This window comes from Nonomuraea sp. NPDC049378, from assembly GCF_055586745.1.
On the sequence record NZ_JBVJHP010000013.1, the window covers coordinates 1 to 109,451 of the forward strand.

The window sequence follows — 109,451 nt, forward strand, 5'->3', positions numbered from 1 at the left end:
TCCCCCCCCCACTCCCCTCTCCTTTCTGTCTCTCCTCCCCTCCCCCCCCCCCCCCCCCCCCCCCCCCCCCCCCCCCCCCCCCCCGCTACGACATGTTCTCCGGGTAGGGCGGGAGACCGGTCCCTCGATCAGATGCGGGTCGAGGTGGAGGCGTACCCGCCGCCGCCGGGGTAGACCCACGCACCGGTGAGCGTGGTGTCGTCGGCGTCGAAGGTGCCCTCGAAGTAGGCCGGGCCGCCCCTGGCCCCGGCCCAGATGGTCAGCCTGTCGCCCTCCAGTTCGTAGACGTAGTCGAAGGTGTTGCCCGCCGAGTCGTAGAACCGCGACACCACGTCCGCCCCGGTCGGCTCACCGAACGGACGCAGGTTGCCGATGATCTCCATGCCGGTGACCGGCTCGCCGAACTGGGTGAGCTCGACGTGCTGGACCAGGAAGAACCGGCCCGGCATCCACTCGTAGCGCACGGTGCCCTCCGCACCGCCGGCGACCTTCCAGGTACCGACCAGGCGTTCCAGGGCCTTCAACTCGGGGCTGGGCTGCTGGGTCTCGATCATGTTGTCCTCCTCTGTGGTTGCTCGCCGGTACCTCGGAGACCTCTGCCGGGCTTTGACACGGAATCAGTGTGGTCTGAATCACATTCGACCGCCGTCAAGAAAGCCGATGCGGGTCCGAGGTAACGAGCGAGAACCCACCGACAAGGGAGGACGTCATGACCGCCACCACCACTGCCACCGGCGTTCCCGTCCGCAGGACCGCTCGGACATCCGGACGCCTGCTGCTGGCGGGAGCGCTGGCCGGGCCGCTCTTCTTCGCCTCGGCGATCACGCAGATGCTCACCCGTGAGGGCTTCGACATCACCCGGCACCCCATCAGCCAGCTGTCCACCGGCGACCTGGGGTGGATCCAGATCCTCTCCTTCGTCCTCGCGGGGACGGGGGCGCTGGCGCTGGCCGCCGGCGCCGGGCGCACGCTCACCGAAGGGGTCGGGCGGCGGGCGCTGCCGATCCTGGTGGGCATCTTCGGCGCCGGGCTGGTGGCGGCCGGGATCTTCACCATGGACCCCGAGAAGGGCTTCCCGGTCGGCACCCCTGAGGGACCGGTCGCGCAGATGTCCTGGCACAGCATCGTGCACTCGGCCGCCGCCGCTGTGGCCTTCACCGCGCTGGCCATCGCGGCCATCGTGATGACCGTCCGGTGCGCCCGCCGCCGGGCGACGCCGCCCGCCATGCTGAGCGCCCTCGCCGCGCTGGTGCTGCTGGTGCCGATGTCGCCCGGCTACATGAGCATCCAGATCGCCCTGAACGGCCTGGTCGCCTTCACCTGGACGACCGTCCTCGCGACGTCGCTGCGGCGCGCCGCCTGAGACGCACCTAACATGGCCTGCGACGATCCATCAAGGGATTCACCATGAAATACCTGCTGCTCGCCTACACTCCGGCCGCCGAGTGGGACGCCGCCACCGCCGACGTCCCGTCCGAGGAGGCGCTGGCCGCCTTCGCGACCTACCAGAAGCTGGAGCGGGAGCTGATCGCCTCCGGCGAGTTCGTCACCAGCGAGGGCCTGGGACACCCTGCGGTCAGCACCACCGTCCACCGCAAAGGTGACAAGGTGGTCGCCACTGACGGTCCCTTCGCCGAGCTCAAGGAGGTCCTGGCCAGCTTCGCCGTGATCGACGTGGCCGGCAAGGAGCGCGCCGTCGAGATCGCCGCACGCATCGTCGAGGCGCTCGGCGAACCGATCGAGATCCGCCCGATCATGGGTGAGGACTTCGCGGCGTGAACCACGAGCACGAGCACCTGCTGCGCACCGAGGCGCCGCAGGTGCTCGGCGCGCTGGTCCGCCGCTTCGGCCGGTTCGACATCGCCGAGGACGCAGTGCAGGAGGCGCTGCTGACCGCCAGCCAGGTCTGGCCGGCCGAGGGCGTCCCGGAGAACCCGCGCAGCTGGCTCATCCGCGTTGGATACCGGCGCATGGTCGACCTGATCCGCTCCGACCAGGCCCGCCACCGCCGCGAGCAGCAGGCCGGAGTGGCCGAGCTGGCCATGCAAGGACCCGGGCGACGGGCACATCCCGCACGCGAGACCGACGACAGCCTGACCCTGCTGCTGCTGTGCTGCCATCCCGCGCTGGACCCCACCTCCCAGGTGGCGCTCACGCTGCGCGCGGTCGGCGGCCTGACCACCGCCGAGATCGCACACGCCCACGGTACGACCGCGCCCACCATGGGCGCCCGGATCAGCCGCGCCAAACAGCGGTTGGCCCGCGCCGGAGCCCGCTTCACCCCGCCCACCGACGCCGACCGCGACAGCCGTATGGCCGCCGTGATGCGGGTGCTCTACCTGATCTTCAACGAGGGCTACACCGCCACCGCCGGCAACCGGCTCGCCCGCGTCGACCTGACCCGCGAAGCCATCCGCCTGACCCGCATGCTTCACGCCACGCTCGGCGACGACGCCGAGGTGACCGGCCTGCTGGCGCTGATGCTGCTCACCGAGTCCAGGCGCGCCGCCCGCACCGATGGCGGTGACCTGGTTCCCCTGGACGAGCAGGACCGCGCCCGGTGGGACCACGACCTGATCGACGAGGGCACCGCTCTCATCGACGGCGTCTGGAACCGCAACCAGCCGGGCCCCTACCAGCTTCAGGCCGCGATCGCCGCCGTGCACTCCGCTGCCTCCTCACCCGACCAGACCGACTGGGCTCAGATCGCCATGCTGTACCTGTGGCTCGAACGGCTCACCCCCACCGCACCGGTCCAGCTCAGCCGCGTGGTGGCGGTGGCCCACGCCCACGGACCGGCCCGCGGCATGGCGCTCCTGGACGACCTCAACCAACGCCACCACCTGGACCGGCACCCGCTCACCAGGCAGCGGGAACACGCGGTCCGCGCCCACCTGCTCCAGATGACCGGCAACACCACGCGGGCAGCCGCGCTCTACCGTCAGGCGGCCGACCTGACCGCGAACCAGGTCGAGCAGCGCTACCTGCTCAGCAAGGCCGGCGATCTCATCTGAGCGACGTGGGGACCGACACGGAGGGACCTCACGGACCCGCGGTGATGGTGATCTGGGCGGGCAACGCGTCCAGCAGGATGAGGACTCCCGCTATCCCGACGATCCAGCGCAGGGTGGTGCGGGAGCCGGAGTCGAGCCTGCCCTGCCACCGTTCGAACCGTTCGCGGATCCGCTCGCCCAGGGCGGCCCATGCGGCGAAGAGCAGGACGCCGGGGATCACCATGATGGTCACGTAGACGCCGAGGAGCGGCGACCATTGGGCGGCGGGCAGGCCGGCGAGGGTCATGATGCCGATCGCGCCGAAGTAGGGCACGGCGGTGGCGAACTCGAACAGCCAGGTCGCCAGCCCCAGCAGCAGCATCGAGCGCATGGTGAAGGACCGTGCCCTGACGGACGCGCGTTCGGGGTCCCGGTCCGGGATGAAGTAGCTGCCCACCACGAGGGCCGCGCCGAAGGCGGCCTGCCCCCAGGCCCACACGGTGTCATCGACGCGGGGCACGACAGCGCCCAGGCCGAGCATGAGCAGCACGCCGAGGGCGAAGTACGCGATCGCGACCGTGCCGAGATAGCCGCCGAGCAGCAGGCCCACGCGGTGCGGCCTGGCCAGCAGCAGGTAGAGCGTGATCCCGATCACCGCGGGGCTCAGCGTGTCGAGCAGGGCCAGCCCCAGCACCGCCACGATCGTCTCGATCGGCAAACCTGTCTCCCGCGGGGGTCGGAGGATCGTAATAACACGCCTGTGTCAGTACCCTAGCACGGGCGTGTTAGCACATGCGTATTAACATGTGGACGTGCCACGACTCGTTGACCACGACCAGCGGCGGGCCGAGCTCGGCGAGGCGGCCATCCGGATCATCCTGCGCGACGGGCTGGCCGGCGTGACCGTCCGCGGCGTCGCCGCCGAAGCCGGCTGGTCCACCGGCTCCTTGCGGCACTACTTCAGCAATCAGCACGAGTTGCAGGCCTACGTCGTCCAGGCCACCACCGACGCCCTCCGCCGGCGGGTCCTCCCGCGCGTCCAGCGGCCCCGTACCGAAGGCCCGGTGGTCGAGCAGGTCGCCACCATCGTGGAGGAGATGCTGCCGCTCGACGACGAGCGGCGCGAGGAGTACGCGCTGTGGTCGGCGGTCGTGGAATGGGAGCGTCACCACCCTCAGGAAGGGGGCTCGGTGACGTGGAACGACCAGCGGGCGCTGCACCGCCAGTGCATCGCGGCCCTGCGCGGGCACGAGCCGGTACGCGACCCGGGACAGGCCACGGCCGCGCACCCCGATGCCGAGGTCGAGCTCTGGGCGGCTCTCCTGCACACGTTCGTCGACGGGCTCGCCTCCCAGATCGTCCACACCCCCGGCCAGGTGCCGGCCGGCACCGCCGGGCACCTGCTGCGCGCTCTGCTACGAACAGCAGCCGCGCATCCCGGTGGCGGTTGACTTCCTCTCCCCCTCCAGACGAGGGGAACCCTCACGGGCGCCCCTGAGGGTCCTGCTTCGCCGCCGGTTGCCTGCCCGAGAGGACTCTGGTTGAGGTCTTACACCAGCTCCACAGGTGTTTCAGCTCTCCGCCGGCCCGGCGGCGAGCACGTTCCGGGCCGCGTCGTACTCGCCACGGAACGCCGAGCGAGTGTACTCCGCGCTCGGGAGACGCGACGCCCGTGCGGCGTACAGGCGCGGGTGCGCTCTTCCAGGGAGATAACTGATGATCGCGTTGAATGTTGTGGGATACCTCCATGACTGAAGCGTGCCGTTCTGGTGTGAGATCGACCCCATGAAGGATGAAGGGAAGCAGCGCAGGTTCCCCACGGGCGACCTGGCGAGAGTGGCCGTGTTCGCCGCGTTGATCGCCGTGCTCGGGTTGCCGGGCACCATCAACGTCTTCGGCAACGCGGTCCCGATCACCCTGCAGACCGCGGGCGTGATGCTGGCGGGCGCGATCCTCGGCTCATGGCGGGCGGCGCTGGCCGTCGCCGTGCTGCTCGTGCTGGTCGCGGCCGGCCTGCCGCTGCTGGCGGGCGGGCGCGGCGGGCTGGGCGCCTTCACCGCGCCGTCGGCGGGATTCCTGCTGGGCTGGCTGCCCGGCGCGGCCGTGACCGGCTGGCTGGTCGAGCGGGCGGGCCGCCGGCCGGGCTGGATCCAGCTGTTCGTGGCGAGCCTGGTGGGCGGCGTCGGCGTGGTCTACCTGGTCGGGATTCCCTTCCAGGCGATGGTCTCCGGCGTGTCGCTGGGCGCGGCGGCGCTGCTCACGGCCGCGTTCCTGCCCGGCGACGTGATCAAGGCGGTCGTGACGGCCTACGTCGCCCGGGGAGTGCAGGCGTCCTACCCCGACGCGGTGCCCGCCGTGCACCGCGAGCGGCTGCGCACCGGGGAGCGTTGACCCCGCGATGCCGGTAGCAGAACACGTGCTGCGGCACGCCGCCGAGCGTCCGGCGCGGCCGGCGGTGTGCGGCCAGGACGGTGAGCTCTCCTACGCCGAGCTCGCCGCGAACCTCCAGGGCGCCGCCCGGCACCTGCGCGGCCGGGGGATCGGCCCCGGCGCGCTGGTCGCGATCGGGCTGGCCGGTCCGGTCGCGCTGCTGACCGCCGTGCTCGCCGCCGACCTGGCCGGCGCGACGCCGCTGGTGGGCGACCCCGCCTGGGGGCGCGAGCGCTGGGCGCGCCTCACCGGCGCGGTCATGCCCGACCTCCTGGTGACCGATCCTCTCCCGTACGCCCCCGGTCCGGCCATGACCCCGCACGCGGCCCCCGCCGACCTGGCGTGGGCCTGCTTCAGCTCCGGCAGCACGGGCCGGCCGCGCGCCGTCCTACGCCGCCGCGCGTCGTGGACGGACTCGTTCGCGCACCTCAGCGACCTGGCCGGGATCGGCGCCGAAGACGTGATCCTGGTGCCGGGGCCGCTGACCTCCAGCCTGTACGCCTTCGCCGCCGTGCACGCGCTGGCCGCCGGCGCGACCGCCGTCCTGCCCGGCCGCCGCCCCGGCAGGGAACTGAAAGCCCAGGCGGAGTCGGCCACCGTCGTGCACCTGGTGCCGCACCTGCTGGACGACGTCCTACGCCGTCAGCGCGGCTCAGGGGCGCTGCGCACGGCCGTGGCCGGCGGCGCGGCCCTCGCCCCGGGAGGGCGCGCGGCCGCGGCGCGGGCGGGGGTGAACGTCGTGGCGTACTACGGCGCGACCGAGCTGTCGTTCGTGGCCGTCGACGCCGACGGAGGCGGGCTGCGCCCGTTCCCCGGCGTGGAGATCGAGGTCAGGGCCGAGCCGGGGGCGGCGCTGGGCGAGGTGTGGGTGCGCTCGCCGTGGCTGGCCGACGGCTATCTGGGTGACGTGCCCGGCCCGTTGCGGCGCGGCGCGGGCGGCTGGGCCAGTGTGGGCGACGTGGCGCGGCCCTACCGGGAGGGTGAGGTGCTGCGGTTGCGCGGCCGGGGTGAGGGCGCGATCCAGACCGGCGGCGCGACCGTCGTGGCCGAGGACGTCGAAGAGGTGCTCAGGACGGTGCCGGGTGTGGGCGACGTCGTGGTGGTCGGCTCGCCGCACCCGTCCCTGGGTTCGGTGGTCACGGCGATTCTCGAGGCGGAGGGCGCCTCGCCGCCGTCGCGGGAGCTGCTGGAGGCGATGGCCAGGGGCGGGCTGGACGCGGTTCAGCGGCCGCGCCGCTGGTACGCGGTGCCGAGCCTGCCGCGTACGCCGTCGGGCAAACCCGCCCGCGCCCTGGTGGCGGCGCGGCTGGCGGGCGGCGATCCCGACATCCGGCGGCTGGTCTGATGGCCGTCGTGGTGGCGGCCCGGCGCACGCCCATCGGCACGGCCGGGCACGCGTACAAGGAGCTGACCGTCGACCGGCTGGCCGCCCCCGTGATCGCCGCGGTGGTGGCCGACGTAACGGGTGACGGTGCAGGTGACAGGGCGGGTGACAGGGCCGGTGACAGGGCCGGGCGAGCGGTGGAGGACGTCGTGCTGGGCAACTGCATGGGCCCTGGAGGGAACGTGGCGCGGGTGTCCGCGCTGGCGGCCGGCCTCGGGCACGCCGTACCGGGGGTCACGGTCGACCGGCAGTGCGGCAGCGGCCTGGCCGCGATCCTGCTCGCCGCGCAGGCAGTGCGCGCGGGTGACGCGGACCTGGTGATCGCGGGAGGCGTCGAGAGCGCGTCGACCGCGCCGCTGCGCACCCGCCGGGGGGAGGCGGAGCCGTACGCCAGGGCGCCTTTCACCCCCGCCGGGCACCCCGACCCGGACATGGGTCCGGCCGCGGAGGCGCTGGCGGCCTCGTGCGGCGTCGTCAGGGAGCGCCAGGACGCCTACGCCTGCCGTAGCCACGCGGCGGCGCTGGCCGCCCGCGAGGCGGGGCGGTTCGAGGGGGAGATCGTGCCGGTCGGCGGGCGGGCCGACGATCAGCGGCCGCGGCCGCTGCGGGCGTCGTCGCTGGCCCGGCTGCCCGCGGCGTTCGTGGCCGGGGGTACAGTGACGGCCGGCAACGCGTCCCCGGTCAGCGATGGAGCGGCGGCCGTGGCCATCGTGCCCGACCACCTGCGCGCGGGCCTGCCGGGGATGCGGCTGGTGGCCGGGTCCGTCGTCGGGTGCGATCCCGGGCTGCCGGGGTGGGGGCCGGTGCCCGCCGTGCGGCGGGTGCTCGCGCGTGCGGAAGTCGAGATGGAACGGGTGGCGGCGGTGGAGATCGTGGAGGCGTTCGCGGCGCAGGTGCTGGCCGTCACCGACGCGCTCGGGCTCGACCCGCTCGGCGCCGACGGGGAGCGGGTGTGCCCCGACGGGGGCGCGCTGGCGCTGGGGCATCCGTGGGGCGCCTCCGGCGCGGTCGTGGTGGCCAGGCTGTTCACCCGGCTCGTCCGTGGCGGCGCCCCGCCGGGCACGCTCGGCCTGGCGACGGCCGCGGTCGGCGGCGGCCTGGGCGTGGCCGCGCTGTTCGAGGTGGTGTGAGGTGATCGAGTTCGCGGACGTGCACGTCCGGCTGGGCGGCCGTGACGTGCTGCGCGGCGTCACCGCCCGCCTTCCCGAGCGGCGCGTCGGCGTGGTCGGCGCCAACGGCTCGGGCAAGAGCACGCTGGCCAGGCTGATCAACGGCCTGGCCGTGCCCACCTCGGGCAGCGTGACCGTGCTCGGCCTCGACACCCGGCGGCAGGCGGCGAAGATCCGGCGGGCGGTCGGATTCCTGTTCACCGATCCCGACGCGCAGATCGTGATGCCGACGGTGGCCGAGGACGTCGCCTTCTCCCTGCGCCGCAAGGGCCTGGAGCGGGAGGAGGTGGCGCGGCGGGTGCACGAGGCGCTGGCCGCGTACGGGCTGGCCGGGCACGCCGACCATCCCGCGCACCATCTGTCGGGCGGCCAGAAGCAGCTGCTCGCCCTGTGTTCGGTGATGGTGCTGCAGCCGGACATCCTGGTGATGGACGAGCCGACCACGCTGCTGGACCTGCGCCATTCCCGCCAGGTCGCCGAGGTGCTGCGCGAGCTGCCGCAGCAGGTGGTGGCGGTCAGCCACGACCTGCCGCTGCTGGCGGACTTCGACCGGGTGCTGGTGCTCGACCAGGGCCGGATCGTGGCCGACGGCAGCCCGCAGGAGGCCATCGGCCACTACAGGAAGATGATGGCTTGACATCCTCCCCGCGCCGAAGCACGGGGATTCCAACGGCAACTACCCCACGAGGAGGAGGTCGCGTTGAGGTTCGCGGTGCACCGGCCCGGCAACCCGTGGCCCTTCCCGCGCAGACACGGCACGCCCTGCCGCGTGTTCGGTGTTCCTGGCCGCGTTCACGTCGGCGTTGCAGGCGTATCCGCAGGATCGGCACCGGTAGCGCGCTTGGCTCTCGCGCGCTACCCGGTCCACGATCCCGCACGCCGAGCACCGCTGACTCGTGTACGCGGGGTTGATTTTCACCACCCGCCCGAGTGCCTTGTGTTCCAGTCGTTGGACGAGATGGCCCCATGCGGCGGCCGTGATCGACCGGTTCAGCCCAGCCTTGGCCCGAACGTTCCGCCCAGGCGCTTCGACAGTGCCGCGCACCGACCGGGTCATGTTGCGGATCTTCAGGTCTTCGACGGCGATCACGTCGAACCGGCATGCCAAATCGGTGCTGGTCTTCTCCACCCAGTCCTTGCGCCGGTCGGTCTCCCGCGCCTTCACGCGGGCGATGGCGGCCTTGACCTCGGCGCGCCGGTGCGATCCGCGCTCGGCCCTGGCAAGCTTGCGCAGCAGCCGCAGCAGTCGCGCCTTCTCCGTGTCGCGCAGCCCGGGAGCGTTCAGCATCTCCCCAGTGGACAGGGCGGCCGACACGGCCACACCCCGGTCCACGCCGACGACCTCGCCCGTATCCGGCGCAGGGATGAGGTCGGGGATGGCGGCGAATGCCACATGCCAGCGGCCCGCGCGGTCGCGGGTGACCCTGTAGGACTTCACCCCGTCAGGGACGGCGCGGGACCAGCGGTAGCGAATCCATCCCACCTTCGGGACCTTCACCTCGCCCACGTGGCGGGACAAGCGGCGCACGTCACCCGCTTTGACGGCGACGATCCGGAACCCTTCGCCGCACCCGCGCCTGCGCCACGTCGGACGCCTATGGTTTCCGCCGAAGTAGTTCGCCATGGCTTGCGCGAAGTCCTTCAGAGCCTGCTGCTGGACGATGACCGATCCGGTGTGCAGCCACTCGAACTCTGCCCGCGCCTCCGTCAACTGGCGGCACTGCTCGACGAACCCCGGCGCGCTCCTGCGTCCCGGCTTCCAGTGCGCGTGCTGCTCAACCGCGAGATTCCACACGAACCGGGCGTGCCCGCAATGCTCCAGCAGTGCTGCCTCCTGGGCAGGCGAGGGCTGGAGCCGGTAGCGGGACATGCTGATCAATCTACCGACCGCCGCCGACAAAACCGGGAGACCACAGTGTCCGGCCGTTCCGGCTTTCCACCCCGCACTGAAGGACGGGGCCTCCAACCTGTAGGTATCCGGTGAACAGCCTGACCGGCGCCTACGTGCCGGGTTCCTCGCCGCTGCACCGCCTGCCGGCCGGGGCGAAGCTGGCCGGGCTGGCCGTGGCCTGCACGGTGCTGGTGCTGCTGTCCTCGCCGGCGGCGCTGGCCGGCGCGGCCGCCGTCGTGGCCGGGCTCTACGCGGTGTCGCGGGTGGGGCCGGCGGCGGCGTGGGCTCAGGTGCGGCCGGTGCGCTATTTCGTGGTGGCGCTGTTCGGGCTGCAGTGGGTGTTCGTCGGCCTGGAGGGGGCGGCGGTCACGACGCTGCGGGTGCTGCTGGCCGTCGCGCTGGCGGGGCTGGTCACGCTGACCACCCGCACGTCGGCCATGATGGCGGCGCTGGAACGGTGTCTGGGGCCGGCGAGGCTGGTCGGGCTCGACCCGTTCCGCCTGTCGTTGCTGCTGTCGCTGACCGTACGCAGCGTGCCCGTCATCGCTGCGCTGGCCGTGCGCGTCCGGGAGGCGCAGCGGGCCAGGGGGGTCGAGCGCAGCCTGCGCGCCTTCGCCGTGCCGCTGGTGGTGAGCTCGCTGCGGCACGCCGACGCGCTGGGGGAGGCGCTCAGCGCGCGCGGGCTGGACGACTAGTTATACCCGTGTTGACTTATATAAGTGTGACCTGAAATAGTGAGCGGCGTGCACGCATTCGACGTCCTCGGAGATCCGGTGCGACGCCGGATCCTGGAGCTGCTCGCCGAGGGCGAGCGCAGCTCCGGCGAGGTGACCGCGGTCATCCAGCAGGAGTTCGGCATCTCCCAGCCGGCCGTCTCCCAGCACCTGCGGGTGCTGCGCGACAACGGGTTCGCCAGCGTGCGTGCCCAGGGCGCCCGGCGGCTCTACGCCGTCGAGGCGGGGCCGCTGCGGGAGGTCGACCTCTGGCTGGAACGATTTCGCGGTTTCTGGAACCAGCGGCTCGACGCGCTGGCCACCGAGCTGGCACGAGGCAAACGCGAACGCCGCGCCCAAGACGACACGAAGGACACTTGATGAGTTTCATCGACGAGCTCAACCGAGCCCACCGCGAGGTGGTCAACGGCGAGCGCAAGACCGTGGCGCTGCGGCGCCACTACGACGCGGACGTGGAGGACGTCTGGGAGGCCTGCACCGACGCCGAGCGGCTGAGCCGCTGGTTCCTGCCGGTCACCGGGGACCTCCGGGTGGGGGGCACGTACCAGCTCAAGGGCAACGCGGGCGGCGAGATCCTGCGCTGCGAGCCGCCGCGCCTGCTCAAGGTCACCTGGCTGTTCGGCCCCGACCCCGGCTTCTCCGAGGTCGAGGTGCGGCTGTCGGCCGAGGACGGCGGCACCCTGTTCGAGCTCGAGCACACCGCCGAGATGCCGGCCGAGATGTGGTCGCAGTACGGGCCCGGCGCGACCGGCGTGGGCTGGGACCTGTCGCTGCTGGGCCTGGGTCTGCACCTGTCGGGCGGCGAGCAGGTGGACGAGGCCACCTTCCACCTGACCGCCGACGGCCGCAGCTTCATCACCACGAGCAGCCAGGCGTGGGGTGAGGCGTTCCAGGCCGCGGGCGCCCCCGCCGACCAGGCCGCCGCCGCCGTGGCCGCCACCACCGCCTTCTACGCTCCCGAGGAGGAGTCCCCCGCATGACCCAGAAGATTCACACGTTCCTCATGTTCCAGAAGGGCGAGGCCGAGGAGGCGATGACGTTCTACGTGTCGCTGTTCGACGACGCCAAGGTGACCCGTCTGGAGCGCTTCGGCCCGGGCGAGCCCGGCGCGGAGGGCTCGGTCAAGCGCGGCACGTTCACGCTGGCCGGCCAGGAGTACATGTGCCTGGACAGCCCGACGCCGCACGGCTTCGACTTCACGCCCTCGATGTCGCTGTTCGTCGACTGCGACACCGAGGAGGAACTCGACCGCCTGTACGCGGCGCTGGCCGAGGGCGGGGGCGAGCTGATGCCGCTGGGCTCCTACGGGTTCAGCACGAAGTTCGGCTGGGTCAACGACCGTTTCGGCGTCTCGTGGCAGCTCAACCTGGCCTGAGCGCCCGCCCCGCGGCCGATCAGAGCTCGCCCCCGGGCGCCCCGGCCCATGGCCGGGGCGCCCGGGGGCGTGATCGGGACGCGGGGCCGTCACCCGGACCTACGTGTCGGTCCCGTAGGCCGGAAGCCCCGTCGGTTCGAAGGTGTGCACCGACAGGCCGCCCGGTGTCGTCTGGTGGCCGGCGAGCCGCAGGCCGGCGGGGGCGCCGCCGTCCGGGAACAGGCGCCGGCCCCGGCCCACCACCACCGGGGCGATCACGAGTCGCAACGTGTCGATCAGCCCGGCGGCCAGCAGAGACTGCGCCAGCCGGGCGCTGCCGTGGATCTGCAGTTCCCTGCCGGGCCGCCGCTTCAGCTCGGCGACCCGGGCGGTGACGTCGCCGGACAGGATCGTGGTCGGATTCCATTCGGCCCTGGTCAGGCTGTTGGAGGCCACGTACTTCGGCAGCCCGTTCATGAGCTCTGCGGAGGGATGGTCGGTCATCTTCGGCCAGTCCCGCGCGAAGTTCTGGTAGGTACGGCGGCCGAACAGGAACGCGTCCGCCTGGCGGAGCCAGGTGCCGGCCAGCCGGTCGAACTCCTCGTCCAGGTGCGGCACGAACCAGCCGCCCCGCATGAACCCGTCGCTGGTGTCCTCGTCCGGGGCCCCCGGCCCCTGGGAGACACCGTCGAGGCTCAGGAACTGCTGCACAACCAGCTTCATGGCGTATCACACACTCTCTTCGGCCCCGATGGCCGACTCAGTCGCTTTCGGGGGGAGACTCCCTCCCTACTGTTGTGGACACCGTGGCGTGCCGAAACTCATCGGTCCTGGCACCGTCGGTCGTGGCCGGCCACCGCTGACGAGGGCCGACGGGTCGTGTTCGGGCGGGCCGGCCGGCCACCAGCCGCCGTCGCGTTCGGTGAAGGGGTACCACCGCCCGTCGCGCCCGTAGCGCAGTTGCAGCGGGCCGAGCGTCCAGCGGTTGCGCCACGCCTCGACGGGCGGCGGGCCCGTGCCCTCCCAGCCGGCCTCCAGCCGGGCCCGCGCCCTGGCCAGGTCCTGGCGGGGCGGCGTCCACGGGGTTTCGAGCACGTCGAGGCCGTCGGCGCCGCCGTACCTCCAGGCCTCGACGGCGGCCTCAAGCCCGCGGTCGAGCCCGAGGCCGTGCTCGGCGGCCAGCCGTACGCGGTCCTGGTGGTCGGTGAGGCGGGGCAACCGCCCGCGCAGCAGCAGCTCGCGCGCCCGGGAGGCGGCGGAGGCGGCCAGCACGCCCAGCGCGGCGACGTCGACGCCGATGTCGCCGCCGGGGCCGGGCTCGAGCGCGGGCGGGGTGAAGGCGACGTCGTCCGGCGGCGGGGCGGGCAGCGGCGGTGTCCCCAGCGCGAACGCCTCGGCGGCCGGCACGCCCCCGGGTTCACGGGCGGGATCGCCGGCAGGGACGTCGCTCCGCTGGAGCGCCTCGATCAGCTCGTCCCGGCCGCGCCCGCGCATGAGCAGCAGCACGAACGGGTCGGCGTCCAGCAGCCACGAGGCCTGGTAGCACAGGGCGGCCGCGTGCTTGCACGGGTGGCCCCAGTCGGGGCAGGAACATTCGGGCTCCAGATCGCCGACGGCGGGCAGCAGCGGCACGGCGGCGTCCTGGGCGGCCTCGACCAGGTCGTGCGGCATGTCGCGGTCGAGGAGCGCGGCGATGTGCCCGGCCTTGGCGGCCACCTGGCCGAGGAAACGTTCCCATGCGGCGCCGGTGAGCTGCTCGACGCGTACGACGGTGTCGTACTCGTTCTCGGCGACGGCGGCGATGCGGCCGGGGCTGACGGTGATGGGGCCGAGCTGCCCGGTCTTGGCGTACGCGCGGCCCTTGCGCAGCAGGACGTGGTCGAGGGAGGTGTCCTCCATGGCCTTGACCCAGGCGCGGCCCCACCAGGAGGTGGCGAAACGGGCGCCGGCCCGCTGGGGGGCGAAGGCGGGGAACCCGCGGGCGGCGTTCACCTCAGCTCCACGAGCGCGGCGAGGTCGGCGTCGGTCAGTTCGGTGAAGGCGGCCTCGCCGGAGGCGAGCACGGCGTCGGCGAGCGAACGTTTGGCGGCGAGCATGCCGGCGATGCGGTCCTCGATCGTGCCCTCGGCGATCAGGCGGTGCACCTGGACGGGACGGGTCTGCCCGATGCGGTAGGCGCGGTCGGTGGCCTGGTCCTCGACGGCGGGGTTCCACCAGCGGTCGTAGTGGATGACGTGGTCGGCGTTGGTGAGGTTGAGGCCCGTGCCGGCCGCCTTGAGCGACAGCAGGAACACCGGCGCCCGGCCGTCCTGGAAGCGGCGGACCATCTCCTCGCGGCGGGCGACCGGGGTGCCGCCGTGCAGCAGCTGGGTGCCCACGCCCCGGGCGGTGAGGTGGCGTTCCAGCAGGCGGGCCATGGCGACGTACTGGGTGAAGACCAGCGCCGCGCCGTCCTCGGCGGTGATGGTGTCGATGAGCTCGTCCAGCAGTTCGAGCTTGCCGGAGCGGCCGGGCAGGCGCGGGTCGGCCTCGTGCAGGTAGTGGGCGGGGTGGTTGCAGATCTGCTTGAGCCCGGTGAGCAGCTTGACGATGAGGCCGCGCCTGGCCATGCCCTGGGCGTCCCTGATCTGGGCCATGATCTCGCGTACGGCGGCTTCGTACAGCCCGGCCTGCTCCGTGGTGAGCGCGACGGGACGGTCGGTCTCGGTCTTGGGCGGCAGCTCGGGCGCGATGCCCGGGTCGCTCTTGCGGCGGCGCAGCAGGAACGGGCCGACCAGCCGCGCCAGCCGTTCGGCCGCCTGGCGGTCGCCGGACTCGACGGGTTTGGCCCATCGCGCCCTGAACCTGCTGAGCGGGCCGAGCAGTCCGGGCGTGGTCCAGTCGAGGATGGCCCACAGCTCCGACAGGTTGTTCTCCACGGGGGTGCCGGTCAGCGCGACGCGGGCGGCGGCGGGGATCTCGCGCAGGGCCTTGGCGGTCCCGGACGCGGGGTTCTTGACGTGCTGGGCCTCGTCGGCCACGAGCAGGCCCCACGGGTGGGCGGCCAGGCGGTCCGCGTCGAGACGCATGGTGCCGTACGTGGTCAGCACGAACCCCTCGTCGGCGGGCGTGCGGGCGGAGCCGTGGTAGCGGCGCACGGGCACGCCGGGCGCGAACCTGGTGATCTCCCGCTCCCAGTTGCCCAGCAGCGAGGCCGGGCACACCACGAGCGTCGGGCCGGTGCCCGTGCGGTGCAGGTGGAGGGCGATCACGGTGATCGTCTTGCCGAGGCCCATGTCGTCGGCCAGGCATCCGCCGAGGCCGAGGGAGGTCATCCTGGCCAGCCAGCGCAGCCCGGCCAGCTGGTAGTCGCGCAGGGTGGCGGCCAGCCCGGGCGGCGGGCCTGCGTCGGCGGGCTCGGCGAGGCGTTCGCGCAGGTCGCGCAGCCAGGCGGTGGGCTCGGCCTCGATCTGCTCGCCGTCGACCTCGACCGTCCCGGTCAGGGCGGCGCCGAGCGCTTCGAGCCCGGTCAGGGGCTTGAGCTCCCGCCGGCGGGCCTTGCGGGCCAGGTCGGGGTCGATGAGCACCCACTGCTCGCGCAGCCGTACGACGGGGCGGTGAGCCTCGGCGAGCAGGTCCATCTCGGCGGGGGTCAGGCGTTCGCCGCCGAGGGCGAGCTGCCAGTCGAAGCTGGCCAGCTGGTGGCCGCCGAGGAACGAGGGCATGTCGGAGGGCGCGCTGTCGCGCTCGCCGATGACCGCGCGGGCGCTCAGGCCGCGTACGAGTGACTTGGGCCAGTGCACCTCGACGCCGATGGCGGCCAGGCGCTCCGCGGCGCCGGCGAGGAGGTCGTCGACGTCACCGTCGGAGAGGGTGAGCTCGTCGGGGACCGCGCTGTCGAGCAGCCGTTCGAGGCGAGGCCAGGCGCGGGCGGCGCGGCGGACGGCCAGGGTGGTCTCGATCCTGGCGCGGGCGCCGAGGCCGTGCCCGCCGCCCTGCCCGCCGCTGTGCCCGCCGCCCTGCCACAGGGCGGCGGCGTCGACGACGAGCGAGGGATCGGCCAGGCTGTGCACCTGGACGACGGCGGTGAACTCACCGGCCAGCTCACCTGCCAGCTCACCGGCCGGCTCACCGGCGAGGTCACCTGCCGGCTCGCCGGACAGGTCGCCGGCCTCCAGCCGCAGCGACAGGCGCACGCCGGCGTCGAGCCCGGCCGACACCTCCGCTGCCCATCCGCGCAGGTGCGGCACCTTGACCGGCTTCATGGCGGCGTAGGCGGTGGTGCCGGTGGCCCTGACGGCGCCGGGGGAGCGCGGCATGGTGTCGGCGACCGCGTCCAGGAAGGCGCGCACGAGCGGTTCGGCGTCGGGCAGCCTGATCCCGGCGTCCCGCGGGTTTCCCAGGGGTACGGCGCGGGCAGTGGCGGGCATGGCATCGGCCAGGTCGCGTACGCGCCGGATGTCGGCGGCGTCCAGCGGCCCCGCCCGCCAGGAGTCGTGCTCGCCCGCCGTCACCCCGGGCAGCACGCGGCCCCGCGTGACGAGTTGGAGCGCCACGAGGGCCACCGCGCCCCAGAATCGTGTGGCAGGGTGGACGTCGGGGCCGGTGCGGGCCCGGGCCAGCGCGGCCACCGCCTCGTGCACCGGCACGACGGTCGCCGCGACCTGCTGGGTGCGCACCTCGCCACCGTTCTGCTCGGCCACCGTCATGGTGGACTCGCCGTCCGGATCGAGAAAGGCGACCACCCCCGACCTGGGGGGATCGCCGGGTTGGAAGACTGCCGCGTGTCGTACCAGATCCGTCAAGGGGCTCACGGCCGTACAGTGTACGGTACGTCGGGGCTGTGGTTTACCGCAGTCCTGGACGGCCACCTGCCGCATTACCGTCATGTCCGATCTTGCCTAGCGTTGCTGCCATGACTGACTGGTTGGTTGGACTGATGGAGAGCCTCGGGGCGCCCGGGGCGGGCCTCGCGATCGCGCTGGAGAACCTCTTCCCGCCCCTGCCGAGCGAGGTGATCTTGCCGTTGTCGGGCTTCACCGCCAGCAGGGGCGAGCTGGGCCTGATCGAGGTGCTGGTGTTCACGACGCTCGGCTCGGTGCTGGGGGCCCTGGCGCTCTACGGGGTGGGCGCGGCGCTGGGCCGCGAACGCACCCTGGCGCTGGCCGCCAAGCTGCCCCTGGTGAAGACGTCCGACATCGAGAAGACCGAGGCCTGGTTCGGCCGCCACGGCCGCAAGACCGTCTTCTTCGGCCGGATGATCCCCGTCTTCCGCAGCCTGATCTCCATCCCCGCCGGCGTGGAGCGCATGCCGCTGCCGATCTTCACGGCGCTGACCACGGCCGGCAGCCTCATCTGGAACACGATCTTCGTGATGGCCGGCTATCTCCTGGGCGAGCAGTGGTCGGTCGTCGAGACGTACGTGGGGGCCGGCAGCTACGTGGTGGTCGGCCTGGTCGTGCTGGCCATCCTGGTGTTCATCGGGGTCCGGCTGACCGAACGGCGCAAGGGCAGGCATGCGTCTGGCCGCTGAGGGCCTGCGGCTGCTCGGCGCCGTGACGCTCGGCGCCATGACGGCGCTGTGCGGGCTCGTGTTCCTGCTGGTGGCGCTGCCGTTCCTGGCCAATCCCAACGTCGTCGCCGCCTCCCGGCGCCTGGCCCGGCTCGAAGCCCGCCGCCTGCGCCTGGACACCGCCGGCCTCACCGCGCTCACGGAGAGCGACCTGGGCGCGTCTCGCTACCTCGCCGCGCGCGTCCCGCTCGGGCTGCTGGGCGGGATGGTGATCGCGCTGCTCGTCTACGGCACGGGCGCGGCGGTGTACATCGTCGTGTTCTGGGGCCAGGGCAAGCCGCTGGACGGCATGCTGCCGTCGGTGCCCCTGCTGGCCTACACCGTGGTGGCCGGCAGCGTGCTGCTGTTCCTCGACCTGTCGGGCATCGTCGGGGTGCACGCGCTGGAGCGCATGCTGATCATGCGGATGCTGGGCCCCGACCGCACCCAGGTGCTGGAACGCAGGATCGCCGAGCTGGCCGAGAGCCGGGCCGGCATCGTGGCCGCGGTCGACTCCGAGCGGCGCAGGATCGAGCGTGACCTGCACGACGGGCTGCAGCAGCGGCTGGTGGCGCTGTCGATGCTGATCGGACGCTCGAAGCGGGGCCGCACGGAACTGCTGGAGCAGGCGCACCAGGAGGCGCAGGAGGCGCTCGCGGAGCTGCGCGAGGTGGCCTGGCGGGCCTATCCGAGCGGCCTGGACTCCCTCGGTCTGGGCGAGGCGCTGGCGGGCGTGGCCGAGCGGTCCAACGTTCCCGTCAAGGTAGCCTGCGAGCTGCGGCGACGGCCGCCGATGGCGGTGGAGACGGCGGCCTACTTCGTGGTCAGCGAGGCGGTGACCAACGCCGCCAAGCACGCCGCCGCCACGCTCATCACGGTCGAGGTGCACGAGGAGGACTCCCAGGTGGTCGTGCGGGTGCGCGACGACGGCCGCGGCGGCGCGAGCCCGGCGGGCGGCGGCCTGTCCGGGCTGGCCAGGCGGGTGGCGGCGCTGGACGGCACGTTCGAGCTGACCAGCCCGCCGGGGGGTCCGACGTCGATCACGGCGGTGCTGCCGTGCGGGTGATCCTGGCCGAGGACTCCACGCTGCTGCGCGAGGGCCTGGTCCGGCTGCTGGTGGAGGAGGGCCACGAGGTCGCCGCCGCGGTGGCCGACGCCGAGTCGCTGGTGTCGGCGGTGGCGGCGTACGAGCCGGACATCGCGGTGGTGGACGTGCGCATGCCGCCGACCCACACCGACGAGGGGCTGCGAGCCGCCCTGGAGATCAGGACACGCTGGCCGGCGGTGAAGGTGCTGGTGCTGTCGCAGTACGTCGAGAAGAGGTACGCCACCGAGCTGATGAGCGCGGACGTCGAAGGGGTCGGCTACCTGCTGAAGGACCGGGTGGCGCAGGTCGGCGACTTCCTCGACGCGCTGGAGCGGGTGGGGGCCGGGGGAGCGGCGTTCGACCCCGAGGTGGTGCGGCAACTGCTGGCCCGCACCACCCAGGTCGATCCCCTGGCCCGGCTCACCGCGCGCGAGCGCGAGGTGCTGGAGCGGATGGCGCAGGGGCTGACCAACGCCTCGATCGCGCAGGCGCTGCACGTGTCGCAGAGCGCGGTGGAGAAGCACGTCAACTCGCTGTTCGACAAGCTCGGTCTGTCGCACACCGCCGGCTACAGCCGCCGGGTGCTGGCCGTGCTGCACTTCCTGGAGTCCTGAGTCCCATGGTTGTTCCTTCGTGGCGGGTCAGGGGCGGAGCAGGGTCTTGATGGCGCGGCGTTCGTCCATTGCCCGGTAGCCCTCGGCGGCCTCCTCCAGTGGGAGGTCGAGATCGAAGACCCTGCCGGGATCGATCTTCCGGTCCCAGATCAGGTCGATGAGCTCGGGCAGGAAGCGCCGGACCGGAGCCGGGCCGCCGTGCAGGTGCACGGCGGAGAAGAACAGCTCCTCGCCCGGCAGCGCGACGTCGTGGCTGACGCCGACGTAGCCGACGTGGCCGCCGGGCCGGGTGGAGCGGATGGCCTGCATCATCGATTCCTGGGTGCCGACGGCCTCGATGACCGAGTGCGCGCCCAGACCTCCGGTGAGCTCCTTCAGCTGGGCGACGCCCTGGTCGCCGCGTTCGGAGATGATGTCGGTGGCGCCGAACTCGACGGCGAGCTCCTGCCGGTCGGCGTGGCGGCTGAAGACGGCGATGTGTTCGGCGCCGAGCTGCCTGGCGGCCAGGACGCCGAGCAGCCCGACCGCTCCGTCGCCCACGACGGCGACCGTCCTGCCGGGCCCGGCTTCTGCGGCGACGGCGCCGAACCAGCCGGTGCCGAGCACGTCGGAGGCGGTCAGCAGGCTGGGGACGAGGCCCGCGTCCGGTTGGCCGGGGGTGGCGACGAGGGTGCCGTCGGCCAGCGGGATCCGGGCGTACTCGGCCTGGGTGCCGATCGCGCCCATCAGCTCGGCGTGCACGCACCGGGACTGGTAGCCCGCCCGGCAGATCTCGCAGGTGTTGTCGGAGGCGAAGAACGAGCCGACGACGAAGTCCCCGACCTTGATCGTTTCAACCTGGTCGCCGGTCTGCTCGACGACGCCCACGTACTCGTGTCCCATCGGTGCCGGGCCGTCACCCTGGTCGATGCCGCGGTAGGGCCACAGGTCCGAGCCGCAGACGCACGCCGCGGTGACGCGGATGATCGCGTCGGTGGGCTGGACGATCCGCGGGTCGGCGCGGTCCTCGACGCGTACGTCGCCCGGACCGTGCAGAACTGCTCCACGCATGACAGGTGTCTCCTTCGACGGCGTCGTTGTGATGACGGCGGACGCCCGTGGACGGTCGCGTCCCGCCTCGGCGGTGCGTCGCCCGGTTACGGCGTCCCGCCTGGTTTCCCACCTCAGGGTGAACGTTCCCCAGGTGGCCGGGGCCTGAACGGCTCAGCGCGCCGGCGCGAGCCAGGGCCATGACCGCCGGTATGGCCCTGGCGTCATTTCGGGCTTGCGGGCATGCCGGGCGCTTCCGGGATGCAGGGCATGTTCCCCTGTCCGAACCACTGGGCCAGGTACTGCCGCATCGTGCGGACCTCCGCCCACTGGTCGTCGCGCACCTTGCGGGCGAAGTCGGAGACCTCGGCATGCTGCGCCTCACCGTGCATGAGGAGCTGCTGCGACATCATGATCGCCATCATGTGGTGCGGGATCATGTGCTGCAGGAACGTCCTGTCGAGCTGATCTCCCGACAACCCCGGCAGGTCGGGCATCGTGGTCCCGCTCGGGCTCGGCGCCGGGCTCTGCCGGTACCACTGCTCCAGCCAGCCCTTCATCCTGCCGACCTCGGCGGTCTGCGTCGCGACGACGGACTGCCCGAGCTGCCGCATCTCGGGTCTGGTGGACCGCCGCAGCTGCCGGGCCGCAGTGATGGCGTCCTCGTGGTGCGGCACCATCCGCGACAGGTAGTCGTACTCGCTGGTGATGGGACGCATCTGCCCCATGCCCGGGCACGTCGGCTGCGGGCCCGTGGGAGAAGGACTCGGGGAAGGGATCGGCGGAGATCCCATGGCCGCCGCGGTGGCCCCCGAACCCGTGACGATCGCGGCCAGGAATGCCCCGGCGGCGATCACAGTCTTCATGGAGCGTCGCTTCATGCGTCGTCCCCCCACGCCGGATCGACACCTCTTCCCACGGTAATCCCGCAGTTCTGACCGGCCGACGTCAGGTCCGCCGGCGCTGATCTGACCGCACGTCCGGAGCCGCGCACGCCCCCGTGCGGCGTCGATCGACCCGATCCCGCGCAGGGTCGGCGGGATCAGCGGCGCAGCAGCGCGCCCAGCTTGCGCAGGGAGTGGCGGGCGAGGGCGCGGACGAGCGGGCGGGCCAGCGGCCACAGGGCCCGGCCGAGCGGCCCGAACGGCAGGCGCAGCTCCTCGGCCCAGACGACCCGGCTGCCGCCGTCGTGCGGCCGCACCCGGATCGCGCCGCGGCCGCGCACCACGCGCCCGGTGTGGTTCATGATCACCAGAGTGGGAGGCTCCCAGCGGGTGATCGTCATCGTGTCGAGGAAGCCGAACGGCCGCACGCCGGTGTAGGCCTCTACGGCGTGCTCGCCCACCTGGCGGGCGGTGGTCATGAACATCCACTCCCGGTGCCTCGGCCAGTCGGTGATCAGCGCGAAGACGCGTTCCGGCGGCGCGGGCACGTGGACGGCGACGGCCGTGTACACGGGTTTCATCCGGCTCCCTAGGCGCGTGACCACATGGTCTCCTCCCGCTCGGACCCTACCCGCGCCGGCGGTCCGGCACGACGCCGCGGCGCGCGACGGCGGCCGAGCCGGTCGCGGGTCAGTCGCGCAGGTCGGGGAGGGAGTCGAGCCAGTCGGTCAGCCGCCGGCCCTCGCGGGTCATGACGCCGGGCTCGCGCAGCGCGTTGGCCAGCAGCGACATGCCCTGGTAGGCGCTGACCAGCGTCAGCGCGAGCCCGTCGGGGTCGGGCAGCGCGAGCTGCCGGAACTGGCGTCCGGCCCAGTCGAGCAGCAGCCGGATGACCTTGCCGCTCTCCTCGTGGAGGCCGCCCTCCTCGCGTTTGCCCAGCTCGGCGGCGAGGGTGCCGGTGGGGCAGCCGTAGCGGGCGGCGAGCTCGCGCTCGCCGACCCAGGCCTCGACGAGGCCTTTGAGCCGCTGCCTGGGGTCGGGGATGCGGTCGAGGCGGGTGGTGAGGGTCCGCAGCGCGTGGGCGTGCTCGGTGAGTGCGGCCGCGACGAGGTCGTCCTTGGTCTTGAAGTAGTAGTAGACGTTGCCCACGGGAACGTCGGCGGCGCGGGCGATGTCGGCGATGGTGGTGCGCTCGACGCCCTGCTGGTGCACGACCCGGGCGGCGGCGGCCGTCAGCCGCTGCCGTTTGGCGGTCGCCGTCGTGGCCCGCGAACCCTTCGAGTCAGCCATCTGACTCACTATAGGCCCGGCCACGCCGCCCTTGCCGGAGTGGCCCGCATCGCCCGGCCCTGGCGCCCGCGGGGCCGGGCGGCGCGGCTCATGCGGCCACCGCGGCGAGCTTCGACGGGTTCATCATCCACAACACCCGGTCGATGCCGTCGGAGGTAACGCTCACCGTGACGACGGCGACCACCCGCCCCTCGTGGGACAGCCGGACCGAGGCGTGCCCGTCGGCCTCGACCGGCTCCACCGTCACGCCCTGCCAGAACGTGCCGGCGAACGCGTGCACGTACCTGGCCACGCGGTGGCGGCCGACGACCGGGAACTTCGAGGCGCGCACGGCGCCGCCGCCGTCGGAGTAGGAGACGACGTCCTCGGCGAGGAGCGCCTCGAGCCCGGCGATCTCCCCTGACCGGGCTGCCGCCACGAACGCGGTCAGCAGCCGCCGCTGCTCGGAGGCGGCGACGCTGGCGCGCCGCCCCGCGGCCAGGTGCTTGCGCGCGCGGCTGACCAGCTGGCGCACGTTCGCCGGGGTGTGCCCGATGATCTCGGCGATCCGCTCGTAGGAGTGGTCGAATGCCTCGCGCAGCACGTACGACGCGCGTTCGGTGGGCGTGAGCCGCTCCAGCAGCATCAGCACCGCGACTTCCAGGGCTTCGGCGCGCTCGGCGCCCAGCGCCGGGTCGGCGCTGGTGTCGACGGGCTCGGCCAGCCACGGGCCGACGTAGGTCTCGCGGCGTGCCCGTGCCGATCGCCGCACGTTGATCGCCAGCCGGGTGGTCGTGGTGGCGAGGAACGCCTCGGCGTTGCGCACGTTGCGCCGGTCGCTCGTCTGCCATCGGATCCACACCTCCTGGAGCAGGTCGTCGGCCTCGCTGACGCTGCCCAGCATGCGGTACGCGATCCCGAACAGGCGCCCGCGTACCGCCTGGAACGCCTGCTCGGCCTCTCGCAGGCTGCCGGAGCCTGCCGCCAGGTCTTCGTTCGACTGCATCGTTGCCGGTCCTCGCTACTCGACGAGCTCTTCCTGCCGGGGAGAGCTCCCGCATCAGCGCGGCGATCTCCCCGGGAACCGGGGGGAGGGTTCCGCCCCACCTGCCCAGGACCGGGCCGAACATGGTTGACCCGGCGCCGCGGCGCCGGGCGACCGCCAGGGGAGCGGCCGTCCGGCTGGGGTCAGGCGTGCCAGCCGGTCACGCCCCCCGGCACCGGCGCGCCGGGGTCGTAGGGGTCGCGGGTGAAGATGAAGGTGTTGAGGTCGAGGTGGTCGGCCGCCACCCGCAGCGTCTCCCCGGCGTAGTAGCCGTCCAGGCCCAGCCACGTGCCGTCGTCCTGCGGCACGAACCGGGAGGCCCGCCCGCCGCCGCCGACCGGTTCCAGCGACAGCCCGCGCTCGGGCAGCAGCCGCAGCGCGTACGGTTTCGGCCCCCAGTGCCACAACCCGGTCAGCTCCAGCAGGTGGGGGTCGGCGGCGGCCGGCTGCCATTCGTCGGGCAGCCGCGGTTCGTACTCCTCCAGGATGTCCAGCAGGTCGGTGGCGAGCCTGCCGCTGAGCCCGGAAGTGGTGTTGGCCATGAACAGCACCCCCCCGCCGGCCGCGGGGTCGGCCCACACGGTGGCCAGGAAGCCGGGCATCGACCCGGTGTGGCCGGCCAGGCGGCGGCCGCCGGGCCTGGCCAGCTGCAGGCCGAGCCCGAACCCGCCGGTCCAGGTGTCGCCGTCGTCGACGCCGGCCGGCTCGCGCATCTCGGCGAGGGTGCCGGGGCACAGCACGCCCGCGGTGTCGCCGCCGAGGAAGGCCGCCCAGCGGGCCAGGTCGTGCGGGGTGGACCACAGTTGTCCCGCGGGGCCCATGGCGTCGGCGTCGTGTTCGGGTTCGGCCAGCACCACGTCGGCCCACGGGTGCACGGCGTAGCCGGTGGCGTGGGGGGCGCGGGGCCGGGCGGTGGTGTCGTGCATGCCGAGCGGGTCGAGTACCTCGGCGCGTACGGCCTTGAGCCACGTGGTGCCGCGCAGGCGGGCGACGAGCTCGCCGAGCAGCGCGAAGCCGAGGTTGGAGTAGTGGAAACGCCGGCCTGGCCGGTGTTTGAGCTCGCCAGGCCCGAGACGGTCCAGCAACTCGGCTGCGGGCACGCCGGGGGTGCGCTCCCACCAGTCGGTGGGCGGCTCCGCGGTCAGACCGGCGGTGTGCGACAGCAGCTGGGCGATCGTCAGGTGCCCCAGTGGCGCGCCGGGCAGGTGTTCGTCCAGCGGGTCGGTCAGCCGTAGCGTGCCTTCGTCGCGCAGCCGCATGACGACGACGGCGACCATGCTCTTGGTGATCGATCCGAGCCGGTACTGGGTGGCGGCGGTCGGTGCGGCGCCGTCGACGCGACCGCGCCCGCCGAACCACGCCGTCGCGCCGTCGCGCACGATCGCGGCCGTCAGCGACGGCACCCTGCATTCGGCCTGTTCGACGGCGAGCCTGCGCAGCAGCGCACGTGCCGTCCTGTGTCCCACCTGCGTCATGGGCGACAAGATTAGCCGCCACGCGGGGGCCGGGTCGGGCCCTTTCCTCCTGACCGTCCGTCCGGGCCCGCCACGCGGGAGCGCGCCCGCGCCTCCGGACGCCGGAGGGCGCCGACGTTGCCGAAATTTCGTGACGGCACCGACGATTTTCTACCGGTTCGGTGCTATCGCCGCAGGTAGGGTGTGCAGCAGACCGATGGTCTGGGTCCCCCACGGATGAGTCTGATCCCGCACAGTGAAGGGGACCGGAGATGGCGGACAGCGGCTCGCGGGCCGTCCTTCTCATGCTTCTCGGTGGTTTCCGGCTGATGGCCGGTGAGGAGCAGATCGTGCTGTCCAGCGGATCGGAGCGCCTGCTGGCGTACCTGGCGCTCAGCAGGAACACGGTGACCCGGTCGGTGATGGCGGCGGCGCTGTGGCCGGGGGTGCCGGAGCGGCGGGCGCAGGCCAGCCTGCGTTCCGCGCTGGCCCGCCTGGACGGGGACGGCCGGCGGCTGCTGCGCGTCGACTCGAGCGGCCTCGGACTGTGCCCGGAGGTCGGAGTGGACCTCGACGAGGCCAGGTCCCTGGCGCGGCGCCTGCTGGACCCGCTGGAGCCCCCGCAGGACGGCGACGTGTGCGCCGGCTCGATCGAGGCGCTGTCGGACGGCCTGCTGCCCGGCTGGTACGACGACTGGGTGCTGGCCGCCTCGGACGAATGGCACCAGTTGCGCCTGCACGCGCTGGAGGCGTTGTCGGGCTGGTTCCTGCAGGCGGGGCGCTTCGCCGAGGCGGTGGCTGCCGCGGGCGTGGCCGTCCACGCCGAACCGCTGCGGGAAAGCGCTTGCGCCGCCTTGATGGACGCGCATCTGGCCGAGGGTAACCAGGCTGATGCACTCCGTCACTTCCAGGCGTTCGAGCGAAATCTGCGCGACGAACTCGGCATCACGCCGACGCCCCGCTTGCGCGAGCGGGTCGCGGGTCTGCTCACGGAGCGCCTTCCTCCCATGCGGGCGCCGTCACGCCCCGGTCACGCCCGCATGACGGGCCGGTGACAAGGCATTCGCCACGCTGTCGGAAGACGCCGGACCACGGCGACGGCATCGACCGTCACGCCGGGCCCGGCGACCGCAGAAAAAGGGGGAAGCATGAAGCGCTCCAAGGCAGGCGTGCTGCTGCTCAGTCCAGCGCTCATCGCCGCACTGGCCGTCGACCCGGCCGTTGCCTCGGACACCTCTGCCGTGTCCATCGCCCAGAACCTCACCGCGACGACCTCCACCACCATGCACAGTGCCACCGAAGAACTCGCCCAGCCGCCGCGGCGCAGGGCCAAGAGGCGGCGCTACAACGCGGGCCGCAGGGACGGCTTCGCCGAGGGCCGCGCGGACTGCCGCGCCGGCCGGGACCACGACCTGCAGATGTCCGGCAGCGGCGCCTTCCGGCGCGGCTTCCGGGACGGCTACAACGAGGGCTTCAGCAGCTGCACCCGTCCGAAGCCCACGCAGAGCCCGACCGCTCCCGCGCCCAGCCCGAGCCCGACCACTCCCGCCCCCGGCGGCGGTGGCGCTCCGGGCGGCGGTGGCGCTCCGGGCGGCGGTGGCGCTCCCGGCGGTCAGTGACAGGGTGACCGAGGGGCCTCGCCCCGCGCGCGAGGGGTGAGGCGCCGCGGCCACGACCCGGACGTCACCAGGGCTCCGTCCCGGCAGCGGGACGGAGCCCTCCTTCGCGCCGTGCCCGTGCCCGTGCCTGTGTCCGTCCCCGGTGACGGGACTCCCCGCGACCAGCCGAGCCAGCCGGGCCATGTCCTGACCGTTGAGCCCGAGCTGGTTGCGGAACGTGCGTCGGCTCGTCATCGCTGCGCGCCTCCGGGTCGGAGCCGTGTGGTGACCTTGATCGCGTCCGTCCGCCAGTCGCGGTAGGCGGCGGGCGCCCAGACGTACTCGTAGGTGTCGGTGACGACGTCCTTCGCGCCGGCCAGCCGCCTCGCCTTCGCCGGCAGGGCCGGGTCGGCGCCGGTCGAGGCGCCGTCGATCGCCTCGCGCAGCGACTCCAGGAGGTTGTAGTCCTCCAGGCCGTCGCGCACGTTCTCCAGCCGGATCGACGGGATCGGTCCGTCGGGGCCGGGATAGAGCAGCGATCCGTCGCCCGCGTAGGTGTTCCACGTGCGCGGGTCCCAGGTGCTGAGCGGGCCGTCGTCCAGGATCGGATGGCCGTACCAGCGGTCGACCCGGTAGTAGAGGAACCCGTCGACGCCGGCCTGGTGAGCCATCGGGCCGAGCAGCGTGCGCAGCTGGCCGGGGTCGTAGCCGACGAACATGTTCGGTGTCGGATTCACGTTGCCCGCGTGGAGGTACCACCACGCCTCGCGTCCCTGGGCGTGACGTTCGGCGGTGATCTGCGGGTCGTACCAGGGAACGTCGCGCACCCACCAGTCGATGAACTGAGATCAGGTGTCCACCGAACCCGGTCCAACTCCACGAGGGCCCTTATGGGGAAGTGCCATTGTGTACAGATCGCCGGTTGAAGTTCGGCTCCTCACCGGAGCCTGCAGGCTGACGTCGATCTCCCCATCCTAGGTAGGCCACGCGTAAACTCCTCTCGGAGCCCTGAAGCCGTGGTAGCCGTCATAGCCGTACGTTCCTGCCCCGACCTCGATGTAAGACGCGCCAGTGGTGTCGATCGAGCACTTGACCCATTTTCCGTAGCCGGCGCCGTTGCGGCACACAACCCTATGGGTGGAGCCGTGGACGTGTACGACCATCTCACCCACCGCGGACCGACTGTCCGGCGCACCGTCGCCGACGTAGACGGCAGACTTCGTGGCGCAGGCCCGGGCGGCACGATTCGTCAGATCCCATGTGCAGTGCCGCGTGTCGTTAAAGTTGGGCGTTGTCGCAACGTACGTCCCCCACTCCCCGCGGATCCAGGGCTCATAGGCGGCCCCGGCAGGCGTGGCCACGCTGGCAGTGCCCACGGCAACAAGCGCAGCCGTGGCCGCCAGCCTTAGCAGCGATCTCATATTTGCCTTTCCCTACGTCCTTGGATGTGTTGCGTCTGGGTCCCCCGAGGCAACCATGGGGCCGTCATAATCCCGTCATAACTGCCGTCCCCGTTTCTGATGGGGACGGGCGGACAGACGCCGTCTGACATAGGTGTAGCCCGCTCGGATCCGTGTCATGAGCCCCGAAATGGAGAGTCACAGGCCGCAGCGGGTGACGGTGCCACCCAACTCGGGGTTTCGGTCCGGGCGTTCGAGGATGAGTCGGGCGCTCGTCCTCGCCGCCGCGCTCCGCGACCGAGGAGGAGGTGATGTGAAGCCCCGGCGGGACGCCATCAAGGCCCGGAGAGGGAAGAAGTGCTCACGCGTTCATGATGATTCGAGGGCTCAGCGGCTCGGGGCAGGTGCCGGGAGATGTTGATCTGCCCTAATCTCATCGTGTGGGAAGGCCGGACGCAGGTGCAGAAAATAACGTTACCGAACTGTGCGCAGTGCTTGAACGCGTCACCTACGCCGATGAGACCAGCGGCTACACGATCGCCCGGGTGGCGACCGAGCGTTCCGGCTCCGATCTGCTGACTGTCGTCGGCCCGCTGCTGGGTGCGCAGGTGGGCGAGTCGCTGCGGCTGCGGGGCCGCTGGACCTCCCATCCCCGCTACGGCCGCCAGTTCGAGGTGTGGTCCTACACCACGGTGCTGCCGGCCACCGTGCAGGGCATCCGCCGCTATCTCGGCTCCGGACTGATCAAGGGCATCGGCCCGAAGATGGCCGAGCGGATCGTCGACCATTTCGGCGTCGACACGCTGGAGGTCATCGAGCGGGAGCCGGGGCGCCTGGCCGAGGTGCCGGGGCTGGGCCCCAAGCGGACGAAGATGATCGCCGCCGCTTGGGAGGAACAGAAGATCATCAAAGAGGTGATGATCTTCCTGCAGGGTGTCGGCGTGTCCACCTCGATCGCGGTGCGCATCTTCAAGCAGTACGGCGAGTCGTCCATCTCCGTCGTCAGGACGCAGCCGTACAAACTGGCCGACGACGTGTGGGGGATCGGGTTCAAGACGGCCGACACCATCGCCCAGGCGGTGGGCATCCCGCACGACAGCCCCGAGCGGGTCATGGCCGGGCTGCGCTACACCCTGTCGCAGGCCGCCGACGACGGCCACTGCTACCTGCCGGCCCCCAACCTGGTGGGCGACGCGGTCAAGATCCTGGAGGTGCCCGCCGACCTGGTGTCCGCCTGCCTGGAGGAGCTGGTGGCGGCCGAGGGCGTGGTGCGCGAGCCGATCCCCGCGGGCGACAACGTGGTGCCGGCCGTCTACCTGCCGCCCTTCCAGCGGGCGGAGTTGTCGCTGGCCTCCGGCCTGCGGGGGCTGCTGGGCAACGGCCACGACCGGCTCAAGGCGTTCGCCGACGTCGACTGGGAGCGGGCCGAGCAGTGGCTGCGCGGCCAGACGGGCGCCGAGCTGGCGGCCGAGCAGCGCCAGGCGGTGCGCCTGGCGCTGACGGAGAAGGTCGCGGTGCTGACCGGCGGGCCTGGCTGCGGCAAGAGCTTCACCGTGCGCTCGATCGTGCTGCTGGCCAGGGCGAAGCGGGCCCGGGTGATCCTGGCCGCGCCGACGGGCCGGGCCGCCAAGCGCCTGGCGGAGCTGACCGGCCACGAGGCCACCACGGTGCACCGGCTGCTGCAGCTGCGCCCGGGCGGCGAGGCCACCTTCGACCGCGACAACCCGCTGGACGCCGATCTCGTCGTGGTCGACGAGGCGTCGATGCTGGATCTGCTGCTGGCCAACAAGCTCGTCAAGGCGGTCGCCCCGGGCGCGCACCTGTTGTTCGTCGGCGACGTCGACCAGCTGCCCTCGGTCGGCGCCGGAGAGGTGCTCAAGGACCTGCTGGCCGCCGAGGACGTGCCGCGCGTGCGGCTGACGCAGATCTTCCGCCAGGCCCAGGAGTCCGGCGTCGTGGTCAACGCCCACCGGGTCAACACCGGTCACCATCCGGTCCTGGAAGGCATGGGGGACTTCTTCCTGTTCCCGTGCGAGGAGCCGGAGGAGATCGCGGCGCTGACGGTCGACGTGGTCGCCCGCCGCATCCCACGCCGTTTCCGGCTCGATCCCCGCCGCGACGTGCAGGTGCTGGCGCCGATGCACCGCGGCGCGGCCGGGGCGGGCGCGCTCAACACGGCCTTGCAGGAGGCGCTGACCCCGGCCCGGGAGGGCATGCCGGAGCGCCGCTACGGCGGCCGTGTCTTCCGCGTCGGCGACAAGGTCACCCAGCTGCGCAACAACTACGACAAGGGCGCGGCCGGGGTGTTCAACGGCACGGTCGGCATCGTCACCGACATCCGTCCCGACGAGCACAAGCTGACCGTCCTGACCGACGAGGACGAGGCGGTCGACTACGCCTTCGACGAGCTGGACGAGCTGGCCCACGCCTACGCCGTCTCCATCCACCGCTCGCAGGGCAGCGAATATCCCGCGGTCGTCATCCCGCTGGCCACCAGCGCCTGGATGATGTTGCAGCGCAACCTGCTCTACACCGCCATCACGCGCGCCAAGAAACTCGTCGTGATCGTCGGCTCGCGCCGGGCTCTGGCCCAGGCCGTGCGCACCAGAGGGGCGGGACGCCGGCACACCGGCCTCACCCACCGCCTCGCAACGCGCTGACCTGCGGGAGATCACCCGCGCAGAAGTGATTGAAATGTGACCGAACTCTCCTAAATCATTCGTCGTCTCACTTGCAGGAGCATTATGGTTTTTGGGGTGCCTTGGTGCCCTTATGGGAAAGGATCGTCTTGAACGCTGCGCCTGCTTGGAGGAAGCCCGCCACCGCGTTCGCGCTGCTCACTGCGGCGGCGCTGACGGCCTCATGCTCCGGTGGCGCACCCTCGGGAACCCCTGACGCGCCCGAGGCCACCACCTCGGCCACCCCGCAGGCGCCCACCATCAAGATCACTCCCGCTGAGGGCAGCGCCAAGGTCAGCCCGGAGAAGAGAATCACCGTCGCGGCCTCCGGCGGCGCCCTGGAGGACGTCACCGTCGAGGGCGACGACGAGCCGGTCCAGGGCCGCTTCAACGCCGACAGGACCCGGTGGATCTCCAAGACCCCGCTCAAGCCGTCCACCGACTACACGGTCACCGCCAAGGCCGGCGCCACCTCCTCCACCAGCGGCTTCACCACCGCCAAGCCCGAGCGAGCGCTGCAGGTCGTCGACGTCACCCCCAACGCCAAGGGCGAGACCCTCGGCGTCGGCGCGCCCATCATCGTGACGTTCAACCAGCCCGTCACCAGCAAGGCCGCCATCGAGCGCGCCCTCGATGTGGAGGCGGAGAAGCCCGTCGACGGCGCCTGGCGCTGGGTCGCCGACAACAAGGTCATCTACCGCACCGCCAAGTACTGGCCGGCCCACCAGACGGTGAAGTTCCACGCCGATATCACCGGCATCAAGGGCGGCAAGGGCCTCTACGGCGTCAAGGACTACACCGCGAACCTCAAGATCGGCGCCAAGCAGATCAGCAAGGTCGACGTCGCCAAGCACATGATGTACGTCTACAAGGACGGCAAGCGCGTCAAGACCATGCGCATCAGCGCCGGCAAGGCCACCACCCGCGAGTACACCACCACCTCCGGCGTGCACCTGACCATGGAACGTGCGAACCCCGTCCGCATGATCTCCCCGGGCCGCAAGAAGGGCGACCCCGAGTACTACGACGTCATGATCGACCACGCGGTGCGGATCTCCAACTCCGGCGAGTACGTCCACGCCAAGAACAACGTCTGGGCCCAGGGCAGGCAGAACGTCAGCCACGGCTGCATCAACGCCCGCCCCGACCAGGCCAAATGGTTCTTCGACAACGTCCAGCGCGGAGACGTCGTCGACGTCAAGGGCACCGACCGCGACCTAGAATGGAACAACGGCTGGGGCTACTGGCAGCTGTCGTTCTCCAAGTGGAAGAAGGGCAGCGCCCTGAAGGAGAAGACCTGACCTCCATGCACATCCGCAAAGGCGACGGCGGCGACGTCCCCGCCGTGCTGGCCATGTTCGACAGCGCCGTGGCCTGGCTGGTCTCGCAGGGCCGCACCGGCCAGTGGGGCAGCCGCCCGTTCACCGGCGACGACAAACGCGCCCAGCAGATCGCCGGCTGGGCCGAAGGCGGCGGCATGCGCATCGCCGAGGTCGCCGGCCGGCCCGCCGGCTGCCTGGTCGTCGGCGCCCCCCACGACTACGTCACCCCCGCCGCCGAGAGCGAGCTGTACGTCCAGTGCCTGGTCATCGACCAGGCCTTCGCCGGGCAGGGCGTCGGCCGGGCCCTGCTCGATCACGCCTACGAGCGGGCCCGCGAGCTCGGCGTGAGCCTGCTGCGCGTCGACTGCTACGCCGGCGACGACGGCCGCCTGGTCGCCTACTACGAAAGTTGCGGCTTCACCCGCACGGCCCCCTTCACCGTGGGGGAGTGGCCGGGCATGCTCCTGCAGCGCCGCGTCACCTGAACCCGCGACCTCCCCTGCCGGGCCGTGACCGCGCGGCGGCTGCGGGCCGAACCCGGCGACCGGCCGCCCCGAGCCCTCCTGGATTGCCGACATGACCATCGACGATCTCATCCCGTCCGCCGGGGAGTCGCCGCCCGCCTCGCGGCCGGTGACTCAGGCCGTGATCCTCGCCGGCGGGCAGGGCTCACGCCTGCGCCCCTACACCGACACCCGGCCCAAGCCGATGGTCGAGATTCCCGGCACCGGCCTGCCCATCATCGGCCACCAGCTGGAATGGCTGGCGGCCGAGGGAGTGAGCGACGTCGTCATCTCCTGCGGCTACCTGGCCGAGGTGGTGCTCGGCTGGCTCGGCACGGTGTCCCTGCCCCTCAAGGTCATCCCGGTGGTCGAGACGGAGGCGCTCGGACGTGGGGGCGGCCTGAAGTTCGCCGCCGCCTCGCTGCCGCGCCCCGGCGAGCCGTGGTACGCCACCAACGGCGACATCTGGACCCGCTTCGGCCTGCGCGCCATGGCGGCCTTCCATCACGAGCGCGACGCCCACGCCACGCTCGCCCTGGCCCGCCCACGGCTGCCGTGGGGCACCGTCGACGTCGACCGGTTCGGCAACGTCCTCGACTTCGTCGAGGCACCGCCCTCGCCCTGTCCGGTCAACGCCGGCGTCTACGTCTTCTCCGCCGCGTTCGCCTCGATGCTGCCGGACAGGGGCGACCACGAGCGCAGCACCTTCCCGCACCTGGCCCGCCGGCGCCGCCTGGCGGGCTACGAGTTGCCGCAAGGGGTGTACTGGCGCGCCATCGACACGGCCAAGGACCTGAACGAGGCCGCCGAGGAACTGGCCGCCTTCCGCTCCCGGTCGTGACGGCCGGTGCGCCTGACCGCTGTAACCACGTCCACGCGATGCCGTGAAGCAGTTCTCCTGTCAGGCCGCCTCCGGCGCGCCGGAGGCGGCCTGACAGGGGACGGGGTCGAGGGATCATGACATGCGCGATGGACTCGCCTAGGAGATCTTGCGGCGGTACGTGCTCATGGCGATGCCGTACGCGACGGTGAGGATGCCGGCGCACCAGGCGAGGGCGATCCAGATGTCGGTGCCGACCGGCTGCCCGGTGAACAGGGCGCGGATGGCGTTGACGATGGAGGTCACCGGCTGGTGTTCGGCGAAGACGCGCAGCGGGCCGGGCATGGTGTCGGTGGGCACGAAGGCCGAGCTGAGGAAGGGCAGGAAGATGAGCGGGTAGGAGAACGCGCTCGCGCCTTCCATGGTCTTGGCGGACAGGCCGGGGATGACGGCGATCCAGGTCAACGCCAAGGTGAACAGGATCAGGATGCCCGCCACCGACAGCCACGCCAGCACTCCCGCCGAGGAGCGGAAGCCCATCAGCAGGGCCACGAGCATGACGACTACGAGGGAGATCAGATTGGCGACCAGCGAGGTCAGCACGTGCGCCCACAACACCGACGACCGCGCGGTCGGCATGGACTGGAAGCGCTCGAAGATGCCGCCCTTCATGTCCATGAACAGCCGGTACGCGGTGTAGGCGATGCCGGAGGCCACCGTGATGAGCAGGATGCCGGGCAGCATGTAGTTCACATACGAGTCCGACCCTGTTCTGATCGCGCCGCCGAACACGTAGACGAACATCAGCATCATGGCGATCGGCATGATCGCGGTGGTGATGATGGTGTCGGGGCTGCGCGTGATGTGACGCAAGGAGCGTCCCAGCAGGACGGTCGTGTCGGTGAAGAAGTGCTTGCTCATCGTTGTTCCTCAGGCCTTCGTGCCGACGAGGGTGAGGAAGACGTCCTCGAGGGTCGGCTGCTTCTCGACGTATTCGACTTTGGCGGGCGGGAGCAGTTGCTTGAGCTCGGCCAGGGTGCCGTTGACGATGATCCGGCCCTCGTGGAGGATCGCGATCCGGTCGGCGAGCTGTTCGGCCTCGTCCAGGTACTGCGTGGTGAGCAGCACCGTGGTGCCGCGGCCGGCGAGTTCCTTGACGGCCTGCCAGACCTCGATGCGGGCCTGGGGGTCGAGGCCCGTGGTCGGCTCGTCGAGGAAGATGACGGGCGGGTTCCCGATGAGGCTCATCGCGATGTCCAGGCGGCGGCGCATGCCGCCGGAATACGTCGCGACCTTCCGTCCGCCCGCGTCGGTGAGGGAGAAGCGGGCGAGCAGCTCATCCGCGATAGCGCCCGCGTCCTTGAGATGCCGCAGCCGGGCGACCAGCACGAGGTTCTCCCGCCCGCTGAGGATCTCGTCCACTGCGGCGAACTGCCCCGTGAGGCTGATCGACGCGCGTACGTCCGCGGCCTGGGCGGCGACGTCGAAGCCGTTCACCCGTGCCGTCCCCGCGTCGGCCTTGAGCAGCGTGGAAAGGATCTTCACGGCCGTGGTCTTGCCCGCCCCATTGGAGCCGAGCAGGGCGAAGATGCTGCCCCGCGCCACGGTGAAGTCCACGCCGCGCAGCACCCGCAGCTCCTTGTACGACTTCTCCAGGCCCTGCACCTGGATCGCCGCAGCTTGCTGTGTCGTCATCAGTCCGTCCTGTCCTTCGTCGTGGAGTTCTCGCCGGCGGCTCGCTCGACGGCGCTGGCGAGGCGGTTGCGCTCCCGGTTCCTGTACTGGCCGAGGGGGTAGTTGGCCACGAACGCCTCGACGAACTCCACCGGGTCCTCGCCGAAGATGTCGCGGATGGGGGTGCCGTCCGCCGCGGCCTGCTCGAACAGCTCGGCAAGGTCGTCGTACATCGCCATCGCCCCGGCGCCGTCGACCGGCCCGAAGTGCATCAGGTACCGCTCCAGCGCTTCGACCGCGATGCGGTAGTTCTCGGGAAGCTGCTTGATACGTGCCTTGTACCGCCGGTAGCGCTTCTTCTCCTCCAGCGATCCGGTGACTATCTCGAAGTACTGCTGGTAGCGGCTCTTCGGCTCGCTCGTTCCTGTCGTCATGTCTCCTTGCCTCCCGTGCGGAGCTGTTCGAGCCGGTCGGCCGGGAAGCCCCAGGTCCGCCAGAACTCGTCGATGTCGGAGAAGCGCTGATCCCGCAGCACGCCGTGATCTCGTAGCCGTAGGCGGGCCGGCTGGACAGGGGGCGCCAGGACGATGCCCTCCAGCGTTCCCTTGGGCATCTCCGTTTCGAGCCTGTCCCGGGGATGCCTTGCCGGCCGTGGACTACTCGGTGGTGCTTACTACCGGTACAAAGTATCACCGACTACCTGGACCGAGCAACACCGCATGGATGAGGTGCAGAGCGGAAGCTTGAGAGCGTGGGAGCGGACTGCGCCATCGCCGAACGGTTCATGGCATCCACCATCACCGAAAGCGCTGACACCGGACCGTTGCCGCGCTGACACGGCCGCCGACGCGACGTCGCCCGCAGGCCAGGGCAGGGTCCTGCAGGGCTCGCACGGGGTCGTTAGTGTACGTTCCCGTTTCGGCGCAGCCCTACGTAACGGTCCGATCGCTTATCGTTCGGCTCGTGGTGCTTGGGTTCTATGGTGCGGGCCATGCCGGTCGAGTTCCTTAGTGATCAGGACCTGGGCGGACGCCTGGCGGCCAACGCCGACGTGCGGGTGGACGGGCAGGGGAAGATCCACCACGAGCGACAAGGCGATCAAGGATCCGCCGTCGCTGATCGATCTGCGCAAGCGGGTGGCGGCCATGCTGCCCCCGCATCGACATCGGGGACCAGGTCCTGGAGGTGATGGGCTGGGTGCCGCAGTTCCTTCCTCGCTGACCGCCCTGTCCGGCGGGACGAGCCGGATGGCGGACCTGAACGTCACCGTGGCGGCCTGCCTGACCAGCCAAGCCCTCAACATCGGATACGGGCCGGTCCAGCCCCGGCGTACCCGCGCTGGACCGGCGCCGGATCGGGCACGCCGGCCGCACCTACCTGCGCGCCGCCGGTTTCACCGCGGCCAACCCGCACCTGGTCGAGGCCCAGGCCGCCATCGGCTTCGCCCGGGCGCTGGGTGGCGGGATGGTCGCCGCGATCGACGGCATGCGCTTCGTCGGTGCGGGGCTGTCGTCAGGTGCGGCTGTCGCGGAGGAAGTCGCGGATGAGGGTGCCCCACTGCTCGGGCTGCTCGACGAAGGGGAGATGCCCGGTGGGGATCTCGGCGTAGCGAGCCTCGGGGATGGCGTTGCTGAGCTGGCGGTGGTGGTGCGGGGTGACGAGCTGGTCGAGCGTGGTGGAGATGACGAGGGTCGGCACCCTGAGCGCCGTGAGATCAGCCCGTACGTCGACGTGGTTGATGAGCAGGTCGAGGTGCTCCGGCGCGCCCGGCGGGGTCGTGGCCGCGGTGGTCTTGATGGCCGTGTCGAGGTCGTCCTGGCTGACGGCGTCCAGGGCGGGGGCGCTGAGGCCGATGAGGGCCAGGAAGCCGGCCAGGTGCTCCAGGTCGTTCGCGCGGAGCAGGTCGCGCCACATCCGGGCCGCGAGCAGGAACCGCGGGTTGGGGTGGGCGAAGCCCGCGGTGAGGACCAGAGCGGTCACGCGATCAGGGTGACGAGTGGCGGCCCGGATGGCGACCGGGCTGCCGAGCGAGTACCCGGCGATGGCGAAGGTCTCCACGCCCTCCTCCACGGCGGTGGCGACACCATCGCCCAGGTCCTGCCCTGCGTCCGCGACGACGGCCCGAACCTTGCGCCCGTGTGCTCCGACCTGGTAGCGCAATTGCGCAAAGAGCGCGAGCGCATCACCCACGCGATCAAAGACCTGCAGGCGTCACAAGGCATGCTCGACGCAGTCATTGCCGCCGGCCCGGCCGACGCCGCCCCAGCGATCCAGCAGCCGGCGTCAAAGGGCTGATGTCGACCGAGCCCTGGTGGCATCGGCTCTCCGTTCTCATAGCCTCGATCATGTACCGAAACCCGGCTCGGTGACGGCTGTTTTCAACGTTGATTCCGTGTCGGGGTTTCGGACGCTTCCGAGAGGTCGACGGACACCCTCACAGCCAGGACACGAAGATCACCGTCGCCAGGCGTCACCCACCAGCCGATCCACCCCGAAACCATGATCACAGGTGGGCTGCGCCGAAACGGGAACGTACGCTAACGACCCCGCGCGAGCCCTGTAGGACCCTGCCCCGGCCTGTGGCAAGGCGCTTACCGTACGGACCGGTTCCACTACAGGTCCACCCCCGACTCCTGATGAATATCCGCGCGGGCGCGCGAGTCCTTGATCAGGTCGTCGCAGAAGGCAGCGACATCGTTGCCGACGAGTTCCAGGACTCCCTTGCCGGTCGCGACGCCCTCCTCGAAGAAATCGATGATCCCCGAGAGCGAGAGCCCGTCAAGCAAGTCGATCGGTCCGGCCTTGAAGAGGTACCTCTGCATCTCCTTGTAGACGATCTGATAGTCCGGCGGGAGCGCCTTGACCCGCGCCATGTGCGCCCGCCACCGCCTCTTGCCCTCGATGACGTCTTGGATGCCCACGTCAGCCTCCTAGCCGGCCCACTTTCCTTGCGACGTTCCTGTTCAACTGCTCGCGCCACCGGTCGCGATAGCTGCGGGCCCTCTCTCCGCCGGCCAGCTCCGCGCAGAAGCCCTCGAAGTCGTCACCCAGCACCTGGCGCACGCTCCGCCCGCCGGACGCCGTCTCTTCGAGCAGCCCCAGGGCGCCGTCGAGAATCGGCATCAGGTTTCGACCTGTGAAGTCCGAGTAGGGAAAAAGATGGACCTTGATCTCTTCCCACGCCGCCCGGTAGTCGGCCGGCAATGCCTCGGCCCGGGCTTCGAACGCCTTCCATTCCCTGGTGAGATCGCTGCCCGTCATGGCCTCCCAGAGGTTCATCTCCCACCCTCCTTCAGCTTGTCGATCCGTGATGTGATGTACTCCCATTTCGCCCAGAACGTTGCGAGTCTTTCGCGTCCCGCGTCGTTGAGCGCGTAGAACTTGCGCGGCGGCCCCAGCCCGGACGGTCGTTTCGTGACCTGGACGAGCCCGTTCTTTTCCAGCCGCAGCAGGATGGTGTAAACCGTCCCCTCGACGACGTCGGCGAAGCCGAGTTCGTTCAGCCGACGCGTGATGGCGTACCCGTAGGTCTCCTCGCTCCCGATGATTTCAAGCACGCATCCCTCAAGCGTGCCCTTCAGCATCTCCGTCAGGTCGTCCATCGCGGATCCTCTTCGGTTCTCCTGGTATATTGTGCCACCGAGTACCACTACATGGTACCAAAGAGTAGTGCCTTGGCAAGCGGCGAGCACCGACCACGGCAACGATTCTCGACCTGGTCGCCGCCGGCTGCACCACCATCGAGTCAGGGCGCTGCCGGCAGCACGCATCACGCTCTGCAGCGCCGCGACCGCGTCCCCCGCCGTACGGGTCATCGTGCAGAGGTGATCGGCGTGGCGGCGGCCTTGATCGTGATCTCTGCCCGGGTGGCGTCGCTCATCTGGGTGGGGGCGCGGTGGTGGAGGCCGGGCGGTGGCTCGGGAACCGGCGGTCGTCCAGGCCCGTGATGGCCCTGGATGGCCGCCGGTTCTGATGGGTCATCCCGGATGAGGAGGTCAGGCCGGCCAGCCACCTGCGGCGGCAGTGGACCTGGCGAATTCGGCGAAGGTCCGCGGTGGGCGGCCAAGGGCCCGCTGCACACCGTTGGAGACGTATTCGTCCTTGCCCGTCCTGAGGGGCTCGATGACGTCCGCGAAGCTTTCGGCGTCCGCAGGCGGCCATCCCTGCTGGACGAGTTCGGCGACGTAGCCCTGGACGGAGAGCGGCACGTACCGTACTTCGCGGCCGGTGGCCTCAGAGATCGTGGCGACCGCCTCGCCCAGCGTCACCGCTCGAGGGCCGGACAGCTCATAGATCTGGCCCGCGTGCCGGTCCTCGGTCAGCGCGGCGACCACCACCGCGGCGATGTCCTCGGCATCGACAAAGGCGGTCGCCCCGTCGCCGGCGGGGAGCCGCAGTTCACCGGCACGGACGGCGTCGGCGAAGAAGCCCTCGCTGAAGTTCTGCGCGAACCAGCCCGGCCTGCTGATCGTCCACTCCAGCCCGCTCTCCCGCACGGCGGTCTCGCTGTCGAGGAGGCCCTCCAGGACGCCGCTGCTGTCCTGGGCGTAGCCGGGCATGTCGATCCCGCGCCCGGAGGCCAGTACGATTCGCCGCACCCCGTGCCGCGCCGCCCGCTCGACGAACGGGCGGACGAGCTTGGTGCCGTCCAACTGCACGATGTAGATGGACCGCACGCCCTCCAGAGCGGCGTCCCAGGTGCCCCGGTCGGTCCAGTCGAAGACGTGCTCGCCGTTGCGGCCCGCCGCGCGAACCGGCAGGCCCCTGGCCCGCAGTTGGCTGACGACGCGGCGGCCGGACTTCCCCGTCGCACCGGTCACCAGAATCGGAAGTTCAGTCATGGCCCCAGCCAACCGGCTGCCGACGGGACAGACCATGGCCGGATAGCTCACTTTGATGTCTCAGCGTCTACAGTGGGGGCGTGGACGCCGTGTCGCAGCTACTGGCAGAGGTACGCGCGCGCGGCGCCGTCTTCCGGCGGACCATCATGCGACCGCCCTGGGCACTGCGGATGGCCGGCGGCGCCCCGCTGACCCTGGCCGTGATGCTGAACGGTCACGCCTGGATCGTTGTCGACCAGCACGAACCGGTCCCCATCGGCGTCGGCGACATCGCCGTCGTCCGCGGTGATGTGCCCTACACCGTGGCCGACGACCCCGCGTCCACACCCTCGCTGGTGGTGACCAGCGCCGACTACTGCCCGGGCGCCGAAGGCGTCGACCACGCCTCCAGACCCGCCCGGACCTGCGGAACGCCATCCGACGAGGCCCCCGTGCTGGTCAGCGGTGCTTTCGAGCGCTGGGGAGAACTCAGTGACCGGCTGCTGCGGGCCCTGCCCGCTGTGCTGGTGGTGTCGACCGAGGGAGGCCCTTACCCATCGGCGGAGATGGTGGCCGAAGAGATCGCCCAAGACCGTCCGGGACAACAGCTGGTGCTGGACCGGCTACTGGACCTCATGCTGGTCTCCGCGCTGCGCACCTGGTTCGACAACCCCGACACCAACGCCCCGGCGTGGTGCCGCGCGCTGAACGATCCGGTCGCAGGCGCCGCGCTGCGACTGCTCCACGACGCCCCCGCCCACCCGTGGACGGTGGCGGACCTGGCCTCCAAGGTGGGGGTGTCGCGGGCGGCGCTCGCCCGGCGCTTCACCGCGCTGGTCGGCGAACCGCCGATGTCCTACCTCGCGAGCTGGCGGATCGCCCTGGCCGCCGACCTGCTGCGCGAGACAGACCACACGGTGGACACGATCGCAAGGAAGGTGGGCTACGCCAATGCCTTCGCACTGAGCGTGGCGTTCAAACGACTGCGCGGCACCCGCCCCAGCGACCACCGGAGCCCGATACCCGTGCCCCACACACCCGCCGGTCCAGCCCCAACCGTCCTGCCCCCCGGGTCGCCGCGGCTGACGGCGCCGTAGTGACCTCGCCGGGACGAACCCCGACCACGGCGGATCCGCCGTCTGGACAGCAAGCCCCAACCGGTCCACCGGCCCTCCGGGTCCACGAACGCCGGGGCCGCCCCTGAACGAGGCAGCCGAGGAAGTGGCCGCCTTCCGATCCCGGTCGTGACGCCCGGCCGGTCAGCGGATTTCAGGGCCGGCCGGACAGGACACGTCCTTGCCGGGCAGGGCGCCGCGGCCGATCCAGCCGGCGATGAGGGCGTCGGCGCAGCCGTTGCCGTTGCCGAGAATGCCGTGGTTCCATCCCTGCACGGTGACGAACGCCGCCCTCCTGCCGAAGGCGCGGCGGGTGGCCAGCGCCCCGCCGAGGTCGGAGATCCGGTCGCGGGTGTTGTTGAGCATGAGGATGTTGCGCGGGCCGCGGGGGCCGGCCTTGACCGGTTCGCCGGCGGGCCCGCCCGGCCAGAAGGCGCAGGCGTCGACGCCGGCGAACCCGCCCTGGGTGATGGGGTAACGCCTGGCGTCGGCCCGGGTGTTGCGCCGGTACACCTCCAGCTCGCGCGGCCATGCGGTGTCGGAGCACCGTACGGCGAGGTAGGCGGAGACCTCCCCGTCGCCGCCTGCGGTGACGGCGTCGGTCAGCGCGCTCAGAAGCTCGTGGACCGCCTTCTCGCCGGGCGCTCCCGGGAGCCGGTCGAGATGCTGGAGCAGCCCGGCCAGGGCGGGGAATGTGGTGTCGGAGCGCAGCAGCGCGTACGCGGCCATGCGCAGCCGGCGGCCGTCGACCGTGAGGTCGACGACGCCCGCCGGGTCGGCGTCCAGGCGTCCGGCCAGCGCCAGGAAGCGGGCGCGGACGGCGGGGGCGTCCGCGCCGAGCGGCAGGCCCTGGCCGGCGGCCCAGGCGGCGAAGTCGTCGAAGCGGCGTTCGGTGGCCCGTCCGATCAGCCGGTTCTGGTGGTACCAGCCGTGCTGGCTGTCGACGTTGGAGTCCAGGGTGACGCGGTCGGTGTGCCGGGTGAACATCGTGGCGTAGGCGACGCCCAGGTAGGTGCCGTAGGAGTTGCCGTAGAAGGAGATCTTCTCCTCGCCCAGTGCCCTGCGCAGCAGGTCCATGTCCCTGGCGGTGTCGGCGGTGGTGATGTGCGCCGACACGGGCGCGGCGTTGCGCGCGCAGGAGGCGGCGATCGACTCGGCCATGGAGGCGTCGCCGGGCCGCGGGAACGGCACCTGGGCGTCGATGATCTGCTCGCCGGTCAGACCGCAGGAGATCGGGTTGCTCCTGCCGGTTCCGCGCGGGTCGAACCCGATCAGGTCGTACTGCGCGAAGGCCCGCTGCACGGCCGGAGGGCCCATGACGGCGAAGGCGACCGTACTGGCCAGCCCGGGCACGCCCGGGCCGCCGGGGTTGGACAACATCACGCCCCGCCGTCCCGGCCCGGCGGCCGGCACGCGGGAGACGGCGATGGCGATCGTCCGCCCGCGCGGCCTGCCGTAGTCCAGGGGCACCCGCAGGGTGGCGCACCTGGCCTCGGCGGGCCAGCCGCCTGAGGGCGCGGAACCGGCGGGGCACGGCCCCCAGTCCCGGTCGCGGAGCAGCGGCCCGTCGGCGGCCCATGCTGCGGTGGCCGGCCCGTGGGTGGCCGGCCCGTGGGTGGCCGGCCCGTGGGTGGCCGGCAGGGAGACGGCCACGAGGGCCGAAACGGCGGTGATCGTGAGGCGTGCGCGCACGGGTGAACTCCTTCGTCGCTGGGATGGGACCCATCCTCACGACCGCCCGCACCGGCCACCACGGAGCTGAACCTCCACCCGGCCGGGGCAGGGACCCCCACCGGGAGGGGGGTCCAGGTCTACTGCGCGGCCATGCGCGGGGCGCGACAATAGGCCCCGACGAAGGGAGACGAAGGATGTTCGTGCAGCGGTTGCGCGCCGACGCACGGCGCCGCACGGCCTCCGCGGGCCACCTCGCGCTCGGCCTCGCCGCAGGCGTCGCGGCGTTGTCGCTGACAGCACTTGTCCTGGCCGGGCTGGTGGCGCTGCCCGTGGCAGGTCTGGGCCTGCCCGTGCTGGCCGAAGGGCTGGCGCTGGTCCGGGTGCTGGCCGGGCTGCAGCGCGAACGGGCCGCGCGCGTGCTCGGCGCCGCCCACGGCGACCCGCTCCCCACCGTCAGGCCACCGTACGGTGGCGGGCTCGTCCGGCGGCTCGGCGCGCGCCTGCGCGACCCGCGCACGCGGCGCGAGCTGCGCTGGCTGCTCGCCTTCGGGCCGCTCGCCATCGCCACCGCGCTCCCGCCGGCGGGGCTGCTGCTCGCGGCCGCGGCGGTGATCAGCAAGCCGAAGGACCTGCCCGGCAAGGTGGCCGAGGCGTTCGTGGCCGCGCTCCTCCTCCTGACCGCGTGGCTCCTGCTGCCCTGGCTGAGCCGCCTGCAGGCGAAGGCGACCTGGCATCTGCTGATGCCATCCGACCGTGCGGAGCTGGCCGCGCGCGTGGCCCAGCTGACCGCCTCGCGGACGACCGCCGTCGACGCGCAGGCGGCCGAGCTTCGCCGCATCGAGCGCGACCTCCACGACGGCGCCCAAGCCCGGCTGGTCGCGCTCACGATGAGCCTGGGACTGGCCGAGCATTCCATCGCCGGCGACCCCGAGCACGCGCGCCGGCTCGTGGTGGAGGCGCGGGAGTCGGCGACCACCGCGCTGGCCGAGCTGCGGGATCTGGTCCGGGGCGTTCACCCGCCCGTACTCGCCGACCGGGGCCTGCCCGGCGCCCTCGAGGCCGCCGCGATGTTGTGCCCGGTGCCGGTGCGCACGCACCTCGGCGTGGCCGGGCGTCCTTCGCCGCCGGTGGAGTCGGCGATGTACTTCGCCGCCGTCGAAACGCTGGCCAACATCGCCAAGCACAGCTGCGCCGGCCGCGCCTGGATGCGCCTGACGTACGAGGAGGGCGTGCTGCGGCTCGTCGTCGGCGACGACGGCGCCGGCGGCGCTCGCCCCCGTCACGGCAGCGGCCTGGCCGGCATCCGCGAGCGCCTGTCCGTCTTCGACGGCGCCCTCGCCGTGCGCAGCCCTGCCGGCGGGCCCACCGAGATCATCATGGAGGTGCCGTGCGCGTTGTCGTCGCCGAAGACCACGCTCTGCTCAGAGACGGGCTGATCCGGCTGCTGGGCGCGCACGACTTCGACGTCGTCGACGCCGTGGCCACCGGGCCGCTGCTGCTGGACGCGCTGACCCGGCACCGGCCGGACATCGCCGTGGTCGACGTACGGCTGCCGCCCACCCTCACCGACGACGGCCTGCGCGCGGTCGTCCAGGCCCGCCGCACCCAGCCCGGCCTGCCGGTGCTGATCCTGTCGCAGTACGTCGAACAGCTCTACGCCAGAGAACTTCTCTCCAGCGGCAACGGGGTCGGCTACCTGCTCAAGGACCGCATCGGCAAGGTCGCCGAATTCGTCGACGCCGTACGGAGGGTGGCCGCGGGCGGCACCGCGATGGACGCCGAAGTGATCGCCCAGCTGCTCACCCGGCGCGGCCGCGACGAACCGCTCTCCGGGCTGACGGCGCGCGAACGCGAGGTGCTCGAGCTCATGGCCGAGGGACGCTCGAACGCCGCCATCGCCGGCAGGCTGTTCATCACCGAGAAGTCGGTCGGCAAGCACATCACGGCGATCTTCCTCAAGCTGGGACTCGCCCCTTCCGACGACGACAACCGGCGGGTGAGAGCCGTCCTGACCTACCTGCAGTCCGGCTCACGCTGAACCTCCCGCGTCCTCGCACCCGCCCGCCGGGGCGCTCCGGCGCGCACCCCCGCAGGCGGGCCGTCACGACCAGCCCGCGGCCCTGCCCAGCGGGGAGTCGTCGCCCGGGGCCAGCGGCCCGGCCAGGAACACCGGCGCCTGCGCCATGAACCGCGGCCGCTCACCCCGATGCTCCTGGGCGGCGTGCACCGTGAACGGATGCACGACGTACACGTCTCCCGGCAGGCCGGTGGCCAGCTCCACCGGCCGTTCCCGCCCCGCCGCGTCCAGCAGCGGCCCCAGCTCTGCCGGGTCGTGCACCCGCTCGTCCAGCAGGGCGGCCACGTCCCGCTGGCTGCCGGCCCGGACCCTGGTCGGCGCGTCGTCCGGCCCCACCTCCGACATCAGCACCAGCAGCAGCAGCGTCTGCGGACGCCCGCTCACCCCGTAGCCTCCGTCCGGCAGAACGGTGTTGGCGTCGATGTGCCAGCCGCGGTCATCGGCCGGCGCCACCCCCGGGAACCGCACCGGGATGTTGCCCGCGCTGCCGCGCGGCACCCACCTGCCGTGCCCCGCCACCGCGTCCAGCGCGGCGCGCAGCCGCTCACTGCCCATGATCTGCCCGAACGGCCCCTCACCGGTCAGGTCGGCGGTCCACACCACCGGCTTGGTCCACCCCGAAGGGTCGTCGGGAGACAGGCCGATGCGCTGCCACAGCAGCGCCCTGGCCGCGTCGCCCACCTCGCGCGGCACCACAGCCTCGACCTTGGCGAACCCGCGCTCGGCGAACGCCTCTCCATCGATGACATTCATGGCCAGCACGCTAGCAGCGCCGTCGAACCCTTTTTGCCGACGTCTCCGGGCTCACACGAGGGCGAGCTGCGCCGCCCTGGGCTCGAGCGGCCGCGGCGGCGGCGCCCCGCACGCCATCCCGTACACCTGGCACAGCCCGGCGATCTGCCCCGTGATGCGCTCCTCGTAGCCGGGGGAGGGCAGGCCCGCACGATCGTAGAGCTCCTCATAGCGCTCCACCAGGTGCGGATGCGCCCGTGCCAGCCACTGCGCATACCACGCCCGGGTGCCGGGCGGCAGCCGCAGCACCACCGGCTCCACGGCCCGCGCGCCCGCCCCCGCGATGCGCCGCACCGTGGCCGTCAGCTGGTCGGCGGCGTCGCTGAGCAGCGGCAGCACCGGGGCCATCAGCACCCGGCAGTCCACGCCCGCCTCCACCAGCGCCGACACCAGCTCCAGCCGCGCCTGCGCGCCGGGCGCGCCCGGCTCGACCGCCCGCCGGATCCGCTCGTCGACGAACGCGATCGACACCGCAACCCGCGCCCCCGCCCGCGCCAGCAGCCCGGCGTCGCGCAGCACCAGCGCGCTTTTGGTGTAGACGGTGAACGGCACCCCCGCCCCTGCCAGCGCCGCGATCACGCCGGGCATCAGCCGGTAGGTCTCCTCGGCCGCCTGGTAGCAGTCGCCGCTGACCCCGACGGCCAGTTCCCGGCCGTCCCAGCGCGCCAGCTCCGCCCGCAACCGCGCCACCGCGTTGGGCTTGACCACGATGCGCGTGTCGAAATCGCCGCCCGCGTCCAGCCCCAGCCGCCGGTGCCCGCCACGGGCGCCGCACCCGAGACAGGCATGAGCGCAACCGCGGTAAGGGGACAGCGCCCACCTCTGGGCGATGCCCGCGGCCTGCGGCACCCGCTCGATCATCGTGCGGGCCTGCAGCTCGTAGAAGCCGCCACGCACCACCGCGCGCCGCTCGATCAGCGGGCGATCGTCGGCGGCCTCAACCAGCGAAAGCGCGTCCCAAGCCACACCCCCCAGTGGAACACGCATTCGACTGCGTTTTCAAGCGGTTCCCGCACACCCGCCCGCTCCCCGCCGGCCGGACGCGCCGCGACGTGGGGCGCGCGCCACGCGTCGGCCGGCACCTCGCCCAGAGCCGCGCCACAACCCCCGGCCTAAAGTGGTACGCCCGCACCGCTCACCGTCTGGGGGATGACCACCCATGGCCTGGCTCCTGCTCGCCCTCGCCATCGTCTCCGAGGTCCTGGCCACCTCCGCGCTCAAACTCAGCAACGGCTTCACCCATCTCGGCTGGAGCGCCGTCGTGGCCGCCGGCTACATCGTCTCCTTCGTCCTGCTCGCCCAGGCGCTCAAACTCCACCTCGAGGTGGGCACCGCCTACGCCGTCTGGTCCGGCGCCGGTACCGCCGCCATCGCCCTGATCGGCGCCGTGTTCCTGGGGGAGACCCTCACCCCGCTCAAGATCGGCGGCATCCTGCTCATCATCGGCGGCGTCGTCGTCCTCAACCTCGCGGGCGCCCACTGACCCAGCCACCGGCGACGGAAAACTCTTTGCCGCCCCCGCCACCGCTCCCTACACTGCCCCCGTGCTCAAACCCCACTATCCCCTCACCACCGACCGCCTCACCCTGCGGCCGTTCACCCCGGGCGACCTCGACGCCGTCCACGCCTACGAAAGCCTTCCCGAGGTCACCCGCCACCTCTACTGGGGGCCCCGCGACCGCGACACCAGCCGCGCCTTCCTCGACAAGAAGATCTCCCAGACCGCCCTCCTCGACGAGGGCGACGCGCTCGACCTGGCCATCACCCTGAGCGACAGCGGCGAGCTCGTCGGCAACTGCCTGCTCATCTGGACCAGCAAGCCCAACCGCCAGGGCGAGATCGGCTACGTCCTGCACCCCGGCCACCACGGCCACGGCTACGCCCCCGAAGCCGGCCGCGCCCTGCTCCGCCTCGCCTTCGACAGCCTCGGCCTGCACCGCGTCATCGGCCGCCTCGACGCCGCCAACGCCGCCTCCGCCCGCGTCCTGGAAAAGCTCGGCATGCGCCACGAGGCCACCTTCATCGACAGCGAGATCGTCAAGGGCGCATGGGTCAGCGAAGCGGTCTACGCCATCCTCGACCGCGAATGGACCGCATGACGATCCACCATCTCGCCCTGCGAGCCGACTGGCACAGCGCCCGCCAGGCGGGGGAGTACCGCGTCTCGACCCTGGGCCGCTCCCTCGACGACGTGGGCTTCATCCACTGCAGCCGCGACCTGGCCCAGCTGCGCGGCGTCCACTCCACCTTCTACGCCGACGTCACCGAGCCGCTGCTCGTTCTCGACATCGACCCGGCGGGCCTGGACGTGCGCCTCGAAAACGGCTTCCCCCACCTGTACGGCCCCCTGCCGGTCAGCGCGGTCACCGCCGTCCGCCCCTTCACCGCCTGACCTCTCCCGGCCTCCGAGGAGGCCAAGCGCAGAGGACACCGGCAGCGACCCGCGCCTTCTCCGCCTGCCGGTGCTCTGCGACGAGGGCCTCGGCGGGCCTTCTCGACCCCGGCGGGCAGGGCGCACCGGCGGCGGCTGTCCGGGGCCACCTTTGACGCTGGAGGACGAGTTTGCCGAGTAAGCTCACGCCGCACCTGGTCGTGGACAGTGCCCGCCCGCTGCAGCCGGTGATCTCCCCGGACGGCCGCTGGGTCGCCTACACGCTGCTGGGCGCCGGATTCGACCTCGCTCTACTTCGGATCGGATCGGGCGCGGCGCGGCACCATCCAGCTGCACCGGATATCCCTCGAGGGCGGCGAGGCGGAGCCGCTGACCGCCTGGCGGGCAGGCATCTCGGGCTACCTTCCGCTCGCCGACGGCCGGCGGATCGCGGTGGTGGCCGCGAAGCCGCCGACCGAAGAGGACGAGCGCAGGACGGCCGAACGCGACGACGCCAAGGTGTGGGGAGAACGGGCGCCCCAGGGCCGGCTGTGGGTGCTCGAGCTGGATTCCGGGCGGGCGCGCATGGTGGACGGGCTCGGCGACAGGCATGTCGTCGAAGTGGCGCAGCGGCCGGACGGCGGCCCCCTCGCCATACTCAGCTGGGCGACCCCGGAGCCCGACCCCGGCTGCCTGGCCTGCGAGGTGCATGCGGTCGACCTGGACACCGGCAAGGTCCAGGCGCTCGGCGAGGCCGCTTCGCAGGCATCCTCGCCCACCTGGTGGCGCGCAGACGGCGCCTGGCACCTGTGCTACCTGGCGACGACCCTCCCCGGACCGGTCGGGGGGCGGGCCGTCTTCGACCTCGCCGTGCCCGAGATCGGCTCGCCAGGAGAACACCGCAACCTGACCAGCGGCATGACCGTCTGCCCGTCCGGCCTGGCGCAGGTCGCGGCCGGACCGCCACTGGCACTGTTCGCCGACGGGCTCGACACCGCGATCTACCGGCTCGATCCAGAAACACGGCGGTTTCAGCCGGTGTGTTCCGTGGAGGGCCTGCTCGCCTGGCTCACCGCGAGCACGGCGGGAGAAGTGGTCGCCGCGGCGGCGAGCACGGCGTACCAGCCGCTGGACATCCACGCCGGGCGGCCCGATCGACTCGTGCGGCTCAGCGACACCAGGCCGGAGACACGCGAGATCGAGTGGGGGAGACAGGAACGCCTCTCCTACAAGGCGTCCGACGGGCTGGACCTCGACGGGCTGCTGATCCTGCCGGCCGGAAGAAGCCGTCGCGACGGCCCGTTCCCGCTCATCACGCTCGTGCACGGCGGCCCGTACGACAGGTACGCCGACCGCTTCATGCTTGACGTGCTCCCGTCGGGACAATGGCTGGCGACCGCCGGCTACGCGGTCTTCCTGCCCAACCCACGCGGCGGCGAGGGCCACGGCCACGCATTCGCGGCTACCGTCGCCGGCGCGGTCGGCATGGACGAATGGACGGACATCGTCAGCGGCATCGACCTGCTGATCGCCGACGGCATCGCCGATCCGGACCGGCTCGGGATCGGCGGGTGGAGCCACGGAGGGTTCATGACCGCGTGGGCCGTCGGGCAGACGAGCCGGTTCAGGGCCGCGGTCATGGGTGCCGGCATCAGCGACTGGGGCATGCTCGTCGCAACCGGCGACTGGGGAACCCTGGAGGCGGGCCTCAGCGGGAGCTGCGGCTGGGAAGGAACCGGTCCCCACGGCCACGACCGGCTCAGCCCCATCTCCCACGCCTCGAGAATCCGCACGCCGGTGCTGATCCTGCATGGCGAGGACGACACGAACGTGCCGGTCGGCCAGGCCACGTACTTCCATCGCGCCCTGCGACGCTTCGGCGTCGAGCACGAGTTCGTCGTCTATCCGCAGGAAGGCCACTCGATCCAGGAACGCAGCCACCAGATCGACGTGCTGCGGCGCACCCGCGCATGGTTCGACCGATGGCTCGCCGGCCCCACGTCACACCCCGGCTAACGCCCGGAGCGGCTCCACGTGAACGCCTCCGGGGAGCGGCTTTCGTCCCCGGGACGGAGCTCGGGCAACAGCCGGGAGGGCCCGCCGGCCGACCGGAAGCGGGATCAGGTGGGAGCGGGGGTGGAGCGGACGGCCAGGTGGTCGAGGGAGATGCCGAGCACGTCGGCCAGGGCGGCGATGGTGAAGAAGGCGGGGGTGGCGATGCGGCCGGTCTCGATCTTGCGCAGCGTTTCGGCGGACATGCCCGCGGCCGCCGCGACCTCGACGATGCTGCGCTCGCCGCGGGCCTGCCGAAGGGTCGAGCCGAGCTGCTCGCCACGGAGCCGCTCTTCAGGGGTCAGCGGAGGTCGCACCATGGCCACCACTCTATACCCGGATACTAATACCGGTATAGTTATCCCACTCGCGCGCGAGCCGCACCCCTCGAAGACGCTGACTTCGGCTTGTTCGCTCCTGCCGGCGCGCAGGCAGCGGGCGGCGCATTCGATGCAGGCCAGGCAGGGCCGCTCGCTCAGCCGGACTCGCGCGGGCCACCCGGCTCGCCCCGCAGCAGCGGATGCGCCCTCATCGCCACCTCCAGCTCACCCGGCAGCTCATCGCGGTAACGCCCCAACGTCGACAGGTCACTGTGCCCCAGCACCCGCCGCACCGCGTCCATGTCGACCGCGTCGGCCAGCAGATGCGTCGCCGTCGTGTGCCGCAGCCCATGCGGCGTCACCGACCGCCGCTGATCCGGATCGACCCGCGCCTGCACCCGGTCGATGACCGCCTGCACATCCCCCCGCGCCAGCCGCCGCCCCCGCCACGACAACAGCAGCGCCTTGTCCTGCACCGCCGGCCGCCCCCGCGCCAGATATTCCTGCAACACCCGCGCCACATCCTCCGGCAACGGCACATCCCGCGTCCGCCCGCCCTTACCGAAGATCCGCCAGTAACGCACCCCGTCATTGGTGAAAAAATCCTCCACATTGGCGCGCACCAGCTCCGACACCCGCGGCCCCACCGTCGCCAGCAGCAACACGATCACCGCATCCCGCAACTCCGTACGCTGATCGCGCCGCTTGCCCGCCGGCACCGCGTCCGCCACCGCGTCCGGCACCGCCCGCGCCGCCCCGATCAGCCCCTGGGCCTGCTCCCGCGTCAACGCCCGCCGCTGCGGCCGCAGCCCGCCCCGCTCCTTGGCCGTCACCGCCGACCCCGTCATCGGATTGAGCTGCACCCACCCGGCCAGCGCCGCGTGCTTGAACAGCGCCGAGATCGACCGCCGAAAGCGCGCCTGCGACGCCGGCGACTGCCCGCCGCCCCGCTCGCCCGAGCCCGCCGCGCGCCTGCCGTCCGGCCGGCGCGCGAACGCCAGCAGGATCGCATCGACGTCCGCGCCCGTCAGATCATCCAGCACCGTGGCCTCGCCCGCCAGCTCCACCAGCGTCGCCACGTCCCGCGCGTAAACCTCCGCCGTCGACGGCGACAACGCCCCCGTCACCGTCCTGGCCCGCACCAACTCCACATAACGGTCAGCCGCCTCCGCCACCGTCACCCGGTCGAGCTCCGCAGGCCGCACCGGCCACCACCCTCTCGCTGGACACGACAAGATCCGAGCAAGACCGTAGCGGCCGGCACCGACACAAACGCTAGATGTCGCGGAACGTCTCGATGCGCGCCCCCAGCGCGTTCAGCCGCTCCGCCAGATCCTCATAACCCCGATTGATCACATACACGTTCCGCAGCACCGACGTGCCCTCCGCCGCCATCATCGCCAGCAGCACCACCACCGCGGGACGCAACGCCGGCGGGCACATCATCTCCGCGCTACGCCACCGCGTCGGCCCCTCCACCAGCACCCGATGCGGATCCAGCAACTTCACCGACGCCCCCAGCCGCGTCAGCTCCGTCAGATAGATCGCCCGGTTGTCGTAGACCCAGTCATGAATCAGCGTCGACCCCTGCGCCGACGCCGCGATCGCCGCGAAGAACGGCACATTGTCGATGTTCAGCCCCGGGAACGGCATCGGATGGATCTTGTCGATGGGGGAGACCAGCTTCGACGGGCGCACCGTCAGATCCACCAACCGGGTCCGCCCGTTGGCCGCGGCGTACTCACGCCCCCGGTCGCAATCGAGCCCCATCTCCTCCAGCACCGCCAGCTCGATCTCCAGGAACTCCACCGGCACCCGGCAGATCGTCAGCTCCGACGACGTCACCACCGCCGCCGCCAGCAGGCTCATCGCCTCCACCGGATCCTCGGAGGGGGAGTAGTCGACGTCCCGCTCGATCGAGGCCAGCCCGTGCACCGTCAGCGTCGTCGTCCCCACCCCCTCCACCCGCACCCCGAGCTGCTCCAGGAAGAAGCACAGATCCTGCACCATGTAGTTCGACGAGGCGTTGCGGATCACCGTCACCCCGTCATGCCGCGCCGCCGCCAGCAGAGCGTTCTCCGTCACCGTGTCACCCCGCTCGGTCAGCACGATCGGCCGCGACGGCGACACCCCCCGATCCACCCGCGCGTGATAGAACCCGCCCGTCGCCGTGATGTCCAGCCCGAACGGCCGCAACGCCGACATGTGCGGCTGCACCGTACGCGTCCCCAGATCACACCCACCCGCATACGGAATCTGGAACTGCTCCGTCCGATGCATCAACGGCCCCAGGAACATGATCACACTCCTGGTGCGCCGGGCGGCCTCCGTATCCATCGCCTCCAGCTCCAACCGCGCCGGAGGAACGATCTCCAGATCGCTGCCCTCGTTGATCCACCGCGCCCGCACCCCGATCGACGCGAGCACCTCCAGAATCCGGTAAACCTCCTCGATCCGCGCCACCTTGCGCAGAATCGTCCGCCCCGAGTTCAGCAACGACGCGCACAACAACGCCACACACGCGTTCTTCGACGTCTTCACATCGATCGAACCCGACAGCCGCCGCCCGCCCACCACCCGCAGATGCATCGGCCCGGCATAACCCAGCGACACGATCTCACTGTCGAGCGCCTCACCGATCCGGGCGATCATCTCAAGACTGATGTTCTGGTTGCCGCGCTCGATCCGGTTGACCGCACTCTGACTCGTCGCCAGCGCATCCGCCAACTGCAGCTGCGTCCAACCACGATGCTGACGCGCATCCCGGATCAACCGGCCGATCCGCACAAGATAATCATCTGCCACACCAGAACCATATCTCACATATGAGATGTCTCCGCGCCCGACACCGACGACGCGCCGGACAACCCCCGATGAACCGCCAGATGCTCCGGCGTCGCCTCAGCCTTCACCTTGTGCACGAACGCCCGCCGAGCCGCCCGGAACCCATTCTGATCATCGAACATGTCCCGGCTCATCTCCGCCAGCTCCTCAGCCCGGAACGCATCCAACGGCTTACGCCGCTCATCCGCCTCCCGCGCCGCCCGACGCCCCGCCAGCAACCGATCGTAACCCGGATCCACCGCCAGCCGCTCCGCGTACTCCAGCACCCGGCGCTCGAAATCCAACCGCGGCCCCGACAACATCCTGTCCGCCAGCCCCAGCTCCACCGCCTCGGCCGCCCCGATCGGCAACGCCTCCTGCGTCAACCGCAACGCCTGCTCCGCACCCACCCGACGCGGCAACGCATACGTCCAGAACTCACTACCGAACAACCCCATCGTCCGATAATGCGGATTCAACACCACCCCCTCACGCACGATCACCCGATCCGCACCCAACCCCATCATCACCCCACCAGCACCGGCATTGCCGCCCATCGACGTCACCACCAGCTGCCCCGTACACCCGATCACCTCACGACACACCGCATTGATCGCGTTGATGTTCATCCACGACTCCAGCTCCGGATGCCGCGCCGCCTCGATCACATTCAGATGAATGCCGTTGGAGAACACCTCCCCACCCCGCACCACCAGCACCCGCGTATCCTGCGCCGCCGCATACCGCAACGCCGCCGCCAACCGCCGGCACTGCTCCGTCGACATCGCCCCGTTGTAGAAGTCGAAACTCACCACCCCCACACCGTCACTACGGTCATACGTGATCTCGCTGTACCCCGACCGCTCCGGCGCCGACGCCACCAGCTCACCCAACGCCATCGCCGCCGGCAACTTCACCGCCCCCTCACGCTCCAACCGCAGATGCCCCACCCACACCGAACCGTCCCCCGTACACACCAGCACGGCCCCCTCACGCCGCGCCACCACCTCACCCGGCACCCCATCCGGCAACTCCGGACCCCGGTACACGTCGAACACCCGCACCGGAAGATCGCACAACACCGTCCGCCCACCCGGCGACCCATCCGCCGCCCGCACCCGGCGCACGATCTCCTCACTCGACTCCGACCAGGAAAACTCCCGATCCGCATGCCGCATCGCCCGCCGCAACCGCCCCCGCACCTCAGGCGAACGATAATCCAGCGGCACCGGCACGAACGACGCGTCCGCCGCCTTCCCCGCCACCTCCACCACCAGCTCGACCGCCGCATCGGCCACCGGCCCGTTGTACAACGCCGACTTACGCGGCGGCTCCGCCGGCATCGCGAACATCCGATACCCCCAGATCGGACCCGCGTCCATCTCCTCCACCGCCTGCAACGCCGTCACCCCCCACTCAGGCTCGGCGTCCACGATCGCCCAATCCAGCGACGACGGCCCACGATCCCCAGGAGGACCAGGATGGATGATCACCGTACGGTGCCCCTGCCACAACGCCGCCGGCACCCGCTCCTTCAGGAACGGGCAGATCACCAGATCCGGCTTCGCCAGCTCGGCCGCCTCCACCATGGCCTGCTCAGAGACGGCCAGCTCGACACTCACCTCATGACCCTCACGCCGCAAAGCGAGCCAGGAACGCTGGGTCAGGCCATTGAACGCGGAGCAGAGCAGCAAGATACGCAACGCGGTACTTCTTTCCGGACAAGGGGAGACGACACGACGCACGGGCATGGGGGACCGGACTCAGCCGGACGGGTGAACCCACCGGTCTCGGACATTAAAGTCCGTCCCATATAACCCATACATGCCATCGATGCTGACACGAAACTCACACCACCGCTGACACTTCGCCGCAAAAACCCCGGCTGACCAGCGCCGATAAATCCCTTTTGCCCACAAACATCACGCTCTGCGACGTGAACGCACCCTCGGCGATCATCCCGGGGGAGCGGGCCGCACTCCCGCCGCGAGCAGGGGAGCGGGGCCGAGCGCCCTCGCGACGGGACGCGGCGGCGCGGACCCCCGCACGAGCCGCCCGTACACGGACCGGCCGGGGCCACGGGAGAACCCCGGCGCACGGCCGGACCCTGCCTGCCTGCCGACCAGGGAACATGCAGCACGAAACCAGGACACAACACCCGATACCAAACAGAATCCCTGTTCTGTCGGGTATCGGACACGGATCCGCACGGGCGCCCGGAAGGGCACGGACCTACAGCCGGTTGACGAAACGCGAGGCGGCCCGCTGGCTCATGCCGGTCTCACCGCGTACGAGAAACACGGCCTCGCGGATCTGGCCGAGCGCCTTGAGCTCCCGCGCCTGATCCACAAGATCCATGCTGGGATTGGGCCGGTTGCGCGGGCGCCTGGTGAGCCGGACGGCCCAGATGATCAACCAGATGACCGCGGCGGCGAGGACGGCCGACAGGGCGATGAGGCTCGGGGTGGTGACCTCCAGGGGTGACATGGGAGGCGTCTTCCCGGGAGGAAACGGTTTAGTCGGGCCGCTCTCGTAGTTGCTCGATAATTAACATTATGTCAAGTAGAGGAGGGATCCACGGGGCTGGGGGGACGTCCCCCGCGGGTTTGACGGGCTGGCTTGACGGCCTGTCGATTCGCTTCCCCGGTGGGGTTGACGCGCTTAATGTGGGGATTCTGCTATTCGCGCCGCGAGAGGAGCAGCACGTGGGGAGCCAGTCGGTGTTATGCCAGGTGTGTCAGGGGGTTCTGCCTGCTTCGGGTAAGGAGGCGTACACGGCGTTGCGGGGGCGGCTGATCGTGTCGAACGGCTACTGCGGGGGTGGGTGCGCCGAGCGGCGTGCCGAGGAGGAGGCGGCGCAGCGGGTGGCGCGTCCTCAACCGCAGGCGGCTCCGGTGCCGTCGCGGCCGGTGTCGCGGCCGGTCGCTGCAAGGCCGGTTCGGGTGGCGCGTTAGCTCGCTGGGTTTTCTGGGTCGGGGTGGCGGTCGGTGGTGTGCCAGTAGTCGCGGGTGCGTACGGCGAGTCCGTCGGGGTCGAAGTGGACGAGTACGCAGCCTGCGAGGGTGGTGGGCCGGCCGTTGTCGAGGGCGTGGACCTGGAATTCGATGGCGGCCTGGTCGCCGTCGACGAGGGGTGTGGCGAAGGTGACGTGGGGGTCGGTTTCGCTGCTGAATGACCAGGTGATGTAGTCGGCGATGGCGTGTTTGCCCTGGTGGGGCGGGCGGAAGGGCATGCTGGTGTGGACGGCTTCGTCGTGGTAGAGGGCGATGACGGCGTCGGTGTCGTGGTGGGTCCAGCCGTGTTGCCAGGTGTCGGCGAAGCGTTGGGCGGCGGTGCGGGTGTTCATGGTGTTCATTGTGGTGGGTGGGGGTTGCCGCCTGCGTAGCACCCAATAGGTACCCATATAGGTATTTCTCCCGTCTTGTGGTTGGTGGTGCGGCGGCAAGCTACGTGAGGACCGCTCACCAGCCCCCGAGGGAGAGGAACCGACGTGCGTGCCATGGACCGGCGAGGAAGCGACCCGAGGACGCCCGTCGTACGCCTCCCCTCCCGTAACGCGCTTCTGGCCATGGCCGACGCGCTGGCCGTGCGCACCGGGTGGGCGGGGCCGGATCGCGAGGTGTCGTGGTTGTTGTCGGCGCGGCCGTCGGCGGTGCCCGCCGCCCGTCGCCTGGTCACGGCGCGGCTGTCGGCGTGGGGCCTGCAGCGGCAGGCGGAGGCGGCCGAGTTGCTCGTGGGCGAGCTCGTCGCCGACGCGTTGCGCCGCTGCGGCGGCCGGATCAGGCTGGCGCTGCGGGTGGACGACGGGTTGCTGCGTTGCGAGGTGACGGCCGTCTTCGCCGGTCCCGGGACGCGGCCGGGTCCTGCGCCGCACCAGTCGCTGCTGGCCCGGCTGGCCTGTTGTTGGGGTGTTTCCGGGCAGGTGGCGTGGTTCGAGCTGCCTTCCGGCGGCGGTCACGTGCATTGACGGGTTGGGCGCGGGTCGCGGTTTCACTCCCCCGGTGCGGTGTTGTCGCCGGCTCTGGTGCGTTCTCCCACCCATACGGCGATCTGGGAGCGGGAGCTGAAGCCCAGTTTGGTCAGGATGTGCTCGACGTGGCCTTCGGCGGTGCGCTGTGAGATGACGAGCGAGGCGGCTATCTCCTTGTTGGTCAGGCCGCGGGCGACGAGCTGGGCGATCTCGCTTTCGCGGCGGGTCAGCCGGGCGCGCCGCTCGCTGCCGTCGTCGCGGCCGCTGGGCGGTTCCTCTTTCAGGACGTAGGCCAGCGCCTCGTCGAGCGGCATGCGGGCGCCGCGCAGTACGGCCGTGTCGAACGCCGTCTCCCCCAGCGCCTTGCGGGTTTCTTCCTCGCAGGCGTCGTGGTAACCGGCCAGGTGCCCGTATCCGGACAGGGGCGCGCCGACGGACGCCCACACCGTCTGCAGGATGCCCAGCAGGCGTGCGGCGTGCTGGTGGCGGCGTTGTGAGGTGGCGATCCAGGCCAGCGCTTCGAGGGTGATGCCGATGCCCAGGGAGTCGCCCAGGCCGCGGGTGACCACCAGTGCCTGTTGTTCGAGGTCGGTGGCGCGCCGGAGGTCTCCTTGGCGCCACACCTCGACGCCCAGCGCCATCATGGCGTACGCGCGGTGCCAGCTTTCGTGGTGGTTTTCGCACAGGGCCAGGCACTCCTCCCCCGCGGCCATGGCGGAGGCGGTGTCGCCGGTGTAGGAGCGGGCCAGTGTCAGCCGGATGAGTGACAGTGCCGTGCCGGCGGGGTCGCCGCTGGCGCGGTGCTTGGCCAGGGCCTGCTCGTACAGGGTGACGGCGTCGGCGGTGCGGTTCTCCCACATGGCGATCATGCCGGAGAACAGGGCGACGTAGCCGAGGACGTGCTGGTTGTGCAGCCGCTCCCCCGCGCGGCGGCTGGCGTGCAGCATGGTGGTGGCGGCGGGTTTGTCGGCCTGGATGATGGCCAGCCAGCCGCCGGCCCACAGGGCGCGGGCGCGGACGTCGTCGGGGACGTCGTCGGTGTTGAGTCCGTGGTCCAGCCAGCGCCGGCCTTCAGCCAGGTAATAACTGGTGGTCCAGTGATAGAGCAGGTCGGTGGCCATGGTCAGGCCGGTGGGCGCGCCGTCCGGTCCGTTGTAGGACTCTTCCAGGGCGGTGCGCAGGTTGGCGTGTTCGAGGTGCAGGCGGGTGAGCCAGTGCACCTGCCGGGGGCCGAACAGGTCCGCTCGGGTCCGTGCGGCCAGGTCGCGGTAATAACGTGCGTGCCGTTCGCGCAGCCAGTCGTCGTGGCCGGAGGCGGTCAGGCGTTCGCGGCCGTAGGCGCGCAGGGTGTCCAGCATCCGGTAGCGGACGCCGGATGGGTGGTCTTCGCGAATCAGTACGGACTTGTCGACCAGGCCGATCACCAGGTCGACGACGTCGTGGGGGTTGATGCCGCGGCCGGAGCAGATCGTCTCGGCCGCTTCCAGGTCCAGGCCTCCGGCGAAGGCTGAGGCCCGTTCCCACAGGAGTCGTTCTTTGTCCGAACACAGTGCGTAGCTCCAATCGATGAGGGCTCGTAGTGTCTGGTGGCGGGGTAGTTCTGCCCGCGATCCGGCGTTGAGCAGGCGGAATCGGTCGTCGAGCCGGTCGAGCAGTTGCTGTGCCGACAGGGCGCGCAGCCGGACGGCGGCGAGTTCGATGCCCAGGGGCAGGCCGTCGAGGCGGCGGACGATGCGGGTGACGACGTCGCGGTTGTCCTCGGTGACGGCGAAGGTGGGCAGGACGGCTCGGGCGCGTTCGGCGAACAGGCGGACGGCGTCGCCTTGTTTGAGGGCGTCGAGGGTGGGGCGGGCGGTGCTGCCGTCGGGCAGTGACAGGGGTGGCACGGGTACGGCCTGTTCGCTGGCGATGCCGAGCGCTTGCCGGCTGGTGGCGAGGATGCGCAGGTCGCCGGCGGCGCGCAGCAGGGTCTCTGCGAGGACGGCGCATTCGTGCACGAGGTGTTCGCAGTTGTCGAGGATGAGCAGGGCCTGCTTGTCGTGCAGGTGGTCGATGAGGACCTGCACGGGGGGTGCGGCGGTGTGGCCGCGGATCTCGAGGGCCTCGACGACGCTTTCGGCGAGGATGGCGGGCTGGTGCAGGGAGGCGAGTTCGACGAGCCATACGCCGTCGCGGAAGGAGCGGCGCAGGTCCTGGCCGACGCGCAGGGCCAGGCGGGTCTTGCCGACGCCGCCGACGCCGGTGAGGGTGACGGCTCTGGATGCGGCCAGGAGTCGCTTGACGTCGGCCACTTCGTGCCGGCGTCCGATGAAGCTGGTCACCTCTGCCGGGAGCCTGTTCGTTCGCTGCTCCCTGGAGGTGGTGGTCGTCACCGCTGTCATGGTGTGTGGGGCGACCGGCCGGCGGGTTCGCGTGGCGCCGGAGCCGTGTCGCCGTAACCCACCGTATGTGCCGGCCGCTGGTGCCGGGTGCGTGGCCGAGGGCCCGTGGCCGGGTTTTGACCCTTTCATGGCGGTGGCGTGGTTCATGGGCTGGCGTGCCAGGGGCGCAGGGCGTCGAGGTGGTGTTGCCGGCCGATCGCCACGAGGTTGGAGCGGTAGAGGCCGATGGCGTCCGGGGCGTCCAGGCTGTCGCGGGTGGCGGGCCGCAGGGCGTTGTCGAGTTCGTCGACGACGAAGACCCAGGGGTAGTGGGCGAAGACGAGGTCGAGCAGTTCGCCGGCGGAGCAGCCGCAGTTGGCCTGGAGCTGGGGGTGGAGTTCGAACAGCAGGGTGGGCTGGGCGGTGAGGGTTTCGGCGGCGCCGTGCAGGACGAAGCCTTCGTAGCCTTCGACGTCGATCTTGATGATGTCGGGTGGGGGGAGGTCGTGGCGGGCGAGGTAGGTGTCGATGGAGGTCATGGGGATGGTGACGGCGCCCGCGGGGGTGCCGACGTTGGCCGCGGCGGCGGAGTGTTTGCCGGACTGCTCGCCTGACAGGTGCACGGTGAGGTCGCCGGGTGTGGCGCCCACGGCGATCGGTTCGATGGTGACGCGGGTGGTGAGGTGGTTGCGGTCGACGTTGCGGCGCAGGTAGCCGATGTTCTCGGGGACGGGTTCGAAGGCGATCAGGGTGCCGTCGGGCGGTAGGTGGGTGGCGCCGGTGCAGGCGTAGACGCCGATGTTGGCGCCGATGTCGAGGATGGTGCGGCTGGCGGCGGCGAGTCGTTCGTACAGGGTGACTTCGAATTCTTCGTAGTAGCCGGCCGAGACCGAGGGCATGATGGTGGCGTCCCAGGCGGGGCCGGTGAGCACGACGCCGCGGTAGTGGGCTTCGGGGTCGTGGCCGGAGGTGGTGACGCCGAGCCGGAAAACGGTGTGGTAGAGGCGGTTGACCAGGGGGAGGCGGCGGACGCTTCGGCCGCGTAGCAGGGTGCGGGTGATTTTGCTGCGGTTGGCGGCTCTGGCCGCTCGCATGACCGTGATGGCGGCTTTCTTGCGGAGGTGTTTGCTGGAGGTCATGGTGTGAGTCTGGTGCAGTCGGCGGCCTGATGGGCGCCGATGCCCGGGATTGGTGCGGCCGGGTGGGCGGTCAGCAGGCCTGCGCCTCGAGGGTCAGGGCGTCGTCGTCGGCCTGTTGCGGGAGCGGCAGGTCGAACCAGACGCGCTTGCCGCGCCGGGTGCGGGTGCTGCCCCAGCCGGAGGCGATGGCCTCCACCAGGTGCAGGCCGCGTGAGCTCTCGTCGTCGTGGCCCGCCGGGCGCAGGTGGGGCAGGTCGGGGCTGGTGTCCTCGACCTCGCAGTGCAGCAGGTCGCCGGTGAGCGACAGGCGCAGCCGGATGGGGCCGCGGGCGTGGCGTACGGCGTTGGTGACGAGTTCGCTGACCAGCAGTTCGGCGGCTTCGCTGCCGTGTGGCAGGCCCCAGGCGAGCAGTTGCGCGCGCACGGCGTGGCGGGCGCGCGGCACGGAAGCGTGTCGTGGCGGCAGGGTCCACGTCGCGGTCGCGTTCATGCCGCCCGCCCGGCGCAGGGGACGACGCTGCGGCCGTCGGGCAGCAGTTCGCCGGTGTCGTCGAAGAAGACGACCCCGTTGCACAGCAGACCCCATCCCTGCTCGGGGTGGTATGCCACGAGGCGCGCGGCCTCGCGGCCGGCGGCGTCCGCGGGGGGACATGGTGGCTGGTGCTGGCACATGACTTCGATCCTCGCTTCCCGCTTCTCAGCGGATTGAGCTCATGTGACCAGTCTGGTTCCTCCACCCACCCAAGAAAGAGGTGAAAAATCCCCATACGAGTACCTATTTCCACGTAGGTAGGTACCCGAATCCCCAGCTCATCCCCACCATGGCATCCCCGCAGGCGCCCCGCGACACCGCCACGACGCGGGCAGGCGCTCATGTCCGCGCCGAGATCACCACCCGGCGGTTCTTGGCCCGGCCTGCCGGATTGTCCGAGCCGCCCGCCGTCGTGTTCGGCGCGGCGGGTTTCGACTCCCCGAAGCCCCGCGCCACGAGCCGCGCTTCCGGCAGCCCTCCTTCGGCGGCCAGCCAGTCCGCGACCGCCCGGGCCCGCCGCTCCGACAGCGGCTGGTTGTGCGCGACGTCTCCCTTGGCGTCGGTGTGCCCGTCGACGTGAATGGTCACCCCGTCGCCGGCCTCCTCCGCCAGCCGCCGCGCGACCTTTTCCAGATCGGCGGCCGCGGACGGTTTGATGTCGGCGCTGTCGAAGTCGAACAGCACGTCGGCTTCGAGGGCGAACGCGATCGAGTCCTTCCCCTCGAACACCTGGCTCCTGCCGACCTCGTACCCCTTCAGCTCCGCTCCCGGGATCTCCACCCCCGGCACCTCGACCCCGGGCGCCTCCACGGCGGGCACCTCGACCGCGGGGACGCACTCCCGCCGCGCGTTGCAGCCCTCCGGCCGGATGATCGAACGACGGATCACGAACGGGCGGATGACGAAAGGCCGGATGACGAAGGGGCGGATCACGAACGGCACCACGCCGCCGTCCTTGGGCTCGGCCTGGCACACCTCGGGGGTCGACACGCCCTGCGCGCTCTGTGCCGGGGCCGAGACGCCCTCCGCGCGCACCGGGTCGAGCTTGATCCCGCCCGCGTCCACGCCGGGAATCTCGACCGGCGGGATCCGTACGGCGGGGATCGACACCGGCGGGATGGACGCGGCCCCCAGGCAGCCGCCGGGCGCCGGGGCCACCTCGGTGCACTGGGCGGGAATGCGGACGGCGGGGATGTCCACGCCCGGGATGGTGACGGCGGGGACGACCTCTCCCCCGACCTTCGCCTCAGGTACGACCACCGGGTCGGCGTGCACCGCCGGCACCTCCACGGCCGGGATCAGCTCGCCGTTCGGGCAGCTCGACGGTTCTGGGCCCGTGGGGGACGGCGTGGCCGGAGCGCCCGGCGGCGTCGTGGCGGCCGAGGCGGTGCTCCGCGACGCCGACGCCGGCGGCTGGCGCTCCTCCCCGCTGCCGCCGGTGTGGGAGAGGCTGCAGGACGCCAGCGCGAGCGCGACCACCGGGAGGAGGAGCCGGCTGCTCGTACGGATCAACCGATCGGTCATGGCCCCCGACGGTACGGGATGCACCTTCAGGATGTGCATAGCGTCGCGCGTCCCCGGCGGGCTTGACCCTCACCCGGCGTCACCCGGCAAGGTGGGACCATGAGCTTCTCCGTAGGGCAGGTCGCCCGGCTCGCCGGCATCACCGTGCGCACCCTGCACCACTACGACGAGGTCGGCCTGCTCGCCCCCGGCGAGCGCACCCGCGCCGGCTACCGCCGCTACACCGACGCCGACCTGGTCCGCCTGCAGCAGATCCTGCTCTACCGCGAGCTCGGCTTCGGCCTCGACGAGATCGCCGTCATCCTCGACGCGCCCCACGCCGACGAGCTCACCCATCTGCGCCGCCAGCACGAGCTCCTCACCCGTAAGGTCGAACGCCTGCGCGAGGTCATCGCCGCCGTCGAACGCTCCATGCAGGCCCACACCCTGGACCTCGCCCTCACGCCCGAGGAGCGCTTCGAGGTGTTCGGCGACTTCCGGCCCGAGGACCACGAACCGGAAGTCGTACGCCGCTGGGGCGACACCGAGGCGTACGCGGAAAGCCGCCGCCGCGTGGCCTCCTACTCCAAGGCCGACTGGCTGGAGCTCAGGGCCGAGGCGGCCGCCATCACCGGCGACCTCGTCGCCGCCTTCAAGGCCGGTCTGCCCGCCGACGGCGAACACGCCATGGACCTCGCCGAACGCCACCGCGGTCACATCAGCCGCTGGTTCTACACCTGCACGACCGAGCTCCACCGGTGTCTGGGTGAGCTGTACGTCGACGACCCTCGTTTCCGCGCCACCTTCGAGGATGTGGTTCCCGGCCTGGCGGGCTATTTCCGCCAGGCCGTCCACGCCAACGCCCGCCGCGCCTGACCGCGTACATGCACTTGCGGGTATATAGCTGGGCGGGTATATTCGCCGCCATGCGCTTCGACGTGCTGGCCGACCCCGCACGACGCCAGATCCTCGACCTGCTCCTGCAACGCCCTCACCTCGTCGGCGAACTCACCCACCACCTCGGCCTCACCCAGCCCGGCACCAGCAAACACCTGCGGGCCCTGCGCGAGGCCGGCCTCGTCGCCGTCCGCAAGGACGCCCAACGCCGCTGGTACGAACTCCGCCCCCAGCCCCTCGCCGAGATCGACGCCTGGCTCACCCCCTACCGCAGGCTCTGGAACCACTCCCTGGACCTGCTCGAAGACCACCTCGACACCATGGACGACTCATGAACGAGACCCTCACCCTGCACCCCGACGGCCGCACCACCCTGCGCCTGCAGCGCCGCCTCCCCCACCCGCCCGGCAAGGTCTGGCGCGCCATCACCCGGCCCGAGCACATGGCCGCCTGGTTCCCCGCCGAGGTCACCATCGACGGCGACCGCATCGCCTACGGTTTCGGCCCCGACGGCCGCATCACCGAGAACGACCCGCCCCACGTCTTCGCCCACACCTGGGGCGAGGACGAGCTGCGCTGGGAGCTCCACCCCGACGGCGACGCCACGCTGCTCACCTTCATTCACACCTTCACCGACCACCACGGCGCCGCCAGCTTCGCCGCCGGATGGCACACCTGCCTCATGGCCATGCTCGCCCACCTCGACGAGCGCCCCGTCAGCCCGCCCGGCGACAGCGCTCCCCTGCACGAGCACTACGTCGCCATCCTCGGCCTGACCTGCGCCACCACCGACGGCGACACCGTACGCGTCGAACGCCAGCTCACCCGCCCCGCCGACCACCTGTGGCGGCGGCTCGACGGCGACCAGGCCACGCCGGGCGGCCCGCCCCCGGCCCCGTTCACCCCGCCCGCCCTCGCCGAAGGCGCGGTCACGCGCGTCGAGAGCGGCAAGCTCCTCGAATACGACGCCCCCGGCGGCCACGTGCGGTGGGAGCTGGCGGCGGGCACCGGCCACGGCGCCCGCCTCATCATCACCCACACCGGCGACCCGTCCGCGCGCGACGCCTGGCGCGTGCACGTCGAGAAGCTCGCCGCGGCCCTGATCGACTGACGGGGGCCCTGACGGGGGCACTGACGGGGGCACTGACGGGGGCGCCCGCTTGCGATGGTCACGTGCCGAGGTGCAGGGCCGCGGCCGCCGCGGCCCGCGCCCTGCCCGGCGCCACCAGCAGGTCCGTCGAATCCGACAGCTGATCCACGCACCCGACCACCGGCAATCCCTTGATCACCGGGTCCGTCACCGACGCCATCAGCGCATCGGCGAACCGGTCCCCGTCAATCACCTGGAACGGCCGGTCGTAGAACCCGCGCACCTCCTCATCCAGCCATCCGGCCAGCCGCGTGCGGTTCTGCAGCGCCGCCACCCGCGCGTACGCCGCCGCCAGCGCCGCCTCGCGCTCACGCCATGACCGGGCCGCCAGCGCCGCCCCCAGCGACTCCCCCAGCTCGGTCGAGCCCGGCATCCGCGCCAGCGCGCTGCCGAGCCACTTGGCGTACGGCGGGTAGCGCCGCCGCAGCAGCAGCGCCAGCCGCATCACCTCCCGCGCCAGCCGCGCTCCCACCACGGCCGACCCCAGTTCGTCGCCCACCTCGCCGCACCGGCCAGGAAACGGCTCCTCCTGCGCGATCCGCCGCCACTGGCAGGCCAGGACGTAGCGCCACACATCATCGGGATACCAGCTCAGCGCCGCCCTGGCCGTCTCCAGCCCGCCCAGCTCCCCCAGCCCGTCGTGGAAGACCTCGCCGCACGTCACCTCCGCCAGGCTCTGCCACGGCGCCGACAGCCAGTCCAGCAGCGACACCCCCTGCCTCGGGTCGAATCCCAGCCGCCCGGCCAGCCACTCCCCCGGCTCCGTCACCGTCACCCCGGAGCGCACCTGCCCGTGATAGGCGAACACCGTCGGGAACCCGCCGAACCGGTCCGGCAGGCCCGCCTCCACCGCCGCCCGCACCTCGGCCACCTGCTCGCCCGGCACGAACAGCAGCACCCTCGGCCCCCAGTCGTGGTCGGTGGAGCGGGCGGTGTCGAACTCCAGCACCTCCGAGCCCGGCCCGATCAGCGCGGCGCTGTGCGTGACCCCGGGGATCAGCGGCGCCACCACGTCGCGATAGAAGGCCCGCGACAGCTCAATACCAGGTACAAAATCGGACATCACGCCGTCCACTGTGCACCAGCGCCGCCGTAACCTCACCCCAATTTTCCGCACCCCAGTTCGTGCCGCCGCCCTCAGCACGGCGTGCCGGCGGCTCACGGGCCGGAGCCCGTCTCGGCCGGCAGCGGCGAGACGCCCAGCGCGGACAGAAAGGCCGCGGCCGCGGGAGAGGGCTGGTGCCGGCTCCAGATGAGGTGCTCCGCGCGGGCAGGAGCGTCGCTGAGCCGGACGACGGGCAGGTCGGGGAGCTGGGACACGAAGGCCGCCGGCAGCATCCCGATCCCCAGGCCCTGCCGGATCAGGCGAGCCATGAAGTCGGGGGTCGACACTTCGAAGGCGACCTCGCGCGCCACCCCGGCCGCCGCGAAGGCCTCGTCCGACTGGATCCGGCCTGCGGTGCCCGCGGGGAAGTCGACGAACGGCTCGTCGGCTAGCCTGCGCAGCCTCACCCGTTCCTCGCCGGCCAGCGGGTGGCCGGGCGCGACCACGGCGACGAGGTCGCCGCGTGCCAGCTCGCGGCCGCGGACGTTCTTGGGCCGGACGCCGGGGGGAAGCCCCAGGAAAGCGACGTCCAGCGTGCCCTGGCGCACCCGTTCGACGAACTCCTCGCTGGCGCCGGAACGGAGGCTGATCCGCACCTCCGGGTGGCGCAGGTGGAATCGCCGCAGCGTGACCGGCAGGTCGACCGCCGTGACGGTGGGGATGGCGCCGATGGCGAGCCGGCCGCGGATCTCGCCCGCGGCGGCCGCCACCTCGGCCCTGGCCCGCTCGGCGGCGTCGAGAGCCTGGCGGGCGGCGGGGAGGAACGCCTCGCCCGCCGGGGTCAGCCGGACGCGGCGGCTGGTGCGGTCGAACAGCTTGGCGCCCAGCTCGCGCTCCAGCCGCGCGATCTGATGGCTCAGCGCTGACTGCACGACCAGGCACTGCTCGGCGGCGCGGGTGAAGTTGCTCGTCTCGGCGACGGCGACGACGTAGCGCATCTGCTGAAGCTCCATCCATCCATCGTGAAGCACGATGGATCTAATGACAAACATGCATTGGACTCATGGATAGGTGGTCCTCGACGCTGGGACGCATGACGACGACACCTCACCGTTCCGGCGGCCTGTCGCCCGGGTTGCTCCTGCTCATGTCGGTGGCGACCGGGCTGGCTGTCGCGGGCAACTACTTCGCGCAGCCGCTGCTCGACCTGATCGGCCAGGAGCTGGGCGTCGGGCCCTCGCTGGCGGCGCTGACGGTGACGGCCGCGCAGGCCGGGTACGCGCTGGGGCTGATCCTGCTGGTGCCCCTCGGCGACCTCATGGAGCGGCGGCGGCTCGCCGTGGCGCTCTACGCGGCGACCGCGGTGTTCCTGCTGGTGTCGGCCACCGCGGCCGATGGCACGGTGCTCCTGGTGAGCACGGCCCTGACCGGGCTGGCCTCGGTCGGAGCGCAGGTCGTGGTGCCGTTCGCGGCGACGCTGGCGGCCCCGGCCGAGCGGGGCCGGGTGGTCGGCACCGTGATGACCGGGTTGATGCTCGGCCTGCTGCTGGCGCGCACCGCCTCAGGAACGCTGTCGGAGCTGGGCGGCTGGCGGACGGTCTACTGGGTGAACGCGGTCCTGATGGCGCTGACGGCCGTGTTGCTGCGGATCTTCCTGCCCCGACTCGGCGGCCACGGCGGGCGCCTGACCTACCCGGAGCTGCTGCGCTCGACGGTGGCGATGTTCCGGTACGAGCCGCTGCTGCGCTGGCGGGCGGGCATCGGCGCCCTGAGCCTGGCGTCCTTCAGCGTGCTGTGGACGGCGCTGACGTTCCTGCTGGCGGGGTCGCCGTACGAGTGGACGGAGTCCGCCATCGGCCTGTTCGGTCTTGTCGGCGTCGCCGGTGCGCTGACCGCCACGGTGGCCGGGCGGCTGGCCGACCGCGGACTCGTCCAGATCGTGACCGGCGCGGGGACGGTTCTGCTGGCGGTGTCCTGGCTGGCGATCGCCGCCGGGGCGCGCTCCGTGATATGGCTGCTCGCCGGCGTGATCGTGCTGGATCTGGCGCACCAGGCGGTGCTCAACAGCAGCCAGAACGTCGTCTACGCGCTCCGGCCGGAGGCCCGCAACCGGATCAACTCCGCGTTCATGACCTCCTTCTTCGTCGGCGGCGCGATGGGCTCCGCGCTGACCTCGGTGGCCTGGGTGCACGGCGGCTGGACCGGCGTGTGCGTCCTGGGCGCCGCCCTCTCGACCGGGACCCTCGTGCTGTGGGCCCTGGAAGGCATCACCACCAGCCGCGCTGCCGGGCGAGCCCTGCGGCCCGCGGCTCACCCGGCGCCGGCCGGCTCTACCGAAGGAGAATGAACGTGTCACGCACCGTGTTGATCACCGGGACGACGGGAACCGTGTCCACCGCACTGATGAACGCGCTGGAAGGAGCCGACGCCGGCCTTCGTACCCTCGTCCGCGACGGGTCCAGGGCCCACGGCCTGCGGGAGCGGGGAGCCGAGGTCTTCGTCGGCGACCTCGACGACGCCCGGTCGCTGCCGCCCGCCTTCGAGGGCGTCCACGACCTGTGGCTGCTCACCCCGAACGGCCCGCGCGCTCCCGAGAACAGCATGAACGCCGTGTGGGCCGCCCGCCAGGCCGGGGTGGAGCGCATCGTCCGGCTGTCGGTGGTCGGCGCGTCGCACGGCGCGCCCAACCGCAGCGGCAGGTTGCACGCGCTGTCGGACCGGGAGATCGAACGGTGCGGCATGCGCTGGACCATCCTGCGCCCGCACTGGTTCATGCAGAACCTGCTGAACGAGGCGGGCTCCATCTCCTCCACCGGCACGTTCTCGCTGAACATGGCCGCGGCCCGGCTCGGCATGATCGACGTACGCGACATCGCCGAGTGCGCCGCCCGCGTGCTCCTCGACGGCCCCGACCGCCACCACGGCCAGACCTACACCCTCACCGGCCCGCGCTCGCTGACGTTCGACGAGGTGGCGGACGCGTTGAGCCGCGCTCTGGGCAGGCCCATCGCCTACCTGCCGGTCAGCGACGACGCCAGGCGCAAGACGCTGCTCGGCTACGGCGTTCCGCGGTGGATCGTCGACATGCTGGAGGAGTACGCGCAGGCGTATGCCTCCGGCTGGCAAGACGGCGCCACCGACGCGGTGGCCACCGTTCTCGGCCGCCCTCCCCGCGACATCGCCGACTTCGTCCGTGACCACGCCGCAGCGTTCACCCAGACCTGATCCTGCTGTACGGCCCCGGAGGCCCGGCCGTCAATCGAACCGCCCGGTACCATCTGGGTATGCCGGTTCCCAAAGGCTCGACGCTCGACCCGGAGCGCACGCGCGCCACCATCCTCCACGCGGCGACCGCGGTGCTGTACGAGCGCGGGCTCGACGGCATCGGCGTCGCCGAGCTGTGCGCCCGCATCGGCGTGTCCAAGGAGACGCTGTACCGGCACTTCGGCACCAAGGACGGGCTGGTAGAGGCCGTGCTCAAGGCGCGCAGCGAGCGGGTGACGCACCGGCTGGCCAGCGCGGCCGAGGCTGCCGGGGACGATCCCCGGGACCAGCTCGCCGCACTGTTCGACGCCCTGCAGCAGTGGTACGACGACCCGGTCTTCCGCGGCTGCGCGATGCTGAACGCGGCCGCCCAGCACCATGTCGAGGCCGTTCGCGCCATCACCACGCGCCATCTCGACCGCTACCTGGAGCTCTTGACCGGCATCGCCGACCGCGCCGGAGCAGCCCAACCACACCTGCTGGGACGGCAGCTGCTCATGCTGGTCGAGGGCGCCACCGTCGTCGCCGCGCATCACGACGGGACCGGCGCGGGTGAGCACGCCCGCCAAGCCGCGCTCACCCTGCTGTCCGCCGCCGCCCGGACCGGCCCTTGCGGCTCACCTCGATGACTCCTCCGCCTTCCTGAAAGGAGCGTCGGGCTTGCATCCGGTACCCAGGTACAGGCTTACCGTCGAGGTATGACACAGAACGTCCGCCTTGACCTGGGATGGGCTCCCTCCGCGTGCACCCTGCCCGCCGCCGAGCAGCCGTTGCGGGTGGCCGAGTTCAACGCCTTGCTCGCCGGCGCGGTCCGGGCAGTCGCGCGGCCGGAGCGGACGCGGCTGCGGCTGGAGCTCGCCTTCAACCCGGACGACGCCGCCCGGGCCGCCGAACTGGCCACGCGGGAGAACGGCTGCTGCTCCTTCTTCACCTTCACCCTGACCATCGCCGACGGCAGCCTGGCACTGGAGGTGACGGTCCCGGACGAGCACGCCAAGGTGCTGGACGCGCTGACCGAGCGCGCCGGTGCGACGGCGCCGGTGTGAACGCGGCCGGGAGAGGAGCTGGTGATGGAGCGCATCACACGTGAGGAGCTGCTGGAGAACGGGGGCGCGCAACCGGTGGAGGCGCCCATCGGCGCCCATCTGCGCAGCGGGCAGGTCGCCGAGCAGGCCGGGGTCAACCTGCAGACGCTCCGCTACTACGAACGGCGCGGGCTGATCGCCGAACCGGCCCGCAGCCCCGGCGGGCACCGTACCTACCCGCCCGAGACCGTCACCCTGCTCACGCTGATCAAAGCCGCGCAGCGGCTCGGCTTCACCCTGGAGGAGGTCGGCGAGCTTCTCGACACCGGCCGGCGCGGCCACCCCACCCCCGACCTGCGCGAGCGCGCCCAAGCCAAGATCGCCGAAGTCGAGGCGAAGATCGCCGGCCTGACCACCATCCGGACCGCGCTGGAGCAGGTGGTCAGCGCGGGCTGCGACAGCCTGACCCACTGCGCCTGCCCCGACTGTCCCCTGCCGTTCGCCGACCTGGCCGACGGCAGCCGCGCCCCTCACGTCCCCGAGGAGAGCTGACGACGTGAGCACCCACCGCTCAGGACACCTGACACGAGCGGCAGGACCGTCAAGGCCACAATCCCGGCAGGCACACCAGCACGGCCCTCAGCCCACCGCCCGGCAGGCCGCCACCCGCCGCCTGCGGTAGCCGAGCCGCTCGTACACCCGGATGGCCGCCGGATTGTCGTCGTCCACCATGAGCGCCGCCCGCCCGTAGGCCGCCACCAGCTCCCGCGACACCCACCGGCACACCCGGCCGGCCAGCCCCGTGCCGCGATGACGGGCCCGCGTCGCCACCCCCGCCAGCAAGCCCACCGTGGGCGCCGACCAGGCATCGGCCGCCACAGCAGCCAGTTCCCCTCCGCTCCGCACGCCCGCCCAGCGCCGCACCCCCGCCAGGCCGGGCACCGCGTACGACGAAGGCGCCTCGGCCGCCAGCAGCGACCCGACCCGCGCCATGTCGTCGTCCTCCAGCCACCCGACCCCGCCGTCATCGCCGACCGTGCCGACCGTGCCATCCGCACCCGCCGTACCCGCAAGGTCCGTCTCCAGGCTCATCCACGAGAACCGCCCTGCCACCTCCAGCCCGTCCAGCCTGGCCGTCACCTCCCGCATCAGCGCCGCCTCGCCCAGCGGCCGGTACGACGGGCCCAGCTCCGCCAGCGCATGGCGTACCAGCTCGGCGGCGTGCACGGCGCCACCCCGCACCGCGAGCCGGTCCCGCCGCGACACCTGCGGGCAGGCCGCCACCACCGCCTCGCCCAGCGCCCACGCCCGCGCGCCGTCGCGCAACCCCTGCGCCGCCCACACCACCAGATCGTCGTCCCCGCAGGCCGCCCGCACCTCGGCCGCGGAGCGGAGCTCGCGGATCACAGAATGGCGCCGGGCCGGTACGCGGCCGCCTCCGGATGCTCCGCCACGACCTCGTCCACCTGCCGCACCACCGCCGTCACCTGGTCGCCGGCCGCCCCCGTGAACGACACCCGGTCGGCCAGCAGCTCCTCCAGCGCCGGGCGGCCGAGCGGGAACCGTTCGTCTCCGGCCAGCCGGTCGAGCAGGTCGTTGGCGGCTCCCCGCGAGCGCATCGCCAGCGCGGCCGCCACGGCATGCTCCTTGATCAGCTCGTGCGCCTGCTCACGCCCCACCCCGGCGCGCACCGCCGCCATCAACATCTTCGTCGTCGCCAGGAACGGCAGGTAACGGTCGAGCTCGGACGCGATCACCGCGGGGAACGCGCCGAACTCGTCCAGCACCGTCAGCATCGTCTCCATCAGCCCGTCGAAGGCGAAGAACGCGTCCGGCAGCGCCACCCGGCGCACCACCGAACAGGACACGTCGCCCTCGTTCCACTGGTCACCGGCCAGCTCCCCCACCATGGACGCGTAACCGCGCAGCACCACCGCCAGGCCGTTCACCCGCTCGCAGGAACGGGTGTTCATCTTGTGCGGCATCGCCGACGAGCCGACCTGCCCCTCCTTGAACCCCTCGGTGACCAGCTCGTGCCCGGCCATCAGCCGGATCGTCCTGGCCAGCGAGGACGGCGACGCCGCCAGCTGCACCAGCCCGGTGACCACCTCGTAGTCGAGCGAGCGCGGATAGACCTGCCCCACACTGGTGAACCGGTGCGCGAACCCCAGATGGGCGGCGACCCGCTCCTCCAGCCCGGCCAGCTTCCCGCGGTCGCCGCCCAGCAGGTCGAGCATGTCCTGGGCGGTGCCCACCGGACCCTTGACCCCGCGCAGCGGATAGCGGCCGATCAGCTCCTCCAGCCGCCGGTAGGCCACCAGCAGCTCGTCGGCCGCCGTCGCGAAACGCTTGCCCACAGTAGTGGCCTGCGCGGCCACGTTGTGCGAACGGCCGGCGACCACCGTGGCCTGATGCTCCACGGCCAGACGGGCCAGACGGGCCAGCAGCGCCACCGTCCGGTCGCGCACCAGCAGAAGGCTGTCACGCACCTGCAGCTGCTCGACGTTCTCCGTCAGGTCCCGCGACGTCATGCCCTTGTGCACCTGCTCGTGCCCGGCCAGCGCGTTGAACTCCTCGATGCGCGCCTTGACGTCGTGCCGGGTCACCCGCTCGCGCGCCGCGATCGAACCCAGATCGACCTGCTCGACCACCTTGTCATAATCGGCGATGGCCTCCTCGGGCACCGCAACGCCCAGCTCGGCCTGGGCGCGCAGCACCGCCAGCCACAGCCGACGCTCAGCGACGATCTTGTATTCGGCGGACCACAGGCGAGCCAGCTCGGGCGAGGCATAACGAGCGGCCAGGACATCGGGGATACGCGGCTTGGCAGTCACGTTCGACAAGTGTATTCACACGCCGGCCCCCGCCGGGCGCGCAGGGGCCCGCGCGCCCGGCACGAACACCCCGACGGTGTCCGGCCACCCGGCATCACACGCGCTTGCCGGTCAGCTCGGCCAGCCGCCGCTCCACGGTCGTCAGCCGATCAGCCAGCGAACGGCTGTGCAGCAGCTCGGCGACCCAGTCGCCCTCGTCGTCGTCCAGCTCCACCACATGCGACGCCGTATCGGCATCGGCCCGGTCGTAGACCATCAGGGCGCGCCGCCCGTCGTCGAAGACCATAACGCCGATGTGATCTCCTCGCCTCGTGTCGTAGTGGTGGACGATGCCGCTGCCGGGGACGGTCGTGTGAGTGATGTCCACTGAACGGGTTCTCCTTTCGTGACGGCCGCTCGGCCGGGATCGGTGTCGATGTCGCCGCGCTCCCCGTACCAATGGGCCAGCCGGCCCCGCCGCGCGACCGCGCGCAGGCGCCGCTCGACCTGCACACGGGCGGCGCTGGTGGTGACGATGAGCACGTCGTCGCCCTCCCGCAACAACGTGACGGGCTCGGGGACGATGGTGTCGCCGTCGCGAATGATCAGTACGACGTTCGAAGGCGCGGGCAGGCGCAGTTCGAAGATCTCCACCCCGTGCAGGCGGGAACCGGGCGGAATCGTCAGCGTGAGCAGATCGGCGCCCAGCACGTCCAGCGGCGCGGCCTCGATGCTCACCTCCCTGGCCTGGCCGGGCTGCGTGATGCCCAGCACCCTGGCCACCACCGGCAGCACAGGCCCCTGGACCAGGACGAACAACGCCACCAGCACGAACACGATGTTCAGCAGCTGCTGACTGCCGGGCACCGCCGCGACGATGGGAAAGGTCGCCAGCACGATCGGCACCGCACCCCGCAACCCCGCCCAGGAAATGAACGCCTGCTCCCGCCAGCCCGAACGGAACGGAAGCAGGCAGGCGACCACCGACACGGGCCTGGCCACCAGCAACAGCACCAGGCCGACGACGACGGCCGGCAACACCGCGCCACCCAGCTCGCTCGGGTCGACCAGCAGACCGAGCATGACGAACAAGCCGATCTGGGCCAGCCACCCCACACCCTCCGCGAAGGAACGCGTGGCGGCGCGATGCGGCAGGACCGCGTTGCCCAGCACGATGCCCGCCAGATACGCGGCCATGAAACCGGACGCGCCCGCACCCCCCGCCGCGGCGAAAGCGATCACACCGAGCCCCAGAGTCGCCAGCGGATACAGCCCCGTGGCGGGCAACGCCACATACCGCAGCGCCGCCGTCCCCACCCAGCCGATCAGCAACCCGATCAACGCCCCCGCCACCAGCTGGTACGCGATCTGCCCCGCCACGGCCACCGGACCAGGCAGGTCGACGGCGGCGGTGCTGAACACCAGCACCAGGATCACGGTGGGAGCGTCGTTGAACCCGGACTCGGCCTCCACCAAACCCGCAGCCCTGCGCGGCAGCGGCAGCGACCGCAACACCGAGAACACCGCGGCCGCGTCCGTGGACGACACGATCGCGCCCAGCAACAACGCCAGCTGCCAGTTCATCCCCAACAGGAAATGAGCGCCCGCCGCCGTGACCACGACGCTCACCGCCACGCCCGCCGTGGCCAGCAACGCCGACGGCAACACCAGCCGCCGCAGATCGCTCCACCGCGTGCTCAGCCCACCCTCGATGAGAATGATCGCCAGAGCCGAGGTGCCGAGCGTCTGCGCCAGCCCGGCATCGTCGAAATCGATCCCGAGGACGTCCTCACCGAGCAGCACGCCGAGCGCGAGAAACAGCAGCAGGCCAGGCAGACCCAGCCTGCTCGCCGTACGCGCCGCGGCGATGCCCGCCAGCAGGACGACCCCGCCGGCGAGCAGCGCCGCGTACAACTGCTGCAGGCTCATCGCGGCACCTCGAAGGCTCGGTCAGTCCATCCCCTACCCACCCGGACGTGTCTCCCGCAGCCGGTCCGCCCACGCGATGAGCTCACCCCGCAGCGGCACCTGGACATCGTCGACGTCCACGAGCGTGACACGCACACCCCACCGGGACGTCGCCCCGCTGATCCGCTCCGCCACCTCCACGCCGCTCCGGCTGATCATCGTCGGCAGGTCCGCCAGATCGGCCTCGGCGATCCGGCGGCGCAACTCCCTCTCGGCGACGACCGTCGCAGCCGCCAGCGGCCCGTCCATCGCCGTCGCGAACCGGACCGGATCGCTCACCTCCGCCACGGCACCGGCCCTGACGCGCACCGCCACACCATCGCGGGTCACCGCCTCGGCGCAGAACAGGTCCAGGCACACCAGCCGCAACGACACCCGCACCGCGCGCTCCACCCCCGGCCACACCACCACCAGCCCAGGCCCGCGCACGCCCACGACCCGCCCCAGCCGGTGCACCACCAACCGCTCGTCCGCGTCGACGACGCGCACCGTCCACATGACGGCCACCACGACGGGCAGCAAGCCCAGCAACGCCCACCCCACCGGCTCCATCACGGCGAACTCCCTGACGATGGGGAGGGTGTGACCTGCGAGCATGCCTGTCTCCCGGTCGTCGTCCGCCCGGCCGGCACGCAGGTCATCCCGTACGACCAGGTCCGGGACCGGGCTCCCGTCCACCCAGTCTCGCCCGCCCGCCAGGGCGGCGCCATCGGGCGCAGCACCCATTCCCGAGGGGAGCCACCCTGTAGACGCCGGCGTGCCCGGCCGGATGCCACACCCGGCCGGGCACCTCAACCCCGGCGACCTCCCGCCGCCGGCACCCCCTCAGGCCGGATGACCGGCCAGATCCTGCGCCCCCGCGCCGCCGGCATCCTCCCGCACCCGGGGACCCACCGGCCCCCGCCCCTGCTCGCCGCCCTTGCGCGTCACCACGACGTACAACGTCGGCACCAGAACCAGCGTCAGCAACGTCGAGGAGATCAGACCACCGATCACCACGATCGCCAGCGGCTGCGAGATGAACCCACCCGAACCCGTCACCCCCAGCGCCATCGGCGTCAGCGCGCAGATCGTGGCCACCGCCGTCATCAGAATGGGCCGCAACCTGCGCCGGCCACCCTCGATCACCGCCTCCACCACACCCATGCCCTGATCCCGGTACTGGTTGATCAGGTCGATCAGCACGATCGCATTGGTCACCACGATGCCGATCAACATCAACATGCCGATCAGCGCCGGCACCCCCAGCGCCGTGTCCGTGGCCACCAGCAACCCCACCGCGCCCGTCGCCGCGAACGGGATCGACACGAGCAGGATCAACGGCTGGACGAAACTGCGGAACGTCGCCACCATGATCAGGAAAACGATCGCGATCGCCGCCAGCATCGCCAGCCCCAGATCAGCGAACGCATCGGCCTGATCGGCCGACACACCACCGATCTCGTACGACACCCCCGCGGCCAGCGACAACCCGTCCAGCTTCGTCGTCAACGCCTGCGTCACACTGCCCAGATCCGCCGCGTCCGCCTTGGCCGACACCGTCGCCGACCGCTCACCGTCGATCCTGCTCACCTGCGTCGGCCCGGCCACCTCCCGCACATCCGCCACCGACGACAGCTTCACCATCCCGGCGGGCGTCGGCAGCTTCAAACCCTCGATCGCCTCGACGTCCTCCGGCGCGTCAGCCCCCCGCAGCACCAGATCGCTCGCCCGCCCGTCCAGCATGATCTGCCCCAGCGGCGCGCCACGGAACGCCTGCGCCACCGCCTGACCCACCTGCGCCTCCGACAGACCCCGCTCGGCGGCCTCCGCACGGTCCACCACGACCTCGACCCGCGGCGCACTCGACTCCAGGTCCGACGACACGTCCTTCAACCCGGAAACCTCGCCCATCGCCGCCGCCACCGTGTCGGTCGCCGCACGCAACGCCTCAGCCTCGGAAGCCTGCACGATCACATCGATCGTGTCGGAAGCGAACCCGGCCGCCTGCGCCCCCACCGTGACCTCGCCGACCCCCGACAGGCCCGCCACCTCGTCACGCAGCGCCTGCTCGACCCTCACGGTGTCGGCACCCTCCTCAAGGGTCACCGAGTACGAGGCCCGATCCGCGCCACCGCCGACCGCCCCGCCCGACATCGCGTTCCCGCCGCCCACGTTCACCTGGTACGTCTCCACGCCGTCCAGGCCCGCCAGCACCTCCTCGACCTTCTGCGCCGCCTCATCGGTGGTCTTCAGATCGGCGCCCACCGGCATCCGCTGCGACAGCGAGATCGTGTTCTGCCCCGAGGCGTCCAGGAAGTTCGTCTGCAGCCCGCCCGCCAGCCCCATCGTGCCGACGAACACCGCCACCCCGATCAGCACCGTCACCAGCTTGAACCGGGTCGCGAACCGCAGCACGGGAAGGTAGGACCGCTGCAACGGCGAGCGCAACTCCTTCGCCTCGGCCTCCTCACGCTGCTTACGCGCCTGCTCCGGCGTCAGCGCGGGCGCCTTCAAGAACCAGTACGCCAGCACCGGCACCACCGTCAGCGACACCACCAGCGAAGCCAGCAACGCCACCGCCACAGTGATCGCGAACGGGCTGAACAACTCGCCCACCATCCCGCCCACGATCGCGATCGGCGCGAACACCGCCACCGTGGTCAGCGTCGAAGCCGTCACCGCCCCCGACACCTCGCGCACCGCCGTCAAGATCGCCTGAAGCTTCGCCTCGCCGTAACCCAGATGCCGCTTGATGTTCTCCAGCACCACGATCGAGTCGTCCACCACGCGGCCCACCGCGATCGTCAACGCCCCCAGCGTCAGCATGTTCAGCGAATAGTCGCCCGCCCACAACGCCAGCAGCGCGATCACCACCGACAGCGGGATCGACACCGCCGTCACCACGGTCGACCGCACCGACAACAGGAACACCAGAATCACCAGGACCGCGAACACCAGACCCAGCAGGCCCTCAGTGGTCAGGCTCTCGATCGACTCCTCCACGTACGGCGCCTGGTCGAACACCACCGACACCGCCGTGTCCGACGAGTCGCCCAGCGCCCTGGTCAGCTCAGGCAACTTCTCCCGGACATCGTGCGAGATCGTCACCGCGTTGCCGTCGGGCGTCATCGTCACCGCCACGCCCAGGCTCGACCTGCCGTCCGTACGGGTGAGCGTCGTCGCCTCCGCCAGCCCACGCTTGATCTCGGCGACATCACCCAGCTTCACCGGCTTGAGCGGCTTCGGCCTGGCCGGCTGCTGCGCGACCGCCCCCTGACCCGGCCGGCCCTGGGCCTGCCCTTGCTGCGGGCTCTGCTGCTGCCCCTGCTGCTGAGACTGCTGCGGCCGAGCCTGCTGAGGAACCGCCGCCGGCGGCGCAGGCGTCAGATACAGGCTCTCCAGCTCCGACACCGAGTCGACCCGCGAACCCACCTGGACCGTCAGCGCCTTGCCGTCATCGATCAGCGTCCCCGCCGGGATCGGCGTGCCGTTCGCCTTCAGCACCTCGGGAATCTGCGCCGCCGACACCCCCGCCAGCGCCATCTTCCTGGCATCCGGCTCGATCGTCACGACCTCCTCGCGGGTGCCCGTGACCGACACCTCGCGCACGCCCTCAACGCCCTGCAACTCCGGCACCAGGATCCGGCGCAGCTTGTCGGCCATCGACCGCTCGTCGCCGCCGTCACCCACCGCCAGCACCAGCACCGGGATGTCATCGGTGTTGCCCGCCACCACCTGAGGCTCGACGCCCTCTGGCAACGTCACCCGGTTGATGGCCTGCTGCATCTTGTTCACCGACGACTCGACGTCGGTGCCGTACTCGAAGGCCACCTGGATCTGCGCCAGGCCCTCCTTCGACGTCGAGGTCATCTGCTCCATCCCGGCGAGCCCCTGGAAGGAGTCCTCGATCGGCTTGGTGACCTGATCCTCGACGATCTCCGGCGAGGCGCCGGCGAACGGCGCCACCACGAACGCGCCGGGGAACGACAAGGACGGCAGCAACTGCTGTTTCAACTGAGGGATGGCGAACACGCCGAACGCGCTGAGCACCACCGCGATCAGGATCACAAGGCTGCGGTTGACCAGGCTCAACCGGGCGAAAGCGGTCATGGGGTCCCCTCCAAGAGTTCGCCACAGACTAACACTTCGCCTGACACGAATATTTAGACAAGCCGAGCCTTCCTGATAACCTTCTCAGGAAGGCGAGAGGTGAGTGTGAGCAGCGAACGCGAAGACCTGATCCACCGGATCTCCGAAACCCAGCGTGGCCTCGGGCGACTGTTCGCCCAGCACCACTCCCCCCTGTTCACCTCCAACCTCACCATGCGGCAGCTCAAGGTCGTCATGCTCCTGGCGATCAACGGCTCCTCCTCCGGCCAGGAGCTCGCCCACGCGCTCGGCGTCGGCCTCGGCACCGTCACCGGCATCGTCGACCGCCTCGTCGCCCAGGGCCTGGCCAACCGGCACGAAGACCCCCACGACCGGCGCGTACGCCGCGTCCAGCTCACCCCCGAGGGCACCGCCCTCATCGAAGAGATCAACAACGCCGGGCACGAACACTACCGCCGCATCATGGACCACCTCGACCTGGAGACGCTGCGCGCCCTCGACCACGTCACCCGCACCATCCGCGACGTCGCCGCAGACCTCATCCCCGGCAACGACGCCTGCCGGCGGTGACGACCGTGGGCATCGTCGCAGGCTTTGGGGGTAGATCATGGTCGTTCTGATCCGAGCCGACGCCTTTACAAAGTAGATTTCTGGGCCAGCCGGGACAACACGTCCGGCAGATCACCCTCGTGCACCACCGTCAGCCGCCGCGTCGCCCGCGTCACCGCGACGTACAGGTCCTGCCCGCCCATCGGCGACTGGTCCAGGATGCCCTGCGGATCCACCACCACGACCGCGTCGAACTCCAGCCCCTTGGCCTGCCCCACGGTCAGCGCCACGACCGGCGCCTCCAGATCCCCCTCCGGAAACAACCGCGCCACCTCGGCGTGCCGTGCGTCCGGCGTCACCACGCCCACCCGGCCCGCGCCGATCTCCGGGCCGGCCTCCGGGTTCGGCTCGGCGCCGACCTCCGCCAGCTCCGCCGCCACGAGCAGCGGCAGATCCGCGAGCCGGTCCGCCGCCGCGAGGCGCACCGCCCGCGGCTCCGCCCCGCCCGACCGCACCGACTCGGGCGGCTCCTGCTCCGGCGCGAACGCCCGCAGCACGTCAGCCGCCACCCGCATGATCTCCACCGGGGTGCGGTAGTTCACCAGCAGCCGCTCCACCCGCCAGCGGCCCTCCAGATGGGGGTCGAGCACCTCACCCCACGAACGCGCCCCCGCCGCCGACCCCGTCTGCGCCAGATCGCCCACCACGGTCAGCGACTTCGCCGGCACCCGCCGCATGACCATCCGCCAGGCCATCGGCGACAGCTCCTGCGCCTCGTCCACGATCACGTGCCCGTAGGCCCACGAACGGTCGGCCGCCGCCCGGTCGGCCGTGGTCAGGCCCGAGCCGTCGTCGGCGTGCCACTCGGCCAGCACGTCGGCCCGCTCGAAGATGCCCTGCTCGGCCACGCCCGTCGACTCCAGCACCTCCCGGGCGTAGCGCTCCTGCTCGGCCCACTCCTGGCCGGCCTCCCTGGCCGCCACCCTCGCGGCCGAGTCGTCCTCGCCCAGCAACTCGGCCGCCTCGTCGAGCAGCGGCACGTCGCCCGGCGTCCAGGCGGAGCCGGGCGGGCGTACCAGCTCCTGCCAGGCCAGACCCGCCGGAGCCACCGACCCCAACGTCTCCGCCGACGACAGCAGATCGTCGATCAGCCGCTGCGGCGTCAGCTCGGGCCACAGGCCGTCCACCGCGCGCCGGATCTCCGGTTCGCCCCACAACCGCCGCGAAGCCAGCTCCAGGTCGATCTCGTCGAGATCGGCCTCCAGATCGAGCGGCTCGACCAGCTCCGGGTCGTCCACCTCCAGTTCCTCGATGTGCAGCGACTCCTCCAACGCCCGGGCCTCCGCCCTGGCCAGCTCCTTCAGCAGCTCGCTCACGTACAGCTTGCGTGCCATGTTGTGCGGCAGCCGCACCGCCCGCGCCCGCTCCCGCAACCGCGCGCACACCTCGTACGGCACCCGCAACCGCAGCCCGTCCAGCTCCACGACCAGCTCGCCGTCCGGCACCGCCTGGCGCAGCTCCAGCGCCCTGGCCACCACCCCGGCCATCCGCGGATCGCCCTTGGCCACCGCAGCGGCCGGGGAGTCGGCCGCGCGCGCCCGCACCCCCGGGAACATCTCCCCCACCGTGGCCATCACCACCTGGGTCTCCCCCAGCGCCGGCAGCACCTGGCTGATGTAGCGCAGGAACATCGGGTTGGGGCCCACCACCAGCACCCCGCGCCGCTCCAGCGTGTCGCGGTGGGTGTAGAGCAGGTACGCCGCCCGGTGCAGCGCCGCCACCGTCTTGCCGGTGCCGGGACCGCCCTGCACCACCAGCGCCCCCTGCAGCGAGGAACGGATCACCCGGTCCTGCTCGGTCTGGATGGTGGCCACCACGTCGCCCATCCGGCCCGTCCGCCCACGGCGCAGCGCCGCCAGCAGCGCCGCCTCTCCGACCAGCGAGCGCCGGTCGCCGTCGCTCATGCCGTCCAGGTCGAACACCTCGTCGTCGATGCCCACCACCGTGCGGTCCTTCAGGTGCAGGTGGCGGCGGCGCACCAGCCCGCCGGGATCGGTGGCCGTGGCCACGTAGAACGGCCGCGCCGCCGGCGCCCGCCAGTCGATCAGCACCGACTCGTGCTCCTCGTCACGCAGGCCGATCCTGCCGATGTACGTGCTCCGCCCGGAGCCGTCGTCGATGCGGCCGAAGCACAGGCCCCGCTCGACCGCGTTCAGCTGGGCCAGCCTCCGCGCCTGCTCCGAGGCCATCGCCTCGCGTTCGACCATCGCCTGGCGGGTGCCCGTCGCCCTGCCGTACGCCGCGCGCAGCGCCTCCTCCGCCCGCTGCCGGGCGGCGTCGAGCCGGCCGTACAGCCACGACACGGCACGCTGTTCGCTGTCAAGGGCTTGCGCGAAACCATCTTGACGATTAGCCATTCGGTGGTACACTCCTATCGGGAGGGTTGTGAACGCTCATGCTAGGTAAAGGCAGCATTCGAGCTTAACCCTCCGTCCCCTCGCGCGCAAACCCCTCGCGACCCGTCTCCCCGCCGCCGCGTATTGTCGTGAGTGAGGAGGCGACAATGGCTGAGACGACCACGATTCACGTGCGCCGCGTCTACGACGAGCCCACCGGCGATGACGGCACCCGGGTGCTGGTCGACCGGGTCTGGCCGCGCGGAATGGCCAAAGACCGGGCCCACCTCGACGAATGGTGCAGACAAGTCGCGCCCTCGGCGGAGCTGCGCACCTGGTACGCACACGACCCCGAGCGCTTCGAGGAGTTCGCCCGCCGCTACCGCAGCGAGCTCGAAGACCCCGAACGCGCCCAGGCCCTCGCCCACCTGCGCGAACTCGCCGCCAACCGGCCACTCACCCTGCTCACCTCGACCAGACGACCCGAGATCAGCCAGGCGGCCGTGCTCGCGGACGTGCTCAGCACGTAGGCCCGGCGGCGGGCGGGCCCCGCCACCCTTGCCCGAGACCCCGCGCGCACGGGCATGACGGCATGCCACCCGGACTGCGCGCGAGCACGCAGGCCACGGGCGGGTCGAGCACGAACGTCTCGACCCGCAAAGAGACGAAACCGCCCTCGGTGAGCAGCTCCCGCAGCTCGCGGGCGGCCCGGACCGTGGTGTCCCGGGTAGCACCAGGGCAGCGAGGCTGGCCGACGAGCGCACTACGTCCCGCGGGCCGGAGCAGACGGCGCGGCTCGCGGAGCCGCTCCACCGGGTCGGGCCACATCCCCACGGAGTTGACGGCCAGAACGGCATCGAGCGGATCGCCGAAGCCCGGCAACCGCTCCACCGACGCGTGCGCGAGGTGCACGCGGCGGGCGCGGACGGCCGCGGCGTTGCGACGGGCGGCCTGCCCGCACCATGACCCGCGAGCGGTCGATGCCGAAGACGTGGCCCCGGGTGGCGCGCGCGGCGAGCCCGGCGATGGCGACCCCCGGACCGAAGCCGATCTCCAGCACCCGGTCGGTGGAGCGCGTCATATCGCGGCGAGAACTTCGGCCCGGACACCAGGAAGGGCCGCTATCTCCTTCCCGACCATCAGCCCTCATTGCGTGTGTGGAGGGTCGCCATGTGGAGTCCGGTCGCGTCCCACCATGCGATCACGAGGTGGCCGGCGTGGTCGCGGGTGAGCGTGGGACGGGCGAACACGTCGCCGGCGGCGATGGGACGGGTCGTGCAGCTGGTGCCGAGACACGAGATCAGCACAATGCTGGTCCCTTGCCGTCCGGCGACGAGGACTCGGCCGGATCGATCAAGGGAGACCGCGGGGGCCGGTCGGGTGCCCGGCGCGGTGGGATGGAGGCGGGCGATGGGGAGTCGCGCCGAGTCGGTTCGCGCGCAGTCCGGGGATTGACAGCTCACGAGCGTGGGAGGGCCGTTTCTGCCTTCGTACAGCACCACGGGGCGCCCGTCGGGCCGTGTGATCACCTCGACCCCCTGGGCCCCCTCCCGGGAGACCTGATTGATCACGATGGGTTTCCGGCATTCGGTCAAGTCGCACGAATGGATGCTGAGCGTGCCTTTGTGCCGATGTGCCACCGCCGCGATGATTCGCCCGTTGGCTGACGCGGCGACGTCGACGATCGGCTCCACGTCGACGTCCTGCGTGGTGGCCTTGGTCGTGTCCGTGCATCGCGGATCCCGGCAGGTCACCAGGGTCAACCCGTCCGTGTGGCCGGGCCGATTCTTCTGATAGGCGATCACCGCCCGCCCATCGGAGCCCACGTCGGTGGCCAGGACCGGGAACGTCCGGCCGGGAACCTCCAGATCATCGCCGGGAACGCAACGGGCTCGCTGATCGCAAAGCCACGATGTGAGGTTCGGTTCTTGGATCCGCGCCACGAAGTAGCCGTCGCCGGGCCCGACGGAGACGGCGCCGAACACCTCGCCTCCCGGGCTTTCCAAGGTGGCCCAGCGATGCTCGCGGCAGCGGCGATCATCGCAGATCAGCTGTGTTTCGCCCGATACCAGCGAGGGACGGCCATCCCGGCCAACGGCGAAGGCGTCGATGCCGTCGCGGTCGTAGTCCATCCAGATCAGCCGGGTGTGGTTGACCCCCGAGCGTGGGTCGATGGTGTGCTCCCAATGGTCGCCGGTGGTGATCACCTGCCAGGAAAGCGGGTTGAACACCGCCATCCCGGCCAGCAGCAGCCCTGGAAGCAGGAGTCCGCCGAGGGCGATGGGCGGTCGCGGTCGCCACGCCTGTCCGGGGCCGGGCAGTCCATCGCGGAGGGCGGGCAACTCTCCCTCCGGCACCGCCTTGAGGAACAGTACGGCGAGCACCGCCCCTTGAACCGGGACGGTCAGCAGGAGGAGCGGAAGGCCGATGGCCGTGGCCGGCACGACAACGGCCGCCCGGTCGCTCATCCAGTACGCGCCCACGACCGCCAGCACCGGAAGGATCACGCCGGCGACCAGCGTTGCCGAGATCGCCAGGCGCTTGCCGGAGGCCACGCTGAGGGCCCTGGCCAGGGCACCGACCAGCCCTTGTCGTTCCAGCACCACAGCGGGTATCGTCAGCGCGCCCTGCATCGCGACCAGACCCAGAAGGAGCACCACGAACACCCGGCCCGGGCCTGGCCTGGTCACGAGGGAGGACGAGATGAGCACAGCCGCGCCGGCCACGACACCGAGGATGACGAACCCGAGCAACGCGGGCCAGCGGGCCAGGCACGCCCGCAACGCTCCCGCCGGCGAGACCGGCCGGTCGAGGAGGCGACCGGCTGCAATGAGCGTGGTGGCGGAGACGACCAGCACGATCGCGAACGCACCCACCGCCAGGCCCACGGCGGCTGAGAAGACAAGCGCCGGTCCCGGCTGCCCGGTGTATCCCGGCCGGCCGTTGACGAGCGCCACCTGTTCACCGACGACCAGCGGCAACGCTGATCCGATCAGGAGGACCAGCGGGGCCAGGGTCGACACCACGACTGTGACCATCGCGATCCATGACCGTCGTACCAGGGTCATCGTCCCGCGGAGAGTTCCTGTGCGCCGGATGTCAGCACGCCACGGCCCATCGCCCATATCAGTCATTTGCCGACCATATGGTCCGTCGATTTAGAACGGCTTATCGTGCGCGACTATGCCCCTTCAGGAGGGCGGCACGTCGTGACGGGCAGGGGCATCGGCGCTCCCGAGCGGCAGGCGGTCGGCGACGTCGGCGGTTCGATCCGCTCCTCACGCAGATGCTTGCGCAATTCCTCCCGGACCCGCTCAGAACCCGCGGTGGTACTCGCCGGCGGGATCGCGGCGCTCCTCGCCGGAGCTTCGCTCGAAGAAGCCCACGCCAGGTCGCACGCGCCTGACCAGGCCGCCGGCACAAGCGATCTCACCGCCGGCGCTCGGGTTCTGTGACCGCGAGCCGGCCGCTCGATCGTCCCTCAGCCCGCGCACCGCAGGGCATCACCTCTCCAGGGCATCCCGGAAGCCGGGTATCAGCAGACGCGCCCCCGTCGCACGGCAACCGGCCACGCAACCCACGAAGGGCGGGTTTCCTTCGTCGGAGCAGCCCACGATCACGGTCGTCGACCCGTGCCTCGGTCCCCGCTGAGGCGGGATGCTAGTTTGACGCTCCATGTCGGACTATCTGCGCGACCTGTTCTCCCTGCACGGCCGGCGCGCCCTGGTCACCGGCGGCAGTTCCGGGATCGGCTACGTCATCGCCGAGGCCATCGGCCGTGCCGGAGCCGAGGTCGTGGTGGTGGCCCGCAGGCAGGGCGCCTTGGACGAGGCCGTCACCCGGCTGCGCGAGCACGGCGTCACCGCCTCCTCGATCAGCGCCGACCTCGGCGACCGTGGCGACGTCGAGCGGGTCCGCGCCACCGCGGGCCCCATCGACATCCTGGTCAACGACGCCGGCAACAACATCCGCAAACCCATGGCCGACCTCACGGTCGACGACTACGAACGCACCCTGGCCGTGCACCTCACCGCGCCGTACCTGCTCGGCCAGCACTTCGGCCCTCAGATGGCGGGCCGCGGCTGGGGACGCATCATCAACATCGGCTCCCAGCAGTCGATCAGCGCCTTCGGCGACAGCGGGGTCTACGGCGCGGCCAAAGCCGCCCTCGCCGGGCTGACCCGCTCCCAGGCCGAGGCGTGGTCGGCCCGCGGCGTGTGCGTCAACACGATCATCCCCGGATTCGTGTTGACGCCGCTGACCGAGCCCGCCCAGGCCGTGCCGGGCCGGATCGAGGCACTCGCCGCTCGCCACATGACGGCCCGCAACGGCGTGCCCGAGGACTTCGCCGGGGCCGCGGTGTTTCTGGCCGGTGACGCCTCCGCATTTGTCACCGGCCAGATGCTCTTCGTCGACGGCGGGTTTTCGGTGCACTGAGGCAGATCGGTGCACCGAGCCCCGCGCCTTTACTTTGTAGATTACTTACGGCGGATCCGGCGCACCCCCGACCCCTCATGCCAGGCGTCCATGACCAGCTCGTCGCCCTCGACCCTCGTCCACACCACTTCCGTCAGCTCGATCCGGAACAGGTGGGAATCAGCCGCCGGAATCTCGAACGCCTCCAGCACCTGCGCGTCGGTGACCTCCACCGCGCGCCCGGCGAGCTTCACGTCGCCCTCCCACGCCGACTGGTCGTCCATGTCGGGCTCCGCCGAGGCGACGTGAAGCGCCATGCGCGGATCGCGCCGCAGGTCGAGAGCCTTGACGGCGCGCGGCATCGAGCCCGTCCACAACTCGCCGTCCCGCCAGCTCGTCTCGATGCCGCTGACCCGCGGCGAGCCGTCCTTGCGCAGCGTCGCCAGGACCCGGTGCCGGCTGCCCTCCAGCAGCCGCCGCGCCACCCCCGCCAGCTCGGGTGCCTCCCGCTCGAACTCCTGCCATGAAGCCATGGACGCCATCATGGACGACCGCACCGACAGAATCGGCCGGCGACCACGGTGCCGGGGCCGACGGCAACGACCCGTCCCTCTCCCCCGCTGCGGCCCGACCACGCGGTCAGCGGCTCAGACCAGCGCGGCGGCCAGCAGGAAGATCGCGGATCCATGGGCGAGAGCGGCCGCGATGACACCCGACCGCAGCCGCAAGAAGGCGCAGATCAGCCCTTCGTACAGGGTGAAGACCAGCAGCGGCCAGCCGACGTCGGTCACCGTCGAGGCCAGGAAGGCGTGGCAGGCGGCGAACAGCAGGGCCGACAGCGACGCCGCACGGATGCGGCCGGCGTGCCGCTCCAGCCGGCCCTGCAGAAACCCCCGGAAGAGCACCTCCTCGGCGAGGTTGCCCGCCAGGCTGAAGAGCAGCAGCACCGGCAGCAGCGAGACCGCGACCGCGCCTCCCCGCGCCGACAGCGGGGTCGGCAGGGACAGCAGCAGCACCGGAGCGGCCGCCAGCACGCCGCCGCCGATCCCCCGGACGAGCGTGACCGGGGTGAAGCGGCCCCAGCGCACCAGCGAGCGCAGCCCGCTGTCCAGGCCCAGCACGGCAGCGGTCAACGCCGCCGTGCCGAGGCCGAACAACAGCAGGATGCCCGCCTGGTCGGTGAAGCGCAGCCACGGAACGCCACCCACGGCGCCCAGCCGCCAGAACCCGAGCGGGGTCATCGCATCCCTGATCAGCACGAAGCCGAAGATGAGGATCAGGATGCGCAAGAGCGGATCCCGCCCGGCGCCCCCCAGCGTGAAGCACGCGCCGAGCAGCACCATGCCGGGCAGGATCCGCAGGCCATAGGCCAGGAGATCGGGCAGCACGAGAACGTCTCCGTTCCTGAAGAGGGGGAAGGCAGGGAAGTGCGGAGCGACCGGCCCGTCTGCGAGCTCCCGGCGAACGGCGAGGGCGACCGCGGTGCCGGTCACGTGGCCGTGGTCATGGACGTTCGCGCCCGGCAGGGTGCGCGCCGGCGGCGGGGAAGGGGACGACGGCGCGCACCTTGCCACCCGCGCCGTGCTGGATCGGCTCGGTGCCGCGTTCGAGGCGCACGTGGCCGAGGTGGTGACGGGACAGCAGATCGCGCATGCGGGCCTCGATCTGACGCCAGAGGGTTTCAGGGTCGGCGCCGGGTGCGGGGTGCAGCCGGACGCGCAGCGTGGCCGGCGCTGTCTGGACGATCTGGAACAGCTCCAGGCCGGGCACCGCTTCCAGCAGCGTCGCCAGCGGGAGCGGGGCGAGGGTGACCGGCGCCTGTTCTCCCGCGGGGCCGGGGCGGGGGAAGGTGAGCAGGTCGGCGGCGCGGCCCTGGACGCGGACGGCCGGGCCCGGGTGGCCGCACGGGCACGGATCGGGCCGGAGCAGGACGCTGTCGCCGAGGTCGTAGCGCAGGATCGGTTGCACGTGGTTGGCCAGGTTGGTCAGCAGAACGGTGTGCGAGGGCTCGCCTGCCGCCACCGGCCGGTACCGCTCGTCGACGGGTTCGAGAATCGCCCAGTCGGCGTTGAGGTGCATCCAGTTCTCGGAGCAGCCGTAGGACAGGAACGGGCACTCGTTGCAGGCATAGCTGGTGCGCACCTTCGCCCCCAGCGCGGCCGCGATGCGCGCGTACTCGCCTGTGGGCAGGCCCTCGGCGGTGAGCATGACGAGGGCCGGGTCGATGTGCAGCCGTCCGGCTTCGGCCTCGCCGGCCAGCAGCGCGCCGATGCTGGCGTAGGGGGCCAGCACCGCCGGGCGGAAGGCGTTGAGCCCGGCCACCAGGTCCTCCAGCGGTTGGTGCACGCTGAAGGCGGCGATGCGGGAGCGCCCGCGGAGCCGGGCGGCGGCCACGGTGGAGGCGAAATGCCCGCCCTCGGGTATCACCAGCGCCGTCCGGGCGCCGCCGCGTGCGATGCGGGCGACGTCCCGCACGCTCAGCCAGCCGGTGAGCATCCGGGCCAGCATCGCGGAGGTCACCGCCGTCGCGCGGGCGTCTTGCAGGAAGATGCCGTGCGTGCCGGTGGTGCCGGAGGTGGTGGTCAGGGTGTAGCGGCCGGCGAACGGCTGCCCGACGCGCGCCGGGTCGCCGGCGAAGGCCCGTGCCCGCGCCAGGGTGAGGGCCGGGTCGGTGACCCAGTCCTCGAAGGCGGCCATCAACTCGGGCTTGCTGGTGGGCGGCAGCAGGGCCAGGCCGGCCACCCCGGCCGGCAGGTCCCGGTACAGGCGCCGGTAGTAGGGGGAGCGGGTACGCGCCCAGGCCACGAGCTCGGTCAGGCGGGCCCGCTGCCGGGCGGCCATCGCCTGCTCGCCGCCCGTCCTGGCGCGGCGGGCGTCCGCCAGCAGCCGCAAGGCCGAGGCGTTCATGCGCCCGCCACCCGGGCGCCGGACACGGATGCAGGGTGAGCAGCGCACAGGTCGGCAGCTGGACACGGCAGCTTGGTGGGAATCACGTGGAGAGGTCCTTCCTGGGCGGTGGACGACCCGGCCGGGCCACCCACGGGAGACTCGGCCAGGCATGAATGCGTGGCCGAAGGTCTCGCCCACCGGTCGGTGACCGGTCCCCGCCGCCGGAGAACGCGAGGTTCTCAGCATGTCGACGTGCGGGCGTTGCGGACTACTCCCCTTCGGAGTGCCTCCATCCTCCACATGTTTCGGGAATCGCGCAAGTGTCGAAATGTTGGGTGAGCGGCGGGCCGCCTGCGCGAGACAATGGAGAGACGATGTCGACCTCCCCCGATCCGGGTTCACCCGGCGCCGAGCACCCACCGCCGACCCCCGCGCAGCTGAGGGCGGCGGCCGAGACGTTCGCCCTGCTGGCCAGCCCGGTGCGACTCCACCTGATGTGGCTGATCACCCACGGTTCCTACGACGTCAGCACGCTGGCCACGCACGCGGGCATCAGCATCGCCACGGCCTCCCAGCACCTCGCCAAGCTCCGCCTGGCCGGCCTGATCACCGCGCGCCGGGACGGCCGCCGGACGCTGTACGCGGTGGAGGACCCCCATGTGATCACGCTGATTCGCCAGATCTTCGATCACATCGCCCCCGACGGGAGCCTGGCACCCGACCCTCCCCGGTAGCCGCGATCCCGCGGTCCGCGAGGGCGGCTCACCCCGAACGGATGGCCCTCCGGACGTGGCGCGCCGGCAGTTTGGCATACCTCGCCCCTCTCAGTACATTAGTAAATGAACCTGCATTTACTAACGGGAGACCTCCATGACCACCCGCCGCCCGTTCACCTGCTCGGTCTTCATCGGCATCAGCCTCGACGGGTTCATCGCCCGCGAGGACGGCGACCTTCACTGGCTCACCAGCCGGGGCGAGGCCGCCGGCGGCGACCTGGGCTACGACGCGTTCATCAAGGACATCGACACCGTCGTCATGGGCCGCGGCACGTACGAACCCGGCCTGACCTACGATCTGTGGCCGCATGAGGACAGGCACGTGGCCGTGCTCAGCAGCACCCTGCCCGAGGACGCCGACCCTCGCGTCACCGTCCACCGCGACCTCGACGCGCTCCTGCGGCACCTGACAGAGCGCGGCGCCAAGGGCGTCTACGTCGACGGCGGCCAGGTGATCCGCGCTTTCCTCCGTGCCGGGCTGATCGACGAGATGACCCTGACGACGGTCCCGGTGCTGCTGGGTACGGGGCTGCCCCTGTTCGGCCCGGTCGGCGGGGACGTCCCGCTCGTCCACGTGTCGACGCAGGTGTTCGGCGCGGGCGTCGTCCAGTCCACCTACCGGGTCCACCGGGCGTCCGGCTGAAGCCGCGCATGATGGCGTTCGCCCAGCTCAAGCGGCTTGTGACGGCCCGTCGGCGGTGTAAGACTGGACCTGACGGGAGGGGGGAACGTCATGATCGAAGTCAAGAGCATCGACAAGCCCGACGAACGCCGCGACTTCCCGATGGGCCACCTGGAGGTGTGCAACCTCACCGGGCTCACCTTCGGCGTCGCCACGTTCGAGCCGGGCTGGCGCTGGTCGGCCTCCGTCAAGCCGATCGCGGGGACGGACCTGTGCGAGGTCCACCACAACGGGTTCGTCGCCGAGGGACGCCTGCGCATCCGCATGAACGACGGCACCGAGGCCGAGGTGGGCCCGGGCGAGGTCTTCGTCTGCCCGCCGGGACACGACGCCTGGGTCGTCGGCGACCAGCCGGCCGTCGTCTACGACTTCGCGGGCGGCGCCGCCGACTACGCCAGGACCAGGAGCGGCTGACCGCACCGCTCACCGCCGCATTCCGGCCCGCCCTCCCGGGCGCGCCCACTCGGGGATCCACCTCGCCTCTCACGGAGGACGGGCCGGCCACGCGGCACACGGATCCAGGGAGGAACGCCTTTCTGCGGGCGGACGCGGGCTACGCGCGGCGTCGGGCTCGGTAGGCGCTGGCCTTGGCGCGATTCTGGCAGGAGACGCCGCAGAACCGGCGCGAGGCGTTCCTGGTGACGTCGAAGAACACCAGGTCGCAACCGCTCGCGTCGCAGGAGCGCAACCGTATGCCCTGCCCGACGCCGATCACCATGGCCAGCGCTGTCGCGGCGTCGGCGGCCCAGGCGTCCACCTGGTCCGCCTCCGGCCGGTGAAAGGCCAGCATCGGCGGATCACCGTACAGGTTGGGCACGGCGGCGTGACGCACCAGGCACTGGTTGAGCATGACGACCGCCTCCGAGGCGCCGGTGAAAGCGGGACGCAGTTCGGCGGCCACACCCGTGAGCCGGTCGGCCTCCTCGTCCGTCAAGGCCAGGCCGGTGCCCGCCGCGCCGCCGTCCGGCACGGAGCCGGCCGCTCCGGCACGCGCTTGGCCGCCGCCGTCGCCCGGGCCGGGCCCGCCCGCCCCGGCGCCGTCCCGCTGCGAGATGGTGTACGGCTGTGCAGCGGCGTCCGGGCCGGGGCGGGGCGGCGGGGAGGGGGTCCATGCGCTCCGGGCGAAGGCGGCTTCGAGGGCGGCGCGCCGCCCGGCGCGAGTCCCCGCGACCGGCCCCGCGAACGGCCCCGCAGCCGGCTCTGCGGGCCGGCCGGCCGGGCGGCCGCGGGCCTGGGTGACGGCCAGTTCGTTCACCAGCAGGACGGCCAGGTCCACCCACCGTCCGACATAACTGTCTATTTGCGATTGACCAGTGATGCGCCATGCCTCTATCGTCACCGTCATACCTTATCTAGACAGTGAGGACATTTCATGAGCACCTGGTCCAGGCTTGCCCGCCGCATGTGGCACCAGCTCGAGCCGGTCCACGCCGCGGTGTACTTCTCGCCCCAAGCGTTCGAGGCGGCCGCGACCCTCGGATACGACGTCGAATCGCGCTGGCCGAGCTACTTCGCCTACCGCACGGCCCCGCTCGGGCGGGCCGGAGCGGAGCTGGCCACGGCGGCGTACTACAGCTTCAGCCCGCGGACGGTGGCCGAGCACGTGCCGGCCGTATGGGAGGTGGCCACGCCCGGGCAGGTCCTGGCGGCCCGGCTGGCGGCGGTCGACAGGACGTACCGCGACCTGATGGGCGGCAAGGTGGACGGACCCGAGGCGGCGGAGGCGGCGGAGCTGGCCAGGCGGGCGGCCGAGAGCGTGACGGTGGCGGGGCGCCCGCTCGCCGCGGCCAACCTGGATCTGCCCTGGCCCGAGGAGCCGCATCTGGTGGTGTGGCGGGCCGCCACCGTGCTGCGCGAGCACCGGGGTGACGGGCATCTGGCGGCGCTGCAGGCCGCGGAGCTGGACCCGTGCGAGTCGCTGGTGTCGTTCGCGGCGATCGGCGCAGCCCCCGTGGCGAACTTCGCCGGGCGCGGATGGAGCGAGCAGGAGTGGGCCGCCGCGCGGGAACGGCTGGCCGGGCGCGGGCTGGTCGGCCCCGACGGCGGGGCCACCGGGCAGGGCAGGGCGCTGCGCGAACGGGTCGAGCTGATGACGGACGAGCTGGCGGCCCAGCCGTGGCGGCTGCTCGGGGAGGAGCGCGCCGAGCGGCTGGCCCAGCTCGTTTCGCCGTTCCTCGGCGCGGTGTTCGAGGCGGGGCTGCTGCCCATGACGAGCACGCTGGGCATCACCACCGTCGCGACCCCGGGCTGACCCTCGGATCAGCCGAACCCCGGGGCGGGCTGCCACAGGCTGATCTGGGTGCCCTGGTCGTCGGTGCAGGAACAACCGCGCCCCGACCGGCCGGCGAACACCTCCCCGGTGCTGCCGCCCAGCTTGCGCACCTGCTCGACCGCCGCGTCGATGTCATCCACGTGGTAGTAGAGGTTCGGCTGCGCGCTGGGCTCGCCGGCGACGAAGCCCATCGGCACGGCGGTGTTGGTGACGTGCAGGTACGTGTCGCGCTCGCGCCTGAACTCCCAGCCCAGCAGCGGCCCGTAGAAGGCGGCTGCCCTGTCGATGTCCCGGACGGACAGGGTGTAGTAACCGAGATCGGCGGCCATGGGCGTACCTCCGCAATAATTGTCGCTATCGTTAAGGAGAGAGCCTAACAAAAGGCGGCAACCATTAACAACAACGTTAACGATCTGGATGGCACGCTCGCGGCGCTCGCCGACCCCACCCGGCGCAAGGTCATCGACCTGCTCCGCGACGGGCCACGCCCGGCCGGCGAGCTCGCGCAGGCCGTGCAGATGAGCGCGCCCGCCCTCAGCAGGCACCTGCGCGTGCTGCGGGCGGGCGGTCTCGTGCAGGCCGAAGCCGGCGGTGACGACGCCCGGCTGCGCCTCTACACCCTGCGCCAGGAGCCGTTCACGGCGCTGCAGGCATGGCTCGACCAGGTGCAGGCGTTCTGGGCCGAACAGCTCGGCTCGTTCAAGGACCACGTGGAGCGCGGCGGATGAGCTCCGTGCGGGCCAGCGTCACCGTCCCCGTCGAGCCCGCGGACGCGTTCCGCGCCTTCACCGACGAGATCGACAGCTGGTGGGTGCGCGGCCGCCACAGCTGGGTCGATCCCGCCCGCGCGGTCGGCATCCGCTTCGAGGACGGCTACCTGCGCGAGCTGTGGTCCGACGGCGGTCACGTCGACACCGGCAGGGTCCTCGCCTGGGATCCGCCGCACCGCCTGGCGTGGGCCGACCTGATCAACAAGACCGGGCGGATGGAGATCGAGGTCTCCTTCACCCCCGTCACGGGCGGCACCGAGGTCCTGCTGGAACACCGCGGCCTGGACACGCTGCCGCCCGACGTCGCCGGTCGCATCCGGCGCGGCTACTCCTGGCAGATCGCGCTGCGCTGGTTCGCCGGCCGGTGGGAGACCTAGCGGCGGCCGTACTTCTTGTGCACGGCCTGCTTGCTCACGCCGACCGCCTCGGCGATCTGCGCCCAGGCCAGCCCCGCCACCCTGGCCCGCCGCACCTGGACCGCCTCCAGACGTTCGATCTCCCGGCGCAGCGCGGTCGTGGCGTGCAGGGCCCGCAGCGGATCGTCGTCCTGCGCCTGCCTCATGAGGGTCGCCAGGTCGTTCGTCATGCACTAAAGGTAATCCAGCAGCAGCGCGCTGATCTCCTCAGGACGTTCGAGGGCCGGCAGGTGCCCGGCCCACGCCAGCTCCACCAGCCGCGCCCGGGGCAGCTCGGCGGCCAGGTGCCGGGCGGAGGCCGTGAAGTACGGTAGGTCGTGCGCGCCGGCCACCACCAGCGCCGGCACGTCGATCGCCCGCGCCGACAGCTCCCCCTCGACCTGCTCGGGCTCCGGGTCGGCGGCCAGCTGCACCTCGAAGGCGTGCCGCTGCATCGCCACCAGCCGATCCCACGCCTCCGGGGAGGCCTCGGGACCGAGGAGGGTGCGCGCGTTCAGCTCGGCCGCGCCCTGCGCGTCTCCCTCCTCCAGCAGGCGCTCCTCCTCGTCCCAGTACGCCCGCAGGTCCGCCGTGGGAGGCAGGTCGGCCATCGGGTTCAGCAGCACCAGCCGGTCGGCCAGCCCGGCCGCGGCCAGCTCCAGCGCCACCCGGCCCGCGCCCGACGAGGAGACCAGCGCCGCACGGCTGATCTCCAGCGCGGCCAGCAGACGGGCCACGTCACCGCTGTCGCTGTACGGCCCGTCGGCACGGTAAGGGCTGCGCCCGTACCCGCGGAAATCCACCTTGATCACCCGGAACCGCTCGGACAGCGCCTCCCACTGCGCGTCCCACATGCCGGAGTCGGCCGCCGTCGAGTGCAGCAGCACCACGGGCTCGCCCGTCCCCCGCTCGTCGTGCCAGATCGTCATCGCGTCTCCACCGCCAGCCGTACACCCAGCCCGATCAGCACCACGCCGGAGACCTGCTCCAGCCTCCGCCGCACCGCGGGCCGGCCCAGCCACGCCTTCGCCCGCGCGACGGTCCAGATGACCAGCGTGTACCAGAGCAGGTCGACCAGCACCCACACGAGCGCGAGCGTGACCAGCGTGACCGGCACGTTCTGGCCGGCCGGCACGAACTGCGGCAGGAACGACATCGCGAACACCGCCGCCTTGGGATTGGCCAGGCACGTCCCGAGCCCGGCGAGGTAGGGCCCGCGCAGTCCCGGCACCACCTCGCCTTCGGCGGGCGGTGACCCCTTGCGGGCCTGCCACAGCGCCTGAGCGCCCATGACGACCAGCACCACCGCGCCCACGACCCGCATGGCGTCGTAGGCCAGCTGCGAGGCCACCACGAGCGCCGACAGGCCGGAGGCCGCGCCCAGCCCCCACAGCAGGATGCCGGTCTCGTTGCCGAGCGTGGCCGCCAGGCCCGAGCCGCGGCCGGCACGCAGCGTCTGGCGCATGATGACGGCGGTGCTCACCCCTGGCGCCATGGCGACCAGGACGCACGCGCCTGCGAAAGCGAGAAGATACATGCCGGAATGCTGACAGACTCGAGGCCCGGTCATCGCCTCATTTATTCGTACACCTTGCCGAGCTCGGCGACCGCCTCACGCATCAGGGCCCGCAGCTCCGGCGGCTCCAGCACCTCGACGTCGGCGCCCATGCGCAGCAGCAGCCAGCGGGCGTGCGTGACGGACTCGACCGGCACGGTGAGCGTGAGCCACCCCTCGGGGTCGGGCTCCCCCGCCGCGGCCAGCGCCGCGCCGACGACGTCGCCGCCCATCGTGTACGCCAGCAGCTCGCCCCTGCCGGGCGCCAGCCGGATGACGGCCTCCGCGGTGTACATGCGCTCGCGGAACTCCTGGGCGTACGCGCGCCAGAACCCGCCCAGCTCGAACCCCTCCGGGCGGCTGAACCGCCCCGGCAACGTCTCGACGGCCAGGATGCGCGCCACCCGGTACGTACGGGGATCGCCCCCGGGCCGGCCGTCCGCCGGCGCGGCGACCATGTACCAGGAACCGCCCTTGAGCACCAGCCCGTACGGATGGATCACCCGCTCGACCTCGCGCGGCCCCCAGCGGCGGTAGGTCATGCGCAGCGGCCGCTGCTCCCACACCGCCTCCGCCACCTCGCTCAGATGCGGCACGTCGTCGCTCGTGCGGTACCAGCCGGGCACGTCCAGCAGGAAACGCTCGCGCATCCGGGAGGCGTGCGAGCGCGGCTCGGGCGGGAGCGCGGCCAGCAGTTTCAGCTCGGCGTTGGCGGCCACCTCCGCCAGCCCCAGCTCGGCGGCCGGGCCGGGCAGCCCCGCCAGGAACAAGGAGGAGGCCTCCTCGGAGGTCAGCCCGTTGAGCCGGGTGCGGTAGCCGTCGAGCAGCTGGTAGCCGCCCGCGGGGCCGCGGTCGGCGTAGACCGGCACGCCGGCGGCCGACAGCGCCTCGACGTCGCGGTAGACCGTGCGTACCGACACCTCCAGCTCGGCCGCCAGCTCGGGCGCGGTCATGCGGCCGCGTGACTGCAGGAGCAGGAGCAGCGAGAGCAGGCGGCTGGCACGCACGTCCACAGTGTATTCGCGCCCATCACTCATGCTCGGCGGGCACCAGGTGGCGGGCGTGATCGGGTTCGCCTGCTCCGGGACGGGGCCGCCGTGCTGCCGCAGGTGTTCTCGGCCGCCGGGCGGCGTGACCCCGCGCCGGGGCGGGCGGCGTCGATCGGCTGCCCGGGGTTCGTGCCGGGATGGATGTCAGCCGAACTGCTGCCAGCCCAGCCTGACCACCATGGCCGCCACCACGCACAGCAGGATGACGCGTACGAAGCCGGTGCCCCGCCTGAGCGCCATGCGCGCGCCGAACTGGGCGCCGGCCACGTTGCACACCGCCATGCCCAGCCCCAGGGCCCACTGCACGTGCCCCTGCGCCCCGAACACCAGCAGCGCTCCCAGGTTCGTCCCGATGTTGATGATCTTCGCGGACGCGGAGGCCGAGACGAAGTCCAGGCCGAGGATGGCGGTGAAGGCGATGATGAGGAACGTTCCCGTGCCGGGGCCCAGGATGCCGTCGTAGAAGGCGATGCCCACCCCCGCCGTCGCCACCGCCGCGACCACCCGGCCCCGGGTGCGCAGGTGCGGCTCCGGCACGGCTCCCATGGCCGGTCGCAGCGTCACGAACGCCGCCACCGCCAGCAGCACCACCATGACGGCAGGCCGCAGCACCTCGGCCGAGATCGACGCCGCCGCCCACGCCCCCAGCCCGGCGCTGAGCACCGCCAGCGCGGCGCCCGGCAGCGCCACCTGCCGGTCGACCTTGGTGGAGCGGGCGTAGGCCACGGCCGCCGACGCGGTGCCGAAGACGGAGGAGAACTTGTTGGTGGCCATCGCCTCGACCGTCGGCATGCCGGTCACCATGATCGCGGGCAGTTGCAGCAGACCGCCGCCGCCCACGACGGCGTCGACCCACCCCGCTCCCGCGGCGGCGCACAGCAACACCAGGACCTGCTCCAGCGGCACGCCACTCCCCCGATTTCCCCCAAGGAACCCCAAGAGTGTACAAGTCGCACCTCAGCCGATGGTGAGGGGATCCGGGCGGTCAGCGGGCCCCGGCCGGCGTGCGCTTCCTGGAGGCGTAGATGTCGTCCACCAGCCCGTAGGAGCGAGCCTGCTCGGCCGTGAAGATGCGGTCGCGCTCGATGTCCTTCCTGATCTCGAGCGTGCCCCGCCCGGTGTGCCGCGACAGGATCTCCTCCTGCTGGTCGCGCATGCGCAGGATCTCTCTGGCGTGGATCTCCAGGTCGCTGCCCTGCCCGCGCCCGCCCTCCGTGGCCGGCTGGTGCAGCAGGACGCGCGCGTGCGGCAGCGCCGCCCGCTTGCCCGGCGAACCGGCCGCCAGCAGCACCGCCGCCGCCGAGGACGCCTCGCCGATGCAGACCGTGTGGATCTCCGGCCGGACGAACTGCATCGTGTCGTAGATGGCCGCCATCGCCGTGAACGACCCGCCGGGCGAGTTGATGTAGATGTTGATGTCCTGGTCGGGGTCGAGCGACTCCAGCGTGAGCAACTGCGCCATCACGTCGTTGGCCACGGTGTCGTCGATGGGCGCGCCCATGAAGATGACGCGGTCCTCGAACAGCTTGGTGTAGGGGGTCATCTCCTTCATGCCGTAGGAGGTGCGTTCGGTGAACGAGGGCAGCACGTAACGGCCGTTCATCGGACTTTCCTTTCGCCGGAGCCCTCGGGCCCGAGCCTTGGGGAGGAAGCGGACCGCCGCGTGGCGGTGCGTGGATCGACGGTTCGCCGTCCGGGCGAGACCTCGCGTGGACTCACCTCAGTTCATCCCCTCTGCGATGTGGTCGACGAAGCCGTAGTCGAGCGCCTCCCGGGCGGTGAACCAGTGGTCGCGGTCGGAGTCGGCCTGGATGCGCTCCAGCGGCTGGCCGGTGTGGTGGGCGATGATCTCCGCCATCCTGCGCTTGGTGAAGAGCATGTTCTCGGCCTGGATCGCGATGTCGCTGGCCGAGCCGCCGATGCCGCCGAGCGGCTGGTGCATGACGATGCGGGCGTTGGGCAGGGCGTAGCGCTTGCCCTTGGCCCCCGCCGACAGCAGCACCTGGCCCATCGACGCGGCGAACCCCATCGCCACCGTCGCCACGTCGCACGGCACGAACTGCATCATGTCGTAGAGCGCCAGCCCCGCATGCACGGAACCGCCAGGAGAATTGATGTAAAGGGTGATGTCGCGCGCGGGATCCTCGGCCGCCAGCAAAAGCAGCTCGCCGCACAGCCGGTTGCAGATCTCGTCGTCGACCTCCTGGCCGAGAACGACGATGCGCTCCTTCAACAGGCGCTGGCTGAGCTGGTCAGGCCACTGCGCGCGCTGGGTCTCCGTCATGAACGTCACCTTCCCGTGCGGGTATTTCCGCGAAAAACGCTAGTGCGAGAACGCGCCGATTAAGGATTCTTTTCGCTGGCGGCGCATTTCTCTGAGGGCGCATTATTCTGTGAGCGAATAAACATCGACATATAATCGCCGGTGTGAGAAAGAACCTTCCGCGCCGGTGGGCGTGCCTCATCCTGGGCGGCGCGCTGCTGATGCCGTACATGATGGTCGGCGTCCTGGTCGCGGCGATCTGGCAGGGCGAGAACGCCAACGTCCTGCTGCCCACCCAGATCGGCGTGTTCGTGGCGGTGCTGCCCGTGGTGGCGGCGACCGGGCTGTTCCTGCCGGTGCGGGCGCTGGAGGTGAACGCGGCGCAGGGCCTGCTCGGGGCGCACGTCGAGACCCCGCCGCGGCAGGCGGGCCGCTCCTGGCAGGAGCGCCGCCGCACCGCCGCCTGGTTCACGCTGCATCTGGCGGTCGGCGGCGTGGTCAGCGGCTGCACGCTGGCGATCGTGCCGTTCACGGCGTTCACGCTCCTGCTGCCCGTCGTCGGCAACCCGACGCCGGTGTTCGGCGCCGTCGTCACGCCGGGGTGGAACGCGGTGTCGTGGGCGCTGGGCGGGCTCGCGACGCTGGCGGCGCTGGTCGCCGTGGCCGCGGGGGCGGGCGCGCTGCTGGCCAGGCTGGCGCCCGTCCTGCTCGGCCCCACCCCGGCCGAGCGCCTGGCCGCCGCCGAGGAGCAGGCCCGTACGCTGGCCGAGCGCAACCGGCTGGCCCGCGAGCTGCACGACTCGGTCGGCCACGCGCTGAGCGTCGTCACCCTGCAGGCCGCGGCCGCGGGCCGGGTCCTCGACCGCGACCCCGGCACGGCCAGGACCGCGCTCGCCGCCATCGAGCAGTCCGCCCGCGCCGCCCTCGACGACCTCGACCACGTCCTGGGCGTGCTGCGCGACGGCGACCACAGCGGCGCCCGCGAGGGCGCCCGCGACGGCCGCGGTGTGCCCGACAGGCGCCCGCAGGCCACGCTCGCCGATCTCGGCGACCTCGTCGCCGCCTCGGGCGCGCAGGTGCGGCAGGACGTCGGCGACCTGTCCGGCGTGCCCGCCGTCGTCTCCCGTGAGGGTTACCGCATCCTGCAGGAGGCGCTCACCAACGCCATCAAGCACGGCCGGGGCCCGGTGCTCCTGTCGGCCGGCGTCCGGGACGGCGAGCTGCGGCTCGAGGTCACCAACGCCGCCGGAGGCGACGGCCTCCGCCCGTCGGGGGGCAGGGGCGTGGCGGGCATGCGCGAGCGCGTGCGCCTGCTCGACGGCGACCTCCACGCCGGCCCCACACAGACCGGGTGGACGGTCTCCGCGCGCCTGCCGCTACGGTCGAGTCCATGACTCTCACTGTCGTCATCGCCGACGACGAGGACCTCATCAGGGCCGGCCTGCGCATCATCATCGACGCCGAGCCCGGCCTGAGCGTGGTCGGCGAGGCCGCCGACGGCGCCGCGGTCCTGCCCGTCGTCCGCCGCGAGCGCCCCGACCTCGTGCTGATGGACGTGCGCATGCCCGCCCTCGACGGCATCCAGGCCACCGAGCGCCTCATGGCGCTGGACGACCCGCCCAAGGTGCTGGTCGTGACGACCTTCGAGAACGACGACTACGTCTACGACGCGCTACGCGCGGGGGCCAGCGGCTTCCTGCTCAAACGCGCCAGGCCAGACGAGCTGGTGCAGGCCGTCAAGCTGGTCGCGGCCGGCGAGTCGCTGCTGTTCCCCGCCGCGATCCGCACCCTCGCCGGGCGCCGCCAGGAGGCCGCCTTCTCGCCCGCCAAGGTGCCGGGCATCGACCGGCTGACCGGGCGCGAGGGCGACGTCTTGCGCCTGATGACCAGGGGCCTGTCCAACCACGAGATCGCCGCCCAGCTGGTCGTCAGCCAGGAGACCGTCAAGACGCACGTCGGCAACGTGCTGGCCAAGCTGGGGGCCCGTGACCGCACTCAGGCGGTGATCGCCGCCTACGAGTCCGGCTTCGTCTCCCCGTCTGAGACCACCCGCTGAGACCACCCGCTGAGACCACCCACTGGCTACCCGCGCAGGCCCGCGCGCCTCATCAGCTCGGCGGCCGGCAGCACGGTCGCCTCGGCCGCCGTCAGCCCGGTGGCCTCCAGAATCTGGTCGACGAGCCGCAGCCCCACCGCATATCCCGCCATGTCAGGAATGCCGCGCGGCTCCTGCCCGAAGTTGCGCGTCGCGCTGTCGCCCAGCACGTACGCCGGCGTGTTCTGCATCCCGGCGAGGTCGAAGGCCGCCATGATCTTCTCGTACGCCAGGTCGTACCTCTCCCCGGTCACCATCGACGACCACGGCCCCATCGCCTGCGCCCCCGACAGCTCCCGCACGAACGCCTCGGCCAGCCCTTCGGCCAGCACGTGCTCGCCGACGGTCACGGTGACCGGGTTCCACTCGACGCTGGTGTAGCGCACGCCGTGGTGGAACTCGTGCACCGCGAGGTGCCCGATCTTCCCGATCACCTCGTCGGACGGCCAGGCCAGCAGGTAGATCATGCCCGGCGCGCCGCCCATGCCGTAGTAGCCGCCGGCCGTCGTCATGAGGTGCTCGTTGTCGGGGTTGCCCATGACGAACCACACCTCCAGCGTGTCGCCCTGCTTGGCCCCGGACAGCCGTTCCGAGGCGCGGGTCAGCTCACGCCGCACCTGGCCCAGCACGTCGGCCTCGATCATGCGCTCGACGGCGGGCAGGTAGCGCGGATCGTCGGCGTCGACCCGGAAGCCGCCGCCGTTGTGGTGGATGTCGACGATGTCGCCCGGCATCGGGATCGCGTCGCGCAGCGGCGCCAGCACCTCCCGCAGCGCGTCCGGCCGCCGGTCGAGCGGCCCGCGCAACATCCCGGCCATCGGCGTCAACGTGTCATGAATGATGAACTCCATGGCGCAGGACCCTAAAGTCTCACGTTACGTGAGGGTCAAACGCGTTACCGGTCCCGACGCGTCAGAGCTCCGGCTCTTCGCCGCTCTCGTCGCCCGGCGACTCTCCCGGGGTGCCCGGCCCGGTCCTGCTGGGCTCGGGTGACTGCGACGGCGAGGGCTGCGGTTCTGGAGTCTCCGGCGTCGGCGGCGGCGTCGGCACGAACACCGTCGGCGGCAGCTGCCTGGGCTGCGGCTCGCTGTCCTGCCGGCCGAGCACCAGCAGCAGGAGGATGGCCGTCACCAGGAGCAGCAGCAGCACCAGGGCCAGCGCGGCCATCAGCACCCGCTTGCGCGTCTCGGTCAGCGGCCTGCGCCGCCGGGTCAGCCGGGGCAGCGCCGGCGCGCGGTCGGTCAGCCAGTACGGTACGAAGTCCGGCCCGTGAGCCTCCCCGATGAGCGTCCCGCCCACCATCACCGGCTCCAGGAACCGTTCCGCCCCCGGCCGGCCAGGCGCGTACGGCACCGCCACCCACGGCGCCCGCCCGCCGTCCATGTCGAGCACCTCGGGGGCGCCCTCCAGCACCGCGGCCCGCGGCCGGCCCGCCCGCCCGAGCCATCCGCGCATCCCGGACGGCCGGCTCTCGCCCGCGTCCTTGATGGCCGTCACGAACCGGTCGCGCGCGGCGGCGTCGAGCGCGGCGCCTCTGGTGAGCACCGCCAGCGACACGGCGCGCCCGTCGGGCGCCTGGCCCAGGTACACGAAGCCGGCCGGCGCCGTCTGCAGGCGCGCCCGCACCAGGTAGGGCCCCAGCCGGGGTGGATCGCCGTACTGCAGGGGACTTGCCACGTTTGCCATGAAAGCACAGACGTGGCGTCGTGCGAGTTTGCGGCACGTTTGGTGGAATGGGGCTCATGAGCGTCGCCGAAGAGTTGCCGGGCGGAAACGACGCGGCACTGCTGCGTCAGAGTCTCGACGAGGTCCGGCGTGTCATCGTCGGACAGGACCACATGGTCGAAAGACTCATCGTGGCCCTGCTGGCCCGCGGGCACTGCCTGCTGGAAGGAGTCCCCGGCGTCGCCAAGACCCTCGCCGCGTCCACGCTGGCCACCGTCGTGGGCGGCACGTTCGCCCGCATCCAGTTCACCCCCGACCTCGTGCCGAGCGACATCATCGGCACCCGCGTCTTCCACCCCTCCAACGAGAAGTTCGACGTCGAGCTCGGTCCCGTGTTCGTCAACTTCCTCCTGGCCGACGAGATCAACCGCGCCCCCGCCAAGGTCCAGTCCGCGCTGCTGGAGGTCATGGCCGAGCGCCAGGTCACCCTGGCCGGCGTCACCCACCCGCTGCCCAAGCCGTTCATCGTGCTGGCCACCCAGAACCCCATCGAGTCCGAGGGCGTCTATCCCCTGCCCGAGGTGCAGCGCGACCGCTTCCTCTTCCGGGTGCGGGTGCCCCACCCCACCGCCCACGAGGAGCTGGAGATCCTGCACCGGATGAGCGTCACCCCGCCCGTCCCCGACCGGGTGCTCGACCCCGCCAAGCTGCTGACGCTGCAGAAGGCCGCCGAGGACGTCTCGGTCCACCAGCTCGTCGCCGACTACGTGGTACGCCTGGTCATGTCCACCCGCTCCCCCGGCGAGTACGGCCTCGACGAGCTGGCCGACACCATCGAGATCGGCGTCAGCCCCCGCGCCACGCTGGGCCTGGTCTCCGCCGGGCGGGCGCTGGCCCTGCTGCGGGGCCGCGACTACCTGCTGCCCGACGACGTGCGCGACGTGGCCGTGGACGTCATGTCGCACCGGCTGATGCTCACCTTCGACGCCCTGGCGGACGGCGTCGACCCCGAGCAGGTCGTCCGGCAGATCCTGCACGCCGTGCCCCCGCCCGTCGTCGTCTGGAACCAGAACCGGTGACCCGGTGAACACCGCCGAGCAGGCGCTGCGCCGGCTGGAGCTGACCGTCACCCGGCGGCTCGACGGGCTGCTGCACGGCGCGCACCAGGGGCTGCTGCCCGGCACCGGCAGCGAGGCCGGCGACAGCCGCGTCTACGTGCCCGGCGAGGACGACGTGCGCCGCATGGACTGGGCCGTCACCGCCCGCACCACCATCCCCCACGTACGCGACCTGATCGCCGATCGCGAGCTGGAGACGTGGGCGCTGGCCGACCTGTCGCCCAGCATGGACTTCGGCACCGCCGACACCGACAAGCGCGACCTGGTGGTGGCGGCGATCGGCGCGATCGGGTTCCTGTCCAGCAGGATGGGCGACCGGTTCGGCGCGCTGGTGATCCACGACGAGTACATTCACCGCATGCCCGCCCGCACCGGCCGGCCCGCCCTGTACGGGCTGCTCCACTCCCTCATGGACGCCCCCCGCGGCCGGATCGTGCCGGACCCGCCCGACCTGGCCGAGGGCATCGAGGTGCTGTCGGCCAGCCGCAGGCGGCGCGGTATGCGGCTGATCGTCTCCGACTTCCTCGACGCCCGCCCCGACCTCGACCCCGACGCCGAACGCCCGTGGGAGCGCCCCATCAGGCGTCTGGCGGCCCGCCACCAGGTGCTGGCCGTCGAGGTGATCGACCCGCGCGAGCTGGAGCTGCCCGACGTGGGCCGGGTCGCGTTCGCCGACCCCGAGACCGGGAACGTACGCGAAGTGCATCTTTCACCCAAAATTCGGCAAGCGTATGCCGAAGCGGCAGCCCAGCAACGCGAGGGCACCCGCCGGGCGCTGCGCCGTGCCGGCATCGCCCACCTCGTGCTGCGCACCGACCGCGACTGGGTGTTCGACGTGGCACAGTTCGTCCTGCGCCAGCGCCGCATGAGCCACCTGGCCCACCGGAGACCGGTGTGAGCGAGCGAAACGAGGAGACCATCACCGACGCTATCGTGGTCACAAGGCCCGGGAAGGAGGCCTGGTGAGCTTTCTCGCCCCTGCCTGGCTGTGGTTGTTCGTGCTGGTGCTGCTGCTGGTCGCCGGCTATGTCGTGGCGCAGTTCGCCCGCCGCCGCTACACCGTGCGCTTCACCAACCTGGCGCTGCTCAACCTCGTCGCCCCCGCCGGGCCAGGCTGGCGCCGGCACGTGGCGCCCGCGCTGTTCCTGGTCATGATGTCGCTCCTGGTCGTCGGGGCGGCGAAACCCGCCGGCGAGGTACGCGTGCCGCGCGACCGCGCCACCATCATGATCGCCCTCGACGTGTCGCTGTCGATGGACGCCGACGACGTCGACCCCGACAGGATCAGCGCCGCCAAGGCGGCCGCGCAGTCGTTCGCCAAGGAGCTGCCCGACCGCTTCAACGTCGGCGTGGTCTCCTTCGCCCGATCCGCCAACGTGGTCATCTCCCCCACCACCGACCACCAGGCCGTGATCACCGCCATCGGCAACCTCACCACCCGGCCGGGCACCGCGATCGGCGAGGCCGTCTTCAACTCCCTCGAGTCGGTGCGCTCGTTCGACCAGCAGGCCGCCACCGACCCGCCGCCGTCCGCCGTCGTGCTGCTGTCCGACGGCGACAACACCTCCGGCCGGTCGGTCAACGAGGCCATCGAGGCGGCCCAGCAGGCCGGCGTGCCGGTCTCCACGATCGCGTACGGCACCCAGGAGGGCACCGTCAACATCGACGGCAGGCCGGTGAACGTGCCGGTCAACAAGCAGACCCTGCAGTCGTTGTCCGACGGCACCAGCGGCCGCGCCTACACCGCCGAGTCCGGCTCCGAGCTGCGCGAGGTCTACGAGCAGATCGGCACCTCGCTCGGCTACAAGCTGGTCAACCAGGAGATCACCCAGTGGTTCATCGTGGCCGCCATCATGGCCGGGCTGCTGGTGGCGGGAGCGGCTGTGCTGTTCGGCACCAGGATCCCGTAACGTTCTGCCCCGTGGCCCACTACTTCTCCGACCAGCCGAAGAGCGCGAGCAGGCCGGGCTCGGTCGACCTGGTCCTGCCCGACCTGCACCTGCGGCTGGAGACCGACAGCGGCGTGTTCTCGCCCGAGCGGGTCGACCTCGGCACGCGCGTGCTGCTGGAGAGCGTCCCGCCGCCGCCGCAGGAGGGCGACCTGCTCGATCTGGGCTGCGGCTACGGCCCTGTCGCGCTGACCATGGCGTCGCGGGCGCCGCGGGCGACGGTGTGGGCCGTCGACGTGAACCGGCGGAGCCTGGAGCTGACCGCGCGCAATGCCGAGGCCGCCCGCCTTTACAAAGTAAGATCAGTGCATGCGGACGACGTGCCGGACGACGTGAGGTTCCGCGCCATCTGGTCCAATCCCGCGATCCGCATCGGCAAGCAGGCCCTGCACGACATGCTCACCAGGTGGCTGACCCGGCTGACGCCCGACGGTGTGGCCTACCTGGTCGTCCAGAAACACCTCGGCTCCGATTCCCTGCAGCGCTGGCTCGGCGAGCAGGGCTGGCAGGCCTCCCGCGAGGCCAGCCGAGCCGCCTACCGCATCCTGAAGGTGACCCGATGAGAAGGCAGTTGCGCCCCACCGACGTCAAGCGGCTCAACCGCACCTGGCGCAGGAACACCCACAACCGCCTCGGCCTGATCGTCGAGTCGGTCACCGGCCCGTTCAACATCGGCTCGATCTTCCGCAGCGCCGCCGCCTTCGGCGTCGACGAGATCTGGCTCGCCGGCAACGCGACCCCGCCGACCAATCCCAAGGCGGGCAAGACCGCGCTGGGCACCGAGCGGCTCGTCACCTGGCACGAGGCGATGCCGGCCACCGAGGCGGTCAAGGCCGCGCGCGAAGAGGGCTACACGGTGCTGGCCGTCGAACTGACCGCCGACGCCGTGCCCCTGCACCGGGCGGAGCTCGGCCGCGACGTGTGCCTGGTGGTCGGCAGCGAGGACCACGGCTGCTCCCCCGCCCTGCTCGACGCCGCCGACGGCGCCTGCTACATCCCCCAGGTCGGCCGGGTGGGCTCGTTCAACGTCGCGGTGGCCACGGCCATCGCCCTGGCCGAGGTTCGCCGCCAGGAATGGGAGAATCTCCCCGAATCGTAATCCGCGCCGTTCTCCCAGAAGGGCATACTTCAGGACGTGCTCAGCCGCCGTTTCGCCTTTCTCGACCACCCGGGCCCGCTGGCCTTCGCCCACCGCGGCGGAGCGGCGGAGAACGCGGAGAACTCCGCCGCCGCGTTCGAGCGGGCGGTCGGCCTCGGATACACCCATCTGGAGACCGACGCCCACGCCACCGCCGACGGCGTGCTGCTCGCCTTCCACGACCACACGCTCGACCGCGTGACCGACCGGCGGGGCCGCATCTCCGAGCTCCCCTACCGGGAGGTCAAGCGGGCCCGCATCGACGGCGTGCACGAGATCCCGCTGCTGGAAGACCTGCTGGGCACCTGGCCGGAGATCCGTTTCAACATCGACGTCAAGGAGCCGGCCGCCATCGCCCCGCTCGCCGCGGCGATCCGGCGCACCAACGCCTACGACCGGATCTGCCTGACCTCCTTCTCCGACGAGCGCCTGGCCCTGGCCAGGGCGGCGCTGGGCAGGGAGGTGTGCTCGGCGCTCGGCCCTCGTGGCGTCGCCGCGCTGCGTGCCGCCGCCGCGACCTCCGGCTACGGGCGGCTGCTCGCCCGCCTGTCCCGCGCCGGGGTGCCGTGCGCGCAGGTGCCGGCGGGCTTCCGCGGGCTGCGCGTCACGACCCGGGCGCTGGTCCGCACGGCGCACGCCATCGGCATGCAGGTGCACGTGTGGACCGTCAACGACACCGCCCGGATGGAGCACCTGCTCGACCTCGGCGTCGACGGCATCATGACCGACAACGTCACCGGCCTGCGCGACGTCCTCCAGCGTCGCGGCCAGTGGCACCCCGGCCGGCTGGCCGCCTGAGAGCGACGCACCCCCCCGCCCTGCCCTCATAGGAGCGACACGACACCATGCCCGCACCCCCACCCCCCGGGGCCCTCGACGACTCCCCCGCAGCCCGCCGGCGCGAGCAGCGCGGCTGGTACCTCTACGACTGGGCCAACTCCGCCTTCTACACCACGATCATCTCGGTCTTCCTCGGCCCTTACCTCATCCCGGTCGCCAAGACCGCCGCCTGCGCCCAGGACTTCCCCGGCATGGCCTCCGGCCAGTGCGTGACCGCCTTCGACGACCTGGTGATCGCCAACCCCGGGCTGGGATACGTCGACGTGCTCGGCGCCGACATCAGGCCGGCCGCGTTCTTCGGGCTGATCATGACGGTCGCGGTGCTGCTGCAGATCGTGTTCCTGCCCATCGTGGGCGCGCTGGCCGACCACACCGGCCGCAAGCGGGAGATGCTCGGCGGCTTCGCCTACGTCGGCGCGCTGGCCACCATGGGCCTGTACTTCGTCGAGGGCGACCGCTACATGCTCGGCGGCGTGCTGTTCGTCGTGGCCAACCTGGCCTACGGCTCCTCGGTCGTGGTCTACGACTCGTTCCTGCCGCAAATCTCCACCCCGGCCGAACGCGACACGGTCTCCTCGCGCGGCTGGGCCGTCGGCTATCTCGGCGGCGGCCTGCTGCTGGCCCTCAACCTGGTGCTCTACCTGCAGCACGAGAGCCTGGGGCTGGCCGAGGGCATGGCGGTGCGCATCAGCATGATGTCGGCCGGGCTGTGGTGGGCCATCTTCACCGTCGTCCCGCTGCTGCGGCTGCGCAACCGGCCGGTTCCCGCGCACGAGACCACGGCGCTGCGCTCGGCCGGAGGCAGCTTCCGCCAGCTCGGCCGCACGCTGGCCGAGATGCGCCGCTACCCGCTGACGCTGCTGTTCCTGGTGGCCTACCTCGTCTACAACGACGGCGTGCAGACGGTCATCGGCAACAGCGCGGCCTTCGCCTCCGAGGCTCTCAAGCTGGACAAGACCGTGCAGATCAGCGCGATCCTGATGGTGCAGTTCGTGGCGTTCTTCGGCGCGCTGCTGCTCGGGCGGCTGGCGGGCGTCTTCGGCACCAAGCGCACGGTGCTGGCCAGCCTGGTGGTGTGGACCGCGATCGTGGTGGTGGCCATGTTCGTCGGCGAGAGGCAGGCCCTGCAGTTCTACCTGATGGCGTTCGCGATCGCGATCGTGCTCGGCGGCACCCAGGCGCTGTCGCGCTCGCTGTTCTCGCAGGTGATCCCGAAGGGGCGCGAGGCCGAATACTTCAGCCTGCTGCAGATCAGCGACAAGGGCTCGGCGTTCATCGGCTCGCTGACGGTGACGGTGGCGCTGCAGCTCACCAACAGTTACCGCATCGCCATCGTCTCCATGATCATCTTTTTCGTGCTCGGTTTCGTGCTCCTGGCCCTGACCAACCTGCCCAAGGCCATCCGCGCCGCGGGCAACCAGGTGCCCGAGCGCATCTGAGCGCTCAGCCGGCGCCCCCTCCGGCGCCGCCGGAGATCCGAGTGCCGACGAGCATCGTGCCCGGCCCCTGGGACGCTCCAGGGCCGGGCACGGCCGTCACCGTGCCGGCCGTGACCTCCCCGCCGCAGTGCGGGCAGGTGACCACGGGCGTGAAACGTTCGCCGCAGGAGTGCACCAGCAGCGCCGGCGGGCCACCCGGCGGAGTGGACCAGCGATCTCCCCAGGCCATCAGGGTCGTCAGGGCGGGCACGATGTCACGGCCCGCCTCCGTGAGGACGTACTCGTGGCGCACCGGCCGCTCCTGGTAGGGACGCTTCTCCACCACCCCCGCCGCCACCAGGCGCTCCAGCCGGCCGGCCAGGAGGTTGCGGGAGACGCCCAGATCCTCCGCCAGATCGTCGAACCTGCGCAGCCCGAGAAACAGGTCACGCAGGATCAGCGGCGTCCATGGCTCGCCGACCACTCCGACGGCCTGGGCGATGGAGCAGTGCATCTCACCGAACCTGTTCATGGACCCAGGATAGTTGGTTG

Annotated in this window: 117 protein-coding genes and 2 pseudogenes; 57 read left to right on the top strand and 62 right to left on the bottom strand. The window is 71.7% G+C overall.

All coding sequences use genetic code 11. The features are described from left to right. Positions 1-128: 128 nt before the first annotated feature. Positions 129-554 (bottom strand): hypothetical protein, encoded by a 426-nt coding sequence (locus ACZ6SA_RS27115; RefSeq protein WP_347648143.1) that lies wholly within the window; start codon positions 552-554, stop codon positions 129-131. 155 nt (positions 555-709) lie between these two features. Between ACZ6SA_RS27115 and ACZ6SA_RS27120 the strand changes: the two genes are divergently transcribed. Genes ACZ6SA_RS27120 through ACZ6SA_RS27130 form a run of 3 tightly spaced genes read left to right on the top strand, consistent with a single transcriptional unit; the run spans position 710 to position 3,014 of the window. Beyond that, the gene (locus tag ACZ6SA_RS27120; protein WP_347648142.1) at positions 710-1,363 is read left to right on the top strand and encodes a DUF998 domain-containing protein; all 654 of its coding nucleotides are present in this window, start codon (positions 710-712) and stop codon (positions 1,361-1,363) included. A gap of 44 nt (positions 1,364-1,407) precedes the next feature. Beyond that, positions 1,408-1,779, top strand: coding sequence for a YciI family protein (locus ACZ6SA_RS27125; protein WP_347648141.1), 372 nt, complete (start codon positions 1,408-1,410; stop codon positions 1,777-1,779). Beyond that, the gene (locus ACZ6SA_RS27130; protein WP_347648140.1) at positions 1,776-3,014 is read left to right on the top strand and encodes an RNA polymerase sigma factor; all 1,239 of its coding nucleotides are present in this window, start codon (positions 1,776-1,778) and stop codon (positions 3,012-3,014) included. Before ACZ6SA_RS27125 ends, ACZ6SA_RS27130 begins: the two co-directional genes overlap by 4 nt. A 28-nt stretch (positions 3,015-3,042) precedes the next feature. Here the strand turns inward: ACZ6SA_RS27130 and ACZ6SA_RS27135 are convergent, their stop codons facing one another. After that, positions 3,043-3,711: a GAP family protein gene (locus ACZ6SA_RS27135; protein WP_347648139.1), complete on the bottom strand. Its 669-nt coding sequence runs from the start codon at positions 3,709-3,711 to the stop codon at positions 3,043-3,045. 94 nt (positions 3,712-3,805) lie between these two features. Between ACZ6SA_RS27135 and ACZ6SA_RS27140 the strand changes: the two genes are divergently transcribed. The 5 genes from ACZ6SA_RS27140 to ACZ6SA_RS27160 all read left to right on the top strand — a co-directional run bounded on the left by ACZ6SA_RS27140 (position 3,806) and on the right by ACZ6SA_RS27160 (position 8,613). Beyond that, entirely contained in the window at positions 3,806-4,444 is a 639-nt protein-coding gene (locus ACZ6SA_RS27140; RefSeq protein ID WP_347648138.1) for a TetR/AcrR family transcriptional regulator, read from the top strand. Between the two features lie 334 nt (positions 4,445-4,778). Then, the gene (locus ACZ6SA_RS27145; RefSeq protein ID WP_347648137.1) at positions 4,779-5,384 is read left to right on the top strand and encodes a biotin transporter BioY; all 606 of its coding nucleotides are present in this window, start codon (positions 4,779-4,781) and stop codon (positions 5,382-5,384) included. Between the two features lie 7 nt (positions 5,385-5,391). Further along, on the top strand, positions 5,392-6,768 hold the full coding sequence (locus ACZ6SA_RS27150) for a class I adenylate-forming enzyme family protein (RefSeq protein WP_465831200.1): 1,377 nt from the start codon (positions 5,392-5,394) through the stop codon (positions 6,766-6,768). Next, positions 6,768-7,937, top strand: coding sequence for a thiolase family protein (locus ACZ6SA_RS27155; protein WP_465831202.1), 1,170 nt, complete (start codon positions 6,768-6,770; stop codon positions 7,935-7,937). The genes ACZ6SA_RS27150 and ACZ6SA_RS27155 overlap by 1 nt, the downstream gene beginning before the upstream one ends. Position 7,938: 1 nt before the next feature. Then, positions 7,939-8,613, top strand: coding sequence for an energy-coupling factor ABC transporter ATP-binding protein (locus tag ACZ6SA_RS27160; protein ID WP_347648134.1), 675 nt, complete (start codon positions 7,939-7,941; stop codon positions 8,611-8,613). A gap of 39 nt (positions 8,614-8,652) precedes the next feature. On the opposite strand, the gene ACZ6SA_RS27165 is transcribed toward ACZ6SA_RS27160, so the two are convergent. Further along, entirely contained in the window at positions 8,653-9,846 is a 1,194-nt protein-coding gene (locus ACZ6SA_RS27165; protein ID WP_465831204.1) for an RNA-guided endonuclease InsQ/TnpB family protein, read from the bottom strand. A 110-nt stretch (positions 9,847-9,956) separates the two neighbouring features. Between ACZ6SA_RS27165 and ACZ6SA_RS27170 the strand changes: the two genes are divergently transcribed. From ACZ6SA_RS27170 to ACZ6SA_RS27185, 4 genes are read left to right on the top strand one after another with little or no spacing between them, the layout of a single operon-like run. Further along, positions 9,957-10,562 carry an energy-coupling factor transporter transmembrane component T family protein gene (locus tag ACZ6SA_RS27170; protein ID WP_347648133.1) on the top strand — a complete coding sequence of 202 codons (606 nt, stop codon included), beginning with the start codon at positions 9,957-9,959 and terminating at the stop codon, positions 10,560-10,562. Between the two features lie 48 nt (positions 10,563-10,610). Further along, on the top strand, positions 10,611-10,961 hold the full coding sequence (locus tag ACZ6SA_RS27175) for an ArsR/SmtB family transcription factor (protein ID WP_347648132.1): 351 nt from the start codon (positions 10,611-10,613) through the stop codon (positions 10,959-10,961). Continuing rightward, on the top strand, positions 10,961-11,581 hold the full coding sequence (locus tag ACZ6SA_RS27180) for an SRPBCC family protein (RefSeq protein WP_347648131.1): 621 nt from the start codon (positions 10,961-10,963) through the stop codon (positions 11,579-11,581). Before ACZ6SA_RS27175 ends, ACZ6SA_RS27180 begins: the two co-directional genes overlap by 1 nt. Next, positions 11,578-11,976, top strand: a complete 399-nt coding sequence (locus ACZ6SA_RS27185) for a VOC family protein (protein WP_347648130.1) — start codon at positions 11,578-11,580, stop codon at positions 11,974-11,976. Before ACZ6SA_RS27180 ends, ACZ6SA_RS27185 begins: the two co-directional genes overlap by 4 nt. Positions 11,977-12,075: 99 nt before the next feature. On the opposite strand, the gene ACZ6SA_RS27190 is transcribed toward ACZ6SA_RS27185, so the two are convergent. The 3 genes from ACZ6SA_RS27190 to ACZ6SA_RS27200 all read right to left on the bottom strand — a co-directional run bounded on the left by ACZ6SA_RS27190 (position 12,076) and on the right by ACZ6SA_RS27200 (position 16,748). Beyond that, positions 12,076-12,678, bottom strand: a complete 603-nt coding sequence (locus tag ACZ6SA_RS27190) for a dihydrofolate reductase family protein (protein WP_465831208.1) — start codon at positions 12,676-12,678, stop codon at positions 12,076-12,078. 66 nt (positions 12,679-12,744) lie between these two features. After that, positions 12,745-13,947, bottom strand: a complete 1,203-nt coding sequence (locus ACZ6SA_RS27195; protein WP_465831210.1) for an SWIM zinc finger family protein — start codon at positions 13,945-13,947, stop codon at positions 12,745-12,747. Continuing rightward, a complete protein-coding gene (locus ACZ6SA_RS27200) occupies positions 13,944-16,748 on the bottom strand; it encodes a DEAD/DEAH box helicase (RefSeq protein WP_465831212.1) in 2,805 nt (934 codons plus the stop codon). Before ACZ6SA_RS27200 ends, ACZ6SA_RS27195 begins: the two co-directional genes overlap by 4 nt. Before the next feature lie 101 nt (positions 16,749-16,849). Here ACZ6SA_RS27200 and ACZ6SA_RS27205 point away from each other — a divergent pair, with 101 nt between their 5' ends. The 3 genes from ACZ6SA_RS27205 to ACZ6SA_RS27215 are packed head-to-tail and all read left to right on the top strand — an operon-like array spanning position 16,850 to position 19,186. Then, on the top strand, positions 16,850-17,467 hold the full coding sequence (locus ACZ6SA_RS27205; protein WP_347648126.1) for a DedA family protein: 618 nt from the start codon (positions 16,850-16,852) through the stop codon (positions 17,465-17,467). Next, the gene (locus tag ACZ6SA_RS27210) at positions 17,451-18,551 is read left to right on the top strand and encodes a sensor histidine kinase (protein WP_347648125.1); all 1,101 of its coding nucleotides are present in this window, start codon (positions 17,451-17,453) and stop codon (positions 18,549-18,551) included. Before ACZ6SA_RS27205 ends, ACZ6SA_RS27210 begins: the two co-directional genes overlap by 17 nt. Next, a complete protein-coding gene (locus tag ACZ6SA_RS27215) occupies positions 18,542-19,186 on the top strand; it encodes a response regulator transcription factor (RefSeq protein ID WP_347648124.1) in 645 nt (214 codons plus the stop codon). Before ACZ6SA_RS27210 ends, ACZ6SA_RS27215 begins: the two co-directional genes overlap by 10 nt. 27 nt (positions 19,187-19,213) lie before the next feature. Here ACZ6SA_RS27215 and ACZ6SA_RS27220 read toward each other — a convergent pair whose 3' ends face one another. From ACZ6SA_RS27220 to ACZ6SA_RS27245, 6 genes are all read right to left on the bottom strand, one after another. Further along, entirely contained in the window at positions 19,214-20,236 is a 1,023-nt protein-coding gene (locus tag ACZ6SA_RS27220; RefSeq protein ID WP_465831215.1) for a zinc-dependent alcohol dehydrogenase family protein, read from the bottom strand. A gap of 203 nt (positions 20,237-20,439) precedes the next feature. Next, positions 20,440-20,943: a DUF305 domain-containing protein gene (locus ACZ6SA_RS27225; RefSeq protein ID WP_465831217.1), complete on the bottom strand. Its 504-nt coding sequence runs from the start codon at positions 20,941-20,943 to the stop codon at positions 20,440-20,442. A 314-nt stretch (positions 20,944-21,257) separates the two neighbouring features. Continuing rightward, complete coding sequence (locus tag ACZ6SA_RS27230) at positions 21,258-21,680, bottom strand: SRPBCC family protein (RefSeq protein ID WP_465831219.1); 423 nt, start codon at positions 21,678-21,680, stop codon at positions 21,258-21,260. A 109-nt stretch (positions 21,681-21,789) separates the two neighbouring features. Next, positions 21,790-22,389, bottom strand: coding sequence for a TetR/AcrR family transcriptional regulator (locus ACZ6SA_RS27235; RefSeq protein WP_465831221.1), 600 nt, complete (start codon positions 22,387-22,389; stop codon positions 21,790-21,792). An 88-nt stretch (positions 22,390-22,477) separates the two neighbouring features. Next, the gene (locus ACZ6SA_RS27240) at positions 22,478-23,374 is read right to left on the bottom strand and encodes an RNA polymerase sigma-70 factor (protein WP_465831223.1); all 897 of its coding nucleotides are present in this window, start codon (positions 23,372-23,374) and stop codon (positions 22,478-22,480) included. 182 nt (positions 23,375-23,556) lie between these two features. After that, positions 23,557-24,888, bottom strand: a complete 1,332-nt coding sequence (locus ACZ6SA_RS27245; protein WP_465831225.1) for a serine hydrolase domain-containing protein — start codon at positions 24,886-24,888, stop codon at positions 23,557-23,559. Positions 24,889-25,139: 251 nt separating this feature from the next. Here ACZ6SA_RS27245 and ACZ6SA_RS27250 point away from each other — a divergent pair, with 251 nt between their 5' ends. Continuing rightward, entirely contained in the window at positions 25,140-25,922 is a 783-nt protein-coding gene (locus ACZ6SA_RS27250) for an AfsR/SARP family transcriptional regulator (RefSeq protein ID WP_465831227.1), read from the top strand. A 93-nt stretch (positions 25,923-26,015) separates the two neighbouring features. Continuing rightward, positions 26,016-26,486 carry a hypothetical protein gene (locus ACZ6SA_RS27255; protein ID WP_465831229.1) on the top strand — a complete coding sequence of 157 codons (471 nt, stop codon included), beginning with the start codon at positions 26,016-26,018 and terminating at the stop codon, positions 26,484-26,486. Positions 26,487-26,716: 230 nt separating this feature from the next. Here ACZ6SA_RS27255 and ACZ6SA_RS27260 read toward each other — a convergent pair whose 3' ends face one another. Continuing rightward, complete coding sequence (locus ACZ6SA_RS27260; protein WP_465831231.1) at positions 26,717-27,292, bottom strand: DUF4091 domain-containing protein; 576 nt, start codon at positions 27,290-27,292, stop codon at positions 26,717-26,719. 1,064 nt (positions 27,293-28,356) lie between these two features. Between ACZ6SA_RS27260 and recD2 the strand changes: the two genes are divergently transcribed. The 4 genes from recD2 to ACZ6SA_RS27280 all read left to right on the top strand — a co-directional run bounded on the left by recD2 (position 28,357) and on the right by ACZ6SA_RS27280 (position 33,209). Then, positions 28,357-30,525: an SF1B family DNA helicase RecD2 gene (gene recD2, locus ACZ6SA_RS27265; RefSeq protein ID WP_347648114.1), complete on the top strand. Its 2,169-nt coding sequence runs from the start codon at positions 28,357-28,359 to the stop codon at positions 30,523-30,525. Positions 30,526-30,653: 128 nt separating this feature from the next. Continuing rightward, positions 30,654-31,844, top strand: coding sequence for a L,D-transpeptidase (locus ACZ6SA_RS27270; RefSeq protein WP_347648113.1), 1,191 nt, complete (start codon positions 30,654-30,656; stop codon positions 31,842-31,844). A 5-nt stretch (positions 31,845-31,849) separates the two neighbouring features. After that, positions 31,850-32,350, top strand: coding sequence for a GNAT family N-acetyltransferase (locus tag ACZ6SA_RS27275; protein WP_347648112.1), 501 nt, complete (start codon positions 31,850-31,852; stop codon positions 32,348-32,350). Positions 32,351-32,441: 91 nt separating this feature from the next. Further along, entirely contained in the window at positions 32,442-33,209 is a 768-nt protein-coding gene (locus ACZ6SA_RS27280) for a nucleotidyltransferase family protein (RefSeq protein ID WP_465831233.1), read from the top strand. 138 nt (positions 33,210-33,347) lie between these two features. Here ACZ6SA_RS27280 and ACZ6SA_RS27285 read toward each other — a convergent pair whose 3' ends face one another. Genes ACZ6SA_RS27285 through ACZ6SA_RS27300 form a run of 4 tightly spaced genes read right to left on the bottom strand, consistent with a single transcriptional unit; the run spans position 33,348 to position 35,475 of the window. Next, on the bottom strand, positions 33,348-34,109 hold the full coding sequence (locus tag ACZ6SA_RS27285; RefSeq protein WP_347648110.1) for an ABC transporter permease: 762 nt from the start codon (positions 34,107-34,109) through the stop codon (positions 33,348-33,350). Positions 34,110-34,118: 9 nt separating this feature from the next. After that, positions 34,119-34,883 carry an ABC transporter ATP-binding protein gene (locus tag ACZ6SA_RS27290; RefSeq protein ID WP_347648109.1) on the bottom strand — a complete coding sequence of 255 codons (765 nt, stop codon included), beginning with the start codon at positions 34,881-34,883 and terminating at the stop codon, positions 34,119-34,121. Then, a complete protein-coding gene (locus ACZ6SA_RS27295; protein ID WP_347648108.1) occupies positions 34,883-35,296 on the bottom strand; it encodes a DUF1048 domain-containing protein in 414 nt (137 codons plus the stop codon). Before ACZ6SA_RS27295 ends, ACZ6SA_RS27290 begins: the two co-directional genes overlap by 1 nt. Further along, positions 35,293-35,475 (bottom strand): hypothetical protein, encoded by a 183-nt coding sequence (locus ACZ6SA_RS27300; RefSeq protein ID WP_465831236.1) that lies wholly within the window; start codon positions 35,473-35,475, stop codon positions 35,293-35,295. Before ACZ6SA_RS27300 ends, ACZ6SA_RS27295 begins: the two co-directional genes overlap by 4 nt. Positions 35,476-36,200: 725 nt before the next feature. Between ACZ6SA_RS27300 and ACZ6SA_RS27305 the strand changes: the two are divergent. After that, a pseudogene (locus ACZ6SA_RS27305) lies at positions 36,201-36,347 on the top strand (hypothetical protein); the annotation flags it as partial. A gap of 27 nt (positions 36,348-36,374) precedes the next feature. On the opposite strand, the gene ACZ6SA_RS27310 reads toward ACZ6SA_RS27305, so the two are convergent. Further along, positions 36,375-36,920, bottom strand: coding sequence for an alpha/beta fold hydrolase (locus ACZ6SA_RS27310; protein WP_465831238.1), 546 nt, complete (start codon positions 36,918-36,920; stop codon positions 36,375-36,377). A gap of 78 nt (positions 36,921-36,998) precedes the next feature. Here ACZ6SA_RS27310 and ACZ6SA_RS27315 point away from each other — a divergent pair, with 78 nt between their 5' ends. Continuing rightward, positions 36,999-37,157, top strand: coding sequence for a hypothetical protein (locus tag ACZ6SA_RS27315; RefSeq protein ID WP_465831240.1), 159 nt, complete (start codon positions 36,999-37,001; stop codon positions 37,155-37,157). Positions 37,158-37,474: 317 nt separating this feature from the next. Here the strand turns inward: ACZ6SA_RS27315 and ACZ6SA_RS27320 are convergent, their stop codons facing one another. From ACZ6SA_RS27320 to ACZ6SA_RS27335, 4 genes are all read right to left on the bottom strand, one after another. Next, positions 37,475-37,783 (bottom strand): DUF1048 domain-containing protein, encoded by a 309-nt coding sequence (locus tag ACZ6SA_RS27320; protein WP_465831242.1) that lies wholly within the window; start codon positions 37,781-37,783, stop codon positions 37,475-37,477. A gap of 1 nt (position 37,784) precedes the next feature. Further along, entirely contained in the window at positions 37,785-38,141 is a 357-nt protein-coding gene (locus tag ACZ6SA_RS27325; RefSeq protein ID WP_347648103.1) for a DUF1048 domain-containing protein, read from the bottom strand. Further along, complete coding sequence (locus ACZ6SA_RS27330) at positions 38,138-38,464, bottom strand: PadR family transcriptional regulator (RefSeq protein WP_347648102.1); 327 nt, start codon at positions 38,462-38,464, stop codon at positions 38,138-38,140. Before ACZ6SA_RS27330 ends, ACZ6SA_RS27325 begins: the two co-directional genes overlap by 4 nt. A 393-nt stretch (positions 38,465-38,857) precedes the next feature. Continuing rightward, positions 38,858-39,703 carry an NAD(P)H-binding protein gene (locus tag ACZ6SA_RS27335; protein WP_465831245.1) on the bottom strand — a complete coding sequence of 282 codons (846 nt, stop codon included), beginning with the start codon at positions 39,701-39,703 and terminating at the stop codon, positions 38,858-38,860. Positions 39,704-39,783: 80 nt separating this feature from the next. On the opposite strand from ACZ6SA_RS27335, the gene ACZ6SA_RS27340 reads away from it, so the two are divergent. Continuing rightward, entirely contained in the window at positions 39,784-40,779 is a 996-nt protein-coding gene (locus tag ACZ6SA_RS27340) for an AraC family transcriptional regulator (RefSeq protein WP_465831247.1), read from the top strand. A 162-nt stretch (positions 40,780-40,941) separates the two neighbouring features. Here the strand turns inward: ACZ6SA_RS27340 and ACZ6SA_RS27345 are convergent, their stop codons facing one another. Then, positions 40,942-42,489 carry an alpha/beta hydrolase gene (locus ACZ6SA_RS27345; RefSeq protein ID WP_465831249.1) on the bottom strand — a complete coding sequence of 516 codons (1,548 nt, stop codon included), beginning with the start codon at positions 42,487-42,489 and terminating at the stop codon, positions 40,942-40,944. Between the two features lie 176 nt (positions 42,490-42,665). On the opposite strand from ACZ6SA_RS27345, the gene ACZ6SA_RS27350 reads away from it, so the two are divergent. Together ACZ6SA_RS27350 and ACZ6SA_RS27355 are read left to right on the top strand one after the other, a co-directional pair. Then, complete coding sequence (locus ACZ6SA_RS27350; RefSeq protein ID WP_465831251.1) at positions 42,666-43,907, top strand: sensor histidine kinase; 1,242 nt, start codon at positions 42,666-42,668, stop codon at positions 43,905-43,907. Continuing rightward, on the top strand, positions 43,859-44,509 hold the full coding sequence (locus tag ACZ6SA_RS27355; protein ID WP_465831253.1) for a response regulator transcription factor: 651 nt from the start codon (positions 43,859-43,861) through the stop codon (positions 44,507-44,509). The genes ACZ6SA_RS27350 and ACZ6SA_RS27355 overlap by 49 nt, the downstream gene beginning before the upstream one ends. Before the next feature lie 63 nt (positions 44,510-44,572). On the opposite strand, the gene ACZ6SA_RS27360 is transcribed toward ACZ6SA_RS27355, so the two are convergent. After that, a complete protein-coding gene (locus tag ACZ6SA_RS27360) occupies positions 44,573-45,301 on the bottom strand; it encodes a phytanoyl-CoA dioxygenase family protein (protein ID WP_465831255.1) in 729 nt (242 codons plus the stop codon). Positions 45,302-45,352: 51 nt separating this feature from the next. Then, positions 45,353-46,306 (bottom strand): radical SAM protein, encoded by a 954-nt coding sequence (locus ACZ6SA_RS27365; RefSeq protein ID WP_347648095.1) that lies wholly within the window; start codon positions 46,304-46,306, stop codon positions 45,353-45,355. Positions 46,307-46,499: 193 nt separating this feature from the next. On the opposite strand from ACZ6SA_RS27365, the gene ACZ6SA_RS27370 reads away from it, so the two are divergent. From ACZ6SA_RS27370 to ACZ6SA_RS27385, 4 genes are all read left to right on the top strand, one after another. Further along, positions 46,500-46,823 (top strand): DMT family transporter, encoded by a 324-nt coding sequence (locus ACZ6SA_RS27370; RefSeq protein WP_443152678.1) that lies wholly within the window; start codon positions 46,500-46,502, stop codon positions 46,821-46,823. Between the two features lie 61 nt (positions 46,824-46,884). Further along, positions 46,885-47,439: a GNAT family N-acetyltransferase gene (locus ACZ6SA_RS27375; RefSeq protein WP_347645167.1), complete on the top strand. Its 555-nt coding sequence runs from the start codon at positions 46,885-46,887 to the stop codon at positions 47,437-47,439. Beyond that, entirely contained in the window at positions 47,436-47,732 is a 297-nt protein-coding gene (locus tag ACZ6SA_RS27380) for a DUF952 domain-containing protein (protein WP_443152677.1), read from the top strand. Before ACZ6SA_RS27375 ends, ACZ6SA_RS27380 begins: the two co-directional genes overlap by 4 nt. Before the next feature lie 435 nt (positions 47,733-48,167). Further along, a complete protein-coding gene (locus tag ACZ6SA_RS27385; RefSeq protein WP_465831259.1) occupies positions 48,168-49,727 on the top strand; it encodes an alpha/beta hydrolase family protein in 1,560 nt (519 codons plus the stop codon). A 104-nt stretch (positions 49,728-49,831) separates the two neighbouring features. Here the strand turns inward: ACZ6SA_RS27385 and ACZ6SA_RS27390 are convergent, their stop codons facing one another. From ACZ6SA_RS27390 to ACZ6SA_RS27415, 6 genes are all read right to left on the bottom strand, one after another. After that, positions 49,832-50,083 carry a helix-turn-helix domain-containing protein gene (locus ACZ6SA_RS27390; RefSeq protein ID WP_347624403.1) on the bottom strand — a complete coding sequence of 84 codons (252 nt, stop codon included), beginning with the start codon at positions 50,081-50,083 and terminating at the stop codon, positions 49,832-49,834. A 155-nt stretch (positions 50,084-50,238) separates the two neighbouring features. After that, a complete protein-coding gene (locus tag ACZ6SA_RS27395; protein WP_465831262.1) occupies positions 50,239-51,288 on the bottom strand; it encodes a tyrosine-type recombinase/integrase in 1,050 nt (349 codons plus the stop codon). Between the two features lie 70 nt (positions 51,289-51,358). After that, the gene (locus ACZ6SA_RS27400) at positions 51,359-52,888 is read right to left on the bottom strand and encodes a helix-turn-helix domain-containing protein (RefSeq protein ID WP_347645160.1); all 1,530 of its coding nucleotides are present in this window, start codon (positions 52,886-52,888) and stop codon (positions 51,359-51,361) included. Between the two features lie 14 nt (positions 52,889-52,902). After that, on the bottom strand, positions 52,903-54,609 hold the full coding sequence (locus tag ACZ6SA_RS27405; protein ID WP_443152674.1) for an enoyl-CoA hydratase-related protein: 1,707 nt from the start codon (positions 54,607-54,609) through the stop codon (positions 52,903-52,905). A 529-nt stretch (positions 54,610-55,138) separates the two neighbouring features. After that, positions 55,139-55,393 (bottom strand): hypothetical protein, encoded by a 255-nt coding sequence (locus ACZ6SA_RS27410; RefSeq protein ID WP_347645158.1) that lies wholly within the window; start codon positions 55,391-55,393, stop codon positions 55,139-55,141. 463 nt (positions 55,394-55,856) lie between these two features. Continuing rightward, positions 55,857-56,252 carry a nuclear transport factor 2 family protein gene (locus tag ACZ6SA_RS27415; protein ID WP_465831265.1) on the bottom strand — a complete coding sequence of 132 codons (396 nt, stop codon included), beginning with the start codon at positions 56,250-56,252 and terminating at the stop codon, positions 55,857-55,859. A 144-nt stretch (positions 56,253-56,396) separates the two neighbouring features. Between ACZ6SA_RS27415 and ACZ6SA_RS27420 the strand changes: the two genes are divergently transcribed. Then, the gene (locus ACZ6SA_RS27420; protein ID WP_465831267.1) at positions 56,397-56,873 is read left to right on the top strand and encodes an ATP-binding protein; all 477 of its coding nucleotides are present in this window, start codon (positions 56,397-56,399) and stop codon (positions 56,871-56,873) included. A 23-nt stretch (positions 56,874-56,896) separates the two neighbouring features. Here the strand turns inward: ACZ6SA_RS27420 and ACZ6SA_RS27425 are convergent, their stop codons facing one another. The 5 genes from ACZ6SA_RS27425 to ACZ6SA_RS27445 all read right to left on the bottom strand — a co-directional run bounded on the left by ACZ6SA_RS27425 (position 56,897) and on the right by ACZ6SA_RS27445 (position 62,431). After that, the gene (locus ACZ6SA_RS27425) at positions 56,897-59,257 is read right to left on the bottom strand and encodes an ATP-binding protein (protein ID WP_465831269.1); all 2,361 of its coding nucleotides are present in this window, start codon (positions 59,255-59,257) and stop codon (positions 56,897-56,899) included. A 143-nt stretch (positions 59,258-59,400) separates the two neighbouring features. Beyond that, positions 59,401-60,375: an FkbM family methyltransferase gene (locus ACZ6SA_RS27430; protein WP_465831271.1), complete on the bottom strand. Its 975-nt coding sequence runs from the start codon at positions 60,373-60,375 to the stop codon at positions 59,401-59,403. A 70-nt stretch (positions 60,376-60,445) separates the two neighbouring features. Next, positions 60,446-60,865: an ATP-binding protein gene (locus tag ACZ6SA_RS27435; RefSeq protein WP_347645152.1), complete on the bottom strand. Its 420-nt coding sequence runs from the start codon at positions 60,863-60,865 to the stop codon at positions 60,446-60,448. Next, a complete protein-coding gene (locus ACZ6SA_RS27440) occupies positions 60,862-61,047 on the bottom strand; it encodes a DUF5999 family protein (RefSeq protein WP_347645151.1) in 186 nt (61 codons plus the stop codon). The genes ACZ6SA_RS27435 and ACZ6SA_RS27440 overlap by 4 nt, the downstream gene beginning before the upstream one ends. A 199-nt stretch (positions 61,048-61,246) precedes the next feature. Next, positions 61,247-62,431, bottom strand: a complete 1,185-nt coding sequence (locus ACZ6SA_RS27445; protein WP_465831274.1) for an OmpA family protein — start codon at positions 62,429-62,431, stop codon at positions 61,247-61,249. A 99-nt stretch (positions 62,432-62,530) separates the two neighbouring features. On the opposite strand from ACZ6SA_RS27445, the gene ACZ6SA_RS27450 reads away from it, so the two are divergent. The 3 genes from ACZ6SA_RS27450 to ACZ6SA_RS27460 are packed head-to-tail and all read left to right on the top strand — an operon-like array spanning position 62,531 to position 64,418. Next, positions 62,531-63,286 (top strand): MerR family transcriptional regulator, encoded by a 756-nt coding sequence (locus ACZ6SA_RS27450; RefSeq protein WP_465831276.1) that lies wholly within the window; start codon positions 62,531-62,533, stop codon positions 63,284-63,286. A gap of 50 nt (positions 63,287-63,336) precedes the next feature. Further along, positions 63,337-63,642, top strand: a complete 306-nt coding sequence (locus ACZ6SA_RS27455; protein ID WP_347645146.1) for an ArsR/SmtB family transcription factor — start codon at positions 63,337-63,339, stop codon at positions 63,640-63,642. Further along, positions 63,639-64,418: an SRPBCC family protein gene (locus ACZ6SA_RS27460; protein ID WP_465831279.1), complete on the top strand. Its 780-nt coding sequence runs from the start codon at positions 63,639-63,641 to the stop codon at positions 64,416-64,418. The genes ACZ6SA_RS27455 and ACZ6SA_RS27460 overlap by 4 nt, the downstream gene beginning before the upstream one ends. A 58-nt stretch (positions 64,419-64,476) precedes the next feature. Here ACZ6SA_RS27460 and ACZ6SA_RS27465 read toward each other — a convergent pair whose 3' ends face one another. Together ACZ6SA_RS27465 and ACZ6SA_RS27470 are read right to left on the bottom strand one after the other, a co-directional pair. Beyond that, positions 64,477-65,520: a DUF4037 domain-containing protein gene (locus ACZ6SA_RS27465; protein ID WP_347645144.1), complete on the bottom strand. Its 1,044-nt coding sequence runs from the start codon at positions 65,518-65,520 to the stop codon at positions 64,477-64,479. A gap of 95 nt (positions 65,521-65,615) precedes the next feature. After that, positions 65,616-66,515: a LysR family transcriptional regulator gene (locus tag ACZ6SA_RS27470; protein ID WP_443152664.1), complete on the bottom strand. Its 900-nt coding sequence runs from the start codon at positions 66,513-66,515 to the stop codon at positions 65,616-65,618. Positions 66,516-66,595: 80 nt separating this feature from the next. On the opposite strand from ACZ6SA_RS27470, the gene ACZ6SA_RS27475 reads away from it, so the two are divergent. The 5 genes from ACZ6SA_RS27475 to ACZ6SA_RS27495 all read left to right on the top strand — a co-directional run bounded on the left by ACZ6SA_RS27475 (position 66,596) and on the right by ACZ6SA_RS27495 (position 70,343). Next, complete coding sequence (locus tag ACZ6SA_RS27475; protein WP_465831281.1) at positions 66,596-67,849, top strand: MFS transporter; 1,254 nt, start codon at positions 66,596-66,598, stop codon at positions 67,847-67,849. A gap of 2 nt (positions 67,850-67,851) precedes the next feature. Continuing rightward, positions 67,852-68,727, top strand: coding sequence for an SDR family oxidoreductase (locus ACZ6SA_RS27480; RefSeq protein WP_465831283.1), 876 nt, complete (start codon positions 67,852-67,854; stop codon positions 68,725-68,727). 59 nt (positions 68,728-68,786) lie between these two features. Next, positions 68,787-69,395 carry a TetR/AcrR family transcriptional regulator gene (locus ACZ6SA_RS27485; RefSeq protein ID WP_465831285.1) on the top strand — a complete coding sequence of 203 codons (609 nt, stop codon included), beginning with the start codon at positions 68,787-68,789 and terminating at the stop codon, positions 69,393-69,395. Positions 69,396-69,464: 69 nt separating this feature from the next. Next, positions 69,465-69,812 carry a hypothetical protein gene (locus ACZ6SA_RS27490; RefSeq protein ID WP_465831287.1) on the top strand — a complete coding sequence of 116 codons (348 nt, stop codon included), beginning with the start codon at positions 69,465-69,467 and terminating at the stop codon, positions 69,810-69,812. Between the two features lie 24 nt (positions 69,813-69,836). Further along, positions 69,837-70,343, top strand: a complete 507-nt coding sequence (locus tag ACZ6SA_RS27495) for a MerR family transcriptional regulator (protein ID WP_465831289.1) — start codon at positions 69,837-69,839, stop codon at positions 70,341-70,343. Positions 70,344-70,430: 87 nt separating this feature from the next. Here ACZ6SA_RS27495 and ACZ6SA_RS27500 read toward each other — a convergent pair whose 3' ends face one another. The 6 genes from ACZ6SA_RS27500 to ACZ6SA_RS27525 all read right to left on the bottom strand — a co-directional run bounded on the left by ACZ6SA_RS27500 (position 70,431) and on the right by ACZ6SA_RS27525 (position 78,664). Then, complete coding sequence (locus ACZ6SA_RS27500; RefSeq protein WP_465831291.1) at positions 70,431-71,198, bottom strand: GNAT family N-acetyltransferase; 768 nt, start codon at positions 71,196-71,198, stop codon at positions 70,431-70,433. Further along, positions 71,195-72,625 (bottom strand): adenylosuccinate lyase, encoded by a 1,431-nt coding sequence (gene purB / locus ACZ6SA_RS27505; RefSeq protein ID WP_347645134.1) that lies wholly within the window; start codon positions 72,623-72,625, stop codon positions 71,195-71,197. The genes ACZ6SA_RS27500 and purB overlap by 4 nt, the downstream gene beginning before the upstream one ends. A 94-nt stretch (positions 72,626-72,719) precedes the next feature. Beyond that, a complete protein-coding gene (locus ACZ6SA_RS27510) occupies positions 72,720-72,992 on the bottom strand; it encodes a cation:proton antiporter regulatory subunit (protein ID WP_465831294.1) in 273 nt (90 codons plus the stop codon). Then, a complete protein-coding gene (locus tag ACZ6SA_RS27515; protein ID WP_347645132.1) occupies positions 72,881-74,533 on the bottom strand; it encodes a potassium/proton antiporter in 1,653 nt (550 codons plus the stop codon). The genes ACZ6SA_RS27510 and ACZ6SA_RS27515 overlap by 112 nt, the downstream gene beginning before the upstream one ends. Before the next feature lie 33 nt (positions 74,534-74,566). Beyond that, entirely contained in the window at positions 74,567-75,298 is a 732-nt protein-coding gene (locus ACZ6SA_RS27520; RefSeq protein WP_465831296.1) for an SPFH domain-containing protein, read from the bottom strand. 99 nt (positions 75,299-75,397) lie between these two features. After that, positions 75,398-78,664: an efflux RND transporter permease subunit gene (locus tag ACZ6SA_RS27525; RefSeq protein WP_465831298.1), complete on the bottom strand. Its 3,267-nt coding sequence runs from the start codon at positions 78,662-78,664 to the stop codon at positions 75,398-75,400. Between the two features lie 105 nt (positions 78,665-78,769). Here ACZ6SA_RS27525 and ACZ6SA_RS27530 point away from each other — a divergent pair, with 105 nt between their 5' ends. Beyond that, positions 78,770-79,234, top strand: a complete 465-nt coding sequence (locus ACZ6SA_RS27530; RefSeq protein ID WP_465831300.1) for a MarR family winged helix-turn-helix transcriptional regulator — start codon at positions 78,770-78,772, stop codon at positions 79,232-79,234. A 65-nt stretch (positions 79,235-79,299) separates the two neighbouring features. Here ACZ6SA_RS27530 and ACZ6SA_RS27535 read toward each other — a convergent pair whose 3' ends face one another. Next, positions 79,300-81,630 (bottom strand): HelD family protein, encoded by a 2,331-nt coding sequence (locus ACZ6SA_RS27535; RefSeq protein ID WP_465831302.1) that lies wholly within the window; start codon positions 81,628-81,630, stop codon positions 79,300-79,302. 146 nt (positions 81,631-81,776) lie between these two features. Here ACZ6SA_RS27535 and ACZ6SA_RS27540 point away from each other — a divergent pair, with 146 nt between their 5' ends. Beyond that, on the top strand, positions 81,777-82,139 hold the full coding sequence (locus tag ACZ6SA_RS27540) for a DUF488 domain-containing protein (protein WP_465831304.1): 363 nt from the start codon (positions 81,777-81,779) through the stop codon (positions 82,137-82,139). Here ACZ6SA_RS27540 and ACZ6SA_RS27545 read toward each other — a convergent pair. Further along, positions 82,129-82,545 (bottom strand): annotated as a pseudogene (locus ACZ6SA_RS27545) (methyltransferase domain-containing protein); the annotation flags it as partial. The gene ACZ6SA_RS27540 and the pseudogene ACZ6SA_RS27545 overlap by 11 nt on opposite strands. Positions 82,546-82,748: 203 nt before the next feature. Next, the gene (locus ACZ6SA_RS27550; RefSeq protein ID WP_465831306.1) at positions 82,749-84,590 is read right to left on the bottom strand and encodes a hypothetical protein; all 1,842 of its coding nucleotides are present in this window, start codon (positions 84,588-84,590) and stop codon (positions 82,749-82,751) included. Positions 84,591-85,284: 694 nt separating this feature from the next. On the opposite strand from ACZ6SA_RS27550, the gene ACZ6SA_RS27555 reads away from it, so the two are divergent. Then, positions 85,285-86,046 carry an SDR family NAD(P)-dependent oxidoreductase gene (locus ACZ6SA_RS27555; protein ID WP_347645120.1) on the top strand — a complete coding sequence of 254 codons (762 nt, stop codon included), beginning with the start codon at positions 85,285-85,287 and terminating at the stop codon, positions 86,044-86,046. 41 nt (positions 86,047-86,087) lie between these two features. Here the strand turns inward: ACZ6SA_RS27555 and ACZ6SA_RS27560 are convergent, their stop codons facing one another. From ACZ6SA_RS27560 to ACZ6SA_RS27570, 3 genes are all read right to left on the bottom strand, one after another. Then, complete coding sequence (locus tag ACZ6SA_RS27560; protein WP_465831308.1) at positions 86,088-86,558, bottom strand: pyridoxamine 5'-phosphate oxidase family protein; 471 nt, start codon at positions 86,556-86,558, stop codon at positions 86,088-86,090. Between the two features lie 114 nt (positions 86,559-86,672). Further along, the gene (locus tag ACZ6SA_RS27565; protein ID WP_465831311.1) at positions 86,673-87,518 is read right to left on the bottom strand and encodes a lysostaphin resistance A-like protein; all 846 of its coding nucleotides are present in this window, start codon (positions 87,516-87,518) and stop codon (positions 86,673-86,675) included. Between the two features lie 10 nt (positions 87,519-87,528). After that, the gene (locus ACZ6SA_RS27570; protein ID WP_465831313.1) at positions 87,529-88,932 is read right to left on the bottom strand and encodes a phenylacetate--CoA ligase family protein; all 1,404 of its coding nucleotides are present in this window, start codon (positions 88,930-88,932) and stop codon (positions 87,529-87,531) included. 356 nt (positions 88,933-89,288) lie between these two features. Between ACZ6SA_RS27570 and ACZ6SA_RS27575 the strand changes: the two genes are divergently transcribed. From ACZ6SA_RS27575 to ACZ6SA_RS27585, 3 genes are all read left to right on the top strand, one after another. Further along, the gene (locus ACZ6SA_RS27575; RefSeq protein ID WP_347645116.1) at positions 89,289-89,648 is read left to right on the top strand and encodes an ArsR/SmtB family transcription factor; all 360 of its coding nucleotides are present in this window, start codon (positions 89,289-89,291) and stop codon (positions 89,646-89,648) included. Between the two features lie 136 nt (positions 89,649-89,784). After that, entirely contained in the window at positions 89,785-90,333 is a 549-nt protein-coding gene (locus ACZ6SA_RS27580; RefSeq protein WP_465831315.1) for a dihydrofolate reductase family protein, read from the top strand. Between the two features lie 90 nt (positions 90,334-90,423). Then, complete coding sequence (locus ACZ6SA_RS27585; RefSeq protein WP_347645113.1) at positions 90,424-90,786, top strand: cupin domain-containing protein; 363 nt, start codon at positions 90,424-90,426, stop codon at positions 90,784-90,786. Positions 90,787-90,925: 139 nt separating this feature from the next. Here the strand turns inward: ACZ6SA_RS27585 and ACZ6SA_RS27590 are convergent, their stop codons facing one another. Beyond that, positions 90,926-91,711 carry a CGNR zinc finger domain-containing protein gene (locus ACZ6SA_RS27590; RefSeq protein WP_465831318.1) on the bottom strand — a complete coding sequence of 262 codons (786 nt, stop codon included), beginning with the start codon at positions 91,709-91,711 and terminating at the stop codon, positions 90,926-90,928. Between the two features lie 33 nt (positions 91,712-91,744). Here ACZ6SA_RS27590 and ACZ6SA_RS27595 point away from each other — a divergent pair, with 33 nt between their 5' ends. After that, positions 91,745-92,623, top strand: a complete 879-nt coding sequence (locus tag ACZ6SA_RS27595) for an SCO6745 family protein (RefSeq protein ID WP_465831320.1) — start codon at positions 91,745-91,747, stop codon at positions 92,621-92,623. Positions 92,624-92,631: 8 nt separating this feature from the next. Here the strand turns inward: ACZ6SA_RS27595 and ACZ6SA_RS27600 are convergent, their stop codons facing one another. Beyond that, positions 92,632-92,973, bottom strand: a complete 342-nt coding sequence (locus ACZ6SA_RS27600) for a VOC family protein (protein WP_347777195.1) — start codon at positions 92,971-92,973, stop codon at positions 92,632-92,634. An 84-nt stretch (positions 92,974-93,057) separates the two neighbouring features. On the opposite strand from ACZ6SA_RS27600, the gene ACZ6SA_RS27605 reads away from it, so the two are divergent. Continuing rightward, the gene (locus tag ACZ6SA_RS27605) at positions 93,058-93,372 is read left to right on the top strand and encodes an ArsR/SmtB family transcription factor (RefSeq protein WP_347777253.1); all 315 of its coding nucleotides are present in this window, start codon (positions 93,058-93,060) and stop codon (positions 93,370-93,372) included. Beyond that, complete coding sequence (locus ACZ6SA_RS27610; protein WP_347645108.1) at positions 93,369-93,791, top strand: SRPBCC domain-containing protein; 423 nt, start codon at positions 93,369-93,371, stop codon at positions 93,789-93,791. The genes ACZ6SA_RS27605 and ACZ6SA_RS27610 overlap by 4 nt, the downstream gene beginning before the upstream one ends. Here ACZ6SA_RS27610 and ACZ6SA_RS27615 read toward each other — a convergent pair. From ACZ6SA_RS27615 to ACZ6SA_RS27645, 7 genes are all read right to left on the bottom strand, one after another. Further along, positions 93,788-94,000, bottom strand: a complete 213-nt coding sequence (locus ACZ6SA_RS27615) for a hypothetical protein (RefSeq protein WP_132599661.1) — start codon at positions 93,998-94,000, stop codon at positions 93,788-93,790. The genes ACZ6SA_RS27610 and ACZ6SA_RS27615 overlap by 4 nt on opposite strands. Before the next feature lie 3 nt (positions 94,001-94,003). Next, positions 94,004-94,738, bottom strand: coding sequence for an alpha/beta fold hydrolase (locus tag ACZ6SA_RS27620; RefSeq protein WP_465831323.1), 735 nt, complete (start codon positions 94,736-94,738; stop codon positions 94,004-94,006). Further along, positions 94,735-95,346, bottom strand: a complete 612-nt coding sequence (locus ACZ6SA_RS27625) for a LysE family translocator (protein ID WP_347645105.1) — start codon at positions 95,344-95,346, stop codon at positions 94,735-94,737. Before ACZ6SA_RS27625 ends, ACZ6SA_RS27620 begins: the two co-directional genes overlap by 4 nt. Positions 95,347-95,387: 41 nt before the next feature. Beyond that, positions 95,388-96,371 (bottom strand): helix-turn-helix transcriptional regulator, encoded by a 984-nt coding sequence (locus ACZ6SA_RS27630; RefSeq protein ID WP_443152637.1) that lies wholly within the window; start codon positions 96,369-96,371, stop codon positions 95,388-95,390. A 186-nt stretch (positions 96,372-96,557) separates the two neighbouring features. After that, positions 96,558-97,319 carry a sulfite exporter TauE/SafE family protein gene (locus ACZ6SA_RS27635; RefSeq protein WP_347645102.1) on the bottom strand — a complete coding sequence of 254 codons (762 nt, stop codon included), beginning with the start codon at positions 97,317-97,319 and terminating at the stop codon, positions 96,558-96,560. A 79-nt stretch (positions 97,320-97,398) separates the two neighbouring features. Next, positions 97,399-98,016, bottom strand: a complete 618-nt coding sequence (locus tag ACZ6SA_RS27640) for an ATP-dependent Clp protease proteolytic subunit (protein ID WP_347619437.1) — start codon at positions 98,014-98,016, stop codon at positions 97,399-97,401. A 117-nt stretch (positions 98,017-98,133) separates the two neighbouring features. Beyond that, positions 98,134-98,697, bottom strand: a complete 564-nt coding sequence (locus ACZ6SA_RS27645; RefSeq protein ID WP_347645101.1) for a ClpP family protease — start codon at positions 98,695-98,697, stop codon at positions 98,134-98,136. A gap of 143 nt (positions 98,698-98,840) precedes the next feature. On the opposite strand from ACZ6SA_RS27645, the gene ACZ6SA_RS27650 reads away from it, so the two are divergent. Together ACZ6SA_RS27650 and ACZ6SA_RS27655 are read left to right on the top strand one after the other, a co-directional pair. Then, positions 98,841-100,070: a sensor histidine kinase gene (locus tag ACZ6SA_RS27650; protein WP_465831327.1), complete on the top strand. Its 1,230-nt coding sequence runs from the start codon at positions 98,841-98,843 to the stop codon at positions 100,068-100,070. Next, complete coding sequence (locus tag ACZ6SA_RS27655; RefSeq protein ID WP_347645098.1) at positions 100,067-100,732, top strand: response regulator transcription factor; 666 nt, start codon at positions 100,067-100,069, stop codon at positions 100,730-100,732. Before ACZ6SA_RS27650 ends, ACZ6SA_RS27655 begins: the two co-directional genes overlap by 4 nt. Before the next feature lie 26 nt (positions 100,733-100,758). On the opposite strand, the gene ACZ6SA_RS27660 is transcribed toward ACZ6SA_RS27655, so the two are convergent. Further along, on the bottom strand, positions 100,759-101,622 hold the full coding sequence (locus ACZ6SA_RS27660) for a DUF2268 domain-containing putative Zn-dependent protease (RefSeq protein ID WP_465831329.1): 864 nt from the start codon (positions 101,620-101,622) through the stop codon (positions 100,759-100,761). Positions 101,623-101,683: 61 nt separating this feature from the next. Further along, a complete protein-coding gene (locus tag ACZ6SA_RS27665) occupies positions 101,684-102,457 on the bottom strand; it encodes a hypothetical protein (RefSeq protein WP_347645095.1) in 774 nt (257 codons plus the stop codon). Positions 102,458-102,513: 56 nt separating this feature from the next. Here ACZ6SA_RS27665 and ACZ6SA_RS27670 point away from each other — a divergent pair, with 56 nt between their 5' ends. The 7 genes from ACZ6SA_RS27670 to ACZ6SA_RS27700 all read left to right on the top strand — a co-directional run bounded on the left by ACZ6SA_RS27670 (position 102,514) and on the right by ACZ6SA_RS27700 (position 108,920). Further along, a complete protein-coding gene (locus tag ACZ6SA_RS27670) occupies positions 102,514-103,515 on the top strand; it encodes an AAA family ATPase (protein WP_132599621.1) in 1,002 nt (333 codons plus the stop codon). A 4-nt stretch (positions 103,516-103,519) separates the two neighbouring features. Beyond that, complete coding sequence (locus tag ACZ6SA_RS27675) at positions 103,520-104,452, top strand: DUF58 domain-containing protein (protein ID WP_347645094.1); 933 nt, start codon at positions 103,520-103,522, stop codon at positions 104,450-104,452. Between the two features lie 64 nt (positions 104,453-104,516). Continuing rightward, positions 104,517-105,464, top strand: coding sequence for a VWA domain-containing protein (locus ACZ6SA_RS27680; protein ID WP_347645093.1), 948 nt, complete (start codon positions 104,517-104,519; stop codon positions 105,462-105,464). Positions 105,465-105,475: 11 nt separating this feature from the next. Beyond that, a complete protein-coding gene (locus ACZ6SA_RS27685) occupies positions 105,476-106,066 on the top strand; it encodes a class I SAM-dependent methyltransferase (RefSeq protein WP_347645092.1) in 591 nt (196 codons plus the stop codon). Next, positions 106,063-106,602: a TrmH family RNA methyltransferase gene (locus ACZ6SA_RS27690; RefSeq protein ID WP_347645091.1), complete on the top strand. Its 540-nt coding sequence runs from the start codon at positions 106,063-106,065 to the stop codon at positions 106,600-106,602. The genes ACZ6SA_RS27685 and ACZ6SA_RS27690 overlap by 4 nt, the downstream gene beginning before the upstream one ends. Positions 106,603-106,638: 36 nt before the next feature. After that, positions 106,639-107,439, top strand: coding sequence for a glycerophosphodiester phosphodiesterase family protein (locus tag ACZ6SA_RS27695; RefSeq protein WP_347645089.1), 801 nt, complete (start codon positions 106,639-106,641; stop codon positions 107,437-107,439). 47 nt (positions 107,440-107,486) lie between these two features. Beyond that, complete coding sequence (locus tag ACZ6SA_RS27700) at positions 107,487-108,920, top strand: MFS transporter (RefSeq protein WP_465831334.1); 1,434 nt, start codon at positions 107,487-107,489, stop codon at positions 108,918-108,920. Positions 108,921-108,924: 4 nt separating this feature from the next. Here ACZ6SA_RS27700 and ACZ6SA_RS27705 read toward each other — a convergent pair whose 3' ends face one another. Beyond that, the gene (locus ACZ6SA_RS27705) at positions 108,925-109,431 is read right to left on the bottom strand and encodes a winged helix-turn-helix transcriptional regulator (protein WP_465831336.1); all 507 of its coding nucleotides are present in this window, start codon (positions 109,429-109,431) and stop codon (positions 108,925-108,927) included. Between the last annotated feature and the right edge of the window lie 20 nt (positions 109,432-109,451).

Coding starts and splice junctions, on each gene's coding strand:
- ACZ6SA_RS27115 (WP_347648143.1), bottom strand. CDS start 554: ATGATCGAGACCCAGCAGCCCAGCCCCGAGTTGAAGGCCCTGGAACGC.
- ACZ6SA_RS27120 (WP_347648142.1), top strand. CDS start 710: ATGACCGCCACCACCACTGCCACCGGCGTTCCCGTCCGCAGGACCGCT.
- ACZ6SA_RS27125 (WP_347648141.1), top strand. CDS start 1,408: ATGAAATACCTGCTGCTCGCCTACACTCCGGCCGCCGAGTGGGACGCC.
- ACZ6SA_RS27145 (WP_347648137.1), top strand. CDS start 4,779: ATGAAGGATGAAGGGAAGCAGCGCAGGTTCCCCACGGGCGACCTGGCG.
- ACZ6SA_RS27150 (WP_465831200.1), top strand. CDS start 5,392: ATGCCGGTAGCAGAACACGTGCTGCGGCACGCCGCCGAGCGTCCGGCG.
- ACZ6SA_RS27155 (WP_465831202.1), top strand. CDS start 6,768: ATGGCCGTCGTGGTGGCGGCCCGGCGCACGCCCATCGGCACGGCCGGG.
- ACZ6SA_RS27165 (WP_465831204.1), bottom strand. CDS start 9,846: ATGTCCCGCTACCGGCTCCAGCCCTCGCCTGCCCAGGAGGCAGCACTG.
- ACZ6SA_RS27180 (WP_347648131.1), top strand. CDS start 10,961: ATGAGTTTCATCGACGAGCTCAACCGAGCCCACCGCGAGGTGGTCAAC.
- ACZ6SA_RS27185 (WP_347648130.1), top strand. CDS start 11,578: ATGACCCAGAAGATTCACACGTTCCTCATGTTCCAGAAGGGCGAGGCC.
- ACZ6SA_RS27190 (WP_465831208.1), bottom strand. CDS start 12,678: ATGAAGCTGGTTGTGCAGCAGTTCCTGAGCCTCGACGGTGTCTCCCAG.
- ACZ6SA_RS27205 (WP_347648126.1), top strand. CDS start 16,850: ATGACTGACTGGTTGGTTGGACTGATGGAGAGCCTCGGGGCGCCCGGG.
- ACZ6SA_RS27210 (WP_347648125.1), top strand. CDS start 17,451: ATGCGTCTGGCCGCTGAGGGCCTGCGGCTGCTCGGCGCCGTGACGCTC.
- ACZ6SA_RS27220 (WP_465831215.1), bottom strand. CDS start 20,236: ATGCGTGGAGCAGTTCTGCACGGTCCGGGCGACGTACGCGTCGAGGAC.
- ACZ6SA_RS27225 (WP_465831217.1), bottom strand. CDS start 20,943: ATGGGGCAGATGCGTCCCATCACCAGCGAGTACGACTACCTGTCGCGG.
- ACZ6SA_RS27230 (WP_465831219.1), bottom strand. CDS start 21,680: ATGAAACCCGTGTACACGGCCGTCGCCGTCCACGTGCCCGCGCCGCCG.
- ACZ6SA_RS27235 (WP_465831221.1), bottom strand. CDS start 22,389: ATGGCTGACTCGAAGGGTTCGCGGGCCACGACGGCGACCGCCAAACGG.
- ACZ6SA_RS27240 (WP_465831223.1), bottom strand. CDS start 23,374: ATGCAGTCGAACGAAGACCTGGCGGCAGGCTCCGGCAGCCTGCGAGAG.
- ACZ6SA_RS27245 (WP_465831225.1), bottom strand. CDS start 24,888: ATGACGCAGGTGGGACACAGGACGGCACGTGCGCTGCTGCGCAGGCTC.
- ACZ6SA_RS27250 (WP_465831227.1), top strand. CDS start 25,140: ATGGCGGACAGCGGCTCGCGGGCCGTCCTTCTCATGCTTCTCGGTGGT.
- ACZ6SA_RS27255 (WP_465831229.1), top strand. CDS start 26,016: ATGAAGCGCTCCAAGGCAGGCGTGCTGCTGCTCAGTCCAGCGCTCATC.
- ACZ6SA_RS27275 (WP_347648112.1), top strand. CDS start 31,850: ATGCACATCCGCAAAGGCGACGGCGGCGACGTCCCCGCCGTGCTGGCC.
- ACZ6SA_RS27280 (WP_465831233.1), top strand. CDS start 32,442: ATGACCATCGACGATCTCATCCCGTCCGCCGGGGAGTCGCCGCCCGCC.
- ACZ6SA_RS27285 (WP_347648110.1), bottom strand. CDS start 34,109: ATGAGCAAGCACTTCTTCACCGACACGACCGTCCTGCTGGGACGCTCC.
- ACZ6SA_RS27290 (WP_347648109.1), bottom strand. CDS start 34,883: ATGACGACACAGCAAGCTGCGGCGATCCAGGTGCAGGGCCTGGAGAAG.
- ACZ6SA_RS27295 (WP_347648108.1), bottom strand. CDS start 35,296: ATGACGACAGGAACGAGCGAGCCGAAGAGCCGCTACCAGCAGTACTTC.
- ACZ6SA_RS27300 (WP_465831236.1), bottom strand. CDS start 35,475: ATGCCCAAGGGAACGCTGGAGGGCATCGTCCTGGCGCCCCCTGTCCAG.
- ACZ6SA_RS27325 (WP_347648103.1), bottom strand. CDS start 38,141: ATGAACCTCTGGGAGGCCATGACGGGCAGCGATCTCACCAGGGAATGG.
- ACZ6SA_RS27330 (WP_347648102.1), bottom strand. CDS start 38,464: ATGGACGACCTGACGGAGATGCTGAAGGGCACGCTTGAGGGATGCGTG.
- ACZ6SA_RS27335 (WP_465831245.1), bottom strand. CDS start 39,703: ATGACTGAACTTCCGATTCTGGTGACCGGTGCGACGGGGAAGTCCGGC.
- ACZ6SA_RS27350 (WP_465831251.1), top strand. CDS start 42,666: ATGTTCGTGCAGCGGTTGCGCGCCGACGCACGGCGCCGCACGGCCTCC.
- ACZ6SA_RS27360 (WP_465831255.1), bottom strand. CDS start 45,301: ATGAATGTCATCGATGGAGAGGCGTTCGCCGAGCGCGGGTTCGCCAAG.
- ACZ6SA_RS27370 (WP_443152678.1), top strand. CDS start 46,500: ATGGCCTGGCTCCTGCTCGCCCTCGCCATCGTCTCCGAGGTCCTGGCC.
- ACZ6SA_RS27380 (WP_443152677.1), top strand. CDS start 47,436: ATGACGATCCACCATCTCGCCCTGCGAGCCGACTGGCACAGCGCCCGC.
- ACZ6SA_RS27390 (WP_347624403.1), bottom strand. CDS start 50,083: ATGGTGCGACCTCCGCTGACCCCTGAAGAGCGGCTCCGTGGCGAGCAG.
- ACZ6SA_RS27410 (WP_347645158.1), bottom strand. CDS start 55,393: ATGTCACCCCTGGAGGTCACCACCCCGAGCCTCATCGCCCTGTCGGCC.
- ACZ6SA_RS27415 (WP_465831265.1), bottom strand. CDS start 56,252: ATGAACACCCGCACCGCCGCCCAACGCTTCGCCGACACCTGGCAACAC.
- ACZ6SA_RS27425 (WP_465831269.1), bottom strand. CDS start 59,257: ATGACAGCGGTGACGACCACCACCTCCAGGGAGCAGCGAACGAACAGG.
- ACZ6SA_RS27430 (WP_465831271.1), bottom strand. CDS start 60,375: ATGACCTCCAGCAAACACCTCCGCAAGAAAGCCGCCATCACGGTCATG.
- ACZ6SA_RS27435 (WP_347645152.1), bottom strand. CDS start 60,865: ATGAACGCGACCGCGACGTGGACCCTGCCGCCACGACACGCTTCCGTG.
- ACZ6SA_RS27440 (WP_347645151.1), bottom strand. CDS start 61,047: ATGTGCCAGCACCAGCCACCATGTCCCCCCGCGGACGCCGCCGGCCGC.
- ACZ6SA_RS27445 (WP_465831274.1), bottom strand. CDS start 62,431: ATGACCGATCGGTTGATCCGTACGAGCAGCCGGCTCCTCCTCCCGGTG.
- ACZ6SA_RS27450 (WP_465831276.1), top strand. CDS start 62,531: ATGAGCTTCTCCGTAGGGCAGGTCGCCCGGCTCGCCGGCATCACCGTG.
- ACZ6SA_RS27455 (WP_347645146.1), top strand. CDS start 63,337: ATGCGCTTCGACGTGCTGGCCGACCCCGCACGACGCCAGATCCTCGAC.
- ACZ6SA_RS27460 (WP_465831279.1), top strand. CDS start 63,639: ATGAACGAGACCCTCACCCTGCACCCCGACGGCCGCACCACCCTGCGC.
- ACZ6SA_RS27465 (WP_347645144.1), bottom strand. CDS start 65,520: ATGTCCGATTTTGTACCTGGTATTGAGCTGTCGCGGGCCTTCTATCGC.
- ACZ6SA_RS27470 (WP_443152664.1), bottom strand. CDS start 66,515: ATGGAGCTTCAGCAGATGCGCTACGTCGTCGCCGTCGCCGAGACGAGC.
- ACZ6SA_RS27475 (WP_465831281.1), top strand. CDS start 66,596: ATGACGACGACACCTCACCGTTCCGGCGGCCTGTCGCCCGGGTTGCTC.
- ACZ6SA_RS27485 (WP_465831285.1), top strand. CDS start 68,787: ATGCCGGTTCCCAAAGGCTCGACGCTCGACCCGGAGCGCACGCGCGCC.
- ACZ6SA_RS27490 (WP_465831287.1), top strand. CDS start 69,465: ATGACACAGAACGTCCGCCTTGACCTGGGATGGGCTCCCTCCGCGTGC.
- ACZ6SA_RS27495 (WP_465831289.1), top strand. CDS start 69,837: ATGGAGCGCATCACACGTGAGGAGCTGCTGGAGAACGGGGGCGCGCAA.
- ACZ6SA_RS27515 (WP_347645132.1), bottom strand. CDS start 74,533: ATGAGCCTGCAGCAGTTGTACGCGGCGCTGCTCGCCGGCGGGGTCGTC.
- ACZ6SA_RS27520 (WP_465831296.1), bottom strand. CDS start 75,298: ATGGGTGCTGCGCCCGATGGCGCCGCCCTGGCGGGCGGGCGAGACTGG.
- ACZ6SA_RS27525 (WP_465831298.1), bottom strand. CDS start 78,664: ATGACCGCTTTCGCCCGGTTGAGCCTGGTCAACCGCAGCCTTGTGATC.
- ACZ6SA_RS27535 (WP_465831302.1), bottom strand. CDS start 81,630: ATGGCTAATCGTCAAGATGGTTTCGCGCAAGCCCTTGACAGCGAACAG.
- ACZ6SA_RS27540 (WP_465831304.1), top strand. CDS start 81,777: ATGGCTGAGACGACCACGATTCACGTGCGCCGCGTCTACGACGAGCCC.
- ACZ6SA_RS27555 (WP_347645120.1), top strand. CDS start 85,285: ATGTCGGACTATCTGCGCGACCTGTTCTCCCTGCACGGCCGGCGCGCC.
- ACZ6SA_RS27560 (WP_465831308.1), bottom strand. CDS start 86,558: ATGGCTTCATGGCAGGAGTTCGAGCGGGAGGCACCCGAGCTGGCGGGG.
- ACZ6SA_RS27570 (WP_465831313.1), bottom strand. CDS start 88,932: ATGAACGCCTCGGCCTTGCGGCTGCTGGCGGACGCCCGCCGCGCCAGG.
- ACZ6SA_RS27575 (WP_347645116.1), top strand. CDS start 89,289: ATGTCGACCTCCCCCGATCCGGGTTCACCCGGCGCCGAGCACCCACCG.
- ACZ6SA_RS27580 (WP_465831315.1), top strand. CDS start 89,785: ATGACCACCCGCCGCCCGTTCACCTGCTCGGTCTTCATCGGCATCAGC.
- ACZ6SA_RS27585 (WP_347645113.1), top strand. CDS start 90,424: ATGATCGAAGTCAAGAGCATCGACAAGCCCGACGAACGCCGCGACTTC.
- ACZ6SA_RS27595 (WP_465831320.1), top strand. CDS start 91,745: ATGAGCACCTGGTCCAGGCTTGCCCGCCGCATGTGGCACCAGCTCGAG.
- ACZ6SA_RS27600 (WP_347777195.1), bottom strand. CDS start 92,973: ATGGCCGCCGATCTCGGTTACTACACCCTGTCCGTCCGGGACATCGAC.
- ACZ6SA_RS27610 (WP_347645108.1), top strand. CDS start 93,369: ATGAGCTCCGTGCGGGCCAGCGTCACCGTCCCCGTCGAGCCCGCGGAC.
- ACZ6SA_RS27615 (WP_132599661.1), bottom strand. CDS start 94,000: ATGACGAACGACCTGGCGACCCTCATGAGGCAGGCGCAGGACGACGAT.
- ACZ6SA_RS27620 (WP_465831323.1), bottom strand. CDS start 94,738: ATGACGATCTGGCACGACGAGCGGGGGACGGGCGAGCCCGTGGTGCTG.
- ACZ6SA_RS27625 (WP_347645105.1), bottom strand. CDS start 95,346: ATGTATCTTCTCGCTTTCGCAGGCGCGTGCGTCCTGGTCGCCATGGCG.
- ACZ6SA_RS27640 (WP_347619437.1), bottom strand. CDS start 98,016: ATGAACGGCCGTTACGTGCTGCCCTCGTTCACCGAACGCACCTCCTAC.
- ACZ6SA_RS27645 (WP_347645101.1), bottom strand. CDS start 98,697: ATGACGGAGACCCAGCGCGCGCAGTGGCCTGACCAGCTCAGCCAGCGC.
- ACZ6SA_RS27655 (WP_347645098.1), top strand. CDS start 100,067: ATGACTCTCACTGTCGTCATCGCCGACGACGAGGACCTCATCAGGGCC.
- ACZ6SA_RS27660 (WP_465831329.1), bottom strand. CDS start 101,622: ATGGAGTTCATCATTCATGACACGTTGACGCCGATGGCCGGGATGTTG.
- ACZ6SA_RS27665 (WP_347645095.1), bottom strand. CDS start 102,457: ATGGCAAACGTGGCAAGTCCCCTGCAGTACGGCGATCCACCCCGGCTG.
- ACZ6SA_RS27670 (WP_132599621.1), top strand. CDS start 102,514: ATGAGCGTCGCCGAAGAGTTGCCGGGCGGAAACGACGCGGCACTGCTG.
- ACZ6SA_RS27690 (WP_347645091.1), top strand. CDS start 106,063: ATGAGAAGGCAGTTGCGCCCCACCGACGTCAAGCGGCTCAACCGCACC.
- ACZ6SA_RS27700 (WP_465831334.1), top strand. CDS start 107,487: ATGCCCGCACCCCCACCCCCCGGGGCCCTCGACGACTCCCCCGCAGCC.
- ACZ6SA_RS27705 (WP_465831336.1), bottom strand. CDS start 109,431: ATGAACAGGTTCGGTGAGATGCACTGCTCCATCGCCCAGGCCGTCGGA.